Genomic DNA, 115,343 nt, shown 5'->3' on the forward strand with positions numbered 1-115,343 from the left:
AAACCACGGCACTGGCACCCGTCACTCCCATCATGAGCACCTTCCTCATCGAACCCGGGGCGAAGCTGGCCAACCGCTACCGCCTGGACCAAGTGGTGAGCGAGACCGGCGGCGCCACACGCTGGAAGGCCACCGACGAGACGCTCGCGCGTCCCGTGGCGGTGTGGACCTTCGCCGAGGGCTTCCCGCGCACCTCCGAGGTCGTGCGCGCCGCCCGGGCCACGAGCCGCATCCCCGACGCCCGCGTCACGCAGGTCTTCGACGCCGACGACTCCTCCCCCGTCCCCTACGTGGTCGAGGAGTGGGTCATCGGCTCCTCCCTGGCCGACCTCCTCTCTCAGGGCCCCATGGAGCCCGAGCGCGCCGCCGGGCTGGTCGCCGAGGCCGCCGAGGCGATCGCCGCCGCGCACGCCGGAGGCCTCCACCACCTGTGCCTGACCCCGAGCAAGCTCATGTGGAGCAGCGGCGGCGCGGTCAAGGTGACCGGCATCGGTGTGGACGCCGCCCTGCTGGGCGCCGGCAACCCCGACCCCGCGGCCACCGACGCCCAGGGGCTGGGCAACCTGCTCTACGCGGCGCTCACCGGGCACTGGCCCGGCGGCCCGCAGAGCGGCCTGCCCGCCGCTCCCGAGGGCCCCGCGGGCCCCTACCCTCCCCACCACATCCGCCAGGGCGTCACCGAACCCCTGGGCACCATCACCACGCGCGCCGCCCTGCCGCAGCTCGCGGGACAGCTGGTGCCCGGACCGCCCATCACCTCGCCGGCCGACTTCTGCGCGGCCATGGCCGAGGTGCCCCGGCTCATCCCCCTGCCCGTCACCCAGGCCGAGTCGGCCCCGCCCGTGCCCGGGACCTCCCGGCGCACCGGCGAGTTCGACAGCACCGGCCCGCGCCGCGGCCCGCGCGGTACCCGCGGCGGGGCCGCGGGCGCACGGGACGACCAGGAGGCGCGCCACGGTTCCGTCGGACGGACGGGATCCGCCTCGCGGGGCGGCGCCTCCGTCCGGGGCGGCTCCGAGGTGCGCGAGCGGCCGGGTCCCTCCCGGATGGAGCAGCGGACCGCGCGCACGCAGCCCTCGCTCCGCAAGATCCTGATCGGCGTGGCGGCCCTCGTGCTGTTCGCCGGTGTGGTCGTCGGCGCCTGGACGGTCGGGACGATGTTCAGCGCGGGCGGGGGCGAGGAGGCCCCGTCCGAGGGCGGCGGCGACCAGGCGGCGGACGGCGGCGGGGAGGTGGAGCTGAGCCCGCTGGAGATCCAGGGGTCACGCGGTCTCAACCCGCACGGCAACACCGACGAGCACTCGGACAAGGCGGGTCGCGCCCACGACGGGGACACCTCCACGGAGTGGAACACCCAGGGCTACAGGGACCCGCTCAGCGCCATCAAGCCCGGCGTCGGCCTCCAGCTCGACCTCGGCGCCGTCCACGAGGTCCACGAGGTCGACCTCAACCTCGGCGGCAGCGGCTACGAGTTCCAGATCCTGGCGGGTGAGACCGACTCGGACAGCGAGGACGGCTACGAGGTCGTCGGTTCGGGCCAGGGCGGCTCCCAGGTCGTCACCCTGGACGAACCTGTCGAGGCCCGCTACGTCGTGGTCTGGTTCACCGAGCTGGCCGGGTCCGGCGAGTGGAGGGGGACGGTCTACGAGGCCGAGGTACGGGGCGTCGAGTAGCGGGGTACGTGATCGGGTACTGATGGACGCGGTCCAGGAGCTTCCTGACCGGGAGCTGTTGACGAGGCACGCTCAGGGCGACGACCAGGCCTTCGCGGTCCTGGTGCGTCGGCACCGCGAGCGCCTTTGGGCTGTCGCCGTGCGCATGATGGGCGACCGCGAGGAGGCCTCCGACGCCCTCCAGGACGCGTTCCTGTCCGCGTTCCGCGCCGCCGACCGCTTCCGCGGCGAGGCGCAGGTGAGCACGTGGCTGCACCGGATCGTGGTGAACGCCTGCCACGACCGGCTGCGCCGCCGCAAGGTGCGCCCGGCCACCCCGACCGAGGACGAGACCCTGGACCTCATGTCCAACGAGCGGCTCGGCCGCTCGGGAGGGGGGCCGGACCACGCCTCGCAGACCGAGACGCGCCTGGACGTCAACGCCGCGCTGGACCTGCTCCCGCTGGACCAGCGCATGGCGCTGACCCTCGTGGACATGCTCGGCTACCGGGTGGAGGAGGCCGCGCGGATCCTCGACGTGGCGACGGGGACGGTCAAGAGCAGGTGTGCGCGAGGTCGCGCCAGACTTCTCCCGACGCTGGCCCATCTGAGGAACCCTCGACAGGCCGGAGACGTCACAACTGGGAGAGGAGGTGCCAACCCATCGTGACGTCCCATCCAGACGTGGAGGCACTCGCCTTCTTCGCCGAGGAGCTCCTGGAGCCCGACGAGGAACGCACCGTCGCAGCCCACATAGACACCTGCGCGACCTGCGCGGCGACCCTGGGAGAACTCACCGGGGTGGCCGAGGCGCTGGCCGCCGTACCGGCTCCCGCCCTGCCCTGGGACGTGGCCGACCTTCTCGACCAGCGCGTCGCGGAGGCGGTGCGCGAGCGCGCGGCGGGCGCCCCCGCCGAGGCGGAGGGCGCCGCACCGTCGCCGGCCGGGGACCTCCCGGCGTCCGGCGGCGCCACGGTGACCCCTCTCCCACGCCGGCCCCGGACCGGGCGGAGCCTCAGCAGGGCCCGGCTGATGATGCTGGCCGCCGCCGCGGCGGTCGTCGTGGGGGGCGGCGGCGCGGCCCTGTTCAACGGTGTGCTCACCCCGGGCGGCCAGGGCGGGGAGACCGGTGTCGCGGCCCCGCTGGCGGAGAACGGCCAGGAGAACGCCCCGGACACGGCGCAGTCCTACACGCCTCAGGTGGTGCGGAGCGGGACCGTCTACACCGGGGCGGCCCTGGCCGAGCAGGCCGCCCGGACGCTCGACCTGTCCCCCGTGGGCGGGACCGGTGCCGGAGGCGGGGGCGAACCCGGCGGGGGCGCGGAGACCGCTCCCCTGGCCGTCGAGGCCGCTCCCCCCGGCGTGCAGGAGTGCGTGGTGCTCCTCGGCGAGGAGTTCGGCGGGCACTTCACCCTGGTCGACGACGCCCGCTACGGCGACGGGGACTCCCCCGCGTGGGTGCTGTTCTCCCCCCGGGGCGAGCGGTTCGAGGTGTACGTGGTCGATCCGGCCTGCGCGCGGGGCGGCGACCCCGGACAGAACGTCCTCGACCAGGAGACCGTCCAGGCGCCCTGACCGCTCCGGGTCCGTGTCCCTTTGACGCCGTGTCGACATGTCGCCGGAACGGGGCCGGGCCGCACGCCCGCGGGCGTGCGCTCACCGGCCGGGGCGGACCAGGCCCGTCTCGTAGGCGACCACCACCAGGCCGACCCGGTCGCGGACCCCGAGCTTGGCCAGGAGGCGTCCCACGTGGGTGCGCGCGGTCGCCGGGCTCAGGTGGAGCGCGGCGCCGACCTCCTGGTTCGACATGCCGCGTCCGACCAGGGCGAGCACGTCGCGCTCCCGGTCGGTGAGCACGTCCAGCCGGGAGGCGCTCCCGGGGGCGACCGCGGTGTCGGCGAGGCGCTCGATCACCCTGCGGGTGACCCCCGGCGAGAGCAGGGCGTCCCCCGCCGCCACGGTGCGGACCGCGTCCCGCAGCTGCCCCGGATCGGCGTCCTTGAGCAGGAAGCCGGAGGCGCCCAGCCGCAGCGCGGTGAACACGTTGTCGTCCTCGCCGAACGTGGTGAGCACGACCACCCGGACCCCGTGGTCCGTCGACGTGTCGACATGTGCGTTCGCGGACCTCCCGGACGCGGGGCCGCCGCGGCGCTCCAGCTCGCGGAGCACCGCCAGGCCGTCCATCGCGGGCATCTGGAGGTCGAGCAGGACCACGTCGGGGCGGTGGCGGTCGATGTCCACGAGCGCCTCGCGGCCGTTCTGGGACTCGGCCACCACCTCGATCCCCTCGTCGCGCTCCAACAGCGCGCGCACCCCGGTGCGGACGAGGGGCTGGTCGTCCACGAGCAGGACCCGGATCACCGGTCGTCCCCGAGCGGCAGCAGCGCGCGCACCCCGAACCCGCCGCCGGGCCGGGGCGCGGCCTCCACCGATCCGCCGACCAGGCGCACCCGTTCGCGCATCCCCGCCAGCCCGCTGCCCCCGGGGGACGCGACCGGCGCGGCCGTCCCCTCGTCGGTCACCGTCACGTCGAGCATCCCGTCCCTCCTGGAGAAGGCCACCCGCGCCCGGGGGGCGCGCGCGTGGCGCAGCGTGTTCGTCAGCGCCTCCTGGACGATCCGGTAGGCGGTCGCGTCCACCATGCCGGACATCTCACCGGGAGCGGGCGCCCCGGTCACCTCCACGTCCACCCCGGCCGCGCGCACCGTCGCCACGAGTTCGTCCAGGTGCGCGAGGGAGGAGACCCGGTCGCCGCCGGGGTCGGCCTCGCGCAGCGCGCGCACGGTGGCGCGCAGCTCGCTCAGCCCCGCCCGGGAGGCCCTCGCCACGTGGTCCAGCTCGGCGCGCGCGACGGGCACGTCCGCCGGGTCGTCGTCCAGGGCCTCCGCGGCCACCGCCGCGTGCAGGGACACCACGGAGAGGTGGTGCCCCACGGCGTCGTGCAGGTCGCGGGCGATACGGGTGCGTTCGAGCGCCAGGAGCTCGGCCGCCTCGGACTCGCGCGCCTGCCGGTCGAGGACCTCGATCCGCACGCGCTGCTGCTCGGCCCGGCGCCGCTGCCACCGCACGTGGCCCAGGGCCGCGGCCGCGCCCATGACGGCCACCGTGGTGGGCAGCTCGTACCCCAGGAGGTAGGCGGGGTCCTGCCCCTGCTGCACACGGGTGAACGTGGAGACCAGGACCAGCGCGGCGGCCAGGCCCACCGACCACAGGGTGCGTCCCGCCTCCGCGGCCGAGTACAGCGCGGCGGCCACCGGGACGGCCAGGCCGATGACGGGCAGCTGGAGCACGTAGTTGGCGACGACCAGGACCGAGGTGGCGACCAGGACCGCGACCGGCCAGCGGCGCCGGACCAGCATGAGCGCGCCGAGGACCCCGGCCACCCCGTATCCGAGCGGCAGGTTCCCCGTGTCGCTGACGTCGGAGGCGACCGCGATCGCCACCACGGCGAAGACGGCGAACCCGAAGAGCGCGTCGACCACGACGCCCCGGCGGTCACTGGGCATGCGGCGATTCTACGGACCCGGCCCCGTGGCGGCACGGGACCGGGGAACCGCGCCGCCACGCGTCCGGACGTAGGCCGCCGGGGACGCGGCGCGTAGCGGCGCGCGTCCGCGCGCGGACGCGCGTCCGGGGACCGGGCGCCTGGTGTCGGACGTCCCTTCACTGTCCCGGGTGGGACACCGCGCGCCGAGTCCGTGAGGTAGCCGTGGACCGCCGGCAGCCGCCCTCCGCCGAGCGCCCCGACGCCGACGGCCCGTTCGCCGGGGTCGCGTGGTCGCTGGTGCTGGGCCTCGGGGCGCTCGCCCTGCTGCGCCCCCTGACCGACGTCACCGGCGTCGCCGAGGCGCTGGGCCGGCCGTTCGGCCTCGTCGCCGTCCTGGCCCTGAACGCCCTGTGGGGGCTCGCGGCGGGCGCGTTCGCCCTGGGAGTACGGTCGGCCCTGGACGGCCGCCAGCGGCGACCCTGAGGGCTCCCGGGCCGCCTCCGGGGTCACGCGGCCTCCCGGGGCCGTCCCGCGCCTCCCGGCCGTTCCCCCCGCTGCCGGGGTCTCCGACCGCCGCGCGGACGCCGTCCGGCCGCCGGCGGGCTCCCACGGGGAAGGACCCGAAGGGCGCACGGCACCGCCTCCGACGCATACCCCACCCCCGTAACCTGGGGCGATGTCCCGAAGGGAATGCCCTGCGCCTACCATCGGTTGTGCTAACCAACTTCCCCTGAGGTCACACGGCGTGGCCAGGGCAGCGACTGTGTGAAGGGCCAACGAGCGTGAGTGACGTCCGCAATGTCATCATCATCGGTTCCGGACCGGCGGGGTACACCGCCGCCGTGTACGCCGCCCGTGCCGAGCTGCGACCCCTGGTGTTCGAGGGTTCCATCACCGCCGGCGGCGCGCTGATGAACACCACCGAGGTCGAGAACTTCCCCGGTTTCCCCGACGGTGTCATGGGCCCCGACCTCATGGACCACATGCGCAAGCAGGCGGAGCGGTTCGGCGCCGAGCTGGTGCCGGAGGACGTCACCGAGGTCGACCTCACCAAGCCGGTCAAGGAGGTCGTCGCGGGCGGTGAGACCTTCCTCGCGCACACGGTCATCCTCGCCACCGGCTCCGGCTACCGCGAGCTGGGCGTCCCCGGCGAGAAGGAGCTGTCCGGGCGCGGCACCTCCTGGTGCGCCACCTGCGACGGCTTCTTCTTCCGCGACCAGGACATCGCGGTGGTCGGCGGCGGTGACACCGCCATGGAGGAGGCCCTCTTCCTCACCCGGTTCGCGAGGTCGGTGACCGTCATCCACCGCCGCGACCAGCTGCGCGCCAGCCGCATCATGGCCGAGCGCGCGCACGCCAACGACAAGATCACCTTCCTCTGGAACTCGGCGGTCACCGAGGTCCTGGGCGAGGAGCGCGTCTCCGGCCTCAAGGTGCTCGACACCCAGACCGGCGAGACCAGCACCCTGGACGTGACCGGCCTGTTCGTCGCGATCGGCCACGACCCGCGCGTGGACCTGTTCGACAAGCAGATCGAGCTGGACGAGGAGGGCTACGTCAAGGTGGACTTCCCGTCCACGCGGACCAACCTGGAGGGCGTCTTCGCCGCGGGCGACGTCGTCGACCACCAGTACCGGCAGGCGATCACCGCCGCGGGAACCGGCTGCTCCGCCGCCCTGGACGCCGAGCGCTACCTCGCCGCGCGCGGCAACTAGAGGCGGTCGGCACCCGGGGCCCGGCCCCGGGCCCGCCGCCACCGACTCCCCCTCGCCCCCCTGCCCCGGACACGTCGAACCAAGGAGAACCATGTCCGCTGTCAAGCACGTCACCGACGCCACCTTCAAGGAGGAGGTCCTCTCCAGCGACAAGCCCGTCCTGGTGGACTTCTGGGCCGACTGGTGCGGCCCGTGCAAGCAGATGGCCCCGGTCCTGGACAAGCTGGCCGACGAGTACGGCGACAAGATCGAGGTCGTCAAGCTCAACACCGACCAGAACCCGGAGACGCCGCGCTCCTACAACGTGCTGTCCCTGCCGACGATGAACCTCTACAAGGACGGCGAGGTCGTCAAGCAGATCATCGGCGCCAAGCCCAAGCGCCTCCTGGAGAAGGAGCTCGCGGAGTTCCTGTAACCCGGAACCCGCCGCACCCGCGGCTCCTCCGCAGGACGGTACGGCGAAGGGCCCCCGAGATCCCTGGGATCTCGGGGGCCCTTCGCCGTACCGGGGCGTCTCCGGGCGGTGATGTTTCACGTGAAACATCACCGCCCGGAGGGGCTAACCCATCTGGCTGATGATGCGCTCCAGGTCCTCGTGCGTCGCGAACTCCACGACGATCCTGCCCTTGCGCTTGCCCATGTTGACCTTCACCGTGGTGTCCAGCCGGTCGGAGAGGCGGGAGGCCCACTCCTCGACCTGGGGAGGGTTGGCGGTCCGGACGGGGGCGCGGCGGACCCTCTCCTCCTCGGGCTCCTCCCTCAGGGCCACCATCTCCTCCAGGGAGCGGACCGAGATGCCCTCCTCCACCACCCGGGCGGCGAGGCGGTCCTGGAGGTCGGGGTCCTCGACCTTCAGCAGCGTCCGCGCGTGCCCGGCGCTGAGCACACCCGCGGCCACGCGCGTCTGCACCTTGGGCGGGAGGGTGAGCAGCCGCAGGGTGTTGGTGATGTGCGAACGGGACCGGCCGATCCGCTGGGCCAGCTCCCCGTGGGTGGCTCCGAAGTCGTCCAGCAGCTGCTTGTAGGCGGCCGCCTCCTCCAGGGGGGTGAGCTCCTGCCGGTGCAGGTTCTCCAGGAGCGCGTCGCGCAGCAGCTCGTCGTCGTCGGTGCTGCGGACGATGGCGGGGACGCGGGTGAGCCCCGCCTCCTTGCTGGCCCGCATCCGGCGCTCGCCCATGATGAGTTCGTACCGGGGGCCGCCCTCACCCTCCAGCTTGCGCACGACGATGGGCTGGAGCAGGCCGACCTCGCTGATCGAGTCCCGCAGCTCCTCCAGGGCCTGGTCGTCGAAGTACTTCCGCGGCTGCCGGGGGTTGGGGATGATCGAGCTGAGCTCGACCTCCTCCAGGTACGTCCCGTCGGGCAGGGCTTCCACCCGTGGCTCGACGGGCTGGGTCTCCTCCTCGGGGACGGAGACCGGGGCGGGGGCCGCGGGCCCCTGTGGGATGAGCGCCCCCAGTCCCTTGCCCAGTCCGCGCCGCTGCTGGCTCACCGGCACCTCCACACTCCTCTTCCGCTTGTCAGACCTTGGCCCTGTGGGCGATCTCCCGGGCGGCTTCCAGGTAGGCCACCGCACCGGTGGAAGCCGGGTCGTACGTCATCACCGACTGGCCGTAACTGGGCGCCTCGGACACCCGGACGCTCCGGGGGATCAGCGTCCCCAGGACGGTGTCCCCGAAGTGCGAGCGCACCTCGTCGGCCACCTGCTGGGAGAGCCTGGTCCGGCCGTCGTACATCGTCAGCAGGATGGTGCTGACCGCCAGCCCCGGGTTCAGGTGGGACTGGACGAGCTCCACGTTGCGCAGCAGCTGACCCAGACCCTCCAGGGCGTAGTACTCGCACTGGATCGGGATCATGACCTCGTCGCACGCCACCATCGCGTTGACCGTCAGCAGGCCGAGCGAGGGCGGGCAGTCGATGAGGATGTAGTCCAGGTCCGAGGTGTCGTAGGCGGCGAAGGCCCGCTTGAGCCGGGCCTCGCGCGCGACGAGCGAGACCAGTTCGATCTCGGCGCCCGCCAGGTCGATGGTCGCCGGGGCGCACCAGAGGTTGGGGATGTCCGGGACCGGCTGGGCGAGCTTGCGGATCTCCTCGTCCTCCACCAGGCAGTGGTAGATGGACCGGGTCTGGTTGTCGCGCTCCATGCTGAGGGCGGTGGACGCGTTGCCCTGCGGGTCGAGGTCGACCACGAGGACGCGCTGTCCGTGCATCGCCAGGGCGGCCGCGATGTTGACCGTCGTGGTGGTCTTGCCGACCCCGCCCTTCTGGTTGGCCACACTGATCACCCGGCATTCCTTGGGCCGGGGCCAGATGTCGTCGGGCCCGCGAACCGCCATGGCCTCGTGGGCCGCACGTGCGAGCGGAGTCTCGGGAACCCCGGACGGTGTTTCACGTGAAACATCGAGCAGGTCTCCGTAGGAGGATGTTTCACGTGAAACACCGGGGTTGTCGGATGGGTTCACGAAGGAGTTCACCTCTTCCGTCCGCGCTTCTTCTTGCCGCCGCGCGCCTTCGGCGCTGGCGGACCACCGGTCACCGTGACGCGAACGACCGTGGTAGCGGGATCGACTTTACCCCGCCCCACCCTGATCACATCGCTAACGCTGGGCCGCAGTTTCGAAACGTCTTCCTCCGCGGCGGCCAGTTCGGCCTCCGCCTGCTCCCCCTTGAGCGCCAGCAGGCTGCCGCCCTCGCGCAGGAGGGGCAGGGACCACCCGGCGAGTCGGCTGAGGGGAGCGACCGCGCGGGCGGTGACGAAGTCGGTGTAGACCTCGCCGTGCGCCTCCTCGGCACGGCCGCGCCGCACCTCCACGTTGGGCAGCTCCAGGATTTCCACGGCCTCGTCGAGGAAGACCGTCCGGCGCAGCAGCGGCTCCAGCAGCACCATGCGGATGTCGGGGCGCAGCAGGCCGAGCACCAGCCCGGGCAGTCCGGCGCCCGAGCCGACGTCCACCACCTCCGCGCCCTCGGGAAGCAGCTCCTCCACGACGGCGCAGTTGATGAGGTGCCGCTCCCACAGGCGGGGGACCTCGCGCGGACCGATCAGGCCCCGGCGCACCCCGTCGTCGGCGAGCAGTTCGGCGTAGCGCCGCGCCGTCGGCAGGGAGGTGCCGAAGACCGCCTCCGCCTCCGCCGGGGGAGCGGGGAGCGCGGCGCCGGACTCCTCAGTGCCCGAGGTCATCGGTCACCACCTGTGAACTCGTCCATCATCACTTCCATGTCGGTTCGCCACGGCGTCCGCGCACACGGCGGGACCGGTGGGCGAAGGGGGACGCGCAGCGGCGCGGAGAAAAGGGATCCACCCTGAATCCTACGCGCGGGAGGACACCGCGGTTTCACGTGAAACATCCACGGCCCCCGCTTCTGCCTTCCCCGCCCGCGGTCCGACCACACATGGCGAGAAGTCGACAGAGCCACATGCCGACACCGCGAGGGGATCCACACGGCGGAGGCCGGGCACAAGCGGAGGGGGTGGCGATGTTTCACGTGAAACATCGCCACCCCCTCCGGGGTGTCCGCGCCTAGGAGGCGGGCCGCACCACCACGTAGCGGTGGGGCTCCTCGCCCTCCGACTCGCTGTGCAGACCGGCGGCGGCCACCGCGTCGTGCACGACCTTGCGCTCGAACGGGGTCATCGGCTCCAGGGGCTGGGTCTGGCCGGTCTCCTTGGCCTTGTTGGCAGCGTCCGTCCCGACCTGGAAGAGCACCTTGCGGCGGTCCTCGCGGTACCCGCCGATGTCCAGCATCAGGCGGCTGCGCTCACCGGTGGCCCGGTGCACCGCCAGCCGGGTGAGCTCCTGGAGGGCCTCCAGGACCTCGCCCTTCTCCCCGATCAACTCGTCGAGGGTGGCGCCGACGACGGAGACCATCGCTCGGTCGCCCTCGACGTCCATGTCGATGTCGCCGTCGAAGTCCGCGATGTCGAGGAGCCCCTCGATGTAGTCCGCGGCGATGTCGCCCTCGTTCTCCAGGGCCTCGACATCGATTCCGGCCTCAGGCGCCTCAGCCACCGCTACGCCACCGCTCTCTTCCTCGCTACTTGCCACAGCGATCCCGTCTCCTCATCCCTCACGCCCTGGCCGCCGTACGCCTCAGGGGCAGTGTCGCCTGCGCACTCGAACGCCTTCTCGGCCGGGAGCCGCAGAACCTAGTGCGAACCACCACCGGCCCGCTTGGAACGCGGCTGCTTCTTCGGCTGCTTGCGTTCGATCTTAGGCTGTTCCTTCGGCTCAGGAGCGGATTCCGCCGCCTTCTTTCGGCTGAGCATGCCCTTGGCGGAACCGTTGGCGGACGCACCGCTCTTGGCCTTGGCCTCGTCCTGGCCGGGGGCCGGCTGCCTGCTGTAGAGGAAGTGCTGCTGCCCCATGGTCCAGACGTTGGAGGTGACCCAGTAGACCAGCACACCCACGGGCATCATGAGACCGAAGAGCCCGAACAGGGGCGCCATGTACATCATGATCTTCTGGGTCTGCATCATGGGGTTGTCGGGCATCTGGGAGACGCTGCGCTTCATGCTCTGGCGCATGGTGAGGAACGTCGTCGTACCCATGATCACGCAGGCGATCGCGATGATGACCTTGGCCATGATCGGGTCGGACGCGCCGAGCGCGAGGAGCTCCTCGGGGGAGCTGTTGAACTGGGCCGCGACGGGCGCCTCGAAGATGAGCGCCGCACGCGCGCTCTCCACCAGCTCCGGGGTGAAGTTGTACTGGGCGTTGCCCTCGGCGACGCTGCGCAGCACGCTGAAGAGCGCGAAGAAGACCGGCATCTGCAGGAGGAGCGGCAGGCAACCCATGATCGGGTTGGTGCCGCTCTCCTGGTAGAGCTTCATGGACTCCCGCTGCAAGCGCTCCTTGTCGTGCTTGTAGCGCTCGCGGAGCTTCAGGATCTTGGGCTGGATGTCCTGCATCTTGCGCTGCGTGTTCATCTGCTTGACGAACAGCGGCACCAGCAGGAGCCGCATGAGCACGGTGAGCAGGATGATCGACAGACCCCAGGCCCAACCGCTGTCCGTGTCGAGGCCGATGTAGGTCAGACCCGCGTGGATCTGGACCAAGATCCAGCCGACGATGTTGTAAAGCCAGTCCAGCACCGGCCAACTCCTATGTGATTCGCTTCAGCTACTGGTCCCCGGGAGGGGTTCCGGTGTGGCCGGCTCCGCCCGCAGACTCCTCGGACTCCCCGTTCCGGCGCCCCCTGGGCGGCGGAACCGGATCAAGCCCCCCCGGATTGAAGGGGTGGCAACGGGCGATACGCCGGGCTCCCAACCACAACCCGTACAGAGCTCCGTGCACGCGCAGCGCCTCGACGGCGTACGCGCTGCACGAGGGGTAGAAACGGCAGACCGGGGGGAAGAGCGGGCTGATGAAGCGCTGGTAACCCCGGATGGGCAGGATCAACACGCGCGCGAACACCGTCGGTCTGTGCTCGGTCATCGGCCCCACCGCTCTCCGCCCTCGTCCGGGCGTCGGTCCCCTGCTGTCTCGCGCACCGCGGGATCGGCCGCCGGGGGCCGAGGTCGGCCCCGGCCGGACCGGCGGCGCGACGACGTCCCGCGGGGGCGCGTCGCCGCGGCGATCGCGCTGTCGAGTTGGGCGGCCAGGTCCTCGTGCCGCGCGGTGGCGGCGGCGGGTCGGGCGCGCACTACAAGCAGGCTACCGTTTGGCAGAACAGCCAACCGAGACCGCATCAGGTGGCGCAGTCTGCGCTGTACGCGCTTGCGCACCACCGCTCCCCCGACCGCCTTGCTGACCACGAACCCGACCCGCGGGGGGTCGGCGTCCGCGACACCGGAGGGCGGGGGGAGGTAGACGACGCCCAGGCAGTCCCTGGACGCGCGCCGTCCCGAACGCATGACGGAGCCGAACTCGGCGCTGTGGCGCATCCGGTTCCTCGGCGAGAGCATCGGCTTCCTTCGTGCTTCGGTACTTCTCCCACGACAAAGGGACCGGCCGGCGAGAAGGCCGGACGGTCCCGAAGGGCTTGGTGCTGGGCGTGGCCTAGTGGCTCACGGTCAGCGCCGCGCGCCCCTTGCGACGGCGCGAGGCGATGATGGCGCGACCGGCGCGCGTACGCATGCGCAGCCGGAAGCCGTGGACCTTCGCGCGACGCCGGTTGTTCGGCTGGTACGTACGCTTGCTCACTACTGGCTCCAGGGGCGTGTCAGGATAAGTACTACGACAGACCCCCAGGATATGCGGGGCCTACGGGTGCATGAGCCGTGGCCGCGTCTCCGTGCGAACACGGGCGCAGGCAGATCGTCGGCATAAGCATAAAGAAGATACGACCTGGTCCGGCCGGGGTCAAATCGGGCCTGTGGACGGCGGTTCCCCACGTCCGGCCGGGCCCCTCCCCTCCCCCGCGTCCTCCCCGGTCCCCGCCTCCGCTCTCCCCCGCGGACGGGCGGCGCGGAACCCGCACCCGCCTCTTCGCCGCCCCGCCCTGTGGACGACTCGTTGTCCACAGGCGTGTGAGACTTCCACACCCCCCGGTGTCTGTGGATAACCTCAGCCTGTGGATAACTTGCCCCTCGCGTCGGTCGGCGCTCCCCCGATGCCGGGAGCGGTCCTCGTACGCACCTTCTGATCTGCACATTGTGGATAACTCTGCGCTGCGCGCGGAGATCTGCCATCCTGTGGACAAGCCTGTGGAAAACCTGTGGACAACCTTCTGAAGCTGTGGATACAGGGCTTGTGCGCGCAGAGGCGCAGCTCAGGGGGCAGTGAAGTTATCCACAGGCACATAACCACCCAAACAAGCTGATTTCGCCCCCTGACCCGACCCGGCACCGCCGTGGGAGGAGGACAATGGGAAGTCGCTCCCTGCGGCCCCAGGTCCCCGCGAGCGCCCACCCGACCGACGCGCCACGGGCTCCGCCGTGGTCACCACGCCCCCTTCCGCCCCCCACTCCGCACCGCACAGACCCGTACCGAAGGGACAAGCACCCATGGCAGGTCGTCTTGGCTGACGCGCAGGTCAACCTCGCAGTGGTCTGGTCCAGCGTCCTGGACGGGATCGACAACGACTCCCTCCCCGCGCACCAGCGCGCATGGCTGCCGCAGACCCGTCCGCTGGGCCTGATCGAGGACACCGCGCTCATCGCGGCGCCCAACGAGTTCACCAAGAAGGTGCTGGAGACACGCCTGTACCCGGCGATCAGCAAGGCGCTCTCCGCCCACCTGGGCCGGGAGATCCGGGTCGCGGTGACGGTCGACCCGACCGCGGTGCCGACCCCGCCGCCCACCCCGACGCCGCCCGCCGCCCCGGGGCCCCAGGGCCCGCGCAGCGTGGAGGGCCACACCGCGCCCGCCTTCTCCCCCGTCGTGCCGGGCACCGCCCCGGGCCCGACCCGGCCGACGGCTCCCCCGGCGGCGCCCGCGGACGCCCAGCGGGCCGTGCCCGGCTCCCGGGGACAGCACGCGCGTCCGGCAGCCGAGGCGGCCGAGCAGCCCGCACCGTGGCCCTCGGCCCCTGCTCCGGCCCCGGAGCAGGCCGACCTGCTGGGACCTACGCCCCCGGCCGACCCCTCCCCCACCGACGAGGCGCCGCACACGGTCCGCGACGCGCCCGCGCCCTGGGTCCAGCAGACCTTCGCCTCGCCCCAGGAGACGCCCACCGCGCCCCCGCTGTGGGAGCAGCCCTCGGCGCTGGAGCGGCCGCAGGAGCCCGCGGGGTGGCAGCAGCAGTCCTGGACGGACCCGGAGTGGGACCGGCCCAACCGCTGGGAGACCCCGCGGGAGGAGGCGCCCGCACCGGGGGCGGAGGCGGCCGAGGAGGCCGCGCCGCCCGCTCCGGAGGCCGTGGAGGCCCCCGTGGAGGACGAGGCCCCGAAGGCCCCCTCCTCTCCCCCGGGGCGCTCGCAGGAGGTCCCGCCGGGCGAGCACGCGCGCCTGAACCCGAAGTACACCTTCGACACCTTCGTCATCGGCTCCAGCAACCGCTTCGCGCACGCGGCGTCGGTGGCGGCCGCCGAGGCTCCGGCCAAGGCCTACAACCCGCTGTTCATCCACGGCGGTTCGGGGCTGGGCAAGACCCACCTGCTGCACGCCATCGGGCACTACACGCACCGCCTCTACGAGGGTTCGCGGGTGCGGTACGTCAGCTCGGAGGAGTTCACCAACGAGTTCATCAACTCGATCCGGGACGGCAAGGCGGACGGGTTCCGCCGCCGGTACCGCGACATCGACGTGCTCCTGGTGGACGACATCCAGTTCCTGGAGAACAAGGAGCAGACGCAGGAGGAGTTCTTCCACACCTTCAACACGCTGCACAACTCCGACAAGCAGATCGTCATCTCCAGCGACCGGCCGCCCAAGCAGCTGACCACGCTGGAGGACCGGATGCGCAGCCGGTTCGAGTGGGGCCTGCTCACCGACGTCCAGCCGCCCGAGCTGGAGACCCGGATCGCCATCCTGCGCAAGAAGGCCGCGCAGGAGGGGCTGGCGGCCCCGCCCGAGGTGCTGGAGTTCATCGCGAGCAAGATCTCCACCAACATCCGGGAGCTGGAGGGCGCGCTGATCCGCGTGACCGCCTTCGCCAGCCTGAACCGGCAGTCGGTGGACCTGGACCTGACCAGCCAGGTACTGCGGGACCTGGTGCCCAGCACCGAGGTCCCCGAGGTCACGGCGGGGGCGATCATGTCCCAGACGGCCGCCTACTTCGGCCTGACGGTCGAGGACCTGTGCGGGACCTCGCGCTCCCGGGTGCTGGTGACCGCCCGCCAGATCGCCATGTACCTGTGCCGGGAGCTGACCGAGCTGTCCCTGCCCAAGATCGGGCAGCAGTTCGGCCGCGACCACACCACGGTCATGCACGCCGAGCGCAAGGTCCGCGGGCTGATGGCCGAGCGCCGGTCCATCTACAACCAGGTGCACGAGCTCACCAGCCGGATCAAGGACCAGCCCTCGCTGACCTGATCCACAGGCTGTGCACGAGCCGCGGGGCGGCCTCCGGGACGGGGGCCGCCCCGCGGCGTTCGGTCCGCGGCCCGCCGCGGTGTGTCGGCCTGTGGACACGGCCACCTGTCGACACGGCTACCTGTCGACACGTCCCCAAGGCGACGCAGTCCCAAGGCGGCACACGTTATCCACAGGGCCCCACCACGCCTGCGACCGAGTTATCCACAGGCTTGTGCGCACGAACGCCCGCCTCTGGAGGGGTTCGCCGCCTCTGCCGACCTCCGGACGGGTTCGTGCCCGGCACGCCCTGTTCTCCCTGTTTTCCAGGCCTTCCGGAGCCGCTGTTGCCCTTCCCACACCTGGTCGGAGGCCTCCGAGCCGGTGTTCGGCGCGCGGAAGGGGAATCGTCCCTGTGGACAAACCTGTGCACAGACCCTTTGTCGGGGTTCGGGTGTTCTGTGGAGGGGCTCGGAAAAAAATTTTGGCGCTCTCTCGCCCAAGTTATCCACAGGAGGGGGGTCAAATCTGTGGACAACCCTGTGGACAACCTGTGGAAAAGCGCGCCGAGCCTGTGGGTAACCACCCCCGTCCCTGTGGACACGGCGGTGGGTCATCCGATGACTGAACCACCGATCCTTGTGGAGAACCTGGGGAAAACCTGTGGACGAAGCTGTGGACGGAGTGTGGAAAACCTGGGGACGACTTCGTTCGTCCACAGGCGGGCCAAGTTACCCACAGGGTTACCCACAGGCCCTGTGGACAAAAATCCGCAGGTTGACCTGCGAAAACAAGGGTTATCCACACTATCCACAGGCCCTACTACTACTGCGCACCTTCATTAACCAAGATGTGGCTTCACAACCGCTCCGCGGAAAATCTGTGGACAACTCTCCGAGACAGGCGCGACGACAGCCCGGTGCTGAGCTGTCAGCGGCAGCGGGTGAATCCGGGTAACGTGTGGTCTCGCCCCTGTCCTCCGCCGCCCGCATCCGAGCGGTGACCCCACACGGGATCCGAGACAGCTCCCGGCGCCACCGGCGCGGCCTCCACAGCCCTGTGGACGGAGCCCTCGGCGGACCCACAGATCCACGAGCTGCAACGTTGAGGCTTCGACCGGTACGCCGGTCGTGCGGAAAGTGAGTCGGAAAGTGAAGTTCCGGGTCGAACGCGACGTACTGGCCGAGGCGGTCGCCTGGACCGCGCGCACACTCCCGACGCGCCCCTCGGTGCCGGTGCTCGTCGGCATCCTGCTGGAGGCCGGTGAGTTCGACGGCCGCCAGCAGCTGCGCCTGTCCGGCTTCGACTACGAGGTCTCCACCCAGGCCGCGGTGGACGTCGAGGTCGAGGAGCCGGGCACGGTCCTGGTCACCGGCAAGCTCCTGGCCGAGATCACCCGCAACCTTCCCGCACAGCCTGTGGAGGTCTCCACCGACGGCGCCAAGGTCGTCGTCACCGGCGGCAGCGCGAAGTTCACCCTGACCACCATGCCGGTGGAGGACTACCCCACGCTCCCGGAGATGCCCGGTGTGAGCGGGACCGTCGGCAGCGACGCCTTCGCCGCCGCGGTCAGCCAGGTGGCCGTGGCCGCCGGGCGCGACGACACCCTGCCGATGCTCACCGGCGTGCGCGTCGAGATCGAGGGCGAGACCATCACGCTCGCCTCCACCGACCGCTACCGCCTGGCCGTGCGCGAGTTCACCTGGAAGCCGGAGAACCCCGACCTGTCCGCGGTCGCGCTGGTCCCGGCCAAGACCCTCCACGACACCGCCAAGTCGCTCACCTCGGGCGCCGAGGTCTCGATCGCCCTCTCGGACGGCGGCTCCGGCGAGGGCATGATCGGTTTCGAGGGCGGCGGCCGCCGCACCACGACCCGCCTGCTCGACGGCGAGTTCCCCAAGTACCGGGCGCTGCTGCCGGACACCTTCAACTCGGTGGCCGAGGTCAGCCGCTCCGAGTTCGTCGAGGCGGTCAAGCGCGTCTCGCTGGTCGCCGAGCGCAACACCCCGCTGCGGCTGTCCTTCAGCCAGGGCCAGCTGGTCCTGGAGGCGGGCACCGGCGAGGAGGCGCAGGCGGTCGAGGTCCTGGAGGCCGACCTGGACGGCGACGACATCCAGATCGCCTTCAACTCCGGGTTCCTCCTGGACGGGCTCGGCGCCATCGGCACCGACGTGGCCCGCCTGCACTTCACCACCTCGACCAAGCCGTCGATCCTGACCGGCAAGCCCGCGGAGGAGGGTTCCTCCCCCGAGTACCGCTACCTGATCATGCCGGTGCGTCAGCCGGGCTGATCCGCGGCCGGTCCGATTGACTGGCACCTGCCGGATCCGGTCCGCGACCCGGGCCGGCCGGCGTCCATCCACAGGCGGCGAAGGGGAGCAGAGCAACCATGCAGCTCGGAATGATCGGTCTCGGCAAGATGGGCGGCAACATGGCCGCCCGGCTGCGGGAGAAGGGCCACGAGGTCGTCGGGTACGACGTCGCCTCGCCGGAGCGCGACGTCGACACCCTGGCCGGACTGGTCGAACGGCTGGCCGCCCCCCGGGTGGTCTGGGTGATGGTCCCCGCGGGTGACCCCACGGCCGCGACCATCGCCGAACTGGGCGAGCTCCTGGACGAGGGCGACCTCGTCATCGAGGGGGGCAACTCCCACTACGCGGACGACCGCATCCGCGCCAAGGCGCTCGCGGAGAAGGGCGTCGGCTACCTCGACGCCGGTGTCAGCGGCGGTGTCTGGGGCCGCCAGAACGGCTACGGCATCATGGTCGGCGGCCCGGCCGAGGAGGTCGCGAAGGCCCGCCCGGTCTTCGACTCCCTCGTGCCCGAGGAGGGCGTGGGCTTCGTCCACGCCGGAGCGGTCGGCGCCGGACACTTCGTCAAGATGGTCCACAACGGCATCGAGTACGGCATGATGCAGGCCTTCGGCGAGGGCTACGAGCTCATGGTCGCCTCCGGCCTCGTGGACGACGTCCCCGGCACGTTCGAGAGCTGGCGCGAGGGCACCGTGGTGCGCTCCTGGCTGCTGGACCTGCTCTCGCGGGCCCTGGAGGAGGACCCCGAGCTGTCGCGCCTGCGCGGCTACGCCGAGGACTCCGGCGAGGGCCGCTGGACCGTCCAGGCCGCCGTGGACCTCGCGGTCCCCGCCCCGGCGATCACCTCCTCCCTGTACGCGCGGTTCGCCTCCCGCCAGGACGACAGCCCGGCGATGAAGGTCGTGGCGGCCCTGCGCAACCAGTTCGGCGGACACGCCGTGCACCGCGCCGAGACCTCCGACGACATCGACGTCTGAGGCGTCCTCCCGCCCCCGACCCGGGGACGCAGCCCACGGGCCGTCCCCGGGAGCGACCCCTTCCCCCGACCGCCGCCGCCCCAGGAGGAAGGCCGGATGTACGTATCCCACCTGCAACTGGCCGACTTCCGGTCCTACCGTGAGGCCCTCGTCGAGCTGGGCCCCGGCGTGAGCGTGTTCGTCGGCGCCAACGGCCAGGGCAAGACCAACCTGGTCGAGGCGATCGGCTACGTGGCCACCCTCGGCAGCCACCGGGTCTCCTCCGACACCCCGCTGGTCCGCCAGGGCGCCCCCCGCGCGATCGTCCGGGCCAAGGTGGTGCGCGACGAGCGGTCCATGGTGGTGGACCTGGAGCTCAACCCCGGCAGGGCCAACCGGGCCCGGATCAACCAGGCGCCCGCGGGCCGCCCGCGCGAGGTCCTGGGGATCCTGCGCACCGTGCTCTTCGCCCCGGAGGACCTGGCCCTGGTCAAGGGCGACCCCGGCGAGCGGCGCCGGTTCCTGGACGACCTGCTGGTGGCGCGCGCGCCCCGGATGGCTGGCGTGCGCTCGGACTACGACCGGGTGCTCAAGCAGCGCAACGCCCTGCTCAAGTCGGCCTCCGGCCGGATGTTCCGCCAGCGCTCGGCGCCCGACCTGAGCACGCTGGAGGTGTGGGACTCCCACCTGGCGGAGACGGGCGCGGAGCTGCTGGCGGCGCGGTTGGAGCTGGTGGAGGAGCTGCGCCCGAGAATCGCCGAGGCCTACGCCGGGCTGACCGACTCCGGGGGCCCGGCCGTCCCCGACTACCGCAGCGGCGCGGTCCCCGAGGGGGTTGAACCGCCGACCGGCCGTCCACAGCTTGTGGAAATCCTGCGCGCGGCCATGGTCGAGGCCCGCGACCGCGAGCTCCAGCGCGGCGTCAGCCTGGTGGGCCCGCACCGCGACGACCTGGTCCTGCGACTGGGCGGGATGCCCGCCAAGGGCTACGCCAGCCAGGGCGAGTCCTGGTCGTACGCCCTCTCGCTCAAGCTGGCCGCCTTCGACCTGCTGCGCTCCGACGGCGACGACCCGGTGCTGATCCTGGACGACGTGTTCGCCGAGCTGGACAGCGAGCGCCGTCGCAGGCTGGCCGAGCGCGTCGGCGACGCCGAACAGGTCCTGGTGACCGCGGCCGTGCCCGAGGACATCCCCAAGGAGCTGGACGGGGCGCGGTTCGGCGTGCGCGAGGGGGGCGTCGCGGGTGAGTGAGCGTTATCCACACCCTGTGGACCGGGGATCGGCCTCCGGCGCGGCCGACCACGGCGGCGGAGGCCTCCGTCCACAGCCTGTGGACGGAGCGCGGCGTCCGTCGGAGCCGGGGCCGTCGGCTCCCCCCGCCCCGACGGGGGCCGACCTGGCCCGCCAGGCGCTCGCGCGCGCCCGGGCCGAGGCCAAGGACCGCGGCGCGGTGCCCCGGGGCCTCCAGCGCTCGCGGCGGCGTGGCCGGTTGCGGTCACGCAACGAGCCCCAGATGTTCGGTGAGGCCGTGCGCACGTGGCTGATCGAACACGGCTGGCAGGAGCAGGTGGCCATCGGCGGCGTGTTCGGCCGCTGGGCGGACATCGTGGGCGATTTCAACGCAGAACACCTGCGGCCTGAGAGCTATTCGGACGGGGAACTGGTCGTGGTGGCCGATTCACCCACCATGGCGGCCCACGCGCGAGCGATGGTGCGCGATCTCATGCGCCGTCTCAACGAGGAGCTGGGCGACGGCACGGTCGTCGCCATCAAGGTCCGCGGCCCCGGTTTCCGGCGCCGCTGAGGCGCGTCCGCCCGGGCCGCGGTACGGGGGTATCCGTTTCCTCCCCTTTCGCGGCCTATGGATATCCCCAGGTGAACGCCGTTCCGGAGGATGTCCGGCGCGGCCGGGGAGGGGTGCGGGCCGCGCCGGGGTCGCCGCTCGCCGCAGGCGCCACTCAACCGCACCGGGACTTGCGCGCAGCCCCTCCCGCGTGTAGGGAGTCGTCTCCCTCCCTGAACGTTCGTTGTGAGGCGGCACAGGGCCGCCAATGCCACTTTGTCGCACCGTGCGGGGTATCATGGAGACGGTTCTTCAGACGCCTGTAGCCGGTCCCACGCCCCCAGAAGAGGGTGGGCGGACGGCCCCTGTGGCGAACGGTGATCCCCCAGGTGTCGCGGCACGCAGACCCTCCCGATCACCGTGTCACGGGTGACCGTCGCCGCTCGGCCGCGGTCGGCAGGCGTCCCCAGCAGGAGGGTGTTCCCACTTGGCCTACGACGCAGGTTCAATCACGGTTCTGGAGGGGCTTGAGGCGGTCCGCAAGCGCCCCGGAATGTACATCGGTTCCACAGGGGAGCGGGGCCTGCACCACCTGGTCTACGAGGTGGTCGACAACTCCGTCGACGAGGCGCTGGCGGGCCACGCCGACGCCATCGAGGTGACCCTGCTGGCCGACGGCGGCGTGTGCGTGGCCGACAACGGCCGCGGCATCCCCACCGATCTCCACCCGGTGGAGAAGCGCCCCGCCGTCGAGGTCGTCCTCACCACGCTGCACGCGGGCGGCAAGTTCGACGGCAAGTCCTACGCGGTCTCCGGCGGTCTGCACGGTGTCGGCGTCTCCGTCGTCAACGCGCTGTCCACCGCGCTGGAGGTGGAGATCCGCCTCCACGGGCACGTGTGGCGCCAGCGCTACGAGATGACCGCGCCCACCGGCGAGCTCGTCAAGGGCGAGAGCACCGACGAGACCGGCACCCAGATCACCTTCTGGCCGGACGGCGGCATCTTCGAGACCACCACGTTCTCCTTCGAGACGCTCGCCCGCCGCATGCAGGAGATGGCCTTCCTCAACAAGGGGCTGTCCATCACCATCCGCGACGAGCGGCCCGAGCACACCGACGGCGGACCGACGGTCAACACCTTCCACTACGACGAGGGGCTGTCGGACTACGTCCGCCACATCAACGCCAAGAAGGAGCCGGCGCACGCGTCGATCATCTCCTTCGAGGAGGAGGGCGAGGGGATCTCGGTCGAGATCGCCATGCAGTGGAACCAGTCCTACACCTCCTCCGTGCACACCTTCGCCAACACCATCAACACGGCTGAGGGCGGCACGCACGAGGAGGGCTTCCGCTCCGCGCTGACCACCCTGGTCAACCGGTACGCCCGCGACCAGAAGCTGCTGCGCGAGAAGGACGACAACCTCACCGGCGACGACATCCGCGAGGGCCTGACCGCCATCATCTCGGTCAAGCTGGCCGACCCGCAGTTCGAGGGCCAGACCAAGACCAAGCTGGGCAACACCGAGGCCAAGTCCTTCGTCCAGAAGGTCACCAACGAGCACCTGCGCGACTGGTTCGAGCGCAACCCCGGCGAGGCCAAGGACATCGTGTCCAAGGCCAGCCAGGCCGCACGCGCGCGCGTGGCCGCCCGCCAGGCCCGCGACCTGACCCGCCGCAAGACGCTGCTGGAGACCACCTCCCTCCCGGGCAAGCTGTCGGACTGCCAGTCCACCAACCCGGAGGAGTGCGAGGTCTACATCGTCGAGGGCGACTCGGCCGGCGGCTCCGCCAAGGGCGGCCGCAACCCGCACAACCAGGCCATCCTGCCCATCCGGGGCAAGATCCTGAACGTCGAGAAGTCGCGCATCGACCGCATCCTCAAGAACGCGGAGGTCCAGGCGATCATCACCGCCCTGGGCACCGGCATCCACGAGGAGTTCGACGCCGAGAAGCTGCGGTACCACAAGGTCATCCTGATGGCCGACGCCGACGTCGACGGCCAGCACATCCGCACGCTGCTGCTCACCCTGCTGTTCCGCTTCATGAAGCCGCTGGTCGAGGCCGGGAACGTCTACCTGGCCGCGCCGCCGCTGTACAAGATCAAGTGGGACCAGAAGGGCAGCGACGCCAGCTACGCCTTCTCCGACGCCGAGCGCGACCGGGTCATCGAGGCCGGGATCGCCCAGGGCAAGAGGGACCCGCGCCCGCGCGACATGGTGCAGCGCTTCAAGGGTCTGGGCGAGATGAACGCCAACGAGCTGTGGGACACCACGATGGACCCGGACCGCCGCGTCCTGCTCCAGGTCAGCCTGGAGGACGCGGCCCAGGCCGACGAACTGTTCAGCGTGCTCATGGGTGAGGACGTCGAGTCGCGGCGCGCCTTCATCCAGCGCAACGCCAAGGACGTCCGCTTCCTGGACATCTAGGCGGTGTTTCTCGGACCTCCGCTTCGCCTCGGTCCGTGTTCGGGCGCCCGAACCGGCCCCCGCGGGCTGAGACCGGTCCGAGAGACACGGCCTGGGCCCCGAGGACCCGGGCCCCGCTCCCACCCGTGCTCAAGCAAGCTTCGTAGAAGGGACCGACATCCGTGACGGATGCGAACAACCCCGACGCCCCTGAGGGCGGGGACTCCACTGTGGAGGCCCCGCCGCGTGTGACCGACCGGATCGAGCCCGTCGACATCCAGGTCGAGATGCAGCGCAGCTACCTCGACTACGCGATGTCGGTCATCGTCGGCCGCGCCCTGCCCGACGTGCGCGACGGCCTCAAGCCGGTCCACCAGCGCGTGCTCTACGCCATGTACGACGGCGGCTACCGCCCCGACCGCGGCTACTTCAAGTGCGCCCGCGTCGTCGGCGACGTCATGGGCAACTACCACCCGCACGGTGACAGCGCCATCTACGACACCCTGGTGCGCCTGGCGCAGTGGTGGTCGATGCGGATGCCGCTGGTCGACCCCAACGGCAACTTCGGCTCGGCGGGCAACGACCCGGCCGCCGCCATGCGCTACACCGAGTGCAAGCTCGCGCCGCTGGCCATGGAGATGCTCCGGGACATCGACAAGGACACCGTCGACTTCCGGCCCAACTACGACGGCCGCTCCTCCGAGCCCGTCGTGCTGCCCGCCCGCTTCCCGAACCTGCTGGTCAACGGCTCCTCGGGCATCGCGGTCGGTATGGCCACCAACATCCCGCCGCACAACCTGCGCGAGGTCGCCGACGGCGTCAACTGGTACCTCGACAACCCCGAGGCCCAGGACGAGGAGCTGCTCGACGCGCTCATCGCGCGCGTCAAGGGCCCCGACTTCCCCACCCGCGGGCTCATCGTCGGCAAGCGCGGGATCGAGGAGGCGTACCGGACCGGGCGCGGCTCCATCACCATGCGCGCCGTGGTCGAGGTGGAGGAGGACAAGCGGGGCCGCCAGACCCTGGTCGTCACCGAGCTGCCCTACCAGGTCAACCCGGACAACCTCGCGCTCAAGATCGCCGACCTGGTCAAGGACGGCAAGATCACCGGCATCGCCGACGTGCGCGACGAGAGCAGCGGCCGCACCGGACAGCGCCTGGTCATCGTGCTCAAGCGCGACGCCGTCGCCAAGGTCGTGCTGAACAACCTCTACAAGCACACCCAGCTCCAGGAGACCTTCGGCGCGAACATGCTCGCGCTGGTCGACGGGGTGCCGCGCACCCTGCGCCTGGACCAGATGATCCGGCACTGGGTCAAGCACCAGGTCGAGGTCATCGTCCGCCGGACCCGGTACCTGCTGCGCAAGGCCGAGGAGCGGGCGCACATCCTGCGCGCGCTGCTGCGGGCCATGGACCGCATCGACGAGGTCATCAACCTCATCCGGGCCAGCGCCTCCGCGGACCAGGCCCGCACCGGCCTGATGGACCTGCTGGAGATCGACGACATCCAGGCCCGCGCCATCCTCGACATGCAGCTGCGCAAGCTCGCCGCCCTGGAGCGCAACGCGCTGACGGCCGAGTACGACGAGCTCATGGCGCAGATCGCCGACTACAACGACATCCTCGAATCGGACACGCGCCAGCGGAGCATCATCCGCGAGGAGCTCGGCGAGATCGTGGAGAAGTACGGCGACGAGCGGCGCACGCACATCATCCCCTTCGAGGGCGACATGCGCATGGAGGACTTCATCGCCGAGGAGGACGTGGTCGTCACGATCTCCCGCGGTGGATACGCCAAGCGCACGCGCATCGACAACTACCGCGCCCAGAAGCGCGGCGGCAAGGGTGTGCGCGGGGCCCAGCTCAAGCAGGACGACATCGTCCAGCACTTCTTCGTCACCACCACCCACAACTGGATCCTGTGCTTCACCAACCAGGGCCGGGTGTACCGCACGAAGGCCTACGAGCTGCCCGAGGCCGCCCGCGACGCGCGCGGCCAGCACGTGGCGAACCTGCTCCCGTTCCAGCCGGGCGAGGAGATCGCGCAGATCATGGCGCTGCGCGACTACGAGGCCGCCCCGTACCTGGTGCTCGCCACCCGTGAGGGCCTGGTCAAGAAGTCCCGCCTGGAGGACTTCGACTCGGCGCGCGCGGCGGGCATCATCGCGATCAACCTGCGCGAGGGCGACGAGCTGATCGCCGCCCGGCTGGTCTTCCCCGACGACGACCTGCTGCTGATCTCCAGCGACGCCCAGGCGATCCGGTTCCCGGCCTCCGACGAGTCGCTGCGCCCCATGGGCCGCGCCACCAGCGGCGTGATCGGCATGCGGTTCCTGGAGGACGACTACCTGCTGAGCATGGACGTCATCCGGCCCGGCGACGGCTCCACGGACGTCCTGGTCACCACCGAGAACGGCTACGCCAAGCGCACCCCGTCCGACCAGTACCCGGTGCAGAACCGCGGCGGCAAGGGCGTGCTGACGGCCAAGGTGGTGGAGGCCCGCGGCAAGCTGGTCGGCGCCCTGATGATCGACCCCGAGGTGGACGAGGTCTTCGCGATCACCTCCGTGGGCGGTGTCATCCGCACCGGCGCCGACGAGGTCAAGCGGTCCGGCCGCACGACCATGGGCGTCCGGCTGATGAACCTGGCCAAGGGCAACAAGATCGTGGCCGTGGCGCGCAACGCCGAGGCCGCCGAGGAGGAGGCCGTCGAGACGGCCGAGGACGCGGGTGAGGCGGCCGCCGACACGGCCGAGGACGTGAACGCGAACGCCGAAGGCAACCCGGAGGCCTAGACTTCGCGTTAGGCCCCATATGGGCCGCGGGGTTCGTTTTGCGCGGACCCCGCGGACGCCCTGGTCGCGCCAATCACCCGTTCTCAAGGAAAGTCCAGCGGTAACGTTTCTATGTCTGACAACCAGCGGAACACCACCACGAACGAAACCGACCCGGACACGGCGGAGACCGCCCGGGGCGGGGACGTGGAGACGACCGAGAAGGACACGGCAGAAGCGGGGGCCGCCGTGACCACCGAGGTCGACGACACGGCCGAGGCGGCGACGGGCGCCACCGAGGCCGGCACGGCCGAGGAGGCCGGCGTCGAGGACGAGGGCTCCGCCGACAAGGCGGACACCGGGTCCGAGGCCGCCGCCGGACCGGCCGAACCCGTGGCGGAGGACCGCGCCGAAGCGGGGGGAACGCCAGTGTCCGAATCGAAGACCTCGGTGCCTGAGGGTCCGAGCGCCGTGAAGGCCAGCCTGTCCAGCCGTAAGGCACACCTGTCGGTCTCCCGCGTGGAGCCGTGGTCTGTGATGAAGTTCAGCTTCGTCGTCTCCCTGGTGTGCTTCATCATCCTGTTCGTGGCGATCGCGGTGATCTACGCGACGCTGTCGATGCTGGGTGTCTTCGACGAGCTGACCAACATGCTCACGGCGCTCCTGGAGGGCGACGGGACCGAGGACGAGCTCGGCCTCGACCCGGCCTCCTGGTTCTCGCCGGGCCGCGTCCTGGGGTACACCGGCGTGGTCGGCGCGCTGAACATCGTGCTGATCACCGCCCTGTCCACGGTGGGCGCCATGCTGTACAACCTCGTCGCCGACCTGGTCGGCGGCATCGACGTGACGCTGTCCGAGGCCGAGTAGCACCGCCGTGAGGGCCCGGTCCCCGCTGGGGCCGGGCCCTCACGCGTTGGTTCGGAGCACTTCCGCACCCGGGTAAAATGGGAGGTGGAAAGGGACGCGTGCGCCGCGTCCCGCCTCGTGTCCGCCCCGGATCACCGGTTCGCCCCGGTCCCGCCGATGCGGTAGAGTTCCACACGCAGCAAGGGCGTATAGCTCAGTCGGTTAGAGCGCATCCCTGATAAGGATGAGGCCCCAGGTTCAAGTCCTGGTACGCCCACACACGAGAAGGCTCCCCACGGGGGCCTTTTCTCATGTCCGCGCGCCACACGCGCGTCGGCGCCCGGCCCGGCCCGCCGAGTCGCCGTGTCGACAACGGGACGTGTCGACCTGTCGACTCGTACACCCGTCGACTCGGGGACCTGGTGCGATCACGGGCGCATGTAGGATGCGCCGCATCGGGAGGGCGTCGTCACCTCCGCCCCGGAGCGCGGGACGCGGGCGGCCTCCAGAGCGAGGACGGAGAAGCGTGGCCACGACCTTCGACTACCAGCTGCCGTTCCACATCGACCAGGTGTGGAACATGCTCCCCCACTCCGTGTCGCGCACCAAGGGGGCCTCGGGCCCGGGGAACCCGGTGCCCGGCGCCGGTTACCGCTACGCCTTCTCCACCGGCATGAGCCTGCTCACCTGGGGGTTCAACGTGTACGTCGACCTCTTCCCCCACCCCCGGGGCACGCACATGAGGGTGACGCCCAGCATGAAGTTCGGCATCGTCGACTGGGGCGAGGGCAGCGAGGTCGCCGCCAGCCTGCACCACCACCTCGGCAACATGCTCCAGATCCAGGTCAACCAGGGCTACGGCCGGGGCGGGCGGTAGGGCCCGCGCCGGAACCGGTTGGCGGAACGGGCGCCGCCCGGCTCCGCCGCCCCAGCGGGTGTGCTCCGCGCGGGTGTCACGGCCCCTGAGCCGCGACGGCGGTCCGGGTCGACGTGTCGACTCGTGCACGTGTCGATTCGTGTACCTGTCGACTCGGGGGCCTGCCGCCCCGGGGCCGTCAGCCGCACGTGCTGACCCTCCCGGCGAGCGCGGCGTTGAGCTCGCACACCATGTCCTCGGGGTGCGGGTCGGTCGAGCCCGGGCGGATCTGCGTGTCCACGTGGTCCCGCAGCACCTCGCTCACGTACGGGTAGTAGGGGGTGCGCGGCCGCAGCAGCCCCTCGCCGACGGCGTCGCGCAGCTCCTCCCAGTACCGCACGTCCCGGTCCTCGGCGTCGCTCAGCCGGTAGCCGCTGCCGCGGGCGGGGAGCAGACCGGCCTCCCGGAACTCCGCCTGGACCTCCTGCCCGGTCATGGCCGCGACCAGGCTCCAGGCCTCGTCCCGGTGCGGCGACTCCCCGGTGACCGCCAGGCTGTTGCCGCCGAGCACGGCCGCGGGCAGCCGGAGCACCCCGAACGCGGGGGCGCCGCCCTCGGCCTCCCCCGCCCAGCCGACCCAGCGCAGCCCCTCCCGGAGCGTCTCGGCGCTCTCGGAGTCGGCCTGGAGCTGGGGCACGACCCGGGGCCAGTGGCGCATGAACACCACCTCGCCGCCGCGGAACCGGTTCAGGCTCTCGGTCTCGGTCTCCTCCAGGGCCGCGCGCGGGATGACGCCCCCGGCCTCGGGGTCCAGCCCCGCCTCCAGCACCTCCAGGCCCTGGAACTCTCCGCTCGCACCGGCGGACGTGACACAGCCGTCCTCCGCCCCGCCGTCCGCTCCGTCCGCGCCGTGGAAGGTCCCCCGGCTGTCCGCCTCCAGACCGGGGTGTCCGCCGAGGACGAACTCCAGGGCGTTGACGGTCAGGCCCTCGTAGTCGCCGAACTGGCCCGTGTACCCGTGCTCCAGGCCGTGCTCGTCGCGCACCTCGTCCGCGAGGCCGAGCAGCCCGCGCCAGCCGTCCTCCTCGATCCGGGCGGTGACCTCCTCGGGGCCGACCAGGTCGGCGCGGTAGTAGAGCAGGCCCACGTCCATGTGGAACGGCACCGCCCGCGCCCGGCCCTCGTAGCACACCGCGTCCCGGGCGCGGCCCAGGAAGCCGTTCCACGCCAGCGGGCCGTCTCCGCCGGTGTCCACCTCCGCCAGCCAGCCGCGTTCGTGGAACTCCGGCACCCACTGGTTGTCGAGGAGGAGGACGTCGTAGGCCGCCGGGTCGGCCTGCATCGCCACGACCATCTGCGAGCGCTGCTCGTCCGCCCGGGGCGAGAGCCACCGGACGTCGACCTCCCACCCCTCGTTCTCCGCCTCCCAGCGCTCGATGAGCCGCGTGTACACCCCGCCCTCGCCCGTGTCCCCCGTGGCGGTGACGTCCACGGGGAGGGCGACGCGCAGGACCCGTTCGTCCCGCCCGCCCCGCGCGTCGCAGGCGGCGGAGCCCAGCAGCAGGAGCGACAGGAGCGCGCACACGACCGGCCGCGGCGGCCTCTGGCGGGCCCTCACGGCGTCGCCGCCCTGGTCCCGGCCACGATGCCGTAGACGACCTGTTCGAGTTCGTCGGCGCGCGGGTGGTGGCACTCGGCCCCCGCGCCCGCCAGCCGACTGAGCAGCCCGTCCCCGCCGCACCCCTCGTCGCCCACGGACACCACGTGCACCCGCACGCGCTCGTCGAGGTCCTCCAGCACGGCGGCCACGTCGTCCGCCCGCGCGCCGCCGCGCGGCTCGGGGAGGGCGACGCCGTCGGTGAGGACGACCAGGGCGCAGGCGCCGGGCTCCCCCGGACGGTCGGCGCAGGACTCCAGCTCCTCGGCGCCGTCGCGGATCGCGTCGGCCAGCGGGGTGGCCGGGAACTCGGCGCTCAGCGCGCCGATCGCCTCGCGCGCCGACTTCTCCCTGCGCGCGTCCATGCCCGGTTCCGGGGGCAGGACGCGCTCCTGGCCGGTGACGTCGTTGCCCGGTCCGCCCTCGGGAAAGGCCCAGACCCCCACGGTGTCCTGCTCCCCCAGGAGGCCGACGGCGGTCCGGGCCAGCTGTTGCGCGGTCGCCAGCCGGGTGCCGCCCGTGCCGGGGCCGCTCATGGAGTCGGAGCGGTCGACCACGAGCAGGACCTCGACCGGGGTGCGGGAGCGCTCCTGCTGCCGCAGCCCGGACTCCAGCCGCTCCCGCCACTCCTCGTCCTGCCGGGCCGAGTTGAGGTGCGTGACCTCCATCAGGAACCGTTCCGCCTCCCCGCCGACCATGGCGCCCTCCACCGTCCGGTAGCCGTGGAAGGCCGTTGTCCCCCGGGGGCGGCGCATCCACTCCCCGAACGCCTCCACCTCCCGTTCGACCCCGTCGCCGCCCCAGTCCAGCCGTACGAACGGGTGGTCCAGGCCGGGCGTCTCGGAGAAGTAGACGGGGACCAGGGGCTCGTCCGGCGCTTCGCCCGTCGGCCCGCACCCGGGGCCGAGCTGCCCGCCCGTGTTGTAGGCGTTGATCGCGTACTCGGTGCTGAACACCCCGACGGAGGCGGGGTCGGCGCTCCCGCCGCGCAGCGCGCACAGCAGGCCGAGGTTGCCCTCGGCGTCGAGCCCGGCCGAGGTCGCGCGGGCCTCCGCGATCTGGACCTCCTCGGCGCCCCCGTCCCCGTACGCGGAGTACAGGGCCTCGGTCTGGATCAGCGCCGAGACCGAGGCCTCCGGTGAGGGGCGGGCCAGGAGGAGCCCGGCCTCCGCCGCCGCGGCCGTGCAGACGACGAGGTTCGAACGCGCTCCGCCCGGGTCGGTCCCGGAACAGGCGGGGATGTCGCCCGCGGACTCGGGCAGCCCCAGCACCACGGGTGTGAGCCTGGTGGCGCTCCCCTCCCCCGCCTCCAGGCCGGGCGCGTCACCCGGATCCCCGCGCAGCAGGGCGACGTCCGCGCTGGAGTCCGGCAGCCACACGTGCGGGCGGGGCCCCGCCCGCAGGTCGGTCCACCCCTCGCGCAGCAGCTCGCGCGTCCGCGCGGCCCCGCCCGCGACGGTGACGCTGACGCGCACGGGCACGCAGCCGCTCCTCTCGTCCCGGCCGCCGAGGTGGGCGGAGAAGTCGTCGGCGGCCCGCTGGACGACGGCGTGCTGGTCCGGGGTGGTGAGCACGGTGAGCTCGGTGGGCGGGGCGCACGGGAGGACCAGCCCCAGGTGGCCGTTGGCCCGCAGCCAGTACACGCCGTTCGGGACGAGGGTGAGCAGCGCGACGGCGGCGACGGCCAGGGGCCACACCGGTCGCCCGGCACCACGGCGCCCCCGCCTCCCCGCCGCGGCACGGCTCCTCCGGGCGGGGACGGCCGCCGTCCCCGCCCGCGTGCCGTGACCGCGCCGTTCCCGGACGGCCACCGCGAGCGTGTGCGGAAGCCTGCGCAGGGAGGAGAGCCGGGCGCGGACGAAACGCCGGGCGGTGTTGCGCGCCGCGCGCGGGAGGTCCACCGGGACGAGCCACGGCTCCGCCCCCGCGTCCTCCCCGACCAGGCGCCGGAAGTCCCTGTCGCGGGCGAACCGCGTGGACCGGCGGGCGACCAGGTCCCCGTTGCGCCGGTCGTGGCCGACGATGACGCCCACCAGCCGTTCCCTGACGAACACGGCGGTGCCGGAGGCCCCCTTCCACGACACGTCGTTGCCGTACTCCCGCTGGACGTCGAGCCGGAGGTCCTTCCTGACCATGCCGTCCCACGGGCTGAGGGTCCCCCGCAGGTCCTTCAGGTCGCGGCCCCCGTCGTTGGCCGCGAGGTCGGGGTAGCCGAGCGAGCGGTACGGCTGCGGTTCGTCCGCCGAGAGCTTCCCCCAGCGCACGGAGGGGTGGGGCCGCGGCTCCTCCAGCCGCAGCAGGGCGACGTCCGTCCTCCGGTCCGACCAGGCGACGGAGCACCGCAGGAAACCGCTCGGCGGGTCGGCTCCCAGGCGAACGTCGACACGCTCGTGGCCGTCGAGCACGTGGGCCGCGGTGAGGACGAGGGAGGGCCCGACGAGGTAGCCGGTCCCTCCCCTGGAGGCGCCCCCGACCCTGGCGACGCGGACGTCCGCGACACACCTCGGGTCCATCAGTCCAGGTCCCTGCGGTCCTCCCAGACCGCTCCGCTATCGGAGGCGATCGCGAGTTTCCTTCCGTCCGCGTCGGTCAGGGCGAGCTTCAGAGTGATCCGGTGCGTGTCCCTGCGGCCGGCCTTGCCCTCGGCGTTGAGGGAGAGCACACCGAAGCGCACACCGGCCTTCCCGGCTCCCTCCTGGTGCGCCTCCAGGAGGAGTTCGACCTCGGCCTCGACGATCTCGATGCCGATCTCGTGGCCCTCCCCCTTCCGGCGCGCGGCGGCGAGCTCCTGGCGCAGTTCGTCGATGGCCTGGGACAGTCCGATGGTGGACACCTGATGACTCCCTGGGGGGCGTTGCGTCGTGGGGACGGCGGGAACAGAGCCGTGGTCTACGTCACAGGACGGGTGTGGTAGTCAGTTTTCCACGCCGACCCGTCGCTAACCGGGTGTTTTCCGCTGTACATAACCGCTCTCGGACGGAGTGCCCGGCTTCTCCCTGATCACGACCCCTCTCCGCCCCGAAACAGATTCGGCGCCATGTCGACTCGTCGATCCGCCGACATGTCGTCCGCCCGGTGCCGGTCCGTGGCTGGTCACGGGCCGCGAGCCACCGACAGTGCCACCCATCTAACCGACCGTTCGGTCAGGACATAGCTTTCGAGCTGCGAAAAGTAGGCCCCGGTGTAGAAAGTGCCTTGGGTCACATGGCATGGTGTCCTGGGGCTCAGTCCGGTGTCGGACATGTCCTTCCTGTCGCTTGTGCGACTGGAGGGGCGGGTGATTGTCACCGTGACTGCCGATACCAGGAGCCCACGAGCGGAATCCGACCTCCGGTCGGTAGAGAACATACGGAGCACCAATGGCAACTTCCGACTCGACGGCCCCAGGGCCGGGCGGCGCGAACGAGACCAGGGAGCGGCGGCGCGTCCTCGCCGGGACCATGGTCGGCACCACCATCGAGTGGTACGACTTCTTCATCTACGCGCAGGCCGCCGGCCTCGTGCTCGCCCCCCTGTTCCTGTCGCCGCTGACCGAGGACAGCCCGGGGCTGGCCCAGGTCCTGTCCTTCGCGACCATCGGCATCTCCTTCCTCTTCCGGCCGCTCGGCGCGATCGTCGCGGGCGCCCTCGGGGACAGGTTCGGCCGCAAGCGCGTGCTCGTGGCGACCCTGGTCATGATGGGGCTCGCCACCTGCCTGATCGGCGTGCTGCCCACCTACGCCCAGATCGGTGTGGCCGCGCCCGTCCTGCTGATCATCCTGCGCATCCTCCAGGGCTTCTCCGCGGGCGGCGAGTGGGGCGGCGCGGCGCTGATGTCGGTGGAGCACGCGCCGGTCGGCAAGCGCGGCTTCTTCGGCGCCTACCCGCAGATCGGGGTCCCCTGCGGCATGATCCTGGCGACCTTCGTCGTCTGGGTGATCACCGCCTCCATCGGCCCGGAGGCGTTCCTGGAGTGGGGCTGGCGCATCCCCTTCCTCCTGTCCTTCCTGCTGATCATCATCGGCCACCTCATCCGCAAGTCCGTGGAGGAGTCCCCGGTCTTCAAGCTCATGCAGGCGCGCAAGGCCGAGACCTCCGCCCCGCTGGGCCGCCTGTTCCGCGAGCACACCCGTGAGGTCGTCCTCTCCGCGCTGATCTTCATCGCCAACAACGCCGCCGGGTACCTCGTCATCGCCTACCTGGCGACCTACGCCTCCCGGCCGGTCGAGGAGTTCGGCCTGGGCATGGACCGCGGCCCCGTGCTCCTGGCGACCACCCTCGCCTCGTTCGGCTGGCTCATCTCCACGCTCTACGGCGGCATCCTGAGCGACAAGCTCGGCCGGGTGCGGACCTTCCAGCTCGGCTACGTGCTGCTGGCCGCCTGGTCCGTGCCGATGTGGTTCATGGTCGACACCGGCAACATCTACCTGTACTTCGCGGGCGTCTTCGTCTTCACGCTCACCCTGGGCCTGAGCTACGGCCCCCAGTCGGCGCTGTACGCGGAGATGTTCCCGGCCGAGGTCCGCTACTCCGGCGTGTCCATCGGCTACGCCCTCGGCGCGATCCTCGGCGGCGCCTTCGCGCCCATGATCGCCGAGCTGCTGCTCACCGAGACCGGCGCCTCGTGGTCGATCGGCGTCTACATCGTCGTGGCCTGCGCGGTCTCCTTCCTCGGGGTCACCCTGGTGAAGGAGCCCAAGGGCGTGGATCTGTACGCGGACGGCACCAGGCCGAGCACGGTCGGCACGTAGGCGGCGGCGGGGCGGCGGACCGGTCCGCCGCCCCGCCGTCTGTCGCCGCGTCGCCTTGTCGCTCCGTCGCCTTGTCGACCCACCACCCCCCCGGGCGCGGTCACCGTCCCCGCGACTCCGCGCGCTGGCGCGCCGGGCCCCGGCGGTCCCGGTCCAGCTCGTAGGCGGTGTTGACCAGGGCGATGTGGGACAGCGCCTGGGGGAAGTTGCCGACCAGCCTCCGCGCGCCGGTGTCGTACTCCTCCGCCAGCAGCCCCACGTCGTTGCGCAGGCTCAGCAGGTGCTCGAAGATCCCCCGGCCCTCGTCCACGCGGCCCTGGAGGACGAGGTTGTCCACCAGCCAGAACGTGCAGGGCAGGAACACGCCCTCACCGGGGGGCAGGCCGTCCACGTGCCGGGTCCCCTCGTCCATGGAGTAGCGCTGGACCAGGCCGCCGCTGCACAGTTCCCGCTGGACGGCGTCCACCGTCCCCCGCATGCGCTCGTCGGTGGCCGGGAGGAAGCCGACGGTGCTCGCCATCAGGAGCGAGGCGTCCAGGGACGCGGAACCGTAGTACTGGGTGAAGGTCCGCCGGCCGGGGTCGTACCCGTGCTCGCACACGTCCCGGAAGATCTCCCCGCGCAGGCGCCTCCAGTCGTCCAGCGGGCCCTCCAGCCCGAACCTCTCGACGGCGCTGACGGCCCGGTCCGCCGCGGTCCACGCCATGACCTTGGAGTGCGTGAAGTGCCGCCGGGGCCCGCGCATCTCCCAGATCCCGTTGTCGGGGTCCCGCCAGTGCGACTCCAGGAAGTCCATCAGGTGCCGCTGGAGCCGCCAGGCCGGGTCCCTCGGCGGGATGCCGTGCTCCCGGGCCTGGTGGAAGACGTCCATCACCTCGCCGTAGACGTCGAGCTGCCACTGCGAGGCCGCCTCGTTGCCGATCCTGACGGGGCGGGCGCCCTCGTAACCGGACAGCCAGTCCAGCTCCAGCTCGGGCAGCCTGCGCTCCCCCTCGATCCCGTACATGATCCGCATCTGCGCGGGCTCACCGGCCACCGCCCGCAGCAGCCACTCGCGCCAGTCGGCCGCCTCCCGTTGGTAGCCCGACTCCAGCAGCGACAGCAGCGTCAGCGTCGCGTCGCGTATCCAGCAGTAGCGGTAGTCCCAGTTGCGCACGCCGCCCAGCTGCTCGGGCAGCGAGGTGGTGGCCGCGGCCACCATGCCTCCGCCGGGCGCGTGCGTCAGGGCCTTGAGGGTGATGAGCGACCGGACCACCGCGTCGCGGTACTCGCCCCGGTAGGCGCACCTGGACGCCCACTCCCGCCACACCTCCTCCGTGTGCTCGATGAGCGTGCCCACGTGGGGCGGGTCCGGCTCGGGGGCCCGTACCGGCGTCCACACGAGGGCGAAGTCCACGCTGTCCCCCGCGGCGACCGTGAACTCCGCGACCGGTCTGGACGGGGCCGCGACCTCGAACTCCACGTCGGAGTCCAGGTAGCAGCTGTCCGGACCGGCGACCATGTGCAGCCGCCGCCCGTCCTTGCGCACCCACGGGACGATCGACCCGTAGTCGAAGCGCGGCACGGCCTCGGTCCGCATGCGCACGCGGCCCTCCACACCCTCGACCCGGCGCACCAGACCGATCTCGTGCGCGCCGATGGGCATGCAGTCCACGACCCGCACCGCGCCGTCCGCGCACCGGAACTCGGTCTCCAGCACCAGGCTGTCGGAGCGGTACCGCCGCGCCGAGACCCGGTGCTCCCCGACCGGGGCCATGGTCCAGCGCCCGTTGTCCCCGTCGCCCAGCAGGGCGGCGAAGCAGGCGCCGGAGTCGAACCTGGGCAGGCACAGCCAGTCCACGCTCCCGTCCCTGCCGACCAGCGCCGACGTCTGCATGTCACCCAGAAACGCGTAGTCCTCGATGGGCGGAGCCACGCCCTGTCCCCCTTCCCGTCCACGGCCGGATCGCGCGTTGCTCCCCGCTCCCGCGTCAGCGGCCTCCCCGCCCGTCTCCCGGCAGGAACTCCTGGGCCTTGGACACGACGCCCCGCTTGACCACGGACCACGCCTCGGGGTCGCCCTTGGCCAGGGCCTTGGCCACGCTCTCCATCTGGTCGAGCGTCGCGTGCGGCGGGATCGGCGGGACGGCGGGGTCGGTGACGAACTCGACCACGCAGGGCCGGTCCGCCGACAGCGCCCGCTGCCAGGCGTCGCGCACGTCGGAGGGGTCGTCCACCTTGATCCCCCTCAGACCGATGCTCTCGGCGAACCCGGCGTAGGGGAAGTCGGGGATCCGCTGCGAGGGGGGGAACTGCGGCGCGCCGCCCATCGCGCGCAGCTCCCAGGTCACCTGGTTGAGGTCGCGGTTGTTGAGGACGGCGACGACCACCCGCGGGTCCTCCCACTCCCTCCAGTAGTGGCCGATGGTGATCAGCTCGTTGATGCCGCTCATCTGCATGGCGCCGTCCCCCACGAGCGCGACCACCGGCCTGTCGGGGTGGGCGAACTTCGCCCCCGTGGCGTAGGGGACGCCGGGGCACATCGTGGCCAGCGTGCCCGACAGCGTTCCGCGCATGCCCTCGCGGAACACCAGGTGGCGCGCGTACCAGTTGGCCGCCGAACCGGAGTCCGCGGTCACCATCACGTCGTCGGGCAGCAGCGGGGACAGCTCGTGGAAGACGCGCTCGGGGTTGACCGGGTCGGCGTCCACGTGGGCGCGCCGTTCGAGGACCTGTCTCCACCGCGCGACGTCGTCCTCGACCTTCTCCCGCCAGGAGCGGTCGGTCTTGCGCTCCACGAGCGACAGCAGCATCCGCAGCGTCTGCGCGGAGTCGCCGACCAGGTTGCACTCGAACGGGTAGCGCATGCCGACCATGGTCGGGTCGATGTCGATCTGGACGGCGCGCGCCTGGTCGAACTCGGGCAGGAACTGGCTGTACGGGAAGCTGGAGCCCACCACGAGCAGGGTGTCGCAGTCCCGCATCATCTCGTAGGAGGGCCGGGTGCCGAGCAGCCCGATCGACCCGGTCACGAAGGGCAGGTCGTCGGGGAGGACGTCCTTGCCCAGCAGCGCCTTGGCCACCCCGGCGCCGAGCCTGTCGGCCATCTCGACGACGGCGTCCGCCGCTCCCCTGGCCCCCTGTCCGACCAGCATGGCGACGCGCTCACCGGAGTTGAGGATCTCGGCGGCCTCGGCCAGCCCCTCCGGGGACGGCGTGGACCGCGGGGAGGGGAGGCCGAGGCTGGAGGGCACCATCTTGAACTCGTGCTCGGGCGGTGAGTACTCCAGGTCCTGGACGTCGGCGGGGATGATGACCGCCGTGACCGTGCGCCTGCTCGCGGCGATCCGGATCGCCCGGTCCAGCACGTTGGGCAGCTGCTCGGGGACGGTCACCATCTGGAGGTAGTCGCTGGCCACGTCCTTGTACAGCGACATCAGGTCGACCTCCTGCTGGTAGGAGCCGCCCATCGCGCTGCGCGCGGTCTGGCCGAGGATGGCCACCACCGGCACGTGGTCGAGCTTGGCGTCGTAGAGGCCGTTCAGCAGGTGGATGGCGCCGGGGCCCGACGTGGCCGCGCACACCCCCACCCGGCCGGAGAACTTGGCGTACCCCGTGGCCTCGAAGGCCGCCAGCTCCTCGTGCCGTGACTGGATGAAGCGGGGCTGGTCGTCGGCCCGCTCCCACGCGGCGAGCAGGCCGTTGATGCCGTCGCCCGCGTAGGAGAAGACGCGGTCGACCCCCCACTCGCGCAGACGCTTCAGTACGTGGTCGGACACCAGTTCCGCCATGACCGCTTCCCTCCCGGGTTCGACGCCGTCGGCCGGCACCGTTCCCGCCGCGCCGCGTCCGCCGCGCGCGGAGGCCTCGCCCTACCGGCTCGCGGCCCCCGGTCCACGGCGGGAGTGCCTCGCTGGCGCGACTACCCCGACTCCCGCGTCCGCACTCACCGCGCGGGTCGCGGCCCGCGCGCCGCCCCGCCACCGCGAGCGGCGGCCGTCACCGCCACATCATCGCCAACGAAGATGAGTGATGTGAGTCACATGGGGTAATGCTTCATCAGCGGCCTCTTAAGTCACAGGGGCAGATGAAACGGACACGACCACGCGTGGAGGTAACCATGTCCAACAGGACATCGACCCAGGGCGTGACCAGAGTTCCCGGAAAGCCGATCCGCCTCGCCGCACTCATCTACGGCATCGTCTTCCTGCTGGTGGGCGTGCTCGGCTTCATCCCCGGCGTGACCACCAACTACGACCAGATGCAGTTCGTCGGACACCACTCCGAGGCCCTGCTGCTGGGGCTCTTCCAGGTTTCCATCCTGCACAACCTGGTCCACCTGGCCTTCGGCGTGGCCGGGGTGGCGATGGCCCGCACCGCCAGGACGGCACGGTTCTTCCTCCTCGGCGGTGGCGTGATCTACCTGCTGCTGTGGCTCTACGGCCTGCTGGTCGGGTCCGACGACCCGGCGAACTTCGTGCCGCTCAACAACGCCGACAACTGGCTGCACCTCTTCCTGGGGCTGAGCATGATCGCGCTCGGGATCATCCTGGCGTCCTCCCGGCGCGACCGGGACAGGCGCTGACGCGCCCGAACGGACCCCGCGCGGAGCCGGAACGGTACGACGCGGCCGCCGCCCCGCACGGGGCGGCGGCCGCGTCCGTTCGCTCGGCCGGGCCCGCGACCGGGCCGCACACGGTCCGGCCCCGGCCCCCGAAAGGGGACCGGGGCCGCACACGGTCCGGCCCCGGCCCCCGAAAGGGGACCGGGGCCGCACACGGTCCGGCCCCGGCCCCCGAAAGGGGACCGGGGCCGCACACGGTCCGGCCCCGGCCCCCGAAAGGGGACCGGGGCCGGACGCCCGCGCGTCAGCGCCGGTCGAGCCGCTCGTGGGCGGCACCGGTGGCGCGGACGGGGGCCGCGTGGTGCGGTGCCCGCCTCAGCGCTCCACCACGTGCCGCTGGTTGGGCACGCAGTGGGTCATCGTCAGCCCCGACACGTCCCGGGGGCCGTTCCTGCCCAGGTTGGCCATGCGCTTGCGCTCCCCCTCGTCCAGGGTCTGGCTCCGCAGCGGCTCCAGGTGCGCCACGTCGTCCGGGCCGATGCCCAGCCCCTCGCCGACGCGCAGCCCCAGGTCGTCGTCGACCATGAGGAAGTGCCAGACCATCCGCTCCTGGATCGGCCGGTCGCACTGGGAGAGCTGTCCGACGAAGTTGCGCACCAGGTCGTCGCGCTCCCACGCCTCCATCAGCGTGTACCGCTGCCCCGCCTGCTGGTAGTCGTTGGTGCGGGAGATGCGCTTGCGGGTCAGCCGCCCCCGGATCTCCGGTCCCTGCTCGTCGTGCGTGGGGTACTGCCCCTCGCGCAGACCGCCGTTGATGGACGGCTCGTAGTTGACGTGCGGGTTCTCGCCCCCGGAGTCCTGGTGGTAGGCCATCAGGCCGTCGCGCTGGTTGGTGCGCACGTTGGCGTTCCTGGCCTGGTTCACCGGCAGCTGGAGGTAGTTGGGCCCCACCCGGTAGCGCTGCGTGTCGCTGTAGGAGAAGGTGCGCCCGACGAGCATCTTGTCGTCGGAGAAGTCCAGGCCGTCCACGAGCACGCCGGTGCCGAAGGAGATCTGCTCGTTCTCCGCGAAGTTGTCCGACACGTTCCGGTCGAGCACGATCCGCCCCACCGCCTTGGGCGGGAAGTCCTGCTCCGGCCAGGTCTTGGTGTCGTCCAGCGGGTCGAAGTCGAGCTCGGGGTGCTCCTCGTCGCTCATCATCTGCACGAGCAGCTCCCACTCGGGGTACTCGCCGCGGTCGATGGCCTCGTGCAGGTCCTTGGTCGCGTGCCCGGTCTCGTCCGCCTGGAGGTTGGCGGCGTCGGCCTCGGTCATGCTGCGCACGCCCTGCTTGGGCATCCAGGTGTACTTGACCAGGACGGTCTCGCCCACGTCGTTGACCCACTTGTAGGTGTTGACGCCGAAGCCCTGCTGGTGCCGGTAGTCCGCCGGGATGCCGCGCGGGCTGAACAGGTTGACCAGCATGTGCATGCACTCGGGGGTTTGCGACATGAAGTCGAAGATGCGGTTGGGCTCCTGGCGGAAGGTCACCGGGTCCGGCTTGAGGGCGTGGATCACGTCGGGGAACTTGATGGCGTCGCGGATGAAGAACACCGCGAGGTTGTTGCCCACCAGGTCCCAGTTGCCGTCCTCGGTGTAGAACTTGATCGCGAACCCGCGCGGGTCGCGCGCGCACTCCGAGGAGTCCCTGCCGCCGATGACCGTCGAGAAGCGCAGCGCGATGTCGGTCCGCTTGCCCCTGCCCTGGAAGAGCTTGGCCCGCGTGTAGCGGCTGATCGGCTCGTCGCCCCACGCGCCGTAGGACTCGAAGTAGCCGAACGCGGTCGCCCCGCGCGCGTGCACCACCCGCTCCGGGATGCGCTCCCGGTCGAAGTGGCTGATCTTCTCCAGGAACTGGTAGTTCTCCAGCGTCGCGGGTCCCCGCTCGCCGACCGTGCGCTGGTTCTGGTTGTCGTAGACCGGGTGTCCCTGCCGGTTCGTGAGCACCTCGCGGTCGTCTCCCGGCGCGGATCCCTGGCTGGATACGTCGGTCATGGAACTGGTCCCCCACCACGTCGTCATGATCCCTGTCCAGGTGCCCCCTGCCCACCGAGGCGGTTCCGGACGCGCGGCGGGGGAAGTTCTTACCAACTGGAGGGAGTACCGCAACCCTCCTCCCGCCGGGGAAGTCCGGAAAGGGGGGTTCCAGCCCTCTCCTCCCCCGATGTTTCACGTGAAACCCCGCCGTCCGGACCGCGTCACAAAAGCCCCATGGAACCGCCACGGGCGGCGTGTCCCCGCCCGTCCGCGGTTGCGCCCGGCGCACGGTGGCAATCCGGACCCATGCTCCCCCCGGTCCGTGGGTAGCGGCAGACCTGGAGACCATCGACGGGCCCCGGGCCCGGGGCGGAGGCGAGCATGGGCGTACGCACGTGGATCGAGTCGTGGCCGGTGTACCGGCAGTTCACGGGGGACGACCCGACGGGGCGCGGGGCCGCCGCGAAGTCCCGCCGGTCGGAGAACCTCAGGTCCCGCACCGAGGAGGCCGACCGGGTCGTGAAGTCGGTCTGCCCCTACTGCGCGGTGGGGTGCGGCCAGAACGTCTACGTCAAGGACGAGAGGGTCGTCCAGATCGAGGGCGACCCGGACTCGCCGATCAGCCGCGGGCGGCTGTGCCCCAAGGGGTCGGCCAGCCTCCAGCTCACCACCGGCTCCGCGCGCGAGGAGAAGGTCCTGTACCGGCGCCCGTACGGCACCGAATGGGAGGAACTCGACCTCGACACCGCCATGCGGATGGTCGCCCACCGCGTGGTCCGCACGCGCGAGCAGACCTGGGAGCGGGAGCACGAGGGGCAGCGGGTGAACCGCACGCTGGGGATCGCCAGCCTCGGCGGCGCCACACTGGACAACGAGGAGAACTACCTCATCAAGAAGCTCCTGACCTCGCTCGGCGTCGTCCAGGTGGAGAACCAGGCCCGCGTGTGCCACAGCTCCACGGTCGCCGGGCTCGGAACGTCCTTCGGGCGCGGCGGGGCGACCATGTTCCTCCAGGACCTGCAGAACTCCGACTGCATCGTCATCGAGGGCTCCAACTTCGCCGAGGCCCACCCGGTCGGCTTCCAGTGGGTCATGGAGGCCAAGGCCCGCGGCGCGGTGGTCATCCACGTCGACCCCCGCTTCAGCCGCACCAGCGCGCTCGCCGACATGCACGTGCCCATCCGCGCGGGCACCGACATCGCCTTCCTCGGCGCGATCATCAACCACGTCCTCACCGAGGAGAAGTACTTCCTCGACTACGTGCGCGCCTTCACCAACGCCGCCACGATCGTCGGCGAGGACTTCCAGGACACCGAGGACCTGGACGGCCTGTTCTCCGGCTTCTCGGAGGAGGACAAGAGCTACGACGCCAGCACCTGGAGCTACGAGGGCGCCGAGGTCGCCGCAGCCTCCGGCAACCGCGACCAGCTGTTCAAGGAGCGGCTGGAGGAGAACCTCGGCACCAGCCACTCCGGGCGGCCCGAGCAGCAGGGGGCGGGCGGCGCGGTCATCCGGGAGAAGCCCAGGGAGGACCCGACGCTCACCGACCCGCGCTGCGTGTTCCAGGTCCTCAAACGCCACTACGCGCGCTACACGCCGGAGCTGGTCGAGGAGGTCTGCGGTATTCCGCAGGAGACCTTCCGGAGGGTGTGCGACCACCTCACCGAGAACTCGGGCCGGGACCGCACCAGCGCCTTCTGCTACGCCGTGGGCTGGACGCAGCACACGGTCGGCTCCCAGTACATCCGGGCCGCCTCCATCCTCCAGCTGCTGCTGGGCAACATCGGCCGCCCGGGGGGAGGCATCCAGGCGCTGCGCGGACACGCCAGCATCCAGGGCTCCAGCGACGTGCCCACCCTGTTCGACCTGCTCCCGGGCTACCTGCCCATGCCCCACGCCCACGAGGAGCAGTCCCTGGAGACCTACATCATGGCCGCCGGCAAGCCCAGGAAGGGGTTCTGGGACGGGATGGAGGCCTACACCGTCAGCCTGCTCAAGGCGTGGTGGGGCGAGCACGCGACGGCCGAGAACGACTACTGCTTCGACCACCTGCCCCGGCTCACCGGCTCCCACAGCCACTACGACACCGTCATGGGGCAGATCGCCGGGAAGTGCAAGGGCTACTTCCTCATGGGCGAGAACCCCGCCGTGGGATCGGCCAACAGCAGGGCCCAGCGCATGGGCATGGCCGAGCTGGACTGGCTGGTCGTGCGCGACTTCTCGCTGATCGAGAGCGCCACCTGGTGGAAGGACGGGCCGGAGATCGAGTCCGGCGAGATGCGCACCGAGGACATCGGTACCGAGGTGTTCTTCTTCCCGGCCGCCGCGCACACCGAGAAGTCGGGCACCTTCACCAACACCAACCGGCTGCTCCAGTGGCACGACCGGGCCGTCAGCCCGACCGGGGACCAGCGCAGCGACCTGTGGTTCATGTACCACCTGGGCCGCGGCATCCGCGGTATCCTCGCCGGCTCCGACGACCCCAAGGACCGACCCGTCCTCGACCTCACCTGGGACTACCCCCTGGAGGAGGACGGGGAGCCCGACGCCGCCGCGGTCCTGCGCGAGATCAACGGCCACGACGCCGAGGGCCGCCCGCTCACCGTCTACACCGAGCTGCGCGACGACGGCTCGACCTCGTGCGGCTGCTGGATCTACTGCGGCGTCTTCAAGGACGGGGTCAACCAGGCGGCGCGCAGGAAGCCCCACACCGAACAGGACTGGATCGCCGGGGAGTGGGCCTGGGCGTGGCCGGACAACCGGCGCGTCCTGTACAACCGCGCCTCCGCCGACGAGGACGGGGAGCCCTGGAGCCCCCGCAAGAGCCTCGTGTGGTGGGACGCGGAGCAGGGGCGCTGGGTCGGGCACGACACCCCCGACTTCGAGAACCGCAAGGCGCCCGACTACGAGCCCGAGGAGGACGCCGAGGGCGTCGCGGCGCTGACCGGCCGGGACGCCTTCATCATGCAGGCCGACGGCAAGGGGTGGCTGTACGCGCCCGCGGGCCTCAACGACGGCCCGATGCCCACGCACTACGAGCCGCAGGACACCCCGTTCGAGAACCCCCTGTACGGGCACCAGCGCAACCCGACGCGCCTGCTGTACCCGCACGAGTACAACCGGTACCACCCCGCCCCCGGCACGCCCGGGTCCGAGGTCTTCCCGTACGTGGTGACGACCTACCGGCTCACCGAGCACTTCACCGCGGGCGGGATGAGCAGGTGGACGCCCTACCTGGCCGAACTCCAGCCCGAGTTCTTCTGCGAGGTCGGGCCCGAGCTGGCCGAGGAGCGCGGGCTGGAGCACGGCGGCTGGGCCACCGTCGTCACGGCGCGCAACGCCATCGAGGCCCGGGTCATGGTCACCGACCGGATGGCGCCGCTGCGGGTGCAGGGACGGGTGGTCCACCAGATCGGGATGCCCTACCACTGGGGGCCCAACGGGTACTCGACCGGGGACGCGGTCAACGAGCTGATGCCCATCGCGCTCGACCCCAACGTGCACATCCAGGAGGTCAAGGCGATCACGGCCGACATCCGGCCGGGGCGCAGGCCCCGGGGCGTCGAACGCCTCGACCTGGTGCGCGAGTACCGGGAGCGGGCCGGAATCACGGAACAGACGGGACTGGAGGTGTGAGCGTGTCCGCGGAGAGCAACGGGGACGGCAGGCACGAGAGGGTCGGCTTCTTCACCGACACGAGTGTGTGCATCGGCTGCAAGGCCTGCGAGGTCGCCTGCAAGGAGTGGAACATGGTCCCCGAGGACGGCCTGGACTTCACGTCCATGTCGTTCGACAACAGCGGCGGACTGGGCGCGGACACGTGGCGGCACGTGGCCTTCGTCGAACAGCGCGAACCCCTGGGCCACCAGGACCCGGGCGTGGGCCGCCCCGGGGCCGTGGACCTGGGCATGCCGTCCTTCGAGCTGCCCGGCGCCGCCACGGGGGCCGACGAGCGCGGCGAGTTCCGCTGGCTGATGTCCTCGGACGTGTGCAAGCACTGCACCAGCGCCGCCTGCCTGGACGTGTGCCCGACCGGCTCGCTGTTTCGCACCGAGTTCGGCACGGTGGTGGTGCAGGAGGACATCTGCAACGGCTGCGGGTACTGCGTTCCGGCCTGTCCCTACGGGGTCATCGACAAGCGCGAGGAGGACGGCCGGGTCTGGAAGTGCACCCTGTGCTACGACCGGATCGGCGACGGCCTGGAGCCCGCCTGCGCCAAGGCCTGCCCCACCGACTCGATCCAGTTCGGCAACCTCGACGAACTGCGTGCGCGCGCCGAGGCGCGGGTGGCCGACCTGCACGAGGCCGGGGTGTCCTCCGCCCGCCTGTACGGCGAGGACCCCGAGAACGGGGTGGACGGCGCGGGCGCGTTCTTCCTGCTGCTGGACGAGCCCGAGGTCTACGGGCTGCCGCCGGACCCGGTGGTGACCACCCGGGACCTGCCGTCGATGTGGCGGCACGCCGGTGTCGCGGCGGCGGCGCTAGTGGTCGGAGCGGCCGCGACGTTCGTGGGGAGGCGCTGATGAGCTCGTCGGACGTGACCAAGGAGGGCATGCGCGGGCAGCGCCCCGGACGGGAGGCCGTCACGGGGGCCGCCGACGTCGTCGGGGAGGAGCAGCGCCGCGAACACGGGGAGGGGCGGCGCAGGAGGAGGGGGCGCGGAGAGCCCACGCGGGTGCCCGACGCCGAGTTCCGCTCCTACTACGGCAAGCCGGTCCTCAACCAGATCGTGTGGAAGGCCTCCGACATCGGCGGCTACCTGTTCCTGGGCGGGCTCGCCGGGGCCTCGTCGGTGCTGGCCGCCGGCGCCGAGCTGACCGGCCGCCCGGAGCTGGCCCGCCCCCTCAAGTACACGGCCCTGGGCGCGATCTCCGGTTCGACGGCCGCGCTCATCCACGACCTGGGGCGCCCCGAGCGCTTCCTCAACATGCTGAGGGTGGTCAAGCCGACCTCGCCGATGAGCGTCGGGTCCTGGATCCTCATGACCTACGGCCCCCTCGCCGGGGTCGCCGCGGTGACCTCCGCCACCGGGTGGTTCCCGCGGATCGGCCTGGCGGCCACCCTGGGCGCCGGGGCGGTGGGGCCGCTGGTGGCCACCTACACGGCGCCGCTGGTGTGCGACACCGCCGTGCCGTCCTGGCACGACGGCTACCGGTACATGCCGTTCGTGTTCGCCTCCTCCGCGGCCGCGGCCGCGGGCGGGATGGGCCTGGTCACCGCACCCCTGGCGCAGAGCGGCCCCGCGCGCCGCGCCGCCGTGGGCGGCGCCCTGCTGGAGACGGCGGTGTCCAGCGCCATGGAGCGCCGGATGGGGCTGTCCGGCGAGCCCTACCGGCAGGGCAGGGCGGGCGCCCTCATGCGTGCGGCCCGGACGCTCACCCTGGCCGGGGCGGCCGGAGCGGTGCTGGGCCGCCGCAGCCGGGTGGCCTCCGCGGTGAGCGGCGCCGCCCTGCTGGCCGGTTCCGCGTGCACCCGGCTGGGCGTCTTCCAGGCGGGCAGGCAGTCCGTGGCCGACCCCAAGTACACGGTGGTGCCGCAGCGCCGCAGGCTGGCCGAGCGGGAGGCGGAGCGCAGGGGCGCCGACGCGGTCGCCGTCCCCCGGGCCCGGACGGCCGGGGACTGAGCAGCGGCCGTCCTCCCCCCTCCCCGAGGCTCGGGCGAGGAGGGAGGACGGCCGCGCGGCGGCCGGGGCGGCCGGGCGCGGTCAGGCGTCGCGGACCTGGTCCGGGCGGCTGACCACCGGGGGCTCCACCGACCAGGGGAAGTTGATCCACCGGTCGGTGTGCCGCCACACGTACTCGCACTTGACCAGGGACCGCGGCTTCTCGTAGATGACCGCGCTGCGGACCTCGGCGACGTGCTCGGCGCAGAAGTCGTGGACGAGCCTGAGCGTTCTGCCGGTGTCCGCGACGTCGTCGGCGACCAGGACCCTCTTGCTGCTGAGATCGACCGCGTTGGGCACCGGGGGGAGCATGACGGGCATGTCGAGGGTGGTGCCGACCCCGGTGTAGAACTCCACGTTCATCACGTGCAGGTTCTTCACGTCCAGCGCGTATCCCAGACCGCCCGCCACGAAGAGGCCGCCGCGCGCGATGGAGAGGATCATGTCGGGCTCGAACCCGTCGTCGGCGATCGCGTGGGCCAGGTTGCGGATCGCGGTGCCGAAGAGCCCGTAGTCCAGGTTCTCGCGCTCGTCGCTCACGAGGCCCCCTCTTTCCCGGTGGTGTGGTGTGCGCAGCGGCTCGGTACCGCCCCAGGCTAACCACCTCGGCGCCGCTTCGCGCCCGCGCGAAGAAGCGGCGCGGTGGCGTGGACCACTTGTCCACGCCGGCAGGTGTTCTGGGTCACACGTTTGGTCGTTTGGCCAGAATTCTGCGTGAAATCCTCGACGTTTTCTTGAGTTTTGCGCGGTTGTGGCGAACAGATGGCAATGAACAGCACCATGTGTCTGAACACATCTTTCTGACACAGGAGGCTGGCGCCATGGCTGATGACCGGGACCTTCTCCCCTCCGAGCAGCCGATCCGGCTGCTCGACGAGACCGGAAGCCCGGTGGACGGGGCCGCCCTGCCGTTCCCGGACCGGGAGCGGCTGCTCGCCGCGTACACCTCCCTGGTGATCGGCCGCCGCGTCAACGACCAGGCCAGCGCCCTCGTGCGGCAGGGCCGCCTGGCCGTGTACCCCTCCTCGCACGGGCAGGAGGCCTGCCAGACGGGCGCGGCCATGGCCCTGGCGGAGGGCGACTGGCTGTTCCCGACCTACCGCGACACCGCCGCCGTGGTCGCGCGCGGGGTGGACCCGGTGCAGGTGCTCACCCTGCTCAAGGGCGACTGGCACTCGGGCTACGACCCCTACGCGCACCACGTGGCCCCGCAGGCCACGCCGCTGGCCACCCAGCTCCTGCACGCGGTGGGCGTCGCGCACGCCGCCCGCCTGCGCGGTGAGGACACCGTGGTCATGGCGATGTGCGGCGACGGCGCCACCAGCGAGGGCGACTTCCACGAGGCGCTGAACTTCGCGGCGGTGTTCCGGGCCCCGGTGGTCTTCTTCGTGCAGAACAACGAGTACGCCATCTCCGTCCCCCTGGCCCGCCAGACCGCCGCCCCCTCGCTCGCCCACAAGGGCGTCGGCTACGGGGTGAACGCGGAACGGGTGGACGGCAACGACACCCCCGCGGTGCTCGCCGTGCTGGACCGGGCCGTGGCCGCCGCGCGGGCGGGCGAGGGCCCCCAGCTCGTGGAGGCGCACACCTACCGCATGCAGGCGCACACCAACGCCGACGACGCCACCCGGTACCGCACCCAGGAGGAGGTCGACCCCTGGGAGGCCCGCGACCCCCTGCTGCGCATGGAGGCCTACCTCACCAGGAAGCGCGTCCTCACCAAGGCCCGCAAGGCGCGCATCGCCGAGGACGCGGAGGCCGTGGCCGCCGCCATGCGCGAGGGCGTCGCCAGGGACACCGACCCCGAGCCCGCCGAACTGTTCGCGCACGTGTTCGCGACCCCCACGCCTCAGCTGGACGAGCAGGCCGCCTTCCTGGCCGACGAACTGAGCAGAGAGGGCAACTGACATGGCGACCGACCCCACCAAGCTCTCCATGGCCCAGGCCCTCAACCGGGCCCTGCGCGACGCCATGGCCGAGGACCCGGCGGTGTACGTCTTCGGCGAGGACGTCGGCCCCCTCGGCGGCGTCTTCCGCATCACCGACGGCCTCACCGCCGAGTTCGGCGAGGACCGCTGCTTCGACACCCCGCTCGCCGAGTCCGGGATCGTGGGCATGGCCGTCGGCATGGCGATGAACGGCGTGCGCCCCGTGGTGGAGATGCAGTTCGACGCGTTCGCCTACCCGGCCTTCGAGCAGATCGTCAGCCACGTGGCCAAGACGCGCAACCGCACCCGCGGCCGGGTCCGGCTGCCCATGGTCATCCGCGTCCCCTACGCGGGCGGGATCGGCGGCGTCGAGCACCACTGCGACTCCTCCGAGGCCTACTACGCCCACACGCCCGGCCTGACCGTGGTCACCCCGTCCACGCCCGCCGACGCCTACTTCCTGCTGCGCGAGGCGATCGCCTCCGACGACCCGGTCGTGTTCATGGAGCCCAAGAAGCTCTACTGGGGCAAGGCCGAGGTCGACCTGTCCGCGCCCGAGCCGCCCATCGGCCGCGCCGTGGTGCGCCGCCCCGGCACCGACGCCACCCTCATCGCCTACGGCCCCTCGGTGCCCACCGCCCTGGAGGCGGCCGAGGCCGCCGCCCAGGAGGGCCGCAGCCTCCAGGTGGTGGACGTGCGCTCCCTCGTCCCCTTCGACGACGCCACCGTGTGCGAGGCGGTCCGCTCCACCGGGCGCGCCGTCGTGGTCGCCGAGGCCAGCGGGTACGCCAGCGTCGCCTCGGAGATCGTCGCGCGGGTGACCGAGCGCTGCTTCCACTCCCTGGCCGCGCCGGTGCGCCGCGTCACCGGCTTCGACATCCCCTTCCCGCCGCCGAAGCTGGAGCGCTTCCAGCTCCCGGGCGTGGACCGGATCCTGGACGCCGTCGACGACCTTCAGTGGGAGGACCAGTGACGACGCAGACCTTCGACCTCCCCGACCTGGGCGAGGGGCTCACCGAGGCCGAGGTGGTGCGCTGGCTCGTGGCCGTCGGCGACACCGTGGCCGTGGACCAGCCGATCGTGGAGGTGGAGACCGCCAAGTCGATCGTGGAGGTCCCCTCCCCCTTCGCGGGCACCGTCAGCGAGCTGCACGGCGAGGAGGGCCGGGTCATGGAGGTCGGGCGCCCCCTGGTCAGCGTGACCGACGGTTCCGGGGGCGAGGCCGCGTCCGGGTCCGGGGCCGTCGCGAAGGTGTCGGCTGAGGGGGAGCGCTACCGCGAGGAGGAGCGCGCCGGAACGGGTTCGGGCAACGTGCTGATCGGCTACGGGACGCCGGAGGCGGCGGCCTCCGGGCGCCGTCGGCGCCCGCGTGAGCGTCCGCCCGCGCGCCCGGCGCAGCCCGCCGCACCGGCCGCGGCCGCCGCACCGGTCTCCGCAGCGCAGGCCTCCGCCGCACCGGCCGCTCACACGCGTCCGCCGCTGGTCACCTCGCCCCTGGTGAGGCAGATGGCCCGCGAGGCGGGGCTGCGGATCTCCGAGGTCCCCGGAAGCGGTCCGGGCGGGCTCATCACCCGGCGCGACGTACGCGAGGCCATCGAGGCCGCGCGGGTCCCCGCCGCCGCTCCCGCCGCCGCTCCCGCCGCCGGGCCGGAGCCCGTCGCGACCGGTGCCGTGGACGCCCGCACGGGACTGGCCGAGTCCCGGCGCGTGGCCATGAGCGGGTTCCGCCGCAGCGTGGCGGCGTCGCTGTCCCGCAGCCGCAGCGAGATCCCCGAGGCGACCGTCTGGGTGGACGTGGACGCGACCGAGCTGGTGCGCCTGCGCCGGTCCGACCCCTCGGGGCCCGGCCTGATGTCCTACGTGGCGCGGTTCGTGGTCGCGGGCCTGCGCGCCCACCCCGAGCTCAACGGCAGGGTGGACGCCGAACGCGGTGAGCTGGTCCAGTACGACGGGGTCAACCTGGGCCTGGCGGTGCAGACCGACCGGGGCCTGGTCGCCCCGGCCGTGCTGGGCGCGCACCGGCTCACCACGGCCGAACTGGACGGCGAGATCCGGCGGCTCACCGCCGCCGCCCGGGAGGGCCGGGCCTCCCAGGCCGAGATGACCGGCGGCACGTTCACCCTCAACAACTACGGGTCGCTGCGTGTGGACGGCAGCGCCGCCATCATCAACCACCCGCAGGTGGCGATCCTGGGCCTGGGCCGGATCATGGACCGCCCGTGGGTGGTGGACGGCGAGCTGACCGTCCGCAAGATCACGCAGCTGTCGTTCGCCTTCGACCACCGCGTGTGCGACGGAGGGGCCGCCGCGGGCTTCATGCGCGTGGTCGCCGACGCCATGGAGAACCCGGCCGCGGCCATCGCCCGCCTGTAGGCCGGGGCGGAGCGGACGCCCCGGGACCCGGTGTCCCGGGGCGCCCTCCCGCGTGCCGGTCCGGCCGCCGTCGGAGCGGTCGTTCCCGTGCCGCTCCAGCGCCTGTCGGACCGCCGCGTGTCGACTCGTCCACATGGCGACTCGTCTCCATGGCGACTCGTCCACACGTCGTCCCGGGCGGGAGCGGGCGTCGCGGCCCTACCTCCCCGCGATCCGCTCCATCAGGCCCGCCACCAGGGCGACCTGGCGCGGCGTCCCGCCGACCAGGACGTGCTCGTCGCGCGAGTGCGGCCCGGCGCCCACCGCGCCCAGCCCGTCGAGCACCGGGCGGCCCAGCGCGGAGACGAAGTTGGCGTCGCTGGCCCCGCCCACCGACACCTCCTCCAGGGAGGCGCCCAGCTCTCCGGCCACCTCGCGCAGCAGGCCGAACGCCTTCTCCGAGGGCGGGTTGGGGTTCATCGGAGGGCGGTTCCACCCGCCGGTGACCTGGACCGCCACGCGCGGGTCGGCGGCGGAGAGCGCGGCCAGCCCGGCGTCCACGCGGGCCATCTCGGCGGGGTCCTGCACCCGCACGTCCACCCCGCAGCGGGCGTGCCCGGCGACGACGTTGTACCCGGTCCCCCCGGAGACCAGGCCCACGTTCACCGTGGTGCCCAGCTCCGGTGCGGACAGGGCGGTGAGCGCGGGCACGACCTGGGCCAGGGCGTGCACGGCGCTCGCCCCCGCTGCGGGGTCCAGGCCCGCGTGGGACTCCACGCCGCGCACGTCCACGTCGAAGATCCCCATGCCCTTGCGCCGGGTCTTGGGCATGCCCTCCCGGCTGGGTTCGAGGACCAGGGTCAGGTCCACGCCCTCGCTGGCCCGCTCGATGTGCGGGCGCGAGGCGGGGCTGCCGATCTCCTCGTCCCCGGTGAGCAGCATCCGCACGGCGGGCCGGGGCAGGTCCAGTTCGCGCAGGAGCCGCAGAGCCCAGGCGCTCTGCACGATCCCGGCCTTCATGTCGAAGCAGCCGGGGCCGCTGAACCGGTCGCCCTCGACCGTGACGGGCCACTCGGCCAGGGTTCCGGCGGGCCAGACGGTGTCGTAGTGGCTGACGAAGAGCACGGTCCCCGCCCCGGTGCCGGGATAGGACACCTCCAGCACGTCGCCGAAGGAGCCGCCGTCGTAGCGGACCCGGGTCTCGGGCGCGCCCAGCCGCCGGGCCAGCCACCCCTCGATGCCGTCCAGCCCGGCGGACAGCAGGTCCCTGTCGCCGCTGGGGGTCTCCAGCTCCACGAGGGCGCGCAGGTCGTCGATCATGCCGGGCAGGGCGCGCTCGGCCGCGTCCGCCAGCCTCGCGGTCACCGTCTGGCTCATGTGTCACTCTCCTCGTTGCGGTGTGCGGGGGTCCGCCCGGGGCGGCAGGGGCGCGGTCAGCGCACCGGGACACCCGGTCCCAGCGGGATGCCGAGCGTCCACCAGCCCAGGAACAGCAGGGTCCAGCCGATCAGGACGGTGAGGCACAGCGGCAGCGTCAGGGAGATCAGCGTGCCGATGCCCGCGTCCCGGCGGTAGCGCTGGAGGAAGCCCAGCGCCATGACGAAGTACGGGCTCATCGGGCTGATGACGTTGGTGCTGGAGTCGGCGATGCGGTAGACGGCCTGGGTCGTCTCGGGCGGCACGTCCAGGAGCATGAACATGGGCACGAAGACCGGCGCGATGAGGGCCCACTGCGCCGAACCGCTGGTGATGAGCAGGTTCAGCACCGTGGAGAACACGATCATGCCGAGGAAGAGCACCAGGGGGTGCACCCCGGCTGAGTCCAGCAGCGCGGCGCCGCGGATGGCCACGACCTCGCCGATCCCGGTCCAGCGGAAGTAGGCGAGGAACTGCGAGGCCGCGAAGAACAGCACGACCACGGGCGCCAGGTCCCGCACCCCCGCGGTCATCGCCTCGGGGACGTCCCGCGCCGAGGCCACGGTGCCCGTGGCGCGTCCGTACACGACTCCGGCGAGCAGGAACAGGATGCCCAGCACGTAGGCGACCCCGGTGATGACCGGCGAGCCGAGGACCGTCCCGTCCTCCCCGCGCAGGGGCGAGGCCGGGGGCACGAGCGCCGCCGCGAGGACCCCCACGGCCGCCAGCACGGTCAGTCCGGCGTCGCGCAGCCCCCGGCGCTCGGCGTCGGTGAGGGTCATCGAGCCCAGCTCCTGCGCCTCCCGGTCCCCCTCGCCGTCGCCGTCCTCGACCAGGCCCTCGGAGCGCCTGCTCAGCAGGAACTCGGTGACGAGGGTGATCAGGGCGGCGAGCACGACGGCGGAGACGACGCTGAAGAAGTAGTTGTCCAGCGCCGTGACCGTGTGGCCGGGGTCGATGATCGAGGCGGCCTCGGTGCTCAGGGCGGCCAGGAGCGCGTCGGTGGGCGTGATGAGCAGGGACGCGTTGTACCCGGCGGAGACGGACCCGAAGGCCACGACCAGGCCGAGGACGGGGCTGCGGCCCGCGGCCTTGAAGAGCAGGGCGCCCAGCGGGATGAGCACGACGTAGGCGGCGTCGGAGGCGACGCTGCCGGTGATGCCGGTCAGCGCCACGGCGAAGGTCAGCCACCGGGCCGGGACCCTGGTGACGCTGCCGCGCAGCATCGCGTTGAGCAGGCCGCTGCGCTCGGCGACCGAGACCCCGAGCATGACGACGATGATGATCGCCAGCGGCGGGAAGGTCGCGAAGTTGTCGATCGCGTCGCCGACGATGGTCTGCACGCCCTCGGGCGAGAGCAGGCTGCGGACCGCGATGCGCTCGCCGTCCACCGGTGAGACCGCGGAGACGCCCAGCGCGTTGAGCAGGGCGCTGAGCGCGATGACGATCCCGGCCATGATCGTGAACAGCCAGAACGGGTGGGGCAGCTTGTTGCCCACCCGCTCGATCACCTGGAGGGAGCCCAGGAGCAGCCGCATCGGCAGCCTGGGGCGTGTGGAATCGGTCGTGGTCACCCGTGCTCCCCTGACGTCCGGGCGGGCTGGCGCCCCTCCCTCGCTGCGTTGACCAGTACATTGCATGTGTGGTGGATGAATATGTCAACCGGTGGCGATAAAGTGGTGGAATTAGTCATCAGATGCGGCATATTTGGTGACCATGGTCTTTGCGGAGGCGGATGCGGTGCTGGACGAACTCGACATGGACCTGGTCGCCGCCCTCCAGCTGGCGCCCCGGGCGCCGGTCAGCGCCCTGGCCGAGGCCGTGGGGAGTTCGGCGAGCACCGTGGGACGGCGGCTCCAGCGCCTCCAGTCCGAGCGGTCCGTGCGCGTGGTTGGCCAGGTGGACTGGCCGCTGTTCTCCGACGCCCACCCCCACCACGTGTGGATCACCACCGCCCCCGGCCACTCGCGACGGGTGGCCCGCCGCCTGGCGGAGCGGCCCGAGACGCAGTTCACGGCCGTGACCAGCGGCGGGTCCGACGTCTACTGCGTCGTCCACCCCTCCCGCCGCGACCGGGCGGCGGACCTGCTCGCCGACGGGATCCCCTCGGTGGAGGGCGTTGCGGCCACACGGTCCGACCTGGTCCTGCGGGCGGTGAGCCGGGCCGACTCCTGGCGGCTGGACCGGCTCGACCCCGCGCGGTCCCGGGCACTGGACCCCTACACCGACACGGGGGAGAACGGGGCAGCGGAGGAGCCCCGCGGCCCGCTGAGCGCGCAGGAGGCGCTCGTGGTGCGGATGCTGCACCGCGACGCGCGCGCCGGTTCGGGAGAGGTCGCCCGCGCGCTCGGGGTCAGCCAGTCCACTGCCTACCGCCTCGTCCAGTCCGTGCTGGAGCGCCGCATGGTGCGCCCCCGGGTGGAGGTGGAACCCGCCCTGCTGGGCATGGGGGTGGAGGCGGTGCTGGCCCTGGAGGTCAGCCCCCGCGAGATCGGCGGCGTCGCCGACGCGCTGGGGGCGCACCCCTCAGCGCGCTACGTCTCGGTCGTGGCCGGGACCTCGTCCGTCATCCACCACGCGGTGTTCCGCGACGAGTCCGAGCTGGCCGACTTCCTCTCCGCGGACCTGGGGCGCCTCTCGGGCATCACGGGCCTGCGCGTCTCGGTGGTGCTGGACGTGCTGCGCCGCTACTGGACGGCGCGCGAGGGCGCGCGGCTCGGGCCGCCCGGCCCGTCGGCGCTGCTGGACGGGGAGCCGTCCGCCGGGGAGTGAACGGCTGCCTCCGGGGCCGCGCACTCCTCCGGCCGGCTCACGGGCCGTCGGCCAGGAGCCCCGGCACGCACGACGGCGCCCCCGGCCACGCCACCGCCGGGGGCACCGCCTGTCGGTGAGGTCGACATGTCCGTTCGCCTCTGCGCCGTCTGACGACGTGTCCGTTTGACGACATGCCTGTTTGCCGACATGCCTGTTTGCCGACCTGTCCACTTACCGGCGCTCCCGCCCGCGGACGCGTCCGCGGGCGGGAGCGCCGGCGCGCCTACCCCTCCCCGCCCTTGGCGACCAGCGTGAGCACGTCGTAGGTGGCCACGGCCTCGCCGTCCTGGTCGGTGACCAGGGCGTCCCAGCGCACCTCGCCGTAGTCGGCGTTCGTGCGCGGGGTGATCTGCTTGGCGGTCAGCGTCACCCGGATCGTGGCGTCCTCCTTCACCGGGGTGAGGAAGCGCAGGTTGTCCACGCCGAAGTTGGCGAGCACCGGGCCCGGGGCCGGGTCCACGAACAGGCCCGCCGCCAGCGACACCACCAGGTAGCCGTGCGCCACGATCCCGCCGAACAGCGGGTTGGCGGCGGCGGCCTCCTCGTCGGTGTGCGCGTAGAACGTGTCGCCGGTGAACTCGGCGAAGTGGTCGATGTCCGCCCGGGTGACGGTGCGCTCCGCCGACCGGATCGTGTCGCCGATCCGCAGCTGCGACAGGTCCTTGCGGAAGGGGTGCACGTCGCCCACGGTCCGCTCGGAGCCGGTGGTCCAGTGGCCGGTGATCGCGGTGACCATGTCCGGCGGGGCCTGCACGGCGGTGCGCTGCATGTGGTGCTTGACGCCGCGCACGCCGCCCATCTCCTCGCCGCCGCCCGCGCGGCCGGGTCCGCCGTGCACCAGCACGGGCAGCGGGGAGCCGTGGCCGGTGGACTCCTTGGCGTCGTCGCGGTTGAGCACCAGGATGCGCCCGTGCCAGGGCGCCAGCCCCAGGACGACCTCGCGCGCCACGTCCGGGTCGCGGGTGACGAGCGAACCCACCAGGCTGCCGCTGCCCCGGGCGGCCAGCTCCACGGCCTCGGCGACGCCGTCGTAGGTGATCACGGTGCTGACGGGGCCGAACGCCTCCACCTCGTGCGGCTCCCGGGCGCCGGGCTCGGCGCGCAGCAGGATCGGGGACATGAACGCGCCCGACTCGTCGTCGGCCCCGGCGACCTCCACGCTCTCCGGGTCGCCGTAGACGAGCTCGCTGGTGGCGCGCAGGGCCTTGACCGCCTTGCGGACCTCCTCGCGCTGGTCGAGCGAGACCAGGGCGCCCATCCGCGCGTCCGGGTTGTCGGCCGCGCCGACCACCACCCTGGCCAGGCGTTCGGTCAGGGCCCCGGTGACGGCCTCCGCCATCGACGCGGGCACGATGACGCGGCGGATGGCGGTGCACTTCTGCCCGGCCTTGACGGTCATCTCGGTGACGACCTGCTTGACGTACAGGTCGAACTCGGGGTCCTCCTCGGTCACGTCCGGGCCGAGGATCGAGCAGTTGAGGGAGTCGGCCTCGACGTTGAGCTGCACGCCTCCGCTGACCACGTTGGGGTGGTTGCGCAGGATGGCGCCGGTGGCGGCGGACCCCGTGAAGCCCACGATGTCCTGCGGGCCCAGGGCGTCGAGCAGGCCCCGGTGGCTGCCGACGAGGAGCTGGAGGGAGCCCTCGGGCAGCAGGCCCGACTCGACCATGCGCCGCACGACCGCGACGGTGAGGTAGGCGGTCTGCCCGGCGGGCTTGACGATGCTGGGCATCCCCGCGAGGAAGGCGGGGGCGAACTTCTCCAGCATGCCCCACACCGGGAAGTTGAAGGCGTTGATCTGCACGGCCACGCCCGGGCGGGACGTGTACACGTGCTGGCCCACGAACGTGCCCTGCCTGCCGAGCGGCTCCAGGGGCCCGTCCAGGATGACGGTGGAGTTGGGCAGCTCGCGGCGGCCCTTGCTGGAGAAGCTGAAGAGCGTGCCGAAACCGCCGTCCACGTCCACGGCGGTGTCCCGGGCGGTCGCGCCGGTCCGGTGGGAGAGGGCGTAGAACTCCTCCTTGTACTCCGTCAGGTGCTTGGCGACCTCCTTGAGGATGTTCGCGCGCTGGTGGAAGGTGAGCGCGCGCAGCGCGGGTCCGCCGACGGTCCGCGCGTGGTCGACCATCCCCGCGACGTCGGGGCCGCCGGACGAGATCCGGGCGACGGTCTCCCCGGTGTTCGCGTCGGCCAGGGGCGCGCCCTCGTCCGCGGGGGTGAACCATGCTCCCCGCGCGTAGCTCTGGAGTGTTTCGGGCACCGGACGGTCCTCTCCTCGGGCTGTGCTCTCTGGCGAACAGTATTACAGACCGATCGGTCAGTAAATAGTCCCAGAGAAGCCGCGCCACTTCCCACCTGCTCTTCTTCCCGTTTTCCACAGGTCCGGGCGGGGGTCGGCCCGGATCCCCGGCCCGCCCGTGGGAGAACCCGCGCGCCCGCGCGCGGAAAATCGGTGCCGACGCCGTAACACGGGAGCCCCGCCGGACAGAAGGGGGTGAGAACGCACGGAGGGAAGCCGATGAGCAGTGAGGACACGGACACGGAGGAACCCGCGAAGAGCGAGTTCACCCGGTTCTTCGAGCGCCACCACGGCGACGTGTACCGCTACGCCGTGCGCCGCCTGGGCGCGGACCGCGCGGACGACGTCGCCGCCGAGACCTTCGGCGTCGCCTGGCGCAGGTACGACCACCTGCCCAAGGACCAGCCCCTGCCCTGGCTCTACGGGGTGGCGCGCAACGTCATCCGGGCCCGGCTGCGCGGCGAGCGCCGCCGCGGCGAGGTGCTCAGCGCCGAGGCCGACGCCGGTGTCCCCGGCACGGCCGACACCGTCCGCCAGGTGGAGGAGCGCGACACCGCGCTGCGCGCCCTGGGCAGGCTCAGCGCCACCGACCGCGAACTGGTGATGCTCCTGGCCTGGGAGGGCCTGGAACTGGCCGAGGCGGCCCGGGTCCTGGGCTGCACCACCGCCACCGCCCGCGTGCGCCTGCACCGGGCCCGCCGCCGGATCGAGCGCTTCCTGGACTCCTCGCCCCCGGCCGACCGGGACCAGTCCCCACCGCGCCCGGCGACGCCGGGCCCCGCGCACGTCCGAGTTCCCGTGGAGGAGAAGTGAACCGTAACCCCGCCAGCCGCGGCTCGCGCGGCGACACCGACGCCGTGCGGAGGATGCTCGCCGCGCACGACCCCGCGGCCTCCGTCCGCCCCGACCCCGTCGCCCGCGACCTCGCCCGGATCGAGGCGGTCGCCTCGGGCGACCGCCGCCGGGTCCGCGGCCTGCCCCCCCGGCGCCTCGCCCCGCGGCTGGCGCTGGGCGCCGCCGCCGCGCTCACCGCCGTGGCCGTGCTCGGCTCCCTGGGCTGGAACGCCGCCCAGCCCGCGTACGCCGGTCCGCCCCCCACCCCGCTGGAGGTCCCCCTGGCCGCCGACCTGTCCGCGGGCCGCGAGCACCTCCTCGCCCTGGCGGAGTCCGCCGGGGAGCAGCCCCCGCCGCCCGCCGGGGGCGACGTCGCCTACGTGCGCACCGCGGAGTGGACCCTCACCTACTCCCAGAACGCCGACACCGGCGAGGCGGGCTGGGGGGTCCTCCCGACGAGCGAGCAGGTCTGGCGCACCCCGCACGAGTCCGGACGCAGCGTCTCCGTCCCGAGCCTCCCCGAGCACGGGGGCGGCGACCCCGGCCCGGTCAGGTGGCTCTTCGAGAGCGGACCCGAGGAGTTCGAGTGGGGCGGCGGCGAGGGCGGGAACGGCATGTTCTTCACCTTGGAGCCCGGCGGCCTCTCCACCGACCCGGACCGGCTCGCGGAGCAGCTCCTGGCGGTCGGCGGCCGGGACTCAGGGGCCACACAGGACCCCTCCCCCGCGGTCGGGATCGTGTACGCCCTCCAGCTGCTGTACGAGGAGGCCCCGGTCGGCCCCGACGTGCAGGCCGCCGCGCTGCGCGCGCTCGCCGGGCAGGAGGACGTGCTGTACGCGGGCACGGCCCGGGACCGAGAGGGGCGCGAGGGCGAGCTGTTCCTGGTCGAGGAGGACGCGGGGGACGGCACCGTCCTGGAGCGCCGGATCATGTTCGACGCCGACACGGGCGCGCCGCTCTACCACGAGACGGTCGCCGTGGAGTCGCCCGGGGAGGACGGGCTGCCGAGGGTGAACAACTACACCGTGCTGGTGGAGTCCGCCTGGGTGGCGGAGGTCGGCGACACCCCCTGACCTCCGGGGCGCTTCCTGACACCGGGGCCGGTACCGGAGGCACACCGCCCGGTGGCGGCACGGAACCAGCCGCAAACCGGGGCGGAGCGCGCCGAAACCACACGTCGATTTGTCGACATTCGTACCCGCAAGGCGACGAGTCCGCAGGTGGACGTGTCGACACGCGGCCGGGCGCCCCGCCCGGCCGCGTGGTCGCCCCCTTACCTGGTCAGCGCCAGGACCTCGGCGCCGGGCAGGTCCGCGAGCAGCTTGCCGGGCACCAGCAGCTTGGAGCGGCGCACCCCGCTGCCCACCACGACCTCGGCCTCGGCGGCGACCGCCTCGTCCACCAGGACCGGCCACCCCTGCGGCAGGCCGAGCGGCGTGATGCCGCCGTACTCCATCCCGGTCAGCCCGGTGGCCTCGTCCATCGGCGCGAACGAGATCTTGCGGGCGCCGAGGCGGCGGCGGACGACCCCGTTGACGTCGGCGCGCTGGGTGGCCAGCACCATGCACGCCGCGTAGGACACCTCGCCGCCGCGCCTGGCCGCGACCACCACGCAGTTCGCGCTGGTCGCCAGGGGCATCCCGTACCGTTCGCAGAACTGCGCCGTGTCCGCGAGCTCCGGGTCGATCGGCGCCACCCGCGCGTCCTCACGGCCGCGCACCGCGGCCAGGACCGGGTCGGCCAGCAGCTCCGGGTGCTCGTCCGCACGTACCCAGTTCAGTCCATCGGACATGGCACACCTCGATGTCGTCGTGAAGGTCGTTCGGAGGGGGCCTCCGACGAGGGGACACCGCCAGGCTAACCGCCGTCTCAGCGGCGCCCGGCGATCCGCAGCGCCAGTTCGGCCAGGTCCCCGGCCCGGTAGCCGGGCCACCCGTGCACCGCCTCCAGGTACTCCCCCGGGATCGCGCCCGCGCCCCACCGGGCGCCGAGCAGCGCCCCGGCGATCGCGGCCACGGTGTCGGTGTCGTCGCCCGCGCGCACGGCGGCCCGCAGCGCCGGGGCGAACCCGTCCGGCTCGCGCACCACGGAAGACCACGCCGCCTGGAGGGCGGTGACCACGAACCCGTTGGGACTGAAGGCCCGTGGCGGGCGCTCCTCGGCCTCGTCCAGCCACGCCGTCCACGCTCCGCGCCGTCCGGGCGGCAGCAGTTCCAGACCCGCGCGCACGCCCGCCAGGCCGCCGTGCGCGACCGCGTGCCGGATCCCCTCGCACCACAGCACACAGGCCTCGGAGGCCAGCGGGTCGCCGTGGGTGAGGCGGCTGTAGCGGTCGGCCGCCGCGGCCAGGCCCTCCGGGTCGTCCGGGTAGGCCAGGGCCAGCGGCCCCGTGCGCATGAGCGACCCGTTGCCCGCGCTCGGCACCCCCTCGGCGAAGCGCTCCGCCGCCGCCCGCTCCATCACCTCGGCCACCTCCGGACTCCGGTAGGCGTGCCCGGCGCGTCCCATCACCCACGCCGTCTGGTTGCCGATGTCGGTGGCGCCCTCGTTCCTCCAGCGCAGGAAGGCGTCCGCGGTGTGCCGCAGCGCCTCCGCCGACAGCGGGTCGTCGTGCTCGCGCAGGGCCTCGGCGATGCACACGGCCATCTGGGTGTCGTCGGAGTACTCGCCCGGGGCGTAGGGGCCCAGGCCGCCGCCGACCATCTCCGGGATCCGGTCCTCCGGGAGCGGCGGACCGAACTCGTAGGGAACGCCCAGGGCGTCGCCGCACGCGGCGCCGAGCAGGACGCCCGCCGCGCGGTCCTCGCGGGTTCCGGGGGAGGGGAGGTTCACAGGGGCCTCACAACGTTTCGGTACCAGGGGTGCTGCGAGTCGACCCTACTGTTCGGCGCATGTCCGCATACGACCCGGGAACGTGGGATTCGGAAGGGTGTGGGGGAATAGAATCCGGGTCATGGAGACCCCCACTCCCGATCCCCTCTTCGGCATCACGCTGCACGAGCGCTACATCCTCGGAAAGCGGCTGCGCAGCGGCGCCTCGGGAACCGTCCACGTCGCACACGACCTCGGCGGCGACCAGACCGTCACGGTCACCGTGCTGCACCCCTGGCTGGTGGGCGACCACGGCGCCGTGCACGCGTTCCTGGACCGCGCCCAGACCCTGGAGGGCCTGTCCCACCCGGGGATCGCCCGGGTCCTCGGCCACGGCCGCGACGGCGAGCACGTGTACGCGGTCGGCGAGTACCTGTCAGGACACACCCTCGCGGAGGCGCTGGGCGAGGGCGGCGGCGGGCTGCGCTACCCGGTGCAGGCGGCGCTGGCCATCGCGGCCGGGACGCTCACCGCGCTCGACGCCGCCCACGGCGCGGGCGTCGTGCACGGCGCGCTCGACCCCCACACGGTCGTGGTGGACGGTGAGGGAGGAGTGCGGGTCACCGGTTTCCCCCTGCTCTTCGACGCCGAGGAGGACGCAGGTCCCGAGACCCGTACCGACGTGCACGCCGTCGGGCGGCTCCTGTACACGCTGTTGACCGGCGTGCCCGCGGACCCGGAGGCCCGTCCGCTGCGGCCCTCGGCCGTCGTCCCCGGCCTGCCGTCCGACCTGGACATGCTGGTCGCCAACGCCACCGACCCCAATCCGCGCTACCGCCCGCGCGACGCGGGCCAGTACCTCACCGTGGTCGAACAGGTGCTGCGGTCGCTGTCCGGGGCCCCGGTGAACCCCGCCGACGTCGACACCCGGCCCATCCCCGTGGTCACCGACGCACCGCCGGAGCGCGGGGAGGAGCACGCCGCGCCGGTCCCGCTGTGGCGGCGCGTCCCCGTGCTGGTCACCGCGGGCGTGCTGGTCCTGGTCCTGTTCGCGGCCGGGTGGGCGCTGGTCCCGGACGACCGCGTCGCGCTGCCCGACCTCGTGGGCGCCTCCAGCGAGCAGGCCGAGGAGCGGCTGGCCGGGCTGGAGATGGACCTGGCCGTGCGCTTCGAGGAGGCCTACAGCGACACCGTCGGCGCCGGGGCGGTCGCCGACAGCACGCCCGCGCCCGGCAGCGACGTGGCGCGGGGGGCCGAGGTCCTGCTGCACGTCTCCACCGGGCCGCGGCACTCCGAGGTCCCCGACGTGGTCGGCGGCACCGAGAACGAGGCGCGCGAGACCCTGCGCCAGGCCGGGTTCACCGGTATCGAGATCGTCCAGGAGCACTCCCCCGACCAGCCCCCGGGCACCGTCCTGTCCACCGAGCCCGCGGCGGGCGAGGAGGGCGACCGCGAGGAGCCGGTCGTGCTCAGCGTGAGCGAGGGCGTCATCGTCCCCGCGCTGATCGGCATGGGCCAGGAGGAGGCCGCGACCGCCCTGGCCGGACTCGGCCTGGTCGTGCAGGTCACCGAGGAGCACCACGACACCGCGCCCGTCGGCGAGGTCAGCGGGCAGACTCCCGAACCCGGCACGATCCTGCCGGAGGAGGCCGCGGTCTCCCTCACCGTCTCCCTCGGCCCCGAACCGGAGGAGGAAGAGGAGGAGTCCGAGGAGGAGGCCTCCCCCTCCGACGAGGACGACCCCCGCGCGGACGAGGGGGAGCAGGACGGCCGGGGCGACCAGGGCGGCCGGGGCGGCCGGGGCGATGACGACGACGACCGCGGGCGCGGGGACGGCGGCGGCTCCTGCGACGCCCCGCAGTGGAACGAGGGCACCGTGTACGACACCGGCGACCGTGTCCAGCACGATGGCCGCGAGTACGAGGCGCGCTGGTGGATCCAGGGCTACCCGCCGAGCGGCGACCAGTGGGGCGTGTGGGAGGACAAGGGCTCCTGCTGAGGAGCGCCGCCGTTCCGTGCCGGTGCCTTCCCGGACCCGGCGGTCGTCACCGGACCGCCCGGCGCGACGCGTGCCGGGTGCGGGGCCCGGGGGTCAGGCCGACGCGCCCGCGGTGAAGTGCGCGGCGCGCTCGCGCGCCCACGCCCGGAAGCTCAGCGCGGGTCGGCCGGTGACCGCCTCGACGTCCCCCGAGACCGGCTCGGGGGTGTCGACGAGGGAGGCCCAGTAGGCGAGCCCGGCGGTGGCGAATTCGGCGCCCATGCTCTCGGCGATCTCCGCGCGGGCCTCCTCCTCGGGCTGCTCCTCCCAGCGCACCGGCAGCCCTGTCTCCTCCCCGAGGATCCGCACCTGTTCCGCCTGGGTCAGCGACTCGGGTCCGGTCACCGTGTAGGCCCTGCCCGCGTGCCCCCCGTCCAGCAGGGCCCGCACCGCGACCGCCGCGACGTCGCGCTCGTGGACCAGCGAGCGCGAGGCCAGGCCGTAGGGGGCGCGGACCGTGCCGGCGCGGACCCGTTCGGCCCAGTCCAGGGTGTTGGCGGCCATCCCCGTGACGCGCAGGAAGGTCCACTCCCGCCCGGAGGCGCGCACGGCACTCTCCACCCGCCCCCACACGCTGTCGGCGTCCTCCCCGGCCGCGACCGCCGAGAAGTAGACGACCCGGCGCATGTGCCCGGTCAGGGCCGCCACCGTCTCCTCGATCCCCTCCGTGCCGTACCCCGGCCAGAGCAGGTACGCCCCCGCGGTGCCCTCGGCGGCGGCGGACACGGCCCCGGGGTCGGTGATGTCGCCCCCGACGACCTCGACCCCCTCGGGCAGCCGCGCCCTCCCCGGGTCCCGCACGAGCGCCCGCACGGGAACCCCCTCCGCGAGCAGCCCCGCCACCACGTGGCGGCCGGTGTTGCCGGTGGCGCCGGTGACCAGGATCTTCTCGGCCATGGTTCTTCTCCCGTTCGCTACGACGGCCCGGACCCCGGTCCGGGCGGGCGCCGGTGCGACGCCCGGAGACCACTCTTGTTCCTCAATAAATATTGAGGTCAAGGGGAGGGGCGTGCGGTCGGACGGTCGGCCTGTGGAACGTCTTCGTCACCACGTCGCTCGCCGAGCCCTCACCGGGTCACTGGGAGCACACGCCCGGAGCCTGCTAGGCCCCGTTCCCGCCGCGCGCCAGGCGCCCGAAGTGGCTCACCGCCGCGCCCAGCGCGAAGTGCGCGGCCTGGTGCTCGGTCATCGGGACCACCCCGGCCGGGACGGTCACCCGGAAGGGGAACTCCTCGTCCGGCCGGATGCGGAAGTCGTCAATCACTCCCTGGGACAGGAGCATGGTCAGTGCCTCGCGGACCTGCCCACTGCGGTTGTCTGACGCCCAGATCGACATGTCCACAACCCTAGCCCCGCGGCGGTCCCCCCTCGGGTGGAACGGCGAACACTCCCCCGGGCCGACAACGGATACGGGCGGGCCGCGACCGCGACCCGCCCGTGCTCCGGAGGACGGACACGACCCCCGTGGTGTCCGTCCCCACCGCCCGCCGCTGCCGTCCGTCGTCCCCCGACGGCGGACGCGGCGGACGGAGTCCGTCGCGCCTCAGCCGCCCTCGGGCAGCTGGGCCTGTCCCGCGAGAACGTTCGCGGTCAGGCGGCGCAGTGCCAGCCTGGTGGCCTCGAACTCCTCCTCGGGGAGGTCGATGACCCTCCCGATCGCCTCCGGGATCCCCTCGGCGCGCGCCCTGAGCCGCCCGCCCTCCTCGGTGAGGGCGACGAGGACGGAGCGCTCGTCCCGCGGATCACGCCCCCGGACCAGCAGTCCCCGGGCCTCCAGCCGCTTGAGCAGCGGCGTGAGGGTTCCGTAGTCCAGCTGGAGCACGGAGCCGAAGTCCTTCACCCAGCACTCGCCGCGCTCCCAGAGGAGCATCATCACCAGGTACTGGGGATAGGTCAGCCCCAACGGCTCCAGCAGGGGCCGGTACAGGTTGGTGACCGCACGCGACGCCGCGTAGAGGGCGAAGCACATCTGCTCGTCTACTGCGGGAAGGGAGAAGCCGCCCGCGGGGGCGGGGGTTCGGTCGGCCATCGCCACCATCGTAGTTACCCGGCGCCCGATTTCCAAAGCCCGCAATTACCTTGCGTACAAAGAAAAATGGTACCGAGTCCCCCACGTGTGGCGCACGGGGTCGTCGCAGGTCGAAAGGGGCGCCGGTGCCGCGCGCCGGGGACCCCGCCGTCGCCCGCCCGGTGCGCACGGGCCCGGCCGGAGAGGGGGACACGGGAGCCGGCCCGCCCGGTTCACATGTCGATGACCATCTGCTCACCGGTCGGCTCCGCGCTCCCCGCGTCCGCCTCCAACGACACGCGCAACTCGTCCGGCCTCCCCATGTCGTTGGCCATCCCCGCGTGCCTGCCCTCCGCCGACGGCTCCAGCCCGCCCGCGGGACGCACACCGCTCCCGTCCGCCCACCACATCCGGTAGGTCATCCCGGGCGGAGCCGACGGCAGCCCCTCCACCACCAGCACCGCCGCGTCCCTCTCGTAGGAGGCGAAGACCGTGGCCCGCGCGTCCCCGAGCGGAGCCTCCAGTATGTTCGTGTCGGAGGCCGCGAGAAGCGCCTCCAACTCCGCGGCGTGCCGGGTCTGGGAGTCCAACCGCTGACTCACGGACACCAGGGACCCCGCCAGCACCACCGCGACCAGAGCGCACGCCGCCGCCAGAGCCCACGGGAGCCAGCGGGACCGACCAAGGGGCGACACGGCCCGTGCGCCTGCGGGCCGCTCCGCCGGGGGCGGCAGCTGACGGGTCCGCAGGGCGTCCGCGCGGATCGCCTCCCACACCCCCGGACGCGGCTCCCGCGTCTCGGCACCGGCCAGGTGCACCGCGGTCTCCCGGAAGTCCGCCAGGTCGCGGCGGCAGTCCTGGCATCCGGCCAAGTGCCGCTCGGCGGCCTCGGCCTCCTCGCGCTCCAGGGCGTCGACGGCGTACCCCGCCGTCAGCCCGTGCACGTCCGCCTCGTTCACACGCCCACCCCCAGGCAGTCGCGCAGCCGGATCAGGCCGTCACGCAGCCTTCCCTTCACCGTGGTCAACGGAACCTCCAACAGGTCGGCGGCCTGCCGCTGCGTGTATCCCGTGTAGTACGTGAGCCGAACCGCCTCGCGCTGGGCCTCGGTGAGCCCGCGCAGGCACCTGCGCACCCTCTCCCGCTCCAGACGGTGCTCGACCTGGTCGGGCACCGCGTCCGGGGACGTCGCCCCGGACTCCAGGCGCCCGGCCGCGGTGAGCCGGGACGACGCCGCCTGCTCCGAGCGCACCCGGTCCACGGCCCGCCGGTGCGCGATGGTCAGGACCCACGCGGCCACGCTCCCCCGCGACCGGTCGTAGCGGGAGCAGGTCCGCCAGACCTCCAGGAACACCTCCTGACAGACCTCCTCCGCCTGGGCCTCGTCCAGCACCACCCGCCGGGCGATCCCGAACACGCGTCCCGACAGTTCCCGGTAGACCCCCTCGAACGCCGCGAGATCACCCGTCGCGGTCCGCTGGAGGAGGCGTGCCAGGGGATCGCCCTCCGCGCCGTCGGGGAGATCGGGCTCCCCCCGTCCCCACTCGGCCGTGCGCTCCATCGGCCACCACCTCTTTCCCGCAGTCCCCCCGCATTCGGCGCCGGAGAAGGCCCGGAGACCCCAGCCTGGCGGACGTTATGAACCCGTTACGCGCCCTTCCGTCGCCTCCCCCGGAGCGGCACCGAACCGGGGGCATGTCCGACACCACCCGCAGCACCCGCCGGGGCCCGGCCGCCCTCGCCGGACTCGTGGCCGCGGCGTCCGCGCTGGCCGTGGCCGAGGTCGTCGCGGCGGCTCTGTCCCTCCCCGGCAGCACACCCCTGCTGGCCGTCGGGGACGCCGTCGTCGACCTGGCCCCGCCGCCCGTGAAGCAGTTCGCCGTGGACACGTTCGGAACCGCGGACAAACCCGCCCTCCTGCTGGGGACCGCCGTGCTCCTGGCCGCGGCGGCCGCCCTCCTCGGAGCGGCCTGCGGACGGCGCAGGGCCGTCGGCCCGATCGGCGTCGCCGCCTTCACGGCCGTCGGACTGGCCGCCGTGCTCACCCGTCCCGCGAGCGGTCCGCTCGACGCGCTGCCCACCCTGGCGGGCGGCGCCGTCTGCGTCGCCGTCCTGCTCTGGCTGGTCGGCACCGCCACACACAAGGGCGGAGCCGCGCACCCGGCCGCCGGGCCCACGGACGGCACCGGATTCGATCGGCGCCGGTTCGCCCTGCTCGCCGGGGCCGCGGCCGCCGCCTCCGCGGGCGCGGGGGCCGGTGCCCGCCTCCTGACCGCGTCCTCCCCCACCGCGGGGCTCACTCCCGCGGACGTGGTGCTTCCGCGTCCCGCGGACCGGGCCGCCCCGCTCCCCGACGGCGCTGACCTGGAGCTGGACGGACTCTCGCCCTTCTTCACGCCCAACGCCGACTTCTACCGGATCGACACCGCGCTGTCGGTACCGCGTGTCGACGCCGCCGTGTGGTCCCTGCGCGTCCACGGCCTCGGGGTGCGACGGGAACGGGTGTTCACCTACACCGACCTGCTGGACCACCCCGGGCTCAGGGAGCGCGACATCACCCTCGCCTGTGTGTCCAACCCGGTCGGCGGACCCTACGTCGGCAACGCGCGCTGGATCGGCGTGCCGCTGGCCGCCCTCCTCGCCGAACTCGGCGTCCGCTCCCCCGCGGACGGCGGCCCGGCCGACCAGCTCGTGGCGCGCTCACAGGACGGGATGACCATCGGCACGCCCGTCGCCGACGTCATGGACGGCAGGGAGGCCCTGCTCGCCGTAGGCATGAACGGCCGCCCGCTCCCCTACGAGCACGGGTTCCCCGTCCGCATGGTCGTCCCCGGCCTGTACGGATACGTGTCCGCCTGCAAGTGGATCACCGACATCGAGCTGACCACCTTCGACGCCTTCGACGCCTACTGGGTGCCCCGCGGCTGGTCCGAGCGCGGTCCGGTCAAGACCCAGTCCCGCATCGACACACCCCGGGACGGCGCCGGTCTCAGGCCCGGTCGCGTCATGGTCGCCGGGGTGGCGTGGGCCCAGCACACCGGTATCGACCGGGTCGAGGTGCGTGTCGGCGACGGCCCTTGGACCCCCGCCCGGCTCGCGGAGGAGGACAGCGCCGACACGTGGCGGCAGTGGGTCCTCGATTGGGAAGCCGGACCCGGCGAGTACCGCATCTCGGTTCGCGCCACCGACCGCGACGGCGTCACCCAGACCAGCGCCGGGGCTCCGGTGGCTCCCGACGGGGCGACCGGACACCACACAGTCACCGTGACCGTGGCCTGAACCCGGCCGTCGCAGCAGACCCCGGGCCGCACCGGCCCGGTCCACCCACCACGAAGGAGAAGGACGACATGCGCACGATCACCAGGGGACGGATCGACCGGCTTCTCGCGTCCGGGGCGCTGAGCCTCGTCGCGGCCTTCGGCCTCGCGGCGTGCGACGACGGCGCCGCCGAGGAAGGCGACACCGTGGAGAGCCAGGAGATGTCGGAGGAGCCCATGGAGGACGGGGCGTCCGAGGAGCCGATGGAGGAGGAGATGTCCGACGAGTCCATGGAGGAGGGGATGTCGGAGGAGCCCGTGGAGGAGATGTCCGAGGAGTCCATGCAAGAGGACATGGAGATGGAGGACGACGGGATGTAGGCCGCCCTCCGCTCCAGCGGCGGTCGGGTCGGGCGACGACCAGTCGGCTTTTTCCGGCCGCCCGCCCTCCTCGGGCACCGGGTGCCCGAGGAGGGGACGCCGCGCGCACGCGCGCGGCGTCCCGGGCAGCTGCCACGGTCGGTGGGAGCTGGGCAGTGTTCTTTGGACCTCCGCTTCGCTTCGTCCCACCCGTCGCCCGCAGCCACCCTCAAACGACGCCTACGGCGCGGCCCTCCTTGTGTTCGGGCACCCGGAGAAAGGGCGCCCCCGGCGCCTACGGCGGGTTCGCCCGTTCCTCGCGAACCCGCCTCCGGAACCCCGCGGGCGCCCGAACCGACCCCCCCACGAGCTGAGGCCGGTGCGAAAAGCGGAACCTAGCCGGTCACGGTGATGGGCGAGGACGGGGCGTTGGCGTTGGTCACCTGGTAGACCGCCTCGAAGGGGGCCTGCGTCGCGCTGGTCGGGCAGCCGAACCCGCCCGTCACCTCGACCGGGGCCGCGGTGTCGAAGGCCAGGGTCGAGGCGGGGGAACCGTTGGTCCACGTGCCGCCGATGGCGGCGGGTGCGTCAGGGCTGACCGTCGCGGTGCACGAGGCCAGGCCGCTCGTGGTCACCACGATGCCCCCGGCGGGGACCACCATGGTGCCGACGGTCGGCGACCCGTGCTGCATGGTCATCTCCCACACGGGGTCGGCCACGGTGACCGTCGCGGACACGAAGGGGACGTTGGTCGAGCAGTCCGTGAAGTCCGGCGCGTTGATGGTCGAGGAGACCGCGCCGCCGGGGTTGTGGTTGCCGGGAGCCGCGGGAACCAGGTTGTTCCCGTTGCCCGGAGAGGTGGACGACGCGTCGCAGGTCACCACGACGCTGCCGGCGGTGAAGGTGGCGCTGCCGCTCAGAGCGGCCTCGAAGGCCGCCCCGGCGGGCGTCACCGTGGTCGGACCCTGCTGGGCGGAGGCGCTACCGCCCCAGGCCAGGGCCAGGACACCCGCCGCGGCCGTCGCCAGGAGGGCGCGGGCGGGGGATATCGGTCGCGGAACCGACATGGGTACTCCTTGTGTGTGACGGCCGGACGGCACACGGATGCGCCGCACGGCGGGGTCGGGGGGTTGTACGCGCCGAATCGGTAGACGTGGTTTTCCTGTGGCCTCCGGGAACACACGGGCCGTGACGCTCTCCGCGCGTGTCCCCGGTGGTACGGGGCCGGTTCAGTCCCCGGCTCGGGTGTCCGGAGGGGCCTCCACACCCTCCTCCTCCCGGCGCCTCCGCCGTCGTCCCCTCCGCCGGGGCGGCCGGGCGACCGGCCGCCAGGAGAAGGCCAGCCCGCCTCCGGCCAGCGCCAGCAGGGTGCCGACCACCAAACCGCCCAGGTTGGACAGGATGAGCGCGCCCAGACCGAGGAACCCGGCCAGCGAACCGGTGATGACGTGCTGGTTCGGGGTGAACCAGGTGACCAGGCCCAGGACGGCGAGCATGCCGCCGAACATCAGCGAGGAGACCCCGCCGACACCGGTCTGGATCATCAGCTCCACCGGCATCGCGACGAGCGAGGCCATGACGGCGCCGGAGAGGATCATCAGGAGCCCTCCCGCGAAGGGGCGGCGCTTGCGCCATCCGCGCCAGCGCGCACCCGCGCTCCGCGAGGGCTTCAGAAGCACTCGTCGTCCCCCATGCTGATGCCCAGGCTCAGGCCGGAGAGGCGGAAGGTCCCGGCGCTGGCGGCCCTGGCCGTCTGCTCCAGGTCCTCGATCACGATGGTGTCGGACTGCATGCCGAACAGGTCGTCGAACCCCCGCGACCCCTGCGGGCCCTGGTCGAGGGTGCCCGCGTCGCGGCCGATCTCGATGTCCTCGAAGGAGGCGTTGCCGTCCATCTGCGACATGTCGATCACCAGGTTCTCCGCGACGACCGGGGTTCCCTGGTCGCCGGCGGTCAGCCGGAGCGAGATCTGCCCGACGATGGGGAACTCGGTCAGGACCGACTGGCACAGCCCCTGGATCTCGGCCTCGCGGATCCCGGCGACGGCCACCGGCACGGCCTCCCCGCGGACCGTCTGGTCCAGCCAGCCGTACTGGACGAAGCCCTCGCCGTCCAGCTCCTCCGCGGAGATCTTGAAGTCCTGACCGGAGACGGTGAAGGAGGCGGCGAGGGCGCCCTGGGCCATGGCGACCAGGATGCCGCCCACGGCCGCGCCCGCCGGGATCGAGAAGAGCGCGAAGCGCTTCCAGCTGGTGTGGCTCTCGGGGGTGTCGGGGGATGTGGTGTCCATGCATGTCCTTCCGTGGGCGCATGGCCGCGCTGCGCCTGCCGTCCCCCCGAACCTTCGGCACGCGGCCTGGTCGCGGTCGTCCCCGTCTCTCGGGGCGCCGGACCAGAGTCCGTTCCGGTAACGCTGCACATCATGTATTGCATCCGAGGGGATTTCAAGGGCCTTCTCCGAAGTTTCCCTCCTTTTCTGATTTTCACGCCAAACGCGGGCATGGAGCCGTTAACAGCCGATCTGAGCTGCGCAAACGCGCGAATGCGCTTGTCGGGGGCGAGGTGCGGCATTTGGCTGTGGGCGCTCTTTGTCATTCCGGTGAGCGTTCTTCCGTACCGGCCTTCTCAACCGGGTGAGTCGTCGGTGCCCACCCCAGCCGCTCGCGCCCGGGTGCGCGCGTGAGGCGGTGTGTGAGCGGCGACACGTGGGCTGCGGTTTGCTCGGTGTTCACGAGGGGGGTAGTGTTCTCCGAGTCGCCACGGGACGGCGAGCGGCCCTCGGGCCGACTCGGAACCGGACCGGGTCCGGCGACACCCTCCTTCCTCTCAACCGAACCGGTTCGAGCACCGCTCTGCATCGGCTAGGCTTCGGGAGGCGCTTCCAAGGAAACACGGAAGCGGAACAGGAAACGGGCTTTACCCCGATCAGAAACACCTCAAACCGCCGATTTGGCGGGGCGCGGAACACCTGATAAAGTAAAGACACAACAAAGCGGAAACGCACAACGCCTTCGGCGGAAAAGCTCACAGCAGCTTGTAAGCGAAGAGCGGTTGTTTCTTGAGAACTCAACAGCGCGTGTTTGATTTTCTTTAAGCCATGTTTGTTTTGGCCCCGTCACACAGAACCACTCGGTTCGTGTGCGGAGGTTCCTTTGATTAGCCGGGGTAACCCGGTTGGTCAGGATTACTTCTAGGTTTACCCGCCCAGACCTTCACGGTCGGGTCGGGTTGAGTGACCTTTATGGAGAGTTTGATCCTGGCTCAGGACGAACGCTGGCGGCGTGCTTAACACATGCAAGTCGAGCGGTAAGGCCCTTCGGGGTACACGAGCGGCGAACGGGTGAGTAACACGTGAGCAACCTGCCCCTGACTCTGGGATAAGCGGTGGAAACGCCGTCTAATACCGGATACGACTCGCCACCTCATGGTGGAGGGTGGAAAGTTTTTCGGTCAGGGATGGGCTCGCGGCCTATCAGCTTGTTGGTGGGGTAACGGCCTACCAAGGCGATTACGGGTAGCCGGCCTGAGAGGGCGACCGGCCACACTGGGACTGAGACACGGCCCAGACTCCTGCGGGAGGCAGCAGTGGGGAATATTGCGCAATGGGCGAAAGCCTGACGCAGCGACGCCGCGTGGGGGATGACGGCCTTCGGGTTGTAAACCTCTTTTACCACCAACGCAGGCTTCCAGTTCTCTGGAGGTTGACGGTAGGTGGGGAATAAGGACCGGCTAACTACGTGCCAGCAGCCGCGGTAATACGTAGGGTCCGAGCGTTGTCCGGAATTATTGGGCGTAAAGAGCTCGTAGGCGGCGTGTCGCGTCTGCTGTGAAAGACCGGGGCTTAACTCCGGTTCTGCAGTGGATACGGGCATGCTAGAGGTAGGTAGGGGAGACTGGAATTCCTGGTGTAGCGGTGAAATGCGCAGATATCAGGAGGAACACCGGTGGCGAAGGCGGGTCTCTGGGCCTTACCTGACGCTGAGGAGCGAAAGCATGGGGAGCGAACAGGATTAGATACCCTGGTAGTCCATGCCGTAAACGTTGGGCGCTAGGTGTGGGGACTTTCCACGGTTTCCGCGCCGTAGCTAACGCATTAAGCGCCCCGCCTGGGGAGTACGGCCGCAAGGCTAAAACTCAAAGGAATTGACGGGGGCCCGCACAAGCGGCGGAGCATGTTGCTTAATTCGACGCAACGCGAAGAACCTTACCAAGGTTTGACATCACCCGTGGACTCGCAGAGATGTGAGGTCATTTAGTTGGCGGGTGACAGGTGGTGCATGGCTGTCGTCAGCTCGTGTCGTGAGATGTTGGGTTAAGTCCCGCAACGAGCGCAACCCTTGTTCCATGTTGCCAGCACGTAATGGTGGGGACTCATGGGAGACTGCCGGGGTCAACTCGGAGGAAGGTGGGGATGACGTCAAGTCATCATGCCCCTTATGTCTTGGGCTGCAAACATGCTACAATGGCCGGTACAATGGGCGTGCGATACCGTAAGGTGGAGCGAATCCCTAAAAGCCGGTCTCAGTTCGGATTGGGGTCTGCAACTCGACCCCATGAAGGTGGAGTCGCTAGTAATCGCGGATCAGCAACGCCGCGGTGAATACGTTCCCGGGCCTTGTACACACCGCCCGTCACGTCATGAAAGTCGGCAACACCCGAAACTTGCGGCCTAACCCCTTGTGGGAGGGAGTGAGTGAAGGTGGGGCTGGCGATTGGGACGAAGTCGTAACAAGGTAGCCGTACCGGAAGGTGCGGCTGGATCACCTCCTTTCTAAGGAGTCTTTACAGGTCGGCATTACTTCTACAGCCGGCCGGACTCGAAAGTGGACCTGGTGCTGCGTGCAGTATCCAGGATGGCTCAAAGACAAATTGAACTTGACCTCGGGCGACTAGAAGCGTCCGGGGGCGCGCTGTTGGGTGTCTGAGGAAGCAACCTCCGGCTGGGGCCTTTTCGGTTCTGGTCGGGTGTTGGTTCCCGCGGACCGCCTCTGAGAACTCTCAGTTGTCGTCAGGACGAGGATCCTGGTGGTGTGAGTGGTGTCGGGGTGTGCGGTTGGTGTTTTGATTTGTGAATAGTGTGCGCGAGCATCTTATTATCTGTAGTGGCCAAGTGATAGTGGCACACGGTGGATGCCTTGGCACCAGGCGCCGATGAAGGACGTGGGAGGCCGCGATAGGCCACGGGGAGCTGTCAACCGAGCTGTGATCCGTGGGTGTCCGAATGGGGAAACCTAGCCCGAGTTGTGTCGGGTTGCCGCCACCTGAATGTATAGGGTGGTTGGTGGTGACGCGGGGAAGTGAAACATCTCAGTACCCGCAGGAAGAGTAAACAACAGTGATTCTCCTAGTAGTGGTGAGCGAACGGGGAAGAGGCTAAACCGCAGGCGTGTGATAGACGGCAGTCGTTGCGTGTGCGGGGTTGTGGGATGCGTCTGTCTGGGTCTGCCGACTCAGAGCGCTGAGTGGTTCTTGTAGCTGAAACCGTTGGGAAGCGGTACCGGAGTGGGTGAGAGTCCCGTAGGTGTAGGAAGAACCTAGGTGTTGGACGTATTCCCGAGTAGCGCGGAGCCCGTGAAAGTCCGTGTGAATCTGGCAGGACCACCTGCTAAGCCAAAATACGTCCTGGTGACCGATAGTGCACTAGTACCGTGAGGGAAAGGTGAAAAGTGCCCCGGTGAGGGGTCGTGAAATAGTACCTGAAACCGTGTGCTGTCAAGCCGTCAGAGCTGAAGCTTGTCTTTGGTGATGGCGTGCCTTTTGAAGAATGAGCCTGCGAGTCATGGTGTGTGGCGAGGTTAACCCGGGTGGGGTAGCCGTAGGGAAACCGAGTCTGAATAGGGCGATTTGAGTCGCATGCTGTGGACCCGAAGCGGAGTGATCTACCCATGTCCAGGGTGAAGCGGGGGTAAGACCTCGTGGAGGCCCGAACCCACCAGGGTTGAAAACCTGGGGGATGAGGTGTGGGTAGGGGTGAAAGGCCAATCAAACTCCGTGATAGCTGGTTCTCCCCGAAATGCATTTAGGTGCAGCGTCGCGTGTTTCTTGCTGGAGGTAGAGCTACTGTTTGGCTGATGGGCCCGACAAGGTTACTGACGTCAGACAAACTCCGAATGCCGGTCAAGTGAAGCGCGGCAGTGAGACTGCGGGGGATAAGCTTCGTAGTCGAGAGGGAAACAGCCCAGATCATCAGCTAAGGCCCCTAAGCGTGTGCTAAGTGGGAAAGGTTGTGGAGTTGCTGAGACAACCAGGAGGTTGGCTTAGAAGCAGCCATCCTTTAAAGAGTGCGTAATAGCTCACTGGTCAAGTGGTTCTGCGCCGATAATGTAGCGGGGCTAAAGCACACCGCCGAAGCTGTGAAGCTCAGGACTAGATTCCTGGGTTGGTAGGGGAGCGTCGTGCGTCCGGTGAAGCTGCCGAGTGATCGTGTGGTGGAGGGCGTGCGAGTGAGAATGCAGGCATGAGTAGCGATAGCAACGTGAGAAACGTTGCCGCCGATTGACTAAGGGTTCCTGGGGCAGGTTAATCCGCCCAGGGTGAGTCTGGACCTAAGGCGAGGCCGACAGGCGTAGTCGATGGATAACGGGTTGATATTCCCGTACCCGTGCACGAGCGTCCAGTACTGAATCAGGTGATGCTAACCACGCTGGTGGTCTTGGGTCCCTTCGGGGAGCTTTGACTTACTGGTCTGGGAACCGAGCTTGTAGTAGGTAAGTGATGGGGTGACGCAGGAGGGTAGCTCTACCCGGCGGTGGTTGTCCGGGGGTAAGCGTGTAGGCCGGTGTGTTGGCAAATCCGCACACCATGAAGGTTGAGACGTGATGCCGAGCCGTTTTTGGTGAAGTGAGTGATCCCATGCTGTCGAGAAAAGCCTCTAGCGAGTTCGTGTGTGGCCAGTACCCTAAACCGACGCAGGTGGTCAGGTAGAGAATACCGAGGCGTTCGGGTGAACCATGGTTAAGGAACTCGGCAAATTGTCCCCGTAACTTTGGGAGAAGGGGAGCCCTGTCTGGTGACGGATCTTGCATCCTGAGCTGGGTGGGGTCGCAGATAGCGGGGGGAAGCGACTGTTTATTAAAAACACAGGTCCGTGCGAAGTCGTAAGACGCTGTATACGGACTGACGCCTGCCCGGTGCTGGAACGTTAAGAGGACTGGTTAGTGGGGGTTCGCCCTTGCGAAGCTGGGAATCTAAGCGCCAGTAAACGGCGGTGGTAACTATAACCATCCTAAGGTAGCGAAATTCCTTGTCGGGTAAGTTCCGACCTGCACGAATGGCGTAACGACTTCCCCACTGTCTCAACCATGGGCCCGGTGAAATTGCACTACGAGTAAAGATGCTCGTTTCGCGCAGCAGGACGGAAAGACCCCGGGACCTTCACTATAGCTTGACATTGGTGTTTGGGATGGTTTGTGTAGGATAGGTGGGAGCCGGTGAAGCTGTCACGCTAGTGGCGGTGGAGGCGTTGGTGAAATACCACTCTGACTGTTTCGGGCATCTAACTTTGGACCGTGATCCGGTTCGGGGACAGTGTCTGGTGGGTAGTTTAACTGGGGCGGTTGCCTCCCAAAGAGTAACGGAGGCGCCCAAAGGTTCCCTCAGCCTGGTTGGTAATCAGGTGTTGAGTGTAAGTGCACAAGGGAGCTTGACTGTGAGACGGACGTGTCGAGCAGGAGCGAAAGCTGGGACTAGTGATCCGGCACCGGCGTGTGGAAGCGGTGTCGCTCAACGGCTAAAAGGTACCCCGGGGATAACAGGCTGATCTTCCCCAAGAGTCCATATCGACGGGATGGTTTGGCACCTCGATGTCGGCTCGTCGCATCCTGGGGCTGGAGTTGGTCCCAAGGGTTGGGCTGTTCGCCCATTAAAGCGGCACGCGAGCTGGGTTTAGAACGTCGTGAGACAGTTCGGTCCCTATCCGCTGTGCGCGTTGGAGACTTGAGAAGGGCTGTCCCTAGTACGAGAGGACCGGGACGGACGAACCTCTGGTGTGCCAGTTGTCCTGCCAAGGGCATGGCTGGTTGGCTACGTTCGGGAGGGATAACCGCTGAAAGCATCTAAGCGGGAAGCTTGCTTTGAGATGAGGTCTCCTGCCTCCTTGAGGGGGTAAGGCTCCCTATAGACGATGGGGTTGATAGGCCGGGTGTGGAAGCCTTGTGAGGGGTGGAGCTGACCGGTACTAATAGGCCGAGGGCTTGTCCGCTGCAGATAATTGGATGTTCGCGCACACTTTTCACGGAGCTTGCTGCTCGCTGTGATTCCCTGCCCCTTTGTGGGGGTGGGTGGAGTCGGGTGGGTGGTGTGTGGTTTCCGTGGTGGTTATTGCTGGAGGGTCACACCCGGTCTCTTTCCGAACCCGGTCGTTAAGTCTCTTTGCGCTGATGGTACTGCCCTGTGGTGGGGTGGGAGAGTAGGTCGCTGCCACGGTTTTTTGTGAGAGGGGGGTCGCCTGTTGGGGCGGCCCCTCTTTTTTTGTGTGGGGGTGGGGTTGCCGGGGAGGCTTCCCCACCCCCTTTTTTTTGTGGGGTTGTTTGTGCGTTTGTGAATGTGGGGGTGGGTGGGGGTGCGGGTCCTTGGGTGGGCCCCCTGTGTTCCAGTGAACCGGGTGCGGGGGTGGGGGTGCCAGGGCCTCTTGCGCGCTGTGGACAACCAGCACCAGTCCCCCCGCTGGGAGACGCACGGGCTGACACTGCGACCCAGGAGGCGGGACACGGCACGTTTCCGCTACCGGGACCACGGGTCAGGGCGAGGAGTGAACTCTCGTCACGGCGCGGACGGCCGCGGGGCGTACTCATCCTCCTCGCCGGACCCGACAACAGGCACGACAGGGAGCGCAACCCGGAGGCGCGAGTCACGGAGGCCCCTTCTCGGCGCACGCTGAACACCGCGGTGACGGCCTCGTCGTGCGCCTGGGGGTGAGAGGGGCGGGGGACCCGCGTCGGGGGACAGCCTCTGGTCAGTCCTCGTCGGCTTCCGGAATGTCGATGAGCTGCCGCAGCAGCGCAAAGAAGTCTTCTTCGCTCATCGCCGACCAGTCCACGTACTCGTTCATGGTCTGCGATTTTCCCCAACCCGGGGCTGATAAGCCTGTGTTCGCCGTATTGGTTCGGGAAGTCTCGGTTAACGAGGCGTTAGCGCAGGTGGTCGGCTTGGCCCTCGAAGGCTCGGGGTTCCCGCCGGATCGCCTGAAGGACCTACCGGATCACACCCACGACCTCAGCCGAAAGAAACCGAAACCTGTATCCGACCGCTGTCCCCGCGGTGCGGACAGGACGTGCAGGACACCGGGGCGCGAGGCGGGAACGGTCAGCCGTCCGACGCCCCGTTCGACACCACGTCGGCCAGGCGTTCGCCCCCGGCTCCGCTCTCCACTCCCGGCGGTGCCTCGGAACACCCCCGACAGTGCCTCAGACGCGCTGCTGGAGCGCTCCCCGGCACTCGGGGCACCGGCAGCGCTTGTTGTACCCGGTGACGGTCCCGTGCGGCAGGGAGGGGTCGCGCTGCTCGGTGAGCGTGAAGTCGAGCTGGTCGCCGAAGGCCGTGAGGATACGGCCGGTCGAGAAGACCTGGGCCGGACTGACGTCGAGTTCGGCCGCGGCCTCGTCGATGTGCTTCCCCATCCGGAGTTTCGCGATGAGACGGGAGCGCGTGCTCGGCGGCATCTCCGCCTCCGCGTTCGCGATCAGCTGCTCGGCGTCGTCAATGGGGTAGCTCATGGGTTTCCTCTATGTGTATGGTTACGCCCGCCGAAGCAGGCACCTCAAGCATCGTACGCGGTTTCTCCACGCTGGCATCAAGGTGAGACATACAGGACAGGGGTAAGCAGGCGGCCCTCCCGTCCTTGGAGTCACTGCTCCCCGGAGTCACCGCGCCTCTGGGACGCCGCGGCTCTCAGGTCGCCGTTCCGCTGAGGACGCCGGGTCCGCCGGAGCGCGGCCCTGGGCCAGGCGGACGGATCCGGGGTGCCAGCGGTCACGGCCTTCCCCGGATTTTCGGCCGTCTTCTGGGAACCCGAATCTCGCGAAGGCTCCAGGAGCCGACGGCTGATGTGATTCCTGGTGCGCTTGCCCGGTGCGCTTGTTATTACTGTTACCCCTGTTGTTCCCGTTGCTCCTGTTTCTCAAGTGTCCAGAGAAACATCCTTACATCCCCTCCTTCAGCCTTCCACGTCCTTCCCGCCACTCGTCTTCGCCCCCGCTCCTGTTCTGCCCACACCTTCGCCACCACTTCCCGTTCCGTTTCCGTTCCCAGCTCCGTGCCCCTGTCAGGTTCCAGGGACCTCGTCCGCCTTCGGCGCCGCTTCAGTCCCCCACCCCATCCTCCTCCAGGGCTTCCCCAGGTCCCGGCCCTCATGACGAAAGACGGGTTTGCCGTTCCACCGCCCGGGTTTTCGCCCTCCGTAATGCATCGAATCGGCAGCTGTTTTCTAGAAACTCATTGCTAGATGCTAGGTGGCGTGTTTCGCTGGTGGTACACCTCCGCCACTCTGCGTCATGGGATCATCGTTATGACCAGCCCCACGGTCCGTCGTCGACGGCTGTCCGCCGAACTCCGCCGCCACCGCGTACGGGCGGGTATGACCCTCAGCGACGTCGCGGACGAGCTGGAGTGGTCCCCGGCCAAGCTCGGACACATCGAGACCGGCATCCGCAAGTGGCCGTCGGTCATGGAGATCTCCGCCCTCCTGCGCCTGTACGGCGTCACCGGCGGCCAGCGGGAGGCCATCCTGACCCTCGTCCGGGAGTCGCGCCTGCGCCCCTGGTGGACCGAGTACGAGGACGTCCTGTCCTCCGCGTACGTGGGCAACGAGGCGGGCGCCGTCTCCGTGCAGTCCTACGCGGGCATACTCGTCCCCGACCTCCTCCAGGTGCCCGACTACACCGCGGCGGTGGCGCGGGCCCTGGGCCACGGCGAGCGCACCGTCGAACGCATGGTGGCCGCCTACCTCAAGCGCCAGGAGGTCCTGGACCACGGCGGCCCCGACCTCGGCTCCTCCGGAAGCCTCGTCCGCTACCACGCCATCGTCGAGGAGGACGCCCTCCAGCGGGTGTCCGGAAACCGAGAGCTGCTGCGCGCGCAGACCAGCCGCATCGTGGAGCTGGCCACCGGGTCCGATCGGGTGACGGTCCAGCTGCTGCCGACCTCGGCGGGCCCGCACCCCGGCGTCGCCGGACCCTTCTCCGTCCTGGAGTTCGACGAGGACGAGGCCGCCCTGGCCTACGTCGAGGCCACCCAGGGCGGCTCCATCGTGGAGGCGGAGGAGTCGGTCGCGGTCTGCAAGAGGGTGTGGTCCGAACTCACGCGGATCGCTGCTTCTCCGCAGGTCAGCCTGGGTATTCTCCGTCGGATGGCGCTGCTGACCTGAGGCCTCGCCCGTGCTCCTCACGTATCGGGCTCAGAAGTTGGTGGAAATCGGTCCACTGTGGCGGGGACCGCTCCCGACGGCTTGCTAGTCTGCTTGGTGACAACCTCATAAAGTTCTCCGCGGAGCCCCCGTCCCGGACGGGAGCCCGCGTTGACGCACCGGATCAACGAAAGGGTCCAGACAGTGAAGAAGATCATCGTCCTGGCGCTGGTGGCCCTCGGGGCTTTCGCCGTCTACCGCAAGATCCAGGCGGACCGCGCCGAGCTCGACCTGTGGACCGAGGCCACGGCGGCCAGCGAGAGCTGACCGACGGGTCTCCTGGCCGCCCTGCGCGGCCGTGGAGCTTCCACAGGGCGAACCGGGGACCGGCGAGAGCCGCCCCGGCCCGCTCGTGAGTGACACGAAGACGTGGGTGGGCCGATGATCCCGAGGTGCGACCCACGGCTTTGTGCTGCTCCCGAGCTGCGAACCGTGGCTCCGTGCGCGGGATCCCGGCCGGGTGAGCGGGACCGCCCTCCGATGAAGGTATGCTCTCCAGAGTGACCAGGGCTCGCGCCCGGGTTCATGGGGCCATAGCTCAGCTGGCAGAGCGCCGGTTTTGCATACCGGAGGTCAGGGGTTCGACTCCCCTTGGCTCCACCCAGGAAAAGCGCGGATCAGGCGTTGTGACGGGGACTCCCTACGGGGGTCCCCGTTTTCTGTTGCGGGTGGCCGGACCCGGCCCGGGCCGTGTGGTGGCGGAGCCCGTCGTCTCGGGCGGGCCCCGCCCCTCCCGGGGGCCGCGGGCGCCCACGCGGCGAGGCGCTCGCGGACCCGGCCGGACCCGCTCCGCGCTCTGGCCGGAGCGTCCTGCGGCCCTCCCGTGCGGGCTGCGCGGCTCTTGGAAGATACGTCACGAAAAAGCGGAATGGGCGTTTCGCGGCAACCCGTAAAGGCCCTTCCGCCGCCGAAGTCCACGGAACTGCTTTTGTTACTATTCGGTAGTTCCGGTTCGTCCGTCAAGGTGGGAAATGGGGGGCGGGCGCGGTCGCACGGTACGTACGACCGAGGGGTCCGTATAGCCCGTTCGGATGACATGGATGACGCAGAGTCCACTTCGCCCGGTCGCGTCCGGGTACCCCGTCCCACTAGTCAGGCACTATGAATCCGCAGGTCATCACCCATGTAATGGAAAACCGGGGTGGTGTCTTCACGTCTTCGCGCATCGGGCTCACCTCTACCATATGCAGTTACTCTGCGTGTGTGTATGATGACACTTCCCCTTAGTGCAATGGTCCTACTGGGCCATATGAGAAATAGGCCTCTTGGGGTCTGTTGGTGAACTGGGACGAACCGTAGTTTCGACACCAGCGACAACGAGGAAGACAGCGCGCCGAAACGATCGACCCCCGAAGACGAGCCTGGCGGCCCCCGCCCGGCCTCGTGACACCGTCCTCGGATCGGTCCGCTTCTCCTCACCCGCCGGCGGTCGCGCCAGCCGGCGGATTCCGATCACCACACATGCTGATCTTGGGAGTGGGGCAACATGTGGAATGAGAAGATGGCGGCCCGTGCCAAATGCCGCGAGATCGACCCGGACGCGCTGTTCGTGCAGGGCGCTGCGCAGAACCGCGCCAAACTGATCTGCCGGGGCTGTCCGGTCCGGACACAATGCCTGGCTGAGGCGTTGGACAGCCGTATCGAGTTCGGTGTCTGGGGAGGCATGACCGAACGCGAGCGCCGCGCCCTGCTGCGTCGGCGCAAGGACGTCACCAACTGGTACGAACTGCTCACCAGCGCCGAGCGCCAGTACGAGCGGGAGCAGGCCGAGCAGGAGCCCCCGACCTCTCCGACCCCGGCCGCGACCCCGGTCGCGGCTCCGGCCCTGGTCTCCTCCCCCGCCCCGGAACCGACGTCGGCTCCGGCCATGGCCGTCGCACCGGTCCCGACCGGGATGCCCTCCGCCGTCGCCGCCCGGTGACGACGGGACTCCCGGGGAGGGGAGCCCCAGCGGTCCGGGGCCCGGGCCCCGGTGGCCCGGCGGCCTGACAGCCGGGAACCCGGCAGACGAAAGTCGATGCGGCCTCCACCGGAAGGGGGAGGAACGGATCAGGGGAGGATCAGGGACGGCCCCGATAGCCGTGGCCGTTCCTATGGCGCATCATGAGGGGAGTACGGCCGATCCGTGCCGTACTCCCGTCGCCGTTGGGAGTGGGAGTGGCTGTGCAGGACCCTCAGTATCCGGCGAGGCGCCCCTGGGAACCGCAGGCCAGGCCGCAGATCCGTCTCACCGACGCCGAACGCGACGCCGCGATCACGGTTCTCCAGGAGGCCTTCGGCCGCGGCCAGCTCGACGAGGAGGAGCTCGACGAGCGCACCGACAGGGCCATGCGGGCCAAGTTCGGGGCCGACCTGGTCCCCCTCACCGAGGACCTGGGCGTCACCCCGGCGGGAACGCCCCAGGCGGCCCCCGGCCGGTTCACCGGCCAGGGCGGCCGTCAGAGGACCGACTCACGTGAGCCCCTGCCGAGCACCCCGGTCGACCGGGTCGTGGCCGCGGTCGGACACGCGGGGAACTACTTCCTCCCCGTCATCGCGCCCCTCCTGCTCCTCCTCGTGAGCGACAGGATCTCGCCCTACGTGCGGCGCCAGGCCATGGAGTCGCTCAACTTCCAGCTCTTCTGCGTCATCGCCGGACTCACGAGCCTGGCCCTGTTCTGGCTCGTCGCGCCCCTGCTGGTGACGCTGGCGGTCGCCCTGGGCTGGGCGATCCTCCCGATCATCGCCAGCATCTCCAGCCTCTTGGGCAACGACTGGCGCTACCCCCTGATCCTGCGCGTCCTCAAGGACTCCTGAGGGCCCGGCCGGAGGCGGGGCGGGGCGCGGCCGGGGAGCCGCCTCCGAACGCCCGGAGCCGCGCACTGCGGACCGCACGGGAGCCCCGGAGCCGGGCGCGGCGGTCCACGCGCGTCCCGCACGCGCGCACGACCCCGACACGACGAAGCCGGGACGGAAGGAATCCGTCCCGGCGGAGGGAGGGTAGCCAGTCCGGGGACGGGGTCTCCCCCGCACGGCACGGCTGTCCGTCTCTCGTCGCTCCCGCGATCAGCCCTGGTGGCCGGGCTTGCCGTTCTCCTTGGCCCGGTTCTCGCCCGCGGCGGTGCGAACGGTCTCCTTGGTCTTGTTCTTCGCGGTCTTGGCCGCCTTGGCGGTCTCCTCCGCGGCCTCCGTGGCCTTTTCCGCCGTCGCCGAGGCCCGCTCCTCCAGGTTCTCCCGCGTCTCGCGGACCTGGTCGCGCGCCTGGTCCAGGTGCTCCTGCCACTCGGCGTCCTGGGCCGCCTGGCGCATGCGGACCAGCGAGTACACGACGATGCCGCCGATCACCGCGGCGCCGCCGATCAGGACTCCCCGGGAAACCCGGCGGTTGCCCCGCCGGAGCAGCATGAGCCCGCGGCGGCCCGGGTTCGGGTCCACGCGGTGGGCGGCCGCGGTGAGCACCTCGGCGACCCGCGGTGCCACGGTGTCCTCCACGCGCAGCGCGGCGTTCTCCAGCCGGGGTGCGGTCCAGCCGCGCGCCTGGAGGAGCTTCAGAGCGGCCTGGTCGCGTGCCTGGTCGGCGTACGGACCAAACCGTTCGGCCTGTTCCCGGGCTTTCTCCCGGGCCATGCCCTGCAGGCGAGCCAAGCTCACCTCAGTCTCTTTCTTGCGTGCCTTGAGTCGCTTGGAAGAGGTAGGCACGTCGTCAGCTCCTTCGGTCGTTCACCGGTTCTGCGGTCTCCACCCGGTGCGGCCGACGCTCGATGCCACACGGATGGTTTCTCCGTCGTCCTTACCCGTTACCCGGGTGTTATCTCAACATACGTCCTCTCCGTGTGTGATCTTCGTTTCGACACCGGCCGAGGGTTTTTCTCCTGTCCGCCTGCCGCGAACGGCGGGCCCGAGAGGAGGGATTATCACTCTCCGGATCCTCTTGGGCACCCAGGGTGAGGGGAGGTCGTCCCGAAGCGGACGGAGTCCCGGACGCGGTGGACGTGGGACCGGCGAGCTGCCCGGGCGCCGCGCGACCGCGGCGGATCCAGGACGAGCCCGGGGGACGGACGGGTAACGTGAGCACGTAAACGAAGTCGACCGAAAGGCACGTAGGTGTCCGACTCCACGGCTCAGCCCACCGCGCGGCTGAACACCTCCAAGGGAACCATCGTCATCAGGCTGTTCGAGAAGGAGGCGCCGGAGACGGTCGCCAACTTCATCGGTCTGGCCGAGGGCTCGAAGCAGTGGGTGGACCCCACCACGGGCAAGCCCTCCAACAGCAGCCTCTACGAGGGCACGATCTTCCACCGCGTCATCGACGGTTTCATGATCCAGGGCGGCGACCCGCTCGGCACCGGCCGCGGCGGCCCCGGCTACAAGTTCAAGGACGAGATCCACCCGAACCTGCGCTTCGACCGCCCGTTCCTGCTGGCCATGGCCAACGCGGGCCCCGGCACCAACGGCTCGCAGTTCTTCGTCACCGTGGACAAGCCGTACTGGCTCGACGGCCGCCACACCATCTTCGGCGAGGTCGTCGAGGGGGACGACGTGGTCACCGCGATCTCCAAGGTCGACACCGACTCCCAGGACCGTCCCACCGAGGACGTGGTGATCAACAGCGTCGAGATCACCCGATAGCGGTGACGGCGCCCCGGCTCCGAGGAGGAACCCGCCCATGACCGCATCCCCACCGCCGTCCGGAGCGGTTCCGGAGCCGGAGCGCCCGGCCCCGCGCACCTGCTACCGCCACCCCGACAGGGAGACGGGGGTCAGCTGCAGCAGGTGCGAGCGGCCGATCTGCCCGGACTGCATGGTCGAGGCGTCCGTGGGCTTCCAGTGCCCCGGGTGCGTCTCGGAGGGGAACCGCGGGGTGCGTCGGGCCAGGACCACCTTCGGGGGCAGGGCCGTCGCCAAGCCGTACGTCACCTGGACGATCCTCGGCATGATGGTGGCCGGGTTCCTCGCCCAGCTGGGTACGTCCGCCCCGATCGGGCAGGCGGGAGCCTCGCCGCTGGTCTGGGAGTTCGCCATGCTCGGAATCGGCCGGGTCGAGGACGGAACCCTGCTCGGGGTGCTCCCGGGCGAGTGGTACCGGCTCCTCACGGCCGCGTTCCTGCACGGCAGCATCTTCCACCTGCTGTTCAACGGGTACGCCATGTACCTGCTGGGAACGCAGCTGGAGCGCTGGCTGGGACACGTCCGCTTCCTGACCCTGTGGGTGCTCGGCGCGCTCGCGGGGTCGGTGCTCAGCCTCCTGGCGGAGCCCAACCAGTTCTCGGTCGGCGCCTCCGGAGCGATCTTCGCCCTGTTCGGTGCGGTGCTCGTCATCGGCAGGCGGCTGCGCCTGGACCTGCGCATGATCGGCGTCCTGCTGGTGGTCAACCTCGTGCTGACCTTCGTGGTCCCCAACATCTCGTGGACCGCGCACATCGGCGGGCTGGTCGCCGGGCTCGTGCTCGGCGCCGTGTTCGCCTACCTGCCCGGCAGGTCCGCCGGGAACCGTGCCCGTACGGTCACGCACGTCCTGCTGGCGGCGGCGTTCGCCGCCCTGCTCGTGGCCCTGGTGGTCACGGCGCCGCTGATCATCCTCCGCTGACGGCGGAGGGGCCGGGGCCCGGAGGAGCCCTCCTCCGGGCCCCGGCGTCCGCGGGCGCCCCCGCGCCGCCGAGGGGCCGCGCGACGACTCCTCCCCGGCCCCCGGCGCAACCCCTGCGCGGCCTCCGGCCCCCTGTGCGCGGGCATGCCGAAGGGAGCTACCCACAGCCTGTGGATAACTCTGTGGAAAACCCGTGTCGTTGCTGTTCACCCGGGTGCGGACATGCCAGTGGAGGGCACCCGGAGGAGGGTCCGCCGTCGTCGGGCGATCCGACCGCCCGGTCGGGGGGTCAGTGCCAGCGCGTGGACAGGATGACGGCCACGATGATGCCGCTGAAGCCGATCAGCAGGTTCCAGTTCTGCCAGTCCTGCATGTAGGGGATCTGGCTGCCCGCGATGTAGTAGACGGCGATCCACAGGATGCCCAGCGTGAAGAAGCCGAGCATCGCCGGTGCCAGCCAGCGCGGACTGACCTTGGGCTTCTCCTTCGAAGGAGGCGGCGTGTAGACGGCCTTCTTCTTGCGATCGCTGCGGGACTTGGGCACGGTCGCTGCTCCAGTACGTGGGGCGGGTTCCTGAACGAGAACACAGTCTACGCCCCGGGGGGAGCCCCCGTCACCGGCGGGACGCACCGGATCCGCGTCGGGTTCCGGAGGCGCCGGGTCGCGTGCTCCCCGGCGGCCGGGCGCTCCCCCGCCGACCTGCGCGCGGGCCGGCTCCCGTTCCGCGGCCTCGCGGGCGCCGGGAGCGGGCTTCCGTCGATGTGGGCCGCCGCTCCCCCGGGCTGTGCGAGGGGGACCCCGCACGGGCCGGGGGAGCACTCCCACGGCGGGTGCCCCTCCGCCCCTGGACGTGCCCGGCACACGACGGCGGGCCGCCCCGTGCCCTCGCACGGAAGCGGCCCGCCGTCACACCCTGTCGGTTCAGTCCCTGCGCATGGACGGGAACTCGAAGCCGTCGTCACCGCCGGGCGGGGTCTGGCCCCCGTCATCACCGTCGGGAGGCGTCTCGCCGCCGTCCGGAGGGGACTCGCCGCCGTCGTCACCGCCGGTCGGCGGCCCCTGCGTGGCCGGTTCGACCGCGAGCACGACGTTCACCGTGCTCCCGGGCGCCACGTTCTGCCCCGACCCCGGGTCCTGCCGGATGACCGTGCCGACCGGGCCCTCCGTGCTCGGCTCCTCGGAGAAGGAGGCGGTCAGGTCCCTCTGCGCCAGCGCCGACTCCGCGCCGTCGCGGGTCATGCCGACCAGGTCGGGCACCTGCACCTGGTTGGGCCCGGAGGAGATCAGCAGCGTGATGTCGGTGTCCGGCGCGACCGACTCCCCGGCGGCCGGGTCGGTGCCGATCGCCTGGCCCTCGGGCACGCTGTCGTCCGCCCTCTGCTCGGAGGTGACGTTCTCGAAGCCCGCGTCGTTCAGGGTGCCGGTCGCGTCGGACTCTGACTGGCCCTGCACGGACGGGATCTCCAGGGCGTCCGGGCCGCTGGAGACGTACAGGACGATCTCCTCGTCCACCGGGACCTCGTCGCCGGCGGGCGGGTCGGTCTCGATGACCTGGCCCTCCTCGACGTCCTCGCTCGCCTGCTGCTCCGGGGTGACGTTCTCGAAGCCCGCCTCGCTGAGGGAGGACTGGGCCTCCGCGACGGTGGACCCCGCCACGTCCGGTACCGCCGCGGTCTGCGTCTCGGGATCCCCTGACCCCAGGTTCATCAGCACGAACACCAGGATCAGGGAGGCGATCACGCCGACGCCCAGCAGGACCCACAGCGCGGTCTTGCCGCGGCCGTCCTTCCCGCGGTCGTCGTAGCGGTCGTCGTAGTCGTCGTCGTAATCGTCGTAGTCGTCGTACCGCTCGGCGGGCGCGGGCGGCATCGCCGTCGTGGCGCCGGCGGCGGCCATGGCCATGGTGCCCGCCTGGGTGGGCATCCCGGCCAGGCCGCGCTGGATGTCGGCGCGCATCTCGGCCGCGTTCTGGTACCGCTCCTCGCGGTTCTTGGTCATCGCCCGGAGGGTGACGTCCTCCAGCCAGTGGGGGATCTGGGGGTCGATCTCGCTCGGCGGGACCGGCTCCTCCCGCACGTGCTGGTAGGCGATCGAGACGGGCGAGTCGCCCGTGAACGGCGGACGGCCGGTGAGCAGCTCGTAGAGCACGCAGCCGGTGGAGTAGATGTCGCTGCGCGGGTCGACCCGCTCGCCGCGCGCCTGCTCGGGGGACAGGTACTGGGCGGTACCGATGACCTGGGAGGCCTGCGTCATCGTCGCCTGGTTGTCGTCCATGGACCGGGCGATGCCGAAGTCCATCACCTTGACGTCGGCGTTGCGGGTCAGCATCACGTTCGCGGGCTTGATGTCGCGGTGGACGATCCCGTTGTCGTGGCTGTACTCCAGCGCCTTGAGGATGCCGTCGACCAGCTCCGCCGAGCGCTCCGGCAGGAGGCGGCGGTCGTCGTCCAGCAGCTCCTTCAGGGTCCGCCCGTCCACGTACTCCATGACGATGTAGGGGATGGACACCCCGTCGATCATGTCCTCGCCGGTGTCGTACACCGCGATGATGGCCGGGTGGTTCAGGGAGGCGGCGGACTGCGCCTCCCGTCTGAACCTGGCCTGGAAGACGTGGTCGCGAGCCATGTCGTGTCGGAGGGTCTTGATGGCGACGAGCCGGTCGAGACGCAGGTCGCGTGCGCGGTAGACCTCGGCCATGCCGCCGCGCCCGACGATGGTGTCGAGCTCGTAGCGTCCGCCGAGGAGCCGGGGCTGGGACATGTCGTGTAGTGATCCTCGTGTCTTCCGGAGGCCGCCCGCGGGCCGCCGCCTACCCTGAACGTCTCTCGCTCACGGTCTCTAGGTGGTGCCTACTTCTTCTCCGCCGCCGTTTCCGCCACCGTTGCCGCCGTCATTGCCCCCGCCGCTGTTGCCCGGGGGAGTCTCCTCACCCTCCGGCGGTTCCGGGGTGCCGTTGTCGGGCGGAGGGCTCTGGCCGCCCTCGGAGTCGTCGTTCTCACCGTCTTCGGGGGCGTCGCTCTCCTCGGCGCCCTCGTCCGGGGAGGGGCTCGGACTCCCCACCGGATCCTGCGGCTCGGCGTTCCAACCGGTGTCGCCCTCCGGGGCCGCGGGGACGTCCGCCGGGGCGGACTCCACGGGCTCCTCGGTCTCCTCCGGTGAGGAGGAAGGGGTCGCCGCAGGGGGGTCGACGGTGTCGCGCATGTTGCCCACCTCGGACCTCCCGTTGGACAGGAATCCGGCCACCACCGCGGCCGCGATGATGATCGCCGCGGCCGCGGCCGCGAGGATCACGGGCACGCTGACGCGGCGGCTCCGCTCCGGTGCCCCGGCCAGCCTAGCCGACGCGTCCTCCTGACCGGCGACGGCGGTCGGCTGCCCCCCGGTCCGGTACGCCATCGAGCCGGAGCCGGGCCCGGTCACCGCTCCCACCACGGCGGTCTGCGCCATCCCCTGGAACCCGGTGGAGGGTGTGGGCGGACCGGTTCCGGCGTTGGAGCGGATCACCGCGGCCGTGTGCGCGACCTCGCTGGCCGACGCGGGCCGCTCCTCGGGCTCCTTCAGCAGAAGGGAGGACACCAGGTGGTTGACGTCGTCGGGCACGTCCTCGGGCAGTTCCGGCGGCTCGTCGCGGGTGTGCGCCAGGGCCAGCGCCACCGGTGTGTCACCGGTGAACGGCGGTGTTCCGGCCAGGCACTCGTAGGCCACCACGCCGAGGGCGTACAGGTCCGAGGAGGAGGTCGCGGGCCTGCCCGAGGCCTGTTCGGGGGAGATGTACTGGGCGGTGCCCATGACCATGCCGGTCTGGGTGAGGGTGACCGACATGTCGCCGCGGGCGATGCCGAAGTCGGTCAGCTTGAGCTGGCCGTCCGGGGTGACCAGCAGGTTGCCCGGCTTGATGTCGCGGTGCACCACGCCGCGCGCGTGCGCGGCGGCCAGGGCCTTGGCCGCCTGGTACACGAAGTCCAGGGTCTGGTCCGCGCTGAGGTGGCCCTGCTCGCGCAGGACCTGCGAGAGCGGTTCGCCGACCACGAGTTCCATGATCAGGAAGGCGCGGCCGTTCTCCTCGCCGTAGTCGTAGACCTGGGCGATCCCGGGGTGGGAGAGGCCGGCGGTGATCCGGCCCTCGGTGCGGAACCGCTCCCTGGCCGTCGGCTCGGCCATCTGGGAGGGGTGCAGCAGCTTGACCGCCACGGGCCGGTTGAGCAGGGTGTCTGTGGCCTTCCAGACCGTGCCCATGCCACCGGAGCCCACCTGCTCCTCCAGGCGGTAACGGTCGCTCAGAACGGTCCCGGTGAGGTCACCGGGACCGTTCTGGGAAGACGGTTCGTAGGCGCTCACTACTGAACCACTGCCTCCATCATCTGCCGGGCGATCGGCGCGGCCAGCTCGTTTCCGCTGCCGCCGCCGTACTCGACCACGACCGCGACCGCGATCTGCGGGTCGTCAGCCGGGGCGAAGCCGATGAACCAGTTGTGGGTGGGGCTTCCGTCACCGGTCTCGGCGGTACCGGTCTTTCCCGCGACCTCCATGCCGGAGATGGCCGCGTTGGTACCCGAGCCGCCCGGCCCGGTCACCAGGGTCATCATCTCGGTGAGGGACTCGGCCGTGCTGGCGCTGACCGCCTGCGAGTAGCTCTCCGGACTGGTCTGGGTGACCACGGACAGGTCCGAGTCGCGCACGGTGTCCACCGCGTAGGGCTTCATGACCTCACCCGAGTTGGCCACGCCCGCGGCGACCATCGCCATCTGGAGCGGGGTCGCCTGCACGTTGGACTGGCCGATGCCGGCGCGGCCCAGGATGTTGCGGTCGGTCTCCACCGGGGCGCTGCTCGGGATCACCGACAGCGGGACCGTCAGCTCCTCCTCGCGGTTGAACCCGAACGCGGTGGCCTGCTCCGACAGGGCCTCGCCGCCCATCTCGATCGCCCAGTTGGCCATCGAGGTGTTGCAGGAGATCTGGATCGAGTGCGCCAGGGTGTCGGGCTGGCCGCCGTTGCAGGTCCCGCCCGGGGTGGCGTTGGGCAGCGTGCCGCCCAGCTCCAGCACGTCGGGCGCCTCCTGGGTGGTCTCCGGGGTGGCGCCCATGTGCTCCATGGCCGCCGCGGCGGTCACCACCTTGAACGTGGAGCCCGGCGGGTAGAACTCGTGGAGGGCCCGGTTGAGCAGCGGCTTGCGCGGGTCGGCCTCCAGCTCCGTGTAGTTGGTCACGGCCGAGTCGATGTCGGTGACGCTGACGACCTCGTTGGCGTCGTAGGACGGGTAGGACACCGCGCCCAGGATCGCCCCCGTGTTGGGGTCGAGCGCCACGGCCGCGCCGTTCTTGTCGCCCAGGCCCTGGAAGGCCTCGTAGCCCGCCTGCTGCACCCCCGGGTCCAGGGTGAGCTGGACCTGGGCGCCCTCGGGCTCGCGGCCGGTGATGATGTCGCGGAAGTTGCGCACCGCCAGCCGGTCGTCGGTGCCGTCGAGCAGCGGGTTCTCGGTGAGTTCGATGCCCGAGGCGCCGTAGGTGCGGAAGGACCCGACGATCGGCGTGTACAGTCCGCCGCCCTCGTACATGCGCTGGTACCTGGGGGACTGGCCCTCGTCGGCGATGTCCTCCGAGTAGGCCACGTTGTCGTCCGCGACCAGGATGGGGCCGCGGGCCTCGCTGAGCCGTTCGGTGAACTGGCGCCGGTTGAGCGGGTCGTCCTTGATCGCCTGCGCCTGGAAGCCCTGGAGCCAGGTGACGTTGGCCATCAGGATCAGGATCAGGAGGAAGGAGAAGATGCTGAGTCTGCGGATCGGTGTGTTCATCGTCGGATCACCTGTGTCGCGCCCTCGTCCTGGATGGCCTGTGGTGCCGGGCGCCTGGCGTTGTCGCTGATGCGGAGCAGGATCCCCATCATGATCCAGTTCGCCAGCAGCGCGGAACCGCCCGATGCCATGAAGGGCGTGGTCGAGCCGGTCAGCGGGATCACCCGGGTCAGGCCGCCCAGGACGATGAAGACCTGGTAGGCCAGGAGGAAGGCGACACCGCTGGCCAGCAGCTTGTTGAACGCGCCAGTGGTCGCGAGCGCCATGCGCATGCCGCGCTCCACCAACAGGCCGAGCACCATGAGGATGGCGAGCAGGCCGGTCAGGCCCAGCTCCTCGCCGATCGTGGCGAGGATGAGGTCGCTGTCGGCGGCGAAGGTGTCGTACAGGGCCCCCGCGCCGATGCCGGTGCCGAAGAGGCCGCCGTAGGCCATGCCCACCAGCCCCTCCACCAGCTGCTGGCTACCGCCGACCGCCTCGTACACCTCCTGGTCGAAGGCGTTGATCCAGATGTTGACGCGGGCCTGGACGTGCCAGAAGAGCAGGTAGGCCACGAACGCGCCGCCGGCGAACAGGACCAGGCCGATGGTCACCCACGAGGAGCGCTGGGTGGCCACGTACAGCATCGCCAGGAACGTGCCGAAGAGCAGCAGCGAGGTGCCCAGGTCGCGCAGGAGCACCAGCATGCCGATGGCCAGCACCCAGCCGACCAGGATCGGCGCCAGGTCGCGTGCCCGGGGCAGTTCGATGAGCGTGAAGCGGCCGATCTTGATCGGCTTGCCGACGATCTGGAGCACCTGGCGTTTGCTCATCAGGTAGGACGCCAGGAAGATCACCAGGGCGATCTTGGCGAACTCCGACGGCTGCATGGTGAACGGCCCGATGCCGATCCACAGCCGGGCGCCGTACACCTCCTGGCCCAGGCCGGGGATGATCGGCAGGGCGAGCAGGATGATCGCGACCAGGCCGCTGATGTAGGTGTAGCGCTGGAGGACCCTGGGGTCCTTGAGGAAGATGATGATGAGGAAGCACAGGGCCAGGCCGATCGCCGTCCACATCAGCTGCGAGCCGACCCCGGCGCGCTCGATGTCCTCGGCCTCGCCCGCCTGGATCCGCCAGATCATCGCCACGCCGATGCCGTTGAGGAACAGCGCGCAGGGCAGGATCAGCGGGTCGGCGTAGGGCGCCACGAAGCGCATCGCCACGTGCGCGGCGGCGGACAGGGCCGCGAAGGTCAGGCCCACCGTCCACATCGCGCCGGGGACCTGGCCGTTGAGGTTGACGCCCGCGATCGCGATGCCCGCCATGGTGATGACGATGGCGGAGAGGATGAGGACCAGTTCGGCGTTGCGCCTCTTGACGGGTGGCAGCGCGGTGGGCGCCTCGGGTTCGGAAGCCTTACTCACGCGGGCTCACCCGGACCCTTCCTCGGTCCGGGCCCCGGCCGCGCCCTCGCTCAGCACGTCCACGCTCGCCCGGGCGTCGTCCAGGCTCTCCGCGGGCAGGGTGTTCTCCACTGATCCGCGGTCGGCCTCCGAGAGCGAGTCCAGGGTGATCCCGGTCTCCTCCACCTCCTCCGACAGGCTGAAGCCCGCGATGTCGGTGTTGATGCCCTGGTAGATGCTGACGGTGTCCCCCGAGGGGGAGGGGCCCACGTAGTACTGGCTGTTCACGTAGCGGCTGCCGAAGTAGTACGTGGCCCCCGCGACGACGGCGACCACGACCAGGAACACCAGCACCATCGGCCACCAGCGCCTGCGGCGGTACTCGGGTTCGGGACGGCCCCGCCGGTCGGCCGGCGGGGCCTCGTAGTCGTCGTAGTCGCCGTTGTAGGGCTCCTGGTAGGCGCCGCCCGCGGCGTAGGCGTCCGGGCCGGGCTCGTCGCGGACGGGGTCCATCTCGGCGGTGTCGCCGGATCCCCCGCGCAGTTCCTGCGCCCGTCTGGCGGGTGTGTCGTTGCCCTGGTCGACGTTCTCGCGGCGCTGGTCCGCGGCGCCGACCACCTGGGAGGTGCGGGTGGGCCCCTCGCTGTCGGTCTCGGCCTCGATGACGTCGGCGACGACCGCGGTGATGTTGTCCGGGCCGCCGCCGCGGATGGCCAGCTCGATGAGCTTCTTGGCCGCGCCGCGCGGGTCGGCCTCGGTGGCGAGGGTCTCGTGGATGGTCTTCTTGCTGACCACGCCGGAGAGCCCGTCGGAGCAGAGCAGGTAGCGGTCGCCCGCCTTGGCCTCGCTGATGGAGATGTCGGGGTCGACCGGGCTCTTGCCGTCCAGGGCGCGCAGGATGAGGGAGCGCTGCGGGTGGGTGGCGACCTCCTCCTCGGTGATCTTGCCCTCGTCCACCAGGGTCTGCACCAGGGTGTGGTCGTGGGTGATCTGCTCGAAGCGGGGGCCGCGCATGAGGTAGGCGCGGGAGTCGCCGATGTGGATGAGCGCCACCCGCGGACCGGCCCAGAGCATGGCCGTCAGGGTGGTGCCCATGTTCTCCAGCTGGGGCTCCTCCATGATCCTGCGCGACAGGGAGGCGTTGGCCTGCTCGACGGCGCGCTGGAGCACCTCGGCCATCTCGTCGGACCGGGGCGGCTCGGAGTCGAGGCGGCGGATCGAGGAGATCGCGATGGAGCTGGCCACCTCGCCGCCCGCGTAACCGCCCATGCCGTCGGCGACCGCGAGGAGGTTCTGGCCGGCGTAGCCGGAGTCTTCGTTGCCTTCGCGGAGGCATCCTACGTCGGAGTACGCCGCGTATCGGAGAGCGATTGTCATTTGCGCAGTTCCAGGACGGTTTTGCCGATACGGATGGGCTGTCCCACCGTGATGGGCTGGGGGCGGTTCAGCTTCTGCTGGCCGAGGTAGGTGCCGTTCGTCGAGTTCAGGTCCTCCACGAACCAGCGGCCGTTGTCGGAGTAGACGCGCGCGTGGCGGCCGGACGCGTAGTCGTCGGTGATGACGAGGGTGGAGTCCGGAGCGCGTCCGATGAGGATGGGCTGCGAGGCGAGGTCGACGCTGGTGCCCTTGAGCGACCCCTGGGTGACGACCAGGGCCGTGGGCTCGTTCCGGCGCGCGCGGGGCGGCCGGGCGGGCTGCGCCGACGAGTACGACGGGGAGGGGTCCCGGTCCCGGCGCGGCGCCGCCGGGCGCGGTTTCCTCCGGGGCTTCTTCTTGGAGCCGAAGAGATCCGTGCGGATCACACCGATCGCGGTGAGGACGAACAGCCAAAGCCCCGCGAGATACACGATCTTGATCAGTATGAGGGTCAAGTTGGACATCGAACTGCTCTTCAGCCCCTGTCGTGCTTCGGCCGGGATGGCGGTCATCTGCGCCGCCACCATGTCTGCCCACCTTCGGGTCGGTGAGTCTCGAGGTCGCTGGGCGCGGCCTGCGGCCGCGGCCATTGTGCCCGATCGGTCAGGTCTTCGCGGAGACTACCCTCCCGGCCGGATATCCGACAGCGGGCCTGAGCCCGGCCCGCCCCTTGTCAGACGCCCGCGGAACCGCGTTGGTTTTCTGGTTCCACCGCGGGACGTCAGTCGCGGCGGAACGTCATGGTGGTGCGGCCGAGGCTGATCCTGCTGCCGTCCACCAGGCGGGCCTGCCTGACCTGCTGTCCGTTGACGAAGGTCCCGTTCGTCGAACCCTTGTCCACGAGGATGGCCTCGTCGCCGTCCAGCCGGATCTCCACGTGGTGGCGGGAGACGCCGTTGTCGACCAGGCGCAGGTCGCAGTCGGTGCCGCGGCCCAGGAGGGTGACCGGGGTGGTCAGCTCGAAGGACTGCTGCATCCCGTGGCTGGCGATGGCGCCCTCGGCGGCGGCGCCGCCGGGGGAGATCAGCAGGCGCGGACGCCCCGCCTGCTGCTGGCCCCCGCTCGGACCGGGGTCGCCGACGGGCTGGCGGACCTCGCCGTCCTTGCCGACCATGGTGCCGCGCACGACGCCGGAGCGGATGCGGAAGCGGCCGGTCTTGAGGCCTTCGTCGGACCTGAAGTGCACGCGGACCGGCCCGACGAAGGAGTAGCCCTGCTCCGTCGCGTAGTCGCGTGCCAGCTTGGACAGCTCCTGCCCCAGGCTGTCGGCGTAGACTTCGAGGCGCTCCTTGTCGCTGGTGGCCAGCTCGACGATGAAGTCGTTCGGGACCAGGGTGCGGCCCTGGGCGACGATGGCCGCCCGCTCGTCCATCTCACGCTGGACGGCGCTCGCCACCTCGACCGGTTGGAGCTCGGACTTGAAGGCCATCGCGAAGGTGCCTTCGATCATGCCCTCAAGCCTGCGCTCGAAGCGTTGGAGCACTCCCACGAGGTACCTCCCTTTGTACTCCACTTCGTATGTGTAGACGATCGTAACCGGGTAAAGGTGCCCCTGGTTTCAGGCGCACCCCCGGGACGGCCGCCCGGGGCCGCGGACCGGTGGTCCGAAAAGCGTGTGCGACCCACCTTCAGACCGTGCTAGCCTTATGCATGTCGCCAGGGGGAAACGGCCGAAAAGCCCGGTTCACCTGGCAACACAACTGAATGGCATGTCACTCGGGCGGGTGGCGGAACGGTAGACGCGCACGGTTCAGGTCCGTGTGTCCGAAAGGATGTGAGGGTTCAAATCCCTCCTCGCCCACGTTGCGCGGGTTGCTGCTCGCTAGCCTTCGGCTAGCTCGCGGCAGCCCGCGGTTTCTTTTTCGGGGGGCGACCCCCGTGCCCCCGCTTGGCGCGGGTCACTGCTCGTCAGCCTTCGGGTAGCTCGCGGCAGCCCGCGGTTTCTTTTTCGGGGGGCGACCCCCGTGCCCCCGCTTGGCGCGGGTCGCTGCTCACCGGTCTCCGGCCGGCTCACGACAGCCCGCGATCAGTCTTTCGGGGCACACCCCCTTCGTACCCCGGTGGGGCCGAGATACCCGGCGAGGGTCGATCGACCGCTCCACCGGGTTCCCGTGCTCTCCGGCTCCCCACCTGGCGGAGGCGGTGCCGGACCCGGTCGCGGTGCCGTCGCGCGTGCCTCGCTAGCGGGAGGTCCGGGCCGCTGATCAGGCGTTCGGCCCTCAGCCGCCTTCCCGGTCCGGTCCCGCGGACGCACCGGGAGCGCACCACGGACCGGAACCGGGTGGTGTCGTCCCCCCGGCCCCGGCGCCCGTGTCGTCAGCTTCGCTCCTCCCCCTCTCCCCTCATCAGTCGGCCCTCCTCGCCCCGTCGAGGTCCCACACCCGCAGGTGCCCGCACATGCCGTTGCGCAGCGGCCCGGGAGGGGAGTCGGCGGTGTAGACGGCCGAACCGGTGAGGTGTTCCCCGTCACCCCGGCCCAGCGCCTCCAGGTGCCGCACGGTGGTCCCCGCCTGGTGGACCGGGCCCCTGTCGACGTGGTGGCGCCATCCGGCGGCCCGGTCCCGGACCAGCTCCGTGGCGGCCCGGTACAGCCCCTTCAGCGCGTCCGGCCCCTCCCGCTCCACCCGCTCCCGCAGCTCCAGGTAGCCCTCCACAGCGAGGTCCCGGCGCTCCCGCGCCGCCCGCTCGGCCGAGGTGACGGCCCGGGGCAGCACGGTGGCCCGCCGGTAGGCGTCCGGGTCGACCAGGACCCGGCCCGGGTAGGTGAGCACGGCGTCGCCCGACTCCGGCAGACCGGCGTTCTGCATGACGACCAGGATCTCCAGGTCGCCGCTGTCGTTGACCAGCCGGTGCACGGTCCCCGGCGTGAACCACAGCAGGCTGCCGGGCCGCAGCGGGGTCCGCTGGAACCCCGCGCCGCTCAGGGTCTCCAGCACGCCCTCGCCCCGGAGCACCACGTAGCCCTCCGCCGACGCGGTGTGCAGGTGGGGCGAGCCCCCGGCGCGGCCGTCGACGGCGGGCCAGGCGTAGACCCGCAGGTGGGAGACGGCGGTGCAGCCGGGGAACCCGGGCACACGCGGGGCGTTCACCGCTCCTCCCCGCCGGAGACCCCGACCGTTCCGCCGCCGGAGCCCGTCTCGGCGGACTCGGCGGCCGCGTCCTCCAGTTCGCCCAGGCCGAGGTCGGCCAGGGCCCTGGCCCCCTCCGCTCCCCGGTCCCCGTCGGCGACGACGACCGCGTACCGGTAGGCGAGGGAGCTCCCCGCGGGGACGGTCACCACCTCGTCGAAGAAGGGCGCCGGGCACACGCAGGCGAAGATCCCGCTGCGCACGAACCACTTCACGGGGTGGCCGGGGTTGTCGGGGGCGTCGGCGAAGACCAGGGTCGAAGCCCCGTCCTTACCGTCGTGGCGGCCGGTGAAGGCCAACCAGGGCGACCGCGCCCCCATGAGGTCGTCGTCGCCCTCCCGCCCCTCCGCGTAGGCGCGGCCCCCGCTGAAGGAGCGGGGACCGCGCCAGAACAGGCCCCCGTACCCGGCGTTGGGCCGCCCCTCCGTGGTGGGGCTGCCGAAGGGGACCTCCTCCTCCGTCAGGTTGGTGAAGGAGGTCGTGAACACCATCGTCCAGGCCCCCCGGTCGGGGGCCGCGGTGAACCGCAGCCCCCGCCGCTCGGAGAACCAGGTCTCGCCCTGCTCGGTCACCCACTCCAGCCGTTCGCCGATCGAGACCCGTTCCGGTGAGGCCTCGATCCGATCGAAGGAGCGGTGCTCTGTCGAGCCGTCGTTGGCGAGCTGCCGGTACCCCGCGTCCCGGAGGTAGGTCGGGCCGCCCCAGAAGTTGGCCGTCCCGACGTTGGGCAGGGACCACGCGATCCCCTTGTGCCACACGTGGTCGTGCGGCCGGTACAGGCTGACGGTGTCCCCGCCCAGGGTGCGGACCGGGTGGAGGTAGGGGCGCGGCGACTCCAGCTGCGCGTCCCAGGGCCGGTACACGTAGCGGACGAGTTCGCCTCCGTCGTGGGTCAGGCGCAGCGAGCGCCCCTGTTCGTGGACCAGCCCCAGGCCGCTCCGGACGGGTTCTCCGCCGCCTGCCGTGGTCGCCGTGGTGTGCGCGGACATGTCCTTGTCCCTTCTGTCGCCTCTGTCGCCGGGGGGCGCGGCCGTCACTCCTCGATGAAGTACTGCTCGGGGTTGGTCGGCCCGGGGTCGTTGTAGTTGCCGGAGGAGGGCATCGACCCGGGCACGTTGTGGAAGCCGTCCGCGACGATCCCGTAGCCGGTCGGGCTCAGGCTGACGCCCATCGCGTAGAACCTCTCCTGGGAGACCGACAGGAACTCGCGCATCAGCTCCTCGCGGGCCTCGGGGTCGGGCTCGGCCTGGACGGCGTCGTACAGCTCCAGGTGTTCGCGCACGTCGGCGGGCGGCTCCTGGGAGCGCGGGTCCTCGCCGTCGGAGACGTACCACTGGGCCCACGGGATGGCGAAGTTGGACTCCCCGCTCTGGGTGGGGGCGTACCATCGGGGGTCGTACATCGCGTCCATCATGCCGTTGTCGCCCGACCACACGTTGGCGTCGTGCTCGTTGTTCTCCCGGCGGGTCTGCCACAGCGAGCGGTCCTCGGTGTTGAGCTCCACGTCGATGTCCAGCTCCTGCCAGAAGCCGACGACCATCTCCATCGAGTCCACGATGTCGGGGCGAAAGTCCGTGGGCACCGACAGCGTGAAGCGCACCGTCTCGCCGCGCGGGCTCGTGCGGAAGCCGTCGGAGTCGCGTTCGTCGTAACCCGCCTCGTCGAGGATCTCGTCGGCCAGGTCCGGGTCGTACTCGGTGTACTGCTTGGCCAGCTCCTCGTTGTGGAAGGGGCTGTCCTCGCGGGGCGCGCCCTGCCAGGGCTCGCCCTGCTCGCGGTAGACGACGTCGATGATGTCCTGGCGGTTGACGGCGTGCGAGAGCGCCACCCGGAAGTCGCGGTCGTTGAAGGTCTCGCGCAGCTCCTCGTCCTCGTGGGTGAGGTTGAGGGAGATCATCGCGGTGTTCATCTCCGCGGGCCGCAGCTCGAAGAAGTCGTAGCCGCCCGACTCGCGCGCCTCGGCCAGGGTGGGCCTGTTCTCCAGGGTGTTGAAGTGCCGCGAGTGCATGTCGAACTCGCCGTTGAGCGCCCTGACCAGCATGACCTCCTCGTCCGGGAGGATGTCGAAGACGACCCGGTCGATGTAGGGGAGCTGGTTGCCCTCGGTGTCCACCTTCCAGTAGTAGGGGTTGCGCTCCAGCACCATCCGCCCGGAGTCGGCGAGCGGCTCCACGACCCGCCACGGGTACATGGTGGGGATGTCGGGGTTCTGCCAGTACCGGGAGCTGTCGATCACGCCCGCCTTGGCCTCGAACATCTCGACCCAGCCGGCGTACCCCTCCTCCTCGGCCAGCTCGTCGGCGTCGGGGTTGTACTCGATGTGGAACCGCTCCAGGTAGTGCTTGGGCTTGGTCACCACCTGGTACTGGAGGAGGTCGTACCCGGCCCACAGGGCGTCGGGCTCGTCGAAGGTGATGGTGAAGGTCCGCTCGTCCACCTTCTCGGCGGTGCCGGGGCTGGCGGCCGCGACCGGCGTCAGCGCCTCGTTGTTGAAGATGTCGTTGAAGGCGAACACGACGTCGTCGGAGGTGAACGGCTCGCCGTCGGACCAGCGCAGGCCCGCGCGCAGGGTGAAGGTCAGCTCGGTGGCGTCCTCGCTGTACTCCCAGGACTCGGCGAGGTTGGGGATCACCTCCTGCCACTCCGGGTCCCAGCGGGTGAGGTTCTCGTAGCCCACGGTCCTGCCGAGCCAGGGCCAGTCGCCCACGCCGAGGATGGCGCTGTTCCACTCGCCGCCGTACACGCCGACGCGGTCGTGGGGCTCCACCACCAGCGGCTCGTCGGGCAGCCGCTCCTCCAGCGGGGGCAGGTCGCCCGACTCCACGAGGGCGGTGAGCATCGGCGCCTCGCCGGTGCCCTCCACCCGTTCGCCCTCCTCGACCTCGGGATCGAGGGAGAAGAAGGTGCACCCGGCGGTCACCACGACCGCCGCCGCTCCCGCGGCGGCGCCCAGCCACCGCCTCGCGCCGCCTGGCGTTCGTCGTCTCATGATTCGTGCTCCTGCCTCGTGGGGGGTTCCCGCCTCGCGCGGGCCGGGGGACCGGTGGTCGCGGTGCCGGGCGCGGAGTCCGCGGTGATCCCGGCCAGGTCGAGTTCCCCGGCGTGGTGGCACGCCACCGTGCGGCCCGGCGCGACGGTGCGCGGCGCGGGCTCCTCGGCGGCGCACAGACCGGTGGCGTACCGGCACCGGGGGTGGAAGGGGCAGCCGGACGGCGGCCGCGAGGGGTCGGGCACCTCGCCGGTGAGCCGGACGCGCTCGCGGGTGCCGCGCAGTCGCGGGTCGGGGATGGGCACCGCGGAGATCAGCGCCTCGGTGTAGGGGTGCCTCGGCCGCCCGAACAGCTCGTCGGTGGGCGCGACCTCCACGATCCGGCCGAGGTACATGACCGCGACCCGGTCGCACACGTGCTCGACCACCGACAGGTCGTGCGAGACGAACAGGTAGGTCAGGCCCAGGTCGTCCTGGAGGTCCTGGAGGAGGTTGAGGATCTGCGAGCGCACGGAGGTGTCCAGGGCGCTGACCGCCTCGTCGGCCACGACCAGGCGCGGGCCCGGGACCAGGGCGCGGGCGATGGCCACCCGCTGGCGCTGGCCCCCGGAGAACGCGTGCGGGTGGCGGCGCAGGTGGTCGGGGTGCAGCCCCACCCGTTCCATGACCTCGCGCACGCGCGCCTCCAGCTCCTGTCCGCGCAGCCCCAGCAGCATCCGCAGCGGCTCGCCGACGATGTCGCGCAGGGTCATCCGGGGGTTGAGGGAGGACTGCGGGTCCTGGAAGACCATCCGCACCTCCCGCCGGTAGGCGGCGGTGTCGCCGCGGGGCAGCGACAGGGCCTCCAGGACGCGGCCGTCGGAGGCGCGGTAGCGGATCTCCCCCGAGGCCTCCGGGCGGGCCCGCATGACGCTCGAACCCAGGGTGGTCTTGCCGCACCCGGACTCCCCGACCAGGCCGAGGGTCTCGCCCGGGTACACGTCCAGGTCCACCCCGGCCACGGCCCGCACGTGGCGGGGGCCGCGCCGTGAGCGCCCGCGCACGGGGTAGTCCACCCGCAGGCCGCGGATGCTCAGGACGGGTTCGGCCGGGGTGGCGGACGCGGGTCCGCGCGGCGCGGGGTCCGGCGTCGCGGCCGGTGTCTCAGTCGGCATCGACGGTCTCCTCGCTGGTCGGTTCGGCGCCCGCGCCGCCGGGGGCCGGGGCGCCGCCCTCCAGGAGGCAGCGCACCCGGCGGCCGGGTCCGGGGGCGGTGACCGGGGGGACGGTGGTGTCGCACAGCCCCTCCACGGCCTCGGGGCAGCGGGTGCGGAACACGCAGCCGGTGGGCTGGTTCCCGGGGTCGGGGATGGCGCCCCGGATGGTGGGCAGGCGGCGTGAGCGGGTCGCGCCGATCCGGGGGACCGCCTCCAGCAGGGCGCGGGTGTAGGGGTGGCGGGGGTCGTGGAAGATCTCGTCCACCGGCCCCTGCTCGACCACCGTGCCCAGGTACATGACGGCGACCTCGTCGGCGATCTCGGCGACGACGCCCATGTCGTGGGTGATGAAGAGCAGGCCCATGCCGGTGTCGCGGCGCAGGTCGGCGAACAGGTCGAGGATCTGGGCCTGGGTGGTCACGTCCAGAGCGGTGGTGGGCTCGTCGGCGATGAGCACGCGCGGCCCGCACGCCAGGGCCGCCGCGATCATGACCCGCTGGCGCATTCCGCCGGAGAGCTGGAAGGGGTAGGAGTCCGCGACGCGTCCGGCGCCGGGGACCCGCACGCGTTCGAGCAGGTCCACGGAGCGCTCGCGGGCCTCACGGCGGGACACGCGGTGGTGCACGCGCAGGGACTCGCCGATCTGGTTGCCGACGGTGTGCACCAGGGACAGCGAGGACATGGGCTCCTGGAAGACCATGGCCACCTCGCGGCCGCGCACCGCGCGGATCTCCCTGCCGGTGGGGTGCAGGGCGGCCAGGTCCACGGGCTGCCCGCCCCCCTGTTCCGGGTGCAGCAGGATCCGGCCGCCCACCACCTCGCCGGGCGGGTCCACCAGCCGCAGCACCGAGCGGGCCATGGCGCTCTTGCCGCAGCCGCTCTCGCCGACCACGCACAGCGTGCTGCCCCGGCGGACCGCCAGGTCCACCCCGTCCACGGCGCGCACCACGGCGTCGTCGGTGGTGAAGTGGGTCCGAAGGCCCTGGATGTCCAGGACCACGTCGTCGCGGGTCTGGGCCGCCACGGCGGCCACCTCCCTCACCTGTACGGGTCGGCGGCGTCGCGGACGCCGTCGCCGACGAAGTTGAGCACCAGCACCGCCACCGTCACCGCGGCCCCGGGCAGCAGCAGCCAGGGGGCGCCCGCGATGGAGTGGATGTTCTGCGCCTCCTGGAGGAGGACGCCCCAGCTCACGACCGGCGCCTGCAGACCCAGGCCCAGGAAGGACAGGGAGGTCTCGGCCAGGATCATGAACGGCACGGCCAGGGTCAGCGAGGCGATGATGTGGCTGGTGAAGGACGGCAGCATGTGGCGGGCGATGACCCGTCCGGTGCCGCAGCCGTCCAGTCGGGCGGCCGTCACGAAGTCCTCCTGGCGCAGCGACAGGAACCGGCCGCGCACCACGCGCGCCAGGTCGGTCCAGCCGATGAGCGACAGGAGCACGGTGATGGCGACGTAGGTCTGCACCGACCCCCACTCGCGGGGGACGGCGGCGGACAGGCCCATCCACAGCGGGATCGTGGGGATGGACATCAGGAACTCGATGACGCGCTGGATGGCGTTGTCCACGCGCCCGCCCAGGTAGCCGGACAGGCCGCCGAGCACGAGGCCCAGGACGAAGGACAGCGCGACCCCGGCCAGGCCGATGGACATCGACACCCGGGTGCCGTAGACGATCCGGGAGGCCATGTCGCGGCCGTTGCGGTCGGCGCCCAGGAAGTAGACCTCCTGGTCCGGGTCGCTGGCGCCGATCAGGTGGACGTCCGAGGGGATCAGGCCCCACATCTCGTAGGGCTCGCCGCGCACGAACAGGCCGACGGGGATCTTCACGGACTCGTCGACGGTGTAGGTGTTGGCGAGCGTCTCGGGGTCGCGTTCCACCTGGTAGCCGTACACGTACATGCCCAGGTCGAACCCGTCGGAGGTGTCCACGACGCGCAGCGTCTGCGGCGGGGCGTAGGTGCGCTCGGCGTTGTAGGCGCCCGGTGTGCTGGGCGCGACGAACTCGGAGAACACCGACACCAGGATCAGCGCGCACAGCACGAGCGCGCCGGCGACGGCCAGCTTGTTGCGGCGGAAGCGCCGCCAGACGAGCACCCGCTGGGGCGCCTCGCCCCGGGGGTCCGCGGCGGCCGGGCCCCCGGCTCCGGCGGCGGTGGCGTCCCGGGGCTCCTCGGGGGGCGGCGGGCGGTCGGGCAGGGCTGCCATGGGTCACACCCTCTCGACGTGGTGGTGGCGGATGCGCGGGTCCCACCAGGCCAGCAGCAGGTCGGACAGCAGGGTGCCGACGACCGTCAGCACGCCGAGGACGAGGATGAAGCTCCCGGCCAGGTACATGTCCTGGTTGCGCAGGGCCTCCACCAGCAGCGGGCCGGTCGTCTCCAGGCTCAGCACGATGGAGACCATCACCTCCCCGCCCACGAGCGTGGGCAGGATCCAGCCGATGGTGCTGATGAAGGGGCTGAGCGCCATGCGCACGGGGTACTTGAGGATGACCCGCCACTCGGGCAGGCCCCTGGCGCGGGCCGTGGTGACGTAGGGCTTGCGCAGCTCGTCCAGGAGGTTGGCGCGCAGCACGCGCACGAGCGCGGCCGTGCCCGCGGTGCCGATGATGAGCACCGGTATCCACAGGTTGGACACCACGTCCAGGACCTTGCCCAGGTTCCAGGCGGCGTCGGCGTACTCGCGCGAGACGATGCCGCCCACGCTCTGGCCGAAGTAGCGGAAGGACACCCAGGCGAAGATCAGCGCGAGCATGAAGTTCGGCGTGGCCAGGCCGACGAACCCGACGAACGTCACCGCGTAGTCGCCCAGCGAGTACTGGCGGACCGCCGAGTACACCCCGATCGGGAAGGCGATCGCCCAGCTCAGCAGCAGGGTGACCAGGGCCAGGGCCAGGGTGAGGCCGATCCGGTCCCACATCAGGTCGGCCACCTCGCGGTGGTACTGGAAGGACTGGCCGAAGTCGCCTTGCAGGACGATCCCCGAGATCCAGTTCCAGTACTGGACGAGGAAGGGCTCGTCGAGCCCGTACCTCTCCTCCAGGGCGCGGATCTGGGCGCTGTCCACGCCCTGCCCCTGCGCGGACAGCTCGGCGATGTAGGCGGTGAGGAAGTCGCCCGGGGGCAGCTGGATGACCAGGAACGCGACCAGCGAGATCGCGAACAGGGTCGGGACCATGTACAGCAGGCGGCGGATCACGTAGCGGCGCACGGCGTCCCCCTCTGCGCGGGCGGCGGGCGGTGGCCGTCCGGGCGGTCACCGGGGCCGCGCACCTGCGGGCGCGGCCTCACCACCGGACCGCCCCGCCGTCCATGCGCGCGTGGAACGGCGACTCCGGTCCGAGGTCGGCGGGGGTGACGGGCCGTCCCTCGAAGGCGGAGGCGTAGACCCCGGCGACCAGGCGCATCGTCCGCAGCGACTCGGCGGAGGACACGGGTGGGGCGGTGCCCTCGCGCAGCGCCTCCAGTACCCGGGCGATCTGCGCGCGGTGCCCGCTGTCGGTGCCGTGCTCCCCCGCCTCCCAAGCGGCCGTGACCTCCTGCTCGAACCCCGGGGCCGGGGTGACGCGCCAGTTCCCGTCGCCGTAGCCGTACAGGTGGACCAGTTCGACGGTCGCCCGTTCGAAGTCGATCCGGATCCGGCTCTCCTCTTGTGGGGAGACCAGGCTGTTGACCACGCTGGCCACCGCCCCGTTGGCGAAGTCCACCCTGGCCAGGGAGACGTCCTCGGTCTCGACGTCGCGCGCCTGGCGGCGGGCGACCGCCGACACCTCCGTCCACGGGCCCAGCAGGAAGAGCAGCAGGTCCATCTGGTGGATGCCGTGCCCCATGGTCGGGCCGCCGCCCTCGGTCTCCCACCTGCCGCGCCAGGGCACGTCGAAGTACTCCTGGGGCCGGAACCACGTCGTGTGGCAGGACGCCACCAGGGGCCGCCCCAGCACACCGGCCTCCGACAGCGCCCGCACCCGGCGGGCGCCCGAGCCGAAGCGGTGCTGGAACACCGTGGCCATCCACGGACCGCGCCCGTCCCCCTCGGCCGCCGCCATCGCCTCCGCCTCGGCCAGGCTCAGCGCCGGCGGCTTCTCCACCAGCACGGAGGCGCCCGCGCCCAGGCAGGCCTCCACCTGGGACCGGTGCAGGCCGGGCGGTGTGCACACGTGCACCAGTTCCGGACGCTCCCGGTCCAGCATCGCGGCCAGGTCGGTGTACCCGGCCGGGACCGTGAAGCGGGAGCGGAACACGTCCAGGGCGCGGGTGTCGACGTCGACGGCGGCGACGACCTCGGCCCGGTCCGGCAGGGACAGCAGCGCCTCCGCGTGGAAGCGGGCGATGTTCCCGGTTCCCACGAGAGCGACGCGGACCGGGCCCGCGGGCGGACCGGCGGTCGGGGAGGGGGTGCTCATGTGTGGTCGTCTCCTCTGTCAGGGGGGTACGGGGGTGGAGGAGTGCCCGGCCGGGAGAGGCCGCAGCCGTGGTGGTAAGCGCTTGCTCAACGGGCGCGTGCGGAGGCCGCGGGCGGGGCCGCGGGCTCCCGGCGCTCAGCCGTGTGCGGCGGCCTCCTCCCGCTCGGCCCCGCCGGACTGGTCGACGGGGTCGAGCTGGACCCCGCAGGCCAGGCGCCGGGTGTGGCCCACGACGCGCGTGGGCCCGTCGAGCAGGACCGGTACGGTGTGCCGGACGTCCTCGCTGGACGCGGACAGCAGCAGCTCCAGGCGGCCGGGCTCCACGACGCGCAGCCCGTCCGGACCGGTGTAGGAGGCCAGGTCGGCGTGGACGGAGAAGTCCACCGCCCGCGCCTCACCGGCCTCCAGGTGCACCCGCGCGTAGCCGACCAGCTGCCTGCGCGGTCTGGCCACCTGGGCGACGGGGTCGTGCAGGTAGAGCTGGACGACCTCGGTCCCGGCGGCGCCGCCGACGTTGCGGACGGTGCAGCCGACGGTGACCTCACCGTCGGTGCCCACCCGGGTGGCCTCCTCCGGGCGGACGGCGCCCGCGTCCACGCGCGGGTCCTCCCAGACGAACCGTGTGTAGGACAGGCCGTGGCCGAAGGGGTGGCGCGGGGTCGGGTCCACCGAGCTGACCTCGCTGCGGTGGGCCAGGTCGGGGCCGAGGTAGGTGGCGGGCTGGCCGCCGGAGGAGCGCGGCACGGACACCGGCAGGCGCCCGCTGGGGTTGACCCGGCCCGAGAGCACCCCCGCCACCGCGGGCATGCCCTCCTCGCCGGGCAGGAAGACCTGGACGACGGCGGCGAGCCGGTCGGCGACCGGGCCCAGGGCGTAGGGCCGTCCGGACACCACCACCGCGACCACGGGGGTGCCGGTGTCGGCCAGGGCCTCCAGGAGCTCCTGCTGGACCCCGGGCAGGCGCAGGTCCTCGACGTCGCAGCCCTCGCCGGAGGTGCCCCGGCCGAACAGGTCGGAGCGGTCGCCCACCACGGCCACGCACACCCGGGCGCGTCCGGCCGCCGACACGGCCTCGGCGAAGCCTTCGGTGGAGCCGCCGTCCACGGAGCACCCGGCGCGGTGCTCGATACGGACGCCGGGCAGTTCGGCGCCCAGGGACTCCAGCAGGGTGGGGATTTCCACGCCGACGGCGGTGCCGGGGTGGCGCCTGCCCACGTGGGCGGGGAAGGAGTAGCAGCCGAGCACGGCGTCGGCGGTGTCGGCGAGCGGGCCGACCAGGGCCAGGTCCCCGGTGTCGGCCAGGGGGAGCGCGTCGTCGGTGTTGGAGAGCAGGACCACCGAGCGCTCGGCGAGCTCGCGGGCCAGCGCGCGGTGTTCGGCGGGGTCCAGGTCCACGGGGACGGCGGGGTCCTCGGGCTCCGGGGACCAGCCGGCGTCGAGCAGGCCCAGCCGGCACTTCTGCGTCAGCACGCGCCGGGCGGCCCGGTCGACCAGCTCCTCGGGCACCTCTCCCGAGCGGACCAGGGCGGTGAGCCGGTCGCCGTAGCAGTGCACGGTGGGCAGTTCGACGTCCACGCCCGCGGTCAGGGCCAGGGCGCCGGCCCGCTCGGCGGAGTCGGCGACGCGGTGCAGGGTCTGGAGGAAGACGACGCCGAAGTAGTCGGCCACCACGGTGCCCTCGAAGCCCCACTGGTCCCGCAGCAGGCCGGTGAGCAGGCGCGTGTCCGCGGCGGCGGGCACTCCGTCGTTGTCGTTGTAGGCGGACATGACCGACCCGGCGCCTCCGTCGCGCACGGCCATCTCGAAGGGGGGCAGCAGGACGTCGGCGAACTCGCGCGGGCCGATCGAGACCGGCGCGAGGTTGCGGCCGCCGCGGGAGGCCGAGTAGCCCGTGAAGTGCTTGAGGGTGGCCACGACCCCGGCGGACTGGAGGCCGCGCACGTAGGCGGTGCCCACGGTCGCCACGAGGTGGGGGTCCTCGCCGATGGTCTCCTCGGTGCGGCCCCAGCGCGGGTCGCGGGACACGTCCAGCACGGGGGCCAGGCCCTGGTGGACGCCGACCCGGCGCATGCTCGCGCCGATCTGCGCGGCCATCCGCTCGACCAGGTCGGGGTCGAAGCTGGCGCCCCAGGCCAGGGGGACCGGGTAGATCGTCGCGGTCCAGGCGGCGAACCCGGCCAGGCACTCCTCGTGGGCCAGGGCCGGGATGCCGAACCGGTTGGCGGCCATGATCTCCCGCTGGCTGCGGGCCAGCGACGCCCGGCCGGCGGCGGGGTCGACCGGGGCGGTGCCGAAGGGCCGGGTGAGCTGGCCGAGACCGTGCTCGATGACCTTCTCCCAGGCGGGGGGCTCCTGCGTGAGGTCGTGCTGGTGCGGTGCGACGGCCTCGCCGGAGGCGTCCGCGCTCACCCACACACCGTGAAGCTGGGCGACCTTCTCCTCCAGGGTCATCGATCCCAGCAGTCGCTCGACGCGCGTCGCGCCGGGGAGGGAGGGGTCGCGCCAACCGTCGTCGGCGGCCTCCCGGTCCGCGACGTGTTCCGAGGGTCCGGTCATGTGGGTGGGCCTTTCTGTGCTCAGTGGGGATGCGGTGATGTGGTGTGTCCGGGTGGTGGCCCGCGCGCCATGGAGATCCGAAACTTTCGAAACTAATATCGAAACTTACTGACGGAGAATGTACGTAGTCGCGGTAGGCAGGTCAACCCCTGCGGGAGATATAGGTCACAGGGAAGCGGTGACCTGCGGCGCCGAAAAGAGCGTCCGCGAGCTGCGGAGAAGGGGTTTCGTCAGGCGCATCCAGGGGAACCCGAAGAGGCTCGAAACTTTCGGAAAAGCGACCGAGGCCCGCCGTTCAGGCTGTCCGGGCCGCCCGAAGGCCCCGAAGGGGCGGATGGGACACTTCGGGCGTGGGAATTCTCGAACGACTCCATGAGATCGGGCGGCCGCTGGTCGCCGAGCAGCTGGCGCACCCGACCGTCGCCGGGATCGCCCGGGGCGACCTGGACGAGCGCGCCTTCCGGTACTGGCTGGAGCAGGACCACCTCTACCTGCTCGACTACGCGCGGGCCTTCTCCCGGCTGGCCTGGCAGGCCCCCGACGGGCACCTCGCCGACCTGGTGGGCATCGCGCACAGCACCCTCAACGAGGAACTGGAGCTGCACCGCTCCCTGTCCGGGGAGTTCGGCGCCGACCTGACCACCCGGGACAAGGGCCCGGCGTGCGCGGCCTACACCGCCTGGCTGCTCGACGCCGCCGCCGACTACCGCGACGGGCTCGCCGCGGTGTACCCGTGCATGTGGGGCTACAACCAGCTCGGGCTGGCGCTCGCCGAGAGCCGCCCGGAGGAGCCGCGCTACCGCCGGTGGGTCGACACCTACGCCGACCCGGAGTTCACCACCCTCACCGAGCACTACGGACGGATGCTGGAGGAGGCCGCCCCGGAGCCCGCGCGCGCCGAGCGCCTCTTCCTGGAGGGCATGCGCCACGAGGTCGCCTTCTGGGACACGCCCCACACCGCGCGCACCGCCTGAACCGCGCGCACGCGCGACGGGGAGCCGGGCGGCGCGGCCCGGCTCCCCGCTCCGCCCTCGGGCGGCGCCCCCGTCAGGGGTTGAGCACCGTGGACAGGGTCTCGAAGCGCTCGATCTCGCAGCCGTTGCGCTTGTTGAACTCGGTGTCGACCTCGGTCCCGCCGACGTGCCCGGTCACGTGGACGACCTCGGGGCCGCCCACCTGCATCGTGCACATCGTGTCGGAGGTGTCGCCGCTGGTGAAGGGGCCGGTGCCGACATCCTCGATCTCGGCGCAGGCCGCCTCGGGGTCGGGGTGGTCGCCGCCCGCGGGGGAGCAGGTGAGGGTCCACACCCCCTCCTCGTAGCCCTCCGCGGGCTCCAGGCCCTCGTCCCCGCTGAGGGTGCGTTCGATGGTGATGCTGGTCTCGGCCTCCCCGCCGCCGGACTCCCCCGGGGACGGGGAGGCCGCGTCGGAGGGGGAGGCGGAGGGGCTGGTGCCGTCGGGTGCGGACTCGGGTGCGTTCACCTCGGCGGGCTCGTTGCCACAGGCCGTGAGGAGCAGGCCGAGGGCGGCGAGGGCGGCGAGGCGGACCGGCAGGGCCGTCGCGAAGCTGTGCTGAGCCATACAGTTCGGACGCGGGGGGTTCCCGACGGGTTCCCCGCTTCTCACGTTTTTCGGAGTACACGGATACAGGGGGTCACATGTTCGGCAGCGGTGTTCCGGAGGCCAACGCCACCGAGGTGCCCGAGGGCGCCTACCTCCTCGACGTCCGCGAGGACGACGAGTGGAACGCGGGCCACGCTCCCGACGCGACGCACATCCCGCTCGGCCAGCTCAACCAGCGCGCGGGTGAGATCCCGCGCGACCAGCGGGTCTACGTCGTCTGCCGCGTGGGCGGCCGCTCGGCGCAGGCCGTCGCGGCGATGAACCAGGCCGGGTGGGACGCGGTCAACGTCTCCGGCGGCATGCAGGCCTGGCAGCACGCCGGGCGCGACATGGCCGCGGAGGGCGGCGTGGAGCCCCGGGTGATCTAGCGGTGCCCTCTTCGGGGCTCCGCCTCGCTTCGGCCCGTGTTCGGGCGCCCAAAGAGCGGGGACCTTCGGTGTCTTCCGTGCGATGGCTCGTTCCTCGCGATCGCACGTCCGTCACCTCCACAACCCCGCGGGCGCCCGAACAATCTCCCCCAGGGGCCGAGCCCTTCGGGCGGCCGGATCCAGCGGCACCGGAGCCGATTTGGCTCCGATTGCGCAAAGCCCTGCCCCCGGGCCGCCTCCGGGTGGCACTATGACGTCGTGAGTTCCGAGCGCGCGCCCCTCAGCGCCGAAGCCGTGCTGGCCGCCTCAGCGGACGCGGTGGTCTGCGTCGACAGCGAACTCCGAGTCACCCTCTGGAACCCGGCCGCCGAGCGGTTGTTCGGCTGGCGTGCGGAGGAGGTGCTCGGGGGCGAGCTGCCGATCGTCCCCGCCGAGCTGAGGGCCGAGCACGGCGCGGTGCTCGAACACGTGCGCTCCGGAACCCCGCTGTCCATCCACACCCGCCGGGTGCGCAGGGACGGCGAGGTCGTCGACGTGCGGATCAACACCAACCGGGTGCCCGACGCCGACGGCGGTGTGGCCGGGTGGGTGCTCAACCTCTACCCCTCCGACAGCGACGTGCAGGCCCGCTCCTCGGCGATGGAGCGGGCCCGTCTCGTGCGGCGGCTCACCGACGTGGTCGTCGACATCAACGCCGACCTCAGCCTCAAGACCGTGCTCGACCGCATCTCCTGCGGCATCACCGAGCTCACCGGAGCGGACGCGGGCGGCTTCGTCCTGCTCAACGAGGACCGCGTGGAGCTGGTCAGCATCTCGGAGCTGTCGGAGGACCTCCAGGGGTTCAGCTCGGCGCTGGACGACAGCCTGTTCGGCGAGCTGCTGCGCAGCGGCAAGTCCGTGCTGCTGGCCAACGAGGACACCCGCGGCCTCCAGGACCTGGTCTGGGCCGACCTGCCCGGGCTGCACACCATCGCGCTGGGGGTGTCCAACGTGCACGGCCGCCCCTACGGCGCCCTGTACGCGCTCTACAGCCAACGCAAGGTCGGGCACGTGGAGCTGGAGCTGCTCGAACTGCTCGCCGCGCACGCCGGGGTGGCGATCGGCAACGCGCTGGCCTACGAGGAGCTCAACCGCCAGCGCGTCCACGAGCAGGCCGTGGCCGACTCCAGCGCCGACGGGATCGCCGTGCTCGACTTCGGCGGCCGGGTGCGCAAGTGGAACCGGTCGGCGGTGGAGCTCACCGGTTACACGGCCGAGGTGATGGAGGGGCGCCACCCGCCCTTCCCGCTGCCCGCCTGCCACGGCCAGCCCGTCAAGCACAAGCTCCGCGACGGCCGCTGGCTGGAGATCCTGATGGCGCAGATCCCGCGCACCCACGAGTGGGTGGTGGACTTTCGCGACATCACCGCGCAGAAGGCCATGGAGGACGAGCGGGAGGAGTTCCTGGCCACGAGCGGGCACGAGCTGCGCACCCCCATCACCGTCATCCACGGTTACGCCACCACGCTCCTGCGCAAGTGGTCCCGGCTCAGTCCGGACTCGCAGTACCAGGCCGTCGGCACCATCGCGGAGCGCTCCTCGGCCCTGGCCGCGCTGGTGGACCGGCTCCAGCTGGGCTCGGACGTCGCCCGCGGCGAGATGCGGGTCGGCCGCGACCGGTTCGACCTGCCCGAGGTGCTGCGGCAGGCGGTCAGCGCCTTCCGCCCTCTGTCCGACCGGCACGACGTCACCCTGGACGACCTGCCCGACCTCCCGCACACGGCGGGCGACCCGCTGGCCACGGGCATGATCATGGACCAGCTGCTGGACAACGCCCTCAAGTTCTCGCCCCGGGGCGGGACCGTGCGCGTGAGCGCGCGGGAGGAGGGCGACGCCGTCGCGGTCATGGTCGACGACGAGGGCGTGGGGCTGCGCCAGGGCGACGAGGAGCGGATCTTCGACCGCTTCGTGCAGTCCGGGGTGCGCGGTGAGGAGTCCCGCTTCGGCGGACTCGGGCTCGGCCTCTACATCGTGCGCCAGCTGGCCAGGGACCAGGGCGGCGACGTCACCGCGCAGCGCCTGGAGCGCGGGACGCGCATGCGGTTCACCGTGCCGCTGCACCCCGGGGAGGACCCGGGGCCCTCTCCACGCGGCGAACCGCTTCACAGGCAACCTGAGTCTCAGGAAACAACAAAAAACTCACCAACCCCTGAACCCCTGTCCCGTCAGCGATCCCCGCGCCGACGTGCGAGTCGTACGCCGTGATTCACCCCGCGGTGGGTTTCCTTCCGAGGTGAACGGGGCATTTCCACCCCTGGTGGAATTCGCTGGCACACATCGGGCGGGTTCCGGACGGCCCGAGAAAGCACCAACGCGCAGGGATTTCGACGTGTCAGGAGACCACACCCCACTCGACGCGGGGGACAGCCCGCACAAGGTCGAGCGGAGCGTCACGCTCCCCCACACCCCCGCCACCGTGGCCGGTGCCAGGCAGCGGCTCTGCCGCGACCTCCGCGCCATGCGGATCAGCGAGGAGCGCGTGGACGACGCGGCCCTCGTCCTCAGCGAACTCGTCAGCAACGCCCTCCGCCACGCCCGTCCCCTGCCCACCCCCGAGAACCCCGAGGACAGCGTCGGCGTGTCCTGGCGGGCCGAGGTGGACCGCGGGTCGGGCGCGTGCGGCTGGGTGGAGATCGCCGTCCGCGACGGCGGATCCAGCACCATGCCCCGGGTGGCGCGGCCCTCGGTCTCCGGCCTGGGCGGCCGGGGCCTGGGCATCGTCCAGTCCCTGTCCGGCCGCTGGGGCACCGAGATGGACGCGACCACCACCACGGTGTGGGCGGTCCTGGAGATCCCCGCCGAGGGCTCCGCCGCCGAGGAGGAGGACACGGCCCGGGGACTCCCGGAGGGTTTCGGGGCGCACCCGTACCCGGACGCCGCCGACGTCGTCGAGCTGAGGCTGGGCGTCGTGGAGAACACCAGGGCCCGCAGCGCCCTGCTCTGAGGGAGGCCCCGCGCGGCGGTGCCGCCGCCACCGGCGGAGGAACGTCACCGATGTCGCGAAACACCGCCAACGAGGTGGCCCGGCGCTGGTGGGGCCGCTACAGTCACGACTGTGGAGTTGAAGATATCAAGCCGGTCTCAGCAAGACGTCGCGGTGGTAACCGTTGGCGGTGAGATCGACCTGTACACGGCACCCCAGTTGCGTGACGAGCTCATCGGAGCCCTGGAGGACGGGGCGCGACGGCTGGTCGTCGACATGTCGCGTGTGGAGTTCTGCGACTCGACCGGCATCAGCGTGCTGCTCTCCGCCATGAAGCGCTCCCGCGACAAGGACGGCGACCTGGAACTCGTGGCCCCGAGGCCCGCGGTGACCAAGGTCCTGGAGGTCACCGGGCTCGACGCGGTGTTCGTCATCCACCCCGACCTCGACGCGTTGCCGGTGGCCGCGGGAACCGGCACCGCCCAGTAGACGGGACGCGCGTGCTTCGTGGGGAGGGCTCCGGTCCCGAGGGGACCGCGATCGCCGTGGTCATCGCCGCCAAGGACGAGGCGGTGCGCGTGGGCAGCACCGTCGAGGCCGCCCGCGCACTGCCCGGGGTGGACCTGGTCGTCGTGGTCGACGACGGCTCCACCGACCGCACGGCCGAACTCGCGCTCGACGCCGGGGCCCGGGTGATCAGGCACAGCCGCAACCGCGGCAAGGGGGCCGCGATGGAGACGGGCGCGGAGGGCGTCCGGCTCATCGAGGAGCACGAGGCGGGGGACGGGGCCCCGCGCTCCCCCCGACACCTGCTGTTCCTGGACGCCGACCTGGAGGCGACCGCCGCGGAGGCGGCGCCGCTCGTCGAACCGGTCCGCGACGGCAAGGCCGACATGACCATCGCCCTCTTCCCCGCGACCCGCATGCGCCTGGGCGGCCACGGGTTCGTGGTGCGCCTCGCGCGCGGCGGCGTCCGCAAGGCCACCGGGTGGGAGCCCGAGCAGCCCCTCAACGGCCAGCGCTGCCTCACGCGCGCGGCCTTCGAGGCGGCCAGGCCGCTGGCCCCCGGCTTCGGCGTGGAGACCGGCCTGACCATCGACGTGCTGAGGGCGGGCTACCGGGTGCTGGAGGTGGAGGTGCCGCTGGAGCACCGGGCCACCGGCACCGACCTGCGCGCGCAGCTGCACCGCGCCCACCAGTTCGCGGACGTGGCCCGGGCCCTGGCGGTGCGCGAACTGCGGCCGACCGTGCGGCGCGGGTGGGAACGGACCCGCGAGCGCACGCGCACGGCGGGACGGCAACTGTCCCGCAAAATCGGGCACATGACTTGGAGAAACCGCCCGAAGTAACCACATGGGTGCAGTGTGTAGCTATACGCTCGCTCCGTGTTCACTACGATCCTGGCTTTGACGGGAATGCTCTCGGGACTGGGTGCGCTCGCCCTCGGCTGGCACGCGCTGTCCAGGACCCGTGTGGTCGGCAGCGAGTCCCAGGCACTCGCCCAGCGGGCGGCCGCGGTCAGCGCCTCGGGCGTGGACCCCTTCGCCGTGCGCGACGTGGCGGTGCTCCACTACGACGCCCTGGAGGAGATGTCGGGCGCCCGCTCCTTCTCCCTGGCACTGCTCAACAGCGAGGGTGACGGCGTCGTCGTCACCTCCATCAACGGGCGCACCGAGTCGCGCACCTACGCCAAGGCGGTGGTGGGCGGGGAGTGCGACACCCCGCTCAGCCCGGAGGAGTACCGGGTCGTCCGGTCGGCACGCCTGGGGGAGGGCGTCGGCGCCGCCGCGACCGCGGAAGGTCCCCCGGCTCGGACGGCCTCCTCCGCCGGGGGCCAACCGGTGACTCCGGCCGCGCCTCGGGAGGAGTCCGGGTTCCCGTCAGCCCGGGACGAGGAGCGGCGCGCGCGTGAGGGCGCGGAGGCGGTTGAGGAGGGCTCGGAACGGGAGCGGCGCGAAGCCGCCCCGGCGGCCTCAACCGGCACGGGCGACTCGGCTGCCCGGACCGCCTCGGCCGTTCCGTCCGTCGCGGACGACGGCGGGGAGGCTTCGGAGGCCGTGTCGGCCTCAGCCGCCCCGGGCCTCGAACGGGAGGCTTCGGAGGTCGCTCCGGTCTCCTCGGACGCCAAGGGCGATCGGCGGGACGCTCCGG

General features: G+C 71.4%; 91 protein-coding genes, 3 tRNA genes, 3 rRNA genes and 1 pseudogene (1 of these 98 cut by a window edge). 48 read left to right on the forward strand and 50 right to left on the reverse strand.

Features of this window, described 5'->3' with window-relative positions:
- The first annotated feature begins 32 nt into the window (after positions 1 to 32).
- Genes EV372_RS10730 through EV372_RS10740 form a run of 3 tightly spaced genes read left to right on the forward strand, consistent with a single transcriptional unit; the run spans position 33 to position 3,227 of the window.
- Positions 33 to 1,673, forward strand: coding sequence for a protein kinase family protein (locus EV372_RS10730; RefSeq protein ID WP_130395890.1), 1,641 nt, complete (start codon positions 33 to 35; stop codon positions 1,671 to 1,673).
- 22 nt (positions 1,674 to 1,695) lie between these two features.
- On the forward strand, positions 1,696 to 2,322 hold the full coding sequence (sigM, locus tag EV372_RS10735) for an RNA polymerase sigma factor SigM (RefSeq protein WP_130395891.1): 627 nt from the start codon (positions 1,696 to 1,698) through the stop codon (positions 2,320 to 2,322).
- A complete protein-coding gene (locus EV372_RS10740) occupies positions 2,319 to 3,227 on the forward strand; it encodes an anti-sigma factor (RefSeq protein ID WP_486484127.1) in 909 nt (302 codons plus the stop codon). The genes sigM and EV372_RS10740 overlap by 4 nt, the downstream gene beginning before the upstream one ends.
- 81 nt (positions 3,228 to 3,308) lie before the next feature.
- On the opposite strand, the gene EV372_RS10745 is transcribed toward EV372_RS10740, so the two are convergent.
- A complete protein-coding gene (locus EV372_RS10745; RefSeq protein WP_130395892.1) occupies positions 3,309 to 4,013 on the reverse strand; it encodes a response regulator transcription factor in 705 nt (234 codons plus the stop codon).
- Entirely contained in the window at positions 4,010 to 5,158 is a 1,149-nt protein-coding gene (locus tag EV372_RS10750) for a sensor histidine kinase (RefSeq protein WP_130395893.1), read from the reverse strand. The genes EV372_RS10745 and EV372_RS10750 overlap by 4 nt, the downstream gene beginning before the upstream one ends.
- A gap of 203 nt (positions 5,159 to 5,361) precedes the next feature.
- Between EV372_RS10750 and EV372_RS10755 the strand changes: the two genes are divergently transcribed.
- The 3 genes from EV372_RS10755 to trxA all read left to right on the forward strand — a co-directional run bounded on the left by EV372_RS10755 (position 5,362) and on the right by trxA (position 7,269).
- Complete coding sequence (locus tag EV372_RS10755) at positions 5,362 to 5,622, forward strand: hypothetical protein (protein WP_130395894.1); 261 nt, start codon at positions 5,362 to 5,364, stop codon at positions 5,620 to 5,622.
- 299 nt (positions 5,623 to 5,921) lie between these two features.
- A complete protein-coding gene (gene trxB / locus EV372_RS10760; protein ID WP_013155849.1) occupies positions 5,922 to 6,854 on the forward strand; it encodes a thioredoxin-disulfide reductase in 933 nt (310 codons plus the stop codon).
- Positions 6,855 to 6,945: 91 nt separating this feature from the next.
- Complete coding sequence (gene trxA / locus EV372_RS10765) at positions 6,946 to 7,269, forward strand: thioredoxin (protein WP_019609527.1); 324 nt, start codon at positions 6,946 to 6,948, stop codon at positions 7,267 to 7,269.
- Between the two features lie 144 nt (positions 7,270 to 7,413).
- On the opposite strand, the gene EV372_RS10770 is transcribed toward trxA, so the two are convergent.
- From EV372_RS10770 to rpmH, 8 genes are all read right to left on the reverse strand, one after another.
- Positions 7,414 to 8,346 (reverse strand): ParB/RepB/Spo0J family partition protein, encoded by a 933-nt coding sequence (locus EV372_RS10770; RefSeq protein ID WP_165435979.1) that lies wholly within the window; start codon positions 8,344 to 8,346, stop codon positions 7,414 to 7,416.
- Positions 8,347 to 8,374: 28 nt separating this feature from the next.
- Positions 8,375 to 9,190 carry a ParA family protein gene (locus tag EV372_RS10775; protein WP_197044403.1) on the reverse strand — a complete coding sequence of 272 codons (816 nt, stop codon included), beginning with the start codon at positions 9,188 to 9,190 and terminating at the stop codon, positions 8,375 to 8,377.
- A 134-nt stretch (positions 9,191 to 9,324) separates the two neighbouring features.
- A complete protein-coding gene (gene rsmG / locus EV372_RS10780; RefSeq protein ID WP_130395896.1) occupies positions 9,325 to 10,035 on the reverse strand; it encodes a 16S rRNA (guanine(527)-N(7))-methyltransferase RsmG in 711 nt (236 codons plus the stop codon).
- A 340-nt stretch (positions 10,036 to 10,375) separates the two neighbouring features.
- Positions 10,376 to 10,864: a Jag family protein gene (locus tag EV372_RS10785; RefSeq protein WP_019609531.1), complete on the reverse strand. Its 489-nt coding sequence runs from the start codon at positions 10,862 to 10,864 to the stop codon at positions 10,376 to 10,378.
- Between the two features lie 137 nt (positions 10,865 to 11,001).
- Positions 11,002 to 11,946 carry a membrane protein insertase YidC gene (yidC, locus tag EV372_RS10790; RefSeq protein WP_130395897.1) on the reverse strand — a complete coding sequence of 315 codons (945 nt, stop codon included), beginning with the start codon at positions 11,944 to 11,946 and terminating at the stop codon, positions 11,002 to 11,004.
- A 28-nt stretch (positions 11,947 to 11,974) separates the two neighbouring features.
- Positions 11,975 to 12,289: a membrane protein insertion efficiency factor YidD gene (gene yidD / locus EV372_RS10795; RefSeq protein ID WP_026338384.1), complete on the reverse strand. Its 315-nt coding sequence runs from the start codon at positions 12,287 to 12,289 to the stop codon at positions 11,975 to 11,977.
- On the reverse strand, positions 12,286 to 12,759 hold the full coding sequence (gene rnpA / locus EV372_RS10800; protein ID WP_130395898.1) for a ribonuclease P protein component: 474 nt from the start codon (positions 12,757 to 12,759) through the stop codon (positions 12,286 to 12,288). Before rnpA ends, yidD begins: the two co-directional genes overlap by 4 nt.
- A 94-nt stretch (positions 12,760 to 12,853) precedes the next feature.
- Complete coding sequence (gene rpmH / locus EV372_RS10805) at positions 12,854 to 12,997, reverse strand: 50S ribosomal protein L34 (protein ID WP_013155858.1); 144 nt, start codon at positions 12,995 to 12,997, stop codon at positions 12,854 to 12,856.
- 816 nt (positions 12,998 to 13,813) lie between these two features.
- Here rpmH and dnaA point away from each other — a divergent pair.
- The 10 genes from dnaA (at position 13,814) to EV372_RS10855 (ending at position 27,700) form a co-directional block, all read left to right on the forward strand.
- The gene (gene dnaA / locus EV372_RS10810) at positions 13,814 to 15,769 is read left to right on the forward strand and encodes a chromosomal replication initiator protein DnaA (RefSeq protein WP_130395899.1); all 1,956 of its coding nucleotides are present in this window, start codon (positions 13,814 to 13,816) and stop codon (positions 15,767 to 15,769) included.
- 1,130 nt (positions 15,770 to 16,899) lie between these two features.
- Positions 16,900 to 18,039 carry a DNA polymerase III subunit beta gene (dnaN, locus tag EV372_RS10815; RefSeq protein WP_130395900.1) on the forward strand — a complete coding sequence of 380 codons (1,140 nt, stop codon included), beginning with the start codon at positions 16,900 to 16,902 and terminating at the stop codon, positions 18,037 to 18,039.
- Positions 18,040 to 18,137: 98 nt separating this feature from the next.
- Complete coding sequence (gnd, locus tag EV372_RS10820) at positions 18,138 to 19,037, forward strand: phosphogluconate dehydrogenase (NAD(+)-dependent, decarboxylating) (RefSeq protein ID WP_130395901.1); 900 nt, start codon at positions 18,138 to 18,140, stop codon at positions 19,035 to 19,037.
- A 96-nt stretch (positions 19,038 to 19,133) separates the two neighbouring features.
- Positions 19,134 to 20,267, forward strand: coding sequence for a DNA replication/repair protein RecF (gene recF, locus EV372_RS10825; protein ID WP_130395902.1), 1,134 nt, complete (start codon positions 19,134 to 19,136; stop codon positions 20,265 to 20,267).
- A gap of 79 nt (positions 20,268 to 20,346) precedes the next feature.
- On the forward strand, positions 20,347 to 20,820 hold the full coding sequence (locus tag EV372_RS10830) for a DciA family protein (protein WP_174546430.1): 474 nt from the start codon (positions 20,347 to 20,349) through the stop codon (positions 20,818 to 20,820).
- Between the two features lie 466 nt (positions 20,821 to 21,286).
- Positions 21,287 to 23,224 (forward strand): DNA topoisomerase (ATP-hydrolyzing) subunit B, encoded by a 1,938-nt coding sequence (gyrB, locus tag EV372_RS10835; protein WP_130395903.1) that lies wholly within the window; start codon positions 21,287 to 21,289, stop codon positions 23,222 to 23,224.
- A gap of 161 nt (positions 23,225 to 23,385) precedes the next feature.
- On the forward strand, positions 23,386 to 25,998 hold the full coding sequence (gene gyrA, locus EV372_RS10840; protein ID WP_197044405.1) for a DNA gyrase subunit A: 2,613 nt from the start codon (positions 23,386 to 23,388) through the stop codon (positions 25,996 to 25,998).
- Positions 25,999 to 26,109: 111 nt separating this feature from the next.
- Positions 26,110 to 26,844, forward strand: coding sequence for a DUF3566 domain-containing protein (locus EV372_RS10845; protein ID WP_130395904.1), 735 nt, complete (start codon positions 26,110 to 26,112; stop codon positions 26,842 to 26,844).
- A 182-nt stretch (positions 26,845 to 27,026) separates the two neighbouring features.
- A tRNA-Ile gene (locus EV372_RS10850) sits at positions 27,027 to 27,100 on the forward strand.
- Positions 27,101 to 27,349: 249 nt separating this feature from the next.
- A complete protein-coding gene (locus tag EV372_RS10855) occupies positions 27,350 to 27,700 on the forward strand; it encodes a hypothetical protein (protein WP_130395905.1) in 351 nt (116 codons plus the stop codon).
- 178 nt (positions 27,701 to 27,878) lie between these two features.
- Here the strand turns inward: EV372_RS10855 and EV372_RS10860 are convergent, their stop codons facing one another.
- From EV372_RS10860 to EV372_RS10870, 3 genes are read right to left on the reverse strand one after another with little or no spacing between them, the layout of a single operon-like run.
- On the reverse strand, positions 27,879 to 29,297 hold the full coding sequence (locus tag EV372_RS10860; RefSeq protein ID WP_130395906.1) for an extracellular solute-binding protein: 1,419 nt from the start codon (positions 29,295 to 29,297) through the stop codon (positions 27,879 to 27,881).
- Positions 29,294 to 31,849, reverse strand: coding sequence for a trypsin-like peptidase domain-containing protein (locus EV372_RS10865; RefSeq protein ID WP_130395907.1), 2,556 nt, complete (start codon positions 31,847 to 31,849; stop codon positions 29,294 to 29,296). Before EV372_RS10865 ends, EV372_RS10860 begins: the two co-directional genes overlap by 4 nt.
- Positions 31,849 to 32,169, reverse strand: coding sequence for a trypco2 family protein (locus EV372_RS10870; RefSeq protein WP_130395908.1), 321 nt, complete (start codon positions 32,167 to 32,169; stop codon positions 31,849 to 31,851). Before EV372_RS10870 ends, EV372_RS10865 begins: the two co-directional genes overlap by 1 nt.
- 526 nt (positions 32,170 to 32,695) lie before the next feature.
- Between EV372_RS10870 and EV372_RS10875 the strand changes: the two genes are divergently transcribed.
- Positions 32,696 to 34,066: an MFS transporter gene (locus tag EV372_RS10875; RefSeq protein WP_130395909.1), complete on the forward strand. Its 1,371-nt coding sequence runs from the start codon at positions 32,696 to 32,698 to the stop codon at positions 34,064 to 34,066.
- 100 nt (positions 34,067 to 34,166) lie between these two features.
- Here the strand turns inward: EV372_RS10875 and EV372_RS10880 are convergent, their stop codons facing one another.
- Both EV372_RS10880 and EV372_RS10885 read right to left on the reverse strand, forming a co-directional pair.
- On the reverse strand, positions 34,167 to 35,981 hold the full coding sequence (locus EV372_RS10880; protein ID WP_130395910.1) for a glycoside hydrolase family 15 protein: 1,815 nt from the start codon (positions 35,979 to 35,981) through the stop codon (positions 34,167 to 34,169).
- 55 nt (positions 35,982 to 36,036) lie between these two features.
- Complete coding sequence (locus tag EV372_RS10885) at positions 36,037 to 37,836, reverse strand: thiamine pyrophosphate-requiring protein (RefSeq protein ID WP_130395911.1); 1,800 nt, start codon at positions 37,834 to 37,836, stop codon at positions 36,037 to 36,039.
- A 329-nt stretch (positions 37,837 to 38,165) separates the two neighbouring features.
- On the opposite strand from EV372_RS10885, the gene EV372_RS10890 reads away from it, so the two are divergent.
- Complete coding sequence (locus EV372_RS10890; protein ID WP_130395912.1) at positions 38,166 to 38,630, forward strand: DUF4383 domain-containing protein; 465 nt, start codon at positions 38,166 to 38,168, stop codon at positions 38,628 to 38,630.
- A 354-nt stretch (positions 38,631 to 38,984) separates the two neighbouring features.
- Here EV372_RS10890 and EV372_RS10895 read toward each other — a convergent pair whose 3' ends face one another.
- On the reverse strand, positions 38,985 to 40,643 hold the full coding sequence (locus EV372_RS10895) for a catalase (RefSeq protein ID WP_130395913.1): 1,659 nt from the start codon (positions 40,641 to 40,643) through the stop codon (positions 38,985 to 38,987).
- 363 nt (positions 40,644 to 41,006) lie between these two features.
- Here EV372_RS10895 and fdh point away from each other — a divergent pair, with 363 nt between their 5' ends.
- From fdh to nrfD, 3 genes are read left to right on the forward strand one after another with little or no spacing between them, the layout of a single operon-like run.
- On the forward strand, positions 41,007 to 44,261 hold the full coding sequence (gene fdh, locus EV372_RS10900) for a formate dehydrogenase (protein WP_130395914.1): 3,255 nt from the start codon (positions 41,007 to 41,009) through the stop codon (positions 44,259 to 44,261).
- Positions 44,258 to 45,148, forward strand: coding sequence for a 4Fe-4S dicluster domain-containing protein (locus EV372_RS10905; protein ID WP_130395915.1), 891 nt, complete (start codon positions 44,258 to 44,260; stop codon positions 45,146 to 45,148). The genes fdh and EV372_RS10905 overlap by 4 nt, the downstream gene beginning before the upstream one ends.
- Entirely contained in the window at positions 45,148 to 46,248 is a 1,101-nt protein-coding gene (gene nrfD / locus EV372_RS10910) for an NrfD/PsrC family molybdoenzyme membrane anchor subunit (protein ID WP_130395916.1), read from the forward strand. The genes EV372_RS10905 and nrfD overlap by 1 nt, the downstream gene beginning before the upstream one ends.
- Before the next feature lie 81 nt (positions 46,249 to 46,329).
- Here nrfD and EV372_RS10915 read toward each other — a convergent pair whose 3' ends face one another.
- Entirely contained in the window at positions 46,330 to 46,827 is a 498-nt protein-coding gene (locus tag EV372_RS10915) for a phosphoribosyltransferase (RefSeq protein WP_130395917.1), read from the reverse strand.
- Positions 46,828 to 47,108: 281 nt separating this feature from the next.
- Between EV372_RS10915 and pdhA the strand changes: the two genes are divergently transcribed.
- From pdhA to EV372_RS10930, 3 genes are read left to right on the forward strand one after another with little or no spacing between them, the layout of a single operon-like run.
- On the forward strand, positions 47,109 to 48,194 hold the full coding sequence (gene pdhA / locus EV372_RS10920) for a pyruvate dehydrogenase (acetyl-transferring) E1 component subunit alpha (protein ID WP_130395918.1): 1,086 nt from the start codon (positions 47,109 to 47,111) through the stop codon (positions 48,192 to 48,194).
- Position 48,195: 1 nt separating this feature from the next.
- Positions 48,196 to 49,188 (forward strand): alpha-ketoacid dehydrogenase subunit beta, encoded by a 993-nt coding sequence (locus tag EV372_RS10925; protein WP_130395919.1) that lies wholly within the window; start codon positions 48,196 to 48,198, stop codon positions 49,186 to 49,188.
- A complete protein-coding gene (locus tag EV372_RS10930) occupies positions 49,185 to 50,588 on the forward strand; it encodes a dihydrolipoamide acetyltransferase family protein (protein ID WP_130395920.1) in 1,404 nt (467 codons plus the stop codon). The genes EV372_RS10925 and EV372_RS10930 overlap by 4 nt, the downstream gene beginning before the upstream one ends.
- Positions 50,589 to 50,786: 198 nt before the next feature.
- Here the strand turns inward: EV372_RS10930 and EV372_RS10935 are convergent, their stop codons facing one another.
- Positions 50,787 to 51,944 carry a M20 family metallopeptidase gene (locus EV372_RS10935; protein ID WP_130395921.1) on the reverse strand — a complete coding sequence of 386 codons (1,158 nt, stop codon included), beginning with the start codon at positions 51,942 to 51,944 and terminating at the stop codon, positions 50,787 to 50,789.
- Positions 51,945 to 52,000: 56 nt separating this feature from the next.
- Positions 52,001 to 53,521: an AbgT family transporter gene (locus EV372_RS10940; RefSeq protein ID WP_130398866.1), complete on the reverse strand. Its 1,521-nt coding sequence runs from the start codon at positions 53,519 to 53,521 to the stop codon at positions 52,001 to 52,003.
- A 178-nt stretch (positions 53,522 to 53,699) separates the two neighbouring features.
- Here EV372_RS10940 and EV372_RS10945 point away from each other — a divergent pair, with 178 nt between their 5' ends.
- Complete coding sequence (locus EV372_RS10945; RefSeq protein WP_253795789.1) at positions 53,700 to 54,755, forward strand: Lrp/AsnC family transcriptional regulator; 1,056 nt, start codon at positions 53,700 to 53,702, stop codon at positions 54,753 to 54,755.
- Positions 54,756 to 55,020: 265 nt separating this feature from the next.
- Here EV372_RS10945 and paaZ read toward each other — a convergent pair whose 3' ends face one another.
- Positions 55,021 to 57,057 carry a phenylacetic acid degradation bifunctional protein PaaZ gene (gene paaZ, locus EV372_RS10950; RefSeq protein WP_130395922.1) on the reverse strand — a complete coding sequence of 679 codons (2,037 nt, stop codon included), beginning with the start codon at positions 57,055 to 57,057 and terminating at the stop codon, positions 55,021 to 55,023.
- Positions 57,058 to 57,315: 258 nt separating this feature from the next.
- Here paaZ and EV372_RS10955 point away from each other — a divergent pair, with 258 nt between their 5' ends.
- Both EV372_RS10955 and EV372_RS10960 read left to right on the forward strand, forming a co-directional pair.
- Positions 57,316 to 57,909, forward strand: a complete 594-nt coding sequence (locus EV372_RS10955) for an RNA polymerase sigma factor (protein ID WP_130395923.1) — start codon at positions 57,316 to 57,318, stop codon at positions 57,907 to 57,909.
- Positions 57,906 to 59,003: a CU044_5270 family protein gene (locus EV372_RS10960; RefSeq protein ID WP_130395924.1), complete on the forward strand. Its 1,098-nt coding sequence runs from the start codon at positions 57,906 to 57,908 to the stop codon at positions 59,001 to 59,003. Before EV372_RS10955 ends, EV372_RS10960 begins: the two co-directional genes overlap by 4 nt.
- Positions 59,004 to 59,203: 200 nt before the next feature.
- On the opposite strand, the gene EV372_RS10965 is transcribed toward EV372_RS10960, so the two are convergent.
- Both EV372_RS10965 and EV372_RS10970 read right to left on the reverse strand, forming a co-directional pair.
- Positions 59,204 to 59,722, reverse strand: a complete 519-nt coding sequence (locus EV372_RS10965) for a YbaK/EbsC family protein (RefSeq protein WP_019609561.1) — start codon at positions 59,720 to 59,722, stop codon at positions 59,204 to 59,206.
- Positions 59,723 to 59,799: 77 nt separating this feature from the next.
- On the reverse strand, positions 59,800 to 60,762 hold the full coding sequence (locus EV372_RS10970) for an ADP-ribosylglycohydrolase family protein (RefSeq protein ID WP_130395925.1): 963 nt from the start codon (positions 60,760 to 60,762) through the stop codon (positions 59,800 to 59,802).
- 121 nt (positions 60,763 to 60,883) lie between these two features.
- On the opposite strand from EV372_RS10970, the gene EV372_RS10975 reads away from it, so the two are divergent.
- Positions 60,884 to 62,740, forward strand: coding sequence for a PASTA domain-containing protein (locus tag EV372_RS10975; RefSeq protein WP_130395926.1), 1,857 nt, complete (start codon positions 60,884 to 60,886; stop codon positions 62,738 to 62,740).
- Positions 62,741 to 62,833: 93 nt separating this feature from the next.
- Here EV372_RS10975 and EV372_RS10980 read toward each other — a convergent pair whose 3' ends face one another.
- The 5 genes from EV372_RS10980 to sigK form a co-directional block, all read right to left on the reverse strand.
- Positions 62,834 to 63,676 (reverse strand): NAD(P)H-binding protein, encoded by an 843-nt coding sequence (locus tag EV372_RS10980; RefSeq protein ID WP_130395927.1) that lies wholly within the window; start codon positions 63,674 to 63,676, stop codon positions 62,834 to 62,836.
- Positions 63,677 to 63,881: 205 nt separating this feature from the next.
- Positions 63,882 to 64,115 (reverse strand): hypothetical protein, encoded by a 234-nt coding sequence (locus tag EV372_RS10985; RefSeq protein ID WP_130395928.1) that lies wholly within the window; start codon positions 64,113 to 64,115, stop codon positions 63,882 to 63,884.
- Between the two features lie 207 nt (positions 64,116 to 64,322).
- Entirely contained in the window at positions 64,323 to 64,817 is a 495-nt protein-coding gene (locus EV372_RS10990; RefSeq protein ID WP_013151109.1) for a MarR family winged helix-turn-helix transcriptional regulator, read from the reverse strand.
- Positions 64,818 to 65,020: 203 nt separating this feature from the next.
- Positions 65,021 to 65,746: an anti-sigma factor gene (locus tag EV372_RS10995; RefSeq protein WP_130395929.1), complete on the reverse strand. Its 726-nt coding sequence runs from the start codon at positions 65,744 to 65,746 to the stop codon at positions 65,021 to 65,023.
- Positions 65,743 to 66,348 (reverse strand): ECF RNA polymerase sigma factor SigK, encoded by a 606-nt coding sequence (gene sigK / locus EV372_RS11000; RefSeq protein WP_130395930.1) that lies wholly within the window; start codon positions 66,346 to 66,348, stop codon positions 65,743 to 65,745. The genes EV372_RS10995 and sigK overlap by 4 nt, the downstream gene beginning before the upstream one ends.
- 134 nt (positions 66,349 to 66,482) lie before the next feature.
- Between sigK and EV372_RS11005 the strand changes: the two genes are divergently transcribed.
- Positions 66,483 to 68,066, forward strand: a complete 1,584-nt coding sequence (locus tag EV372_RS11005) for a molybdopterin-dependent oxidoreductase (protein WP_130395931.1) — start codon at positions 66,483 to 66,485, stop codon at positions 68,064 to 68,066.
- A gap of 68 nt (positions 68,067 to 68,134) precedes the next feature.
- On the forward strand, positions 68,135 to 68,425 hold the full coding sequence (locus EV372_RS11010) for a hypothetical protein (protein WP_130395932.1): 291 nt from the start codon (positions 68,135 to 68,137) through the stop codon (positions 68,423 to 68,425).
- Between the two features lie 374 nt (positions 68,426 to 68,799).
- On the opposite strand, the gene EV372_RS11015 is transcribed toward EV372_RS11010, so the two are convergent.
- From EV372_RS11015 to EV372_RS11025, 3 genes are all read right to left on the reverse strand, one after another.
- The gene (locus EV372_RS11015; RefSeq protein WP_130395933.1) at positions 68,800 to 69,471 is read right to left on the reverse strand and encodes a hypothetical protein; all 672 of its coding nucleotides are present in this window, start codon (positions 69,469 to 69,471) and stop codon (positions 68,800 to 68,802) included.
- A gap of 162 nt (positions 69,472 to 69,633) precedes the next feature.
- On the reverse strand, positions 69,634 to 70,083 hold the full coding sequence (locus tag EV372_RS11020; RefSeq protein WP_255418244.1) for a DUF6114 domain-containing protein: 450 nt from the start codon (positions 70,081 to 70,083) through the stop codon (positions 69,634 to 69,636).
- Positions 70,074 to 70,694 carry a DUF6230 family protein gene (locus EV372_RS11025; protein ID WP_130395934.1) on the reverse strand — a complete coding sequence of 207 codons (621 nt, stop codon included), beginning with the start codon at positions 70,692 to 70,694 and terminating at the stop codon, positions 70,074 to 70,076. The genes EV372_RS11020 and EV372_RS11025 overlap by 10 nt, the downstream gene beginning before the upstream one ends.
- A 948-nt stretch (positions 70,695 to 71,642) precedes the next feature.
- Here EV372_RS11025 and EV372_RS11030 point away from each other — a divergent pair.
- The 3 genes from EV372_RS11030 to rrf all read left to right on the forward strand — a co-directional run bounded on the left by EV372_RS11030 (position 71,643) and on the right by rrf (position 76,828).
- Positions 71,643 to 73,175 (forward strand): 16S ribosomal RNA (locus EV372_RS11030).
- Positions 73,176 to 73,507: 332 nt separating this feature from the next.
- A 23S ribosomal RNA gene (locus tag EV372_RS11035) occupies positions 73,508 to 76,605 on the forward strand.
- Positions 76,606 to 76,712: 107 nt separating this feature from the next.
- Positions 76,713 to 76,828, forward strand: a 5S ribosomal RNA gene (gene rrf / locus EV372_RS11040).
- The 16S, 23S and 5S rRNA genes sit together here, the layout of an rRNA operon.
- 980 nt (positions 76,829 to 77,808) lie before the next feature.
- On the opposite strand, the gene EV372_RS11045 is transcribed toward rrf, so the two are convergent.
- Positions 77,809 to 78,117: a hypothetical protein gene (locus tag EV372_RS11045; RefSeq protein WP_047869472.1), complete on the reverse strand. Its 309-nt coding sequence runs from the start codon at positions 78,115 to 78,117 to the stop codon at positions 77,809 to 77,811.
- Positions 78,118 to 78,908: 791 nt separating this feature from the next.
- Between EV372_RS11045 and EV372_RS11050 the strand changes: the two genes are divergently transcribed.
- The 5 genes and pseudogenes from EV372_RS11050 to EV372_RS11065 all read left to right on the forward strand — a co-directional run bounded on the left by EV372_RS11050 (position 78,909) and on the right by EV372_RS11065 (position 82,601).
- Entirely contained in the window at positions 78,909 to 79,766 is an 858-nt protein-coding gene (locus EV372_RS11050; RefSeq protein ID WP_130395935.1) for a helix-turn-helix domain-containing protein, read from the forward strand.
- Between the two features lie 183 nt (positions 79,767 to 79,949).
- The gene (locus EV372_RS29400) at positions 79,950 to 80,072 is read left to right on the forward strand and encodes a DLW-39 family protein (protein ID WP_014912962.1); all 123 of its coding nucleotides are present in this window, start codon (positions 79,950 to 79,952) and stop codon (positions 80,070 to 80,072) included.
- 260 nt (positions 80,073 to 80,332) lie between these two features.
- Positions 80,333 to 80,405, forward strand: a tRNA-Ala gene (locus EV372_RS11055).
- 886 nt (positions 80,406 to 81,291) lie between these two features.
- Positions 81,292 to 81,609, forward strand: a pseudogene (locus tag EV372_RS11060) (WhiB family transcriptional regulator); the annotation flags it as partial.
- Between the two features lie 359 nt (positions 81,610 to 81,968).
- A complete protein-coding gene (locus tag EV372_RS11065; protein ID WP_130395937.1) occupies positions 81,969 to 82,601 on the forward strand; it encodes a DUF1707 and DUF4870 domain-containing protein in 633 nt (210 codons plus the stop codon).
- A gap of 249 nt (positions 82,602 to 82,850) precedes the next feature.
- Here EV372_RS11065 and EV372_RS11070 read toward each other — a convergent pair whose 3' ends face one another.
- Positions 82,851 to 83,483, reverse strand: a complete 633-nt coding sequence (locus EV372_RS11070; protein ID WP_130395938.1) for a hypothetical protein — start codon at positions 83,481 to 83,483, stop codon at positions 82,851 to 82,853.
- A gap of 405 nt (positions 83,484 to 83,888) precedes the next feature.
- Here EV372_RS11070 and EV372_RS11075 point away from each other — a divergent pair, with 405 nt between their 5' ends.
- Both EV372_RS11075 and EV372_RS11080 read left to right on the forward strand, forming a co-directional pair.
- Complete coding sequence (locus tag EV372_RS11075) at positions 83,889 to 84,413, forward strand: peptidylprolyl isomerase (RefSeq protein ID WP_130395939.1); 525 nt, start codon at positions 83,889 to 83,891, stop codon at positions 84,411 to 84,413.
- A 37-nt stretch (positions 84,414 to 84,450) separates the two neighbouring features.
- The gene (locus tag EV372_RS11080; RefSeq protein WP_486483967.1) at positions 84,451 to 85,371 is read left to right on the forward strand and encodes a rhomboid family intramembrane serine protease; all 921 of its coding nucleotides are present in this window, start codon (positions 84,451 to 84,453) and stop codon (positions 85,369 to 85,371) included.
- A 289-nt stretch (positions 85,372 to 85,660) separates the two neighbouring features.
- Here the strand turns inward: EV372_RS11080 and EV372_RS11085 are convergent, their stop codons facing one another.
- From EV372_RS11085 to EV372_RS11120, 8 genes are all read right to left on the reverse strand, one after another.
- Positions 85,661 to 85,915 (reverse strand): cell division protein CrgA, encoded by a 255-nt coding sequence (locus EV372_RS11085; RefSeq protein ID WP_013156232.1) that lies wholly within the window; start codon positions 85,913 to 85,915, stop codon positions 85,661 to 85,663.
- Between the two features lie 378 nt (positions 85,916 to 86,293).
- Complete coding sequence (gene pknB, locus EV372_RS11090) at positions 86,294 to 88,132, reverse strand: Stk1 family PASTA domain-containing Ser/Thr kinase (RefSeq protein WP_130395940.1); 1,839 nt, start codon at positions 88,130 to 88,132, stop codon at positions 86,294 to 86,296.
- Between the two features lie 78 nt (positions 88,133 to 88,210).
- The gene (locus EV372_RS11095) at positions 88,211 to 89,710 is read right to left on the reverse strand and encodes a serine/threonine-protein kinase (RefSeq protein ID WP_130395941.1); all 1,500 of its coding nucleotides are present in this window, start codon (positions 89,708 to 89,710) and stop codon (positions 88,211 to 88,213) included.
- Positions 89,710 to 91,164 carry a peptidoglycan D,D-transpeptidase FtsI family protein gene (locus EV372_RS11100; protein WP_130395942.1) on the reverse strand — a complete coding sequence of 485 codons (1,455 nt, stop codon included), beginning with the start codon at positions 91,162 to 91,164 and terminating at the stop codon, positions 89,710 to 89,712. Before EV372_RS11100 ends, EV372_RS11095 begins: the two co-directional genes overlap by 1 nt.
- Positions 91,161 to 92,570 carry an FtsW/RodA/SpoVE family cell cycle protein gene (locus EV372_RS11105; protein ID WP_130395943.1) on the reverse strand — a complete coding sequence of 470 codons (1,410 nt, stop codon included), beginning with the start codon at positions 92,568 to 92,570 and terminating at the stop codon, positions 91,161 to 91,163. Before EV372_RS11105 ends, EV372_RS11100 begins: the two co-directional genes overlap by 4 nt.
- A 6-nt stretch (positions 92,571 to 92,576) precedes the next feature.
- Positions 92,577 to 93,926, reverse strand: a complete 1,350-nt coding sequence (locus EV372_RS11110; RefSeq protein ID WP_130395944.1) for a Stp1/IreP family PP2C-type Ser/Thr phosphatase — start codon at positions 93,924 to 93,926, stop codon at positions 92,577 to 92,579.
- The gene (locus tag EV372_RS11115; RefSeq protein ID WP_174547308.1) at positions 93,923 to 94,429 is read right to left on the reverse strand and encodes an FHA domain-containing protein FhaB/FipA; all 507 of its coding nucleotides are present in this window, start codon (positions 94,427 to 94,429) and stop codon (positions 93,923 to 93,925) included. Before EV372_RS11115 ends, EV372_RS11110 begins: the two co-directional genes overlap by 4 nt.
- Before the next feature lie 257 nt (positions 94,430 to 94,686).
- Entirely contained in the window at positions 94,687 to 95,454 is a 768-nt protein-coding gene (locus EV372_RS11120) for an FHA domain-containing protein (protein WP_013156239.1), read from the reverse strand.
- A 229-nt stretch (positions 95,455 to 95,683) separates the two neighbouring features.
- Between EV372_RS11120 and EV372_RS11125 the strand changes: the two genes are divergently transcribed.
- Positions 95,684 to 95,766: transfer RNA gene (locus EV372_RS11125), tRNA-Leu, on the forward strand.
- A gap of 544 nt (positions 95,767 to 96,310) precedes the next feature.
- Here the strand turns inward: EV372_RS11125 and EV372_RS11130 are convergent.
- The 9 genes from EV372_RS11130 to EV372_RS11170 form a co-directional block, all read right to left on the reverse strand.
- Positions 96,311 to 97,054, reverse strand: coding sequence for a cupin domain-containing protein (locus EV372_RS11130; RefSeq protein ID WP_130395945.1), 744 nt, complete (start codon positions 97,052 to 97,054; stop codon positions 96,311 to 96,313).
- Positions 97,051 to 98,082, reverse strand: coding sequence for a DUF6807 domain-containing protein (locus EV372_RS11135; protein WP_130395946.1), 1,032 nt, complete (start codon positions 98,080 to 98,082; stop codon positions 97,051 to 97,053). Before EV372_RS11135 ends, EV372_RS11130 begins: the two co-directional genes overlap by 4 nt.
- Positions 98,083 to 98,126: 44 nt before the next feature.
- Positions 98,127 to 100,013, reverse strand: coding sequence for an ABC transporter substrate-binding protein (locus EV372_RS11140; RefSeq protein ID WP_130398869.1), 1,887 nt, complete (start codon positions 100,011 to 100,013; stop codon positions 98,127 to 98,129).
- A gap of 65 nt (positions 100,014 to 100,078) precedes the next feature.
- Positions 100,079 to 101,236: an ABC transporter ATP-binding protein gene (locus EV372_RS11145; RefSeq protein ID WP_130395947.1), complete on the reverse strand. Its 1,158-nt coding sequence runs from the start codon at positions 101,234 to 101,236 to the stop codon at positions 100,079 to 100,081.
- Entirely contained in the window at positions 101,226 to 102,311 is a 1,086-nt protein-coding gene (locus tag EV372_RS11150; RefSeq protein WP_130395948.1) for an ABC transporter ATP-binding protein, read from the reverse strand. The genes EV372_RS11145 and EV372_RS11150 overlap by 11 nt, the downstream gene beginning before the upstream one ends.
- 5 nt (positions 102,312 to 102,316) lie before the next feature.
- Positions 102,317 to 103,486, reverse strand: a complete 1,170-nt coding sequence (locus EV372_RS11155) for an ABC transporter permease (protein ID WP_130395949.1) — start codon at positions 103,484 to 103,486, stop codon at positions 102,317 to 102,319.
- A 3-nt stretch (positions 103,487 to 103,489) separates the two neighbouring features.
- The gene (locus EV372_RS11160) at positions 103,490 to 104,491 is read right to left on the reverse strand and encodes an ABC transporter permease (protein ID WP_130395950.1); all 1,002 of its coding nucleotides are present in this window, start codon (positions 104,489 to 104,491) and stop codon (positions 103,490 to 103,492) included.
- 76 nt (positions 104,492 to 104,567) lie between these two features.
- Positions 104,568 to 105,683, reverse strand: a complete 1,116-nt coding sequence (locus tag EV372_RS11165) for a Gfo/Idh/MocA family protein (RefSeq protein ID WP_130395951.1) — start codon at positions 105,681 to 105,683, stop codon at positions 104,568 to 104,570.
- Between the two features lie 135 nt (positions 105,684 to 105,818).
- On the reverse strand, positions 105,819 to 108,239 hold the full coding sequence (locus EV372_RS11170) for a beta-xylosidase/alpha-l-arabinosidase (RefSeq protein ID WP_130395952.1): 2,421 nt from the start codon (positions 108,237 to 108,239) through the stop codon (positions 105,819 to 105,821).
- Between the two features lie 350 nt (positions 108,240 to 108,589).
- On the opposite strand from EV372_RS11170, the gene EV372_RS11175 reads away from it, so the two are divergent.
- Positions 108,590 to 109,213: a TenA family protein gene (locus tag EV372_RS11175; protein ID WP_130395953.1), complete on the forward strand. Its 624-nt coding sequence runs from the start codon at positions 108,590 to 108,592 to the stop codon at positions 109,211 to 109,213.
- Between the two features lie 73 nt (positions 109,214 to 109,286).
- Here EV372_RS11175 and EV372_RS11180 read toward each other — a convergent pair whose 3' ends face one another.
- Positions 109,287 to 109,820, reverse strand: a complete 534-nt coding sequence (locus EV372_RS11180) for an SSI family serine proteinase inhibitor (protein WP_130395954.1) — start codon at positions 109,818 to 109,820, stop codon at positions 109,287 to 109,289.
- Between the two features lie 77 nt (positions 109,821 to 109,897).
- Here EV372_RS11180 and EV372_RS11185 point away from each other — a divergent pair, with 77 nt between their 5' ends.
- The 6 genes from EV372_RS11185 to EV372_RS11210 form a co-directional block, all read left to right on the forward strand.
- Positions 109,898 to 110,230: a rhodanese-like domain-containing protein gene (locus EV372_RS11185; protein ID WP_013156251.1), complete on the forward strand. Its 333-nt coding sequence runs from the start codon at positions 109,898 to 109,900 to the stop codon at positions 110,228 to 110,230.
- A 258-nt stretch (positions 110,231 to 110,488) separates the two neighbouring features.
- Positions 110,489 to 112,474 carry a sensor histidine kinase gene (locus EV372_RS11190; RefSeq protein ID WP_130395955.1) on the forward strand — a complete coding sequence of 662 codons (1,986 nt, stop codon included), beginning with the start codon at positions 110,489 to 110,491 and terminating at the stop codon, positions 112,472 to 112,474.
- Positions 112,475 to 112,598: 124 nt separating this feature from the next.
- Positions 112,599 to 113,213 (forward strand): ATP-binding protein, encoded by a 615-nt coding sequence (locus EV372_RS11195; protein WP_130395956.1) that lies wholly within the window; start codon positions 112,599 to 112,601, stop codon positions 113,211 to 113,213.
- 111 nt (positions 113,214 to 113,324) lie between these two features.
- A complete protein-coding gene (locus EV372_RS11200; RefSeq protein ID WP_013156254.1) occupies positions 113,325 to 113,681 on the forward strand; it encodes an STAS domain-containing protein in 357 nt (118 codons plus the stop codon).
- A gap of 11 nt (positions 113,682 to 113,692) precedes the next feature.
- Positions 113,693 to 114,541, forward strand: a complete 849-nt coding sequence (locus EV372_RS11205) for a glycosyltransferase (protein WP_130395957.1) — start codon at positions 113,693 to 113,695, stop codon at positions 114,539 to 114,541.
- 36 nt (positions 114,542 to 114,577) lie between these two features.
- A protein-coding gene (locus EV372_RS11210) for a DUF4446 family protein (RefSeq protein WP_486483968.1) crosses the window boundary here: on the forward strand, positions 114,578 to 115,343 show its 5' portion. The gene runs 449 nt beyond the window's last position; 766 of the gene's 1,215 nt are visible here — the first part of the coding sequence; the start codon lies at positions 114,578 to 114,580; its stop codon lies off the right edge, out of view.

The organism is Nocardiopsis sp. CNZ308 (genome assembly GCF_004217075.1).

Bases quoted from the DNA above. Each gene is read 5' to 3' on its own strand.
- EV372_RS10730 (WP_130395890.1), top strand. From the start codon at position 33: ATGAGCACCTTCCTCATCGAACCCGGGGCGAAGCTGGCCAACCGCTAC.
- sigM (WP_130395891.1), top strand. From the start codon at position 1,696: ATGGACGCGGTCCAGGAGCTTCCTGACCGGGAGCTGTTGACGAGGCAC.
- EV372_RS10750 (WP_130395893.1), bottom strand. From the start codon at position 5,158: ATGCCCAGTGACCGCCGGGGCGTCGTGGTCGACGCGCTCTTCGGGTTC.
- trxA (WP_019609527.1), top strand. From the start codon at position 6,946: ATGTCCGCTGTCAAGCACGTCACCGACGCCACCTTCAAGGAGGAGGTC.
- EV372_RS10775 (WP_197044403.1), bottom strand. From the start codon at position 9,190: ATGGCGGTTCGCGGGCCCGACGACATCTGGCCCCGGCCCAAGGAATGC.
- rsmG (WP_130395896.1), bottom strand. From the start codon at position 10,035: ATGACCTCGGGCACTGAGGAGTCCGGCGCCGCGCTCCCCGCTCCCCCG.
- yidD (WP_026338384.1), bottom strand. From the start codon at position 12,289: ATGACCGAGCACAGACCGACGGTGTTCGCGCGCGTGTTGATCCTGCCC.
- rnpA (WP_130395898.1), bottom strand. From the start codon at position 12,759: ATGCTCTCGCCGAGGAACCGGATGCGCCACAGCGCCGAGTTCGGCTCC.
- gnd (WP_130395901.1), top strand. From the start codon at position 18,138: ATGCAGCTCGGAATGATCGGTCTCGGCAAGATGGGCGGCAACATGGCC.
- recF (WP_130395902.1), top strand. From the start codon at position 19,134: ATGTACGTATCCCACCTGCAACTGGCCGACTTCCGGTCCTACCGTGAG.
- EV372_RS10845 (WP_130395904.1), top strand. From the start codon at position 26,110: ATGTCTGACAACCAGCGGAACACCACCACGAACGAAACCGACCCGGAC.
- EV372_RS10865 (WP_130395907.1), bottom strand. From the start codon at position 31,849: ATGGACCCGAGGTGTGTCGCGGACGTCCGCGTCGCCAGGGTCGGGGGC.
- EV372_RS10875 (WP_130395909.1), top strand. From the start codon at position 32,696: ATGGCAACTTCCGACTCGACGGCCCCAGGGCCGGGCGGCGCGAACGAG.
- EV372_RS10885 (WP_130395911.1), bottom strand. From the start codon at position 37,836: ATGGCGGAACTGGTGTCCGACCACGTACTGAAGCGTCTGCGCGAGTGG.
- EV372_RS10890 (WP_130395912.1), top strand. From the start codon at position 38,166: ATGTCCAACAGGACATCGACCCAGGGCGTGACCAGAGTTCCCGGAAAG.
- EV372_RS10895 (WP_130395913.1), bottom strand. From the start codon at position 40,643: ATGACCGACGTATCCAGCCAGGGATCCGCGCCGGGAGACGACCGCGAG.
- fdh (WP_130395914.1), top strand. From the start codon at position 41,007: ATGGGCGTACGCACGTGGATCGAGTCGTGGCCGGTGTACCGGCAGTTC.
- nrfD (WP_130395916.1), top strand. From the start codon at position 45,148: ATGAGCTCGTCGGACGTGACCAAGGAGGGCATGCGCGGGCAGCGCCCC.
- pdhA (WP_130395918.1), top strand. From the start codon at position 47,109: ATGGCTGATGACCGGGACCTTCTCCCCTCCGAGCAGCCGATCCGGCTG.
- EV372_RS10925 (WP_130395919.1), top strand. From the start codon at position 48,196: ATGGCGACCGACCCCACCAAGCTCTCCATGGCCCAGGCCCTCAACCGG.
- EV372_RS10935 (WP_130395921.1), bottom strand. From the start codon at position 51,944: ATGAGCCAGACGGTGACCGCGAGGCTGGCGGACGCGGCCGAGCGCGCC.
- EV372_RS10940 (WP_130398866.1), bottom strand. From the start codon at position 53,521: ATGCGGCTGCTCCTGGGCTCCCTCCAGGTGATCGAGCGGGTGGGCAAC.
- EV372_RS10945 (WP_253795789.1), top strand. From the start codon at position 53,700: ATGGTCTTTGCGGAGGCGGATGCGGTGCTGGACGAACTCGACATGGAC.
- EV372_RS10955 (WP_130395923.1), top strand. From the start codon at position 57,316: ATGAGCAGTGAGGACACGGACACGGAGGAACCCGCGAAGAGCGAGTTC.
- EV372_RS10965 (WP_019609561.1), bottom strand. From the start codon at position 59,722: ATGTCCGATGGACTGAACTGGGTACGTGCGGACGAGCACCCGGAGCTG.
- EV372_RS10975 (WP_130395926.1), top strand. From the start codon at position 60,884: ATGGAGACCCCCACTCCCGATCCCCTCTTCGGCATCACGCTGCACGAG.
- EV372_RS10980 (WP_130395927.1), bottom strand. From the start codon at position 63,676: ATGGCCGAGAAGATCCTGGTCACCGGCGCCACCGGCAACACCGGCCGC.
- EV372_RS10985 (WP_130395928.1), bottom strand. From the start codon at position 64,115: ATGTCGATCTGGGCGTCAGACAACCGCAGTGGGCAGGTCCGCGAGGCA.
- EV372_RS10990 (WP_013151109.1), bottom strand. From the start codon at position 64,817: ATGGTGGCGATGGCCGACCGAACCCCCGCCCCCGCGGGCGGCTTCTCC.
- sigK (WP_130395930.1), bottom strand. From the start codon at position 66,348: ATGGAGCGCACGGCCGAGTGGGGACGGGGGGAGCCCGATCTCCCCGAC.
- EV372_RS11005 (WP_130395931.1), top strand. From the start codon at position 66,483: ATGTCCGACACCACCCGCAGCACCCGCCGGGGCCCGGCCGCCCTCGCC.
- EV372_RS11010 (WP_130395932.1), top strand. From the start codon at position 68,135: ATGCGCACGATCACCAGGGGACGGATCGACCGGCTTCTCGCGTCCGGG.
- EV372_RS11015 (WP_130395933.1), bottom strand. From the start codon at position 69,471: ATGTCGGTTCCGCGACCGATATCCCCCGCCCGCGCCCTCCTGGCGACG.
- EV372_RS11025 (WP_130395934.1), bottom strand. From the start codon at position 70,694: ATGGACACCACATCCCCCGACACCCCCGAGAGCCACACCAGCTGGAAG.
- EV372_RS11045 (WP_047869472.1), bottom strand. From the start codon at position 78,117: ATGAGCTACCCCATTGACGACGCCGAGCAGCTGATCGCGAACGCGGAG.
- EV372_RS11050 (WP_130395935.1), top strand. From the start codon at position 78,909: ATGACCAGCCCCACGGTCCGTCGTCGACGGCTGTCCGCCGAACTCCGC.
- EV372_RS11080 (WP_486483967.1), top strand. From the start codon at position 84,451: ATGACCGCATCCCCACCGCCGTCCGGAGCGGTTCCGGAGCCGGAGCGC.
- pknB (WP_130395940.1), bottom strand. From the start codon at position 88,132: ATGTCCCAGCCCCGGCTCCTCGGCGGACGCTACGAGCTCGACACCATC.
- EV372_RS11100 (WP_130395942.1), bottom strand. From the start codon at position 91,164: ATGAACACACCGATCCGCAGACTCAGCATCTTCTCCTTCCTCCTGATC.
- EV372_RS11110 (WP_130395944.1), bottom strand. From the start codon at position 93,926: ATGACAATCGCTCTCCGATACGCGGCGTACTCCGACGTAGGATGCCTC.
- EV372_RS11115 (WP_174547308.1), bottom strand. From the start codon at position 94,429: ATGTCCAACTTGACCCTCATACTGATCAAGATCGTGTATCTCGCGGGG.
- EV372_RS11135 (WP_130395946.1), bottom strand. From the start codon at position 98,082: ATGTCCGCGCACACCACGGCGACCACGGCAGGCGGCGGAGAACCCGTC.
- EV372_RS11145 (WP_130395947.1), bottom strand. From the start codon at position 101,236: ATGCCGACTGAGACACCGGCCGCGACGCCGGACCCCGCGCCGCGCGGA.
- EV372_RS11155 (WP_130395949.1), bottom strand. From the start codon at position 103,486: ATGGCAGCCCTGCCCGACCGCCCGCCGCCCCCCGAGGAGCCCCGGGAC.
- EV372_RS11165 (WP_130395951.1), bottom strand. From the start codon at position 105,683: ATGAGCACCCCCTCCCCGACCGCCGGTCCGCCCGCGGGCCCGGTCCGC.
- EV372_RS11170 (WP_130395952.1), bottom strand. From the start codon at position 108,239: ATGACCGGACCCTCGGAACACGTCGCGGACCGGGAGGCCGCCGACGAC.
- EV372_RS11180 (WP_130395954.1), bottom strand. From the start codon at position 109,820: ATGGCTCAGCACAGCTTCGCGACGGCCCTGCCGGTCCGCCTCGCCGCC.
- EV372_RS11185 (WP_013156251.1), top strand. From the start codon at position 109,898: ATGTTCGGCAGCGGTGTTCCGGAGGCCAACGCCACCGAGGTGCCCGAG.